We start from the raw sequence: 109519 nt of genomic DNA, 5'->3' as shown, positions 1-109519 counted from the left end.
GTGTTCGTCCGCTACGCCCTGCCCGGCGAGCGGGTGCGGGTGCGGGTCACCGCGGACCGGGGATCCTATTGGCACGCAGAGGTTGTCGAAGTGCTCGACGCGTCGGCGGACCGGACCGATTCGTTGTGCCCGATCGCGGGTGTCGAGGGAGCCGGGTGTTGCGATCTGGCATTTGCCGCCCCGGAAGCGGTCCGGACGCTCAAGGGTCAGGTCGTGGCCAATCAGCTGGAACGGCTGGGCGGGCATCACTGGAGCGGTGAGGCACAACCACTTTCGGATCGCGGCCCCACCGGCTGGCGCACCCGGGTGCGTCTCGAGGTCGGCGCCGACGCCCGCCCCGGGTTTCACCGCTACCACAGCGACGAGCTGGTGACCGACCTGCGGTGTGCGCAATTGCCGCCGGGCATGCTGGACGGACTGGCCCAGGCGTGTTCTCCGGCCGACCTGTCTGCGAGCGCACAGCTGCACGTCGCCGTCGATGACGACGGACGTCGCCATGTGGTGCGCACCCTGCGTCAGGGCGGGCGAACGGCGACCAACGTGGTGCAGGGCAACTACGAGGCAACCCAACGCGTCGGGCGGCGCAGCTGGGAGGTGCCGGTGACCGCGTTCTGGCAGGCGCATCGGGATGCGGCGCGGGTGTACAGCGCTCTGATCACCGACTGGGCGCAACCCGGGGCCGGCATGCGCGTGTGGGACCTCTACGGCGGCGTCGGCGTTTTCGCCGCTGCCCTGGGCGACGCGGTGGGGGAGTCGGGGCGGGTGCTCTGTGTCGACACCTCGCGTGCGTCGACGCGGGCCGCGCGGGCCGCCCTGGCTGATCTTCCTCAGGTGGACATCGTCACCGATTCGGTGCGTCGCGCGGTGTCGGCGCAGAAAGCCGGCGCCGACATCGCGGTGCTGGACCCGCCGCGGTCGGGTGCCGGGCGTGACGTCATCGACCTCCTCGCCGCCGCCGGCGTTCCGCGGGTAGTGCACATCGGTTGCGAGGCAGCGTCTTTCGCTCGCGACATCGGCCTGTACCTCCGGCATGGTTACGCCGTCGGGCAGATCACGGTGTTCGACGCGTTCCCGCTGACTCATCACACCGAATGCATCGCGCTGCTCACCCGCTAACGTACGCTCGCCGAGTCTGCGGTCAGGGCGTGATCTGGGGTGCAGGGTGCGCCCTCTGGGCAGCCTCGGCGCCACCATCGCAGGCTCGAACCAACTTTGACTATGCTTCCGGTCACGCGCGTCGATCGCGCCACCGGCAGGTGATTTGTCGCACGGCGGGCTAGACTCCGTCGCGGGTGTGCCGGGAAGTCTGGTCGGCGATTTCGTTGTCGATCGATCGAGAGGCTCGTGTGGCTGCCGCCGAACAACGCCCCGCGACCGTCCGGCTCATGCGCACCCACCGGTCGGCGACGTGAACGAGACGCTCCGGTACGCATTGCTGGTCTTGTTCGCCAGTGCCGTCGGTCTGAGCGCGGTGTTGGCGAATCGCCTGACCGAGCGCGTCAAAATCCCGGTGCCCCTGCTGGTTCTGGTCGGAGCCGCGGTCGCCGCGCATACCGTGCCGGCGGTGCAGTCACCTTCGGAGCCGACCGTCGAGCGGGTGATCACCATCGCGCTGGTGCTGGTGTTGTTCGACGGCGGCATGCACATCGGGCCTGCGCGCTTCCGCGCGGCCGCCGCCCCGGTCCTGTCGGTCGGCGTCATCGGCACCGCGCTCACCGCCGCCGGCGCCGCGGTGATCCTGCATTACCTGAGCGGAATCGATTGGTTCCCTGCGGTGCTCGTGGCCACCGCCGTGGCTCCCACCGACCCGGCCGTGGTCTTCTCGGTGCTGGGCAAACGTGAGATCGCCGGTCGCAGCAGCACCATCCTGGAAGGCGAGTCCGGCGCCAACGACCCGGTCGGAATCGCGTTGATGACCAGCCTGATCGCCGCCGGCGGCCTGACGGCGGCCGGATTCGCCAGGGTGGGAACCGAATTCGCGCTGCAGATGGCGATCGGCCTGGCCGTCGGGGTCATCGGCGGCCGCGCTCTGCTCGTGTTCATGCGCCGCGTGGCACTGCCGAGCGAAAGCCTCTACTCGCTGCGGACGCTGGCATCCAGCCTGATGCTGTACGGCATCGCGACGCTGGCGCACGGCTCGGGATTTCTGGCGGTGTTCGTCGCGGGCATCGTGATCGGCGACGCGCGCGCGCCCTACAAGCCGGATATCAAGCGATTCCACGCCGCGTTGGCGGGTCTGGCCGAAATCGTCGCGTTCGCCGTTCTGGGGTTGACCGTCGATCTCAACGTCCTTGCCCACCCCGACGTATGGATTCCCGGGCTCGTCCTCGGCGTGGCCCTGACGGTGGTGATTCGGCCGTTGGCGGTGGGCTCCTGTCTGCTTCCGGTCCGACTGCAGCGAAACGAACGCCTCTTCATCCTCTTCGCCGGCCTCAAGGGTGCAGTGCCGATCCTGCTGGGCGAGTTCCTGCGGGCCGCGCACGTCGCCGATGCGGAACGTCTGTACGGGATCGTGGTCGTCGTCGTGATCTTCTCGGTGCTGGTGCAGGGCAGCTCGGTGCCCGGTGTCGCCCAGCTGCTGCGGCTGCCCATGCGTACCGTCGAGACGCAGCCGTGGGAGATCGGTATCCGGCTGCAGGACGAACCCGAGGGGATCCATCGCCTGCGGGTTGCCCCGGGGTCAGCCGCCCAGGGCTGCACGATCGAGGGTCTCGGCGACCGTGCCGGGGACATCTGGGTGAGCATGGTGGTGCGCGCCACCGGCCTGGTGCCGGTGCGGGGCGACACCGAACTGGAGGCCGGTGACGAGGTCGTCGTCCTGGCCGATCCCGAACTGCACGACAGCCTGGCCGAACTGTTCGGCACCTCGTAGCGAGCTACATTCGGCGTCGGCTGCGTAGACTGACGTGATGTTGGAACAGATCCGCGGCCCGGCCGATCTGCAGCACCTTTCCCAACAGCAGCTCCGTGATCTGGCCCAGGAGATCCGCGAGTTCCTGATCCACAAGGTGGCTGCCACCGGGGGACACCTCGGGCCGAACCTCGGCGTCGTCGAGCTGACGCTGGCGCTGCACCGGGTGTTCGACTCGCCGCACGATCCGATCATCTTCGACACCGGTCACCAGGCCTACGTGCACAAGATGCTGACCGGACGCGCGCAGGACTTCGAGACGCTGCGCAAAAAGGGCGGCCTGTCGGGGTATCCGTCGCGCGCCGAGAGCGAGCACGACTGGGTGGAGTCCAGCCACGCCAGTGCCGCCCTGTCCTACGCCGACGGCCTGGCCAAGGCGTTCGAGCTGACCGGACACCGCAATCGGCATGTGGTCGCCGTCGTCGGGGATGGCGCGCTGACCGGCGGCATGTGCTGGGAGGCGCTGAACAACATCGCGGCCTCAGGCCGTCCCGTGGTCATCGTCGTCAACGACAACGGCCGCAGCTACGCACCCACGATCGGCGGTGTCGCCGACCACCTGGCCATGCTGCGGTTGCAGCCGGCCTACGAGCAGGTGCTGGAAAAGGGTCGTGACGTGGTGCGCGCGGTGCCGCTGATCGGCGAGATCTGCTACCACTTCATGCACAGCGTCAAGGCGGGCGTCAAGGACTCGTTGGCGCCGCAGCTGCTGTTCACCGACCTCGGGCTGAAGTATGTCGGCCCGGTCGACGGTCACGACGAACGCGCCGTGGAGGCCGCGCTGCGCCGGGCCCGCGGATTCGGCGCCCCGGTGATCGTCCACGTCGCCACCCGCAAGGGCATGGGATACGCCCCGGCCGAGGCCGACGAGGCCGAACAGATGCACTCCACCGCGCCGATCGACCCGGCTACCGGCCAGGCCACCAAGATCCCGGGCCCGGGCTGGACCGCGACCTTCTCCGACGCGCTGATCGAATATGCCCGAAAGCGCCGCGACATCGTGGCGATCACGGCGGCGATGCCGGGCCCCACCGGGCTCTCGGCGTTCGGGCAACGATTCCCGGACCGGCTGTTCGACGTCGGCATCGCCGAACAGCACGCGCTGACGTCGGCCGCCGGGTTGGCGATGGGTGGGATGCACCCGGTGGTGGCCATCTACTCGACGTTCCTCAACCGGGCGTTCGACCAGATCATGATGGACGTGGCGCTGCACAAACTGCCCGTCACCATCGTGCTCGACCGTGCCGGCGTCACCGGTTCCGACGGCGCCAGCCACAACGGCATGTGGGACCTGTCGATGCTGAACATCGTGCCCGGCATGCGGGTGGCCGCCCCGCGCGACGGCACCCGGCTGCGCGAAGAACTCGGCGAGGCGCTGCAGGTCGACGACGGACCCACGGCGCTGCGGTTCCCCAAAGGTGATGTGGGCGAAGACATTCCGGCGCTGGAACAACGGTCGGGAGTGGATGTGCTGGCGGTGCCCGCCGACGGGCTCAACCACGATGTGCTGTTGGTGGCGGTCGGCGCGTTCGCCCCGATGGCGCTCGAGGTGGCAAAGCGGCTGCACAACCAGGGGATCGGTGTGACCGTGATCGACCCGCGGTGGGTGCTGCCGGTCTCCGACGGTGTACTCGAATTGGCGGTCCAGCACAAGCTGCTCGTCACGTGCGAGGACAACGGCGTCAATGGTGGTGTGGGGTCGGCGGTTTCGGCCGCGCTGCGCCGAGCCGACATCGACGTGCCGTGCCGCGACGTCGGCCTGGATCAGAGGTTCTACGAGCACGCCTCACGCGGTGAGGTGCTCGCCGACCTCGGACTGACCGACCAGGATGTGGCCCGCCGGATCACCGGTTGGGTTGCCGCCCTGGTCAGTAGCGAATCGGAAGCGGAGATTCGCGAGCACCTGGACTAGAACTGGTGCGATGAGGGCCCTGGTCAAAGCAATACAATGGAAATTGTGGACCAAGGACACAATCGGTGCTGGCCCACGCGACGGCCGCCCCGACGAGAAGGACCTGGTCAATGAGCACAGATCGCCACCCACAGCTGGCCCAGGCGCTGGAGTACGGACAACAATTGCAGTCGGCCCTCGAGGACGAGCTGTACCGCACGCACACCGAGACGTTCACGGCCACCGACGAGACTAAGACCGTCGAAGTAACGGTGAACGGGCGCCGCAACGTCACTGACCTCCGTATCGAAGATGGCCTGCTGCGCCTGGGTGCCGAAACGGTCGAGCGGCGCGTCAACGAGGCCTTGCGCAACGCGGCGGCCGTCGTGAAGGTGGCCAACGAAGCCCAGCAGCAACGGCTGGTCGAGTCTCTGGCCGGCATTGCCGGGTCGATGACGGACACATTGGGCTTGACCTAACGGCGCCTGACGGCGCTTAACGGTGCTTAGCGGCGCTTAACGGTGAAAGCCCAGTCGGCGTCGTCGCCGTGGTGGGCGATCAGCCATTGTTGTAGCGGGTCGCGAACATTCGGGCCTGTGTCTGCGCGGCGCGCTGCGGCGATGCCAATTCCATTCCCTTCTCCAGCAGGTCGCTGAGCGCATCGGGATCGCCCGCGCCCAGCTCGCACATGGTCTCGAACAGGAACTCATGCTGGGCGGCTTGCCCCTTTTGGGCAGCCAGGTGCGCCATGACGAGGATCTCCTCGGCCAGCTGCGATTCAGTAAGGCGCGTCACGTCTGCGGACAGGTCCACCCGATCGATCGCACCGTCCCCGAGTGCCGAAACCGACACCGTCCCAGGAGGATTGGTCACGGTGAATAGCGCAACGACATCTTCGGTTTCCTCGGGAGCGTGTGTCACCGCATCGATGGCATCCAGCACTGTCGCGGTCTCCTCGGGCGCGGCCGGTGCATATACGGGTGAGATGTCGACGGCTTCGCCGGCCGGGCTTTCCCCGTCGTCTGCGGTGGCGGAGAAGTCAAGGGCGGCCGACGCATCGGTGCTGTTGCCGGCGGGTTCACCGGTGGCGGAGAAGTCCATCACGGCAAAGAGGTCGTCGTCGCCGTCTTTGCTCGGATCCTGGGGCATGGCTTCCTACTCTCGAAAGTTGCGAATGTCGGTGGAATGGCTGCCTTTTCGCGGTGCCAGCTCAGCCGGGGCGCAGCTGTGTGTCGAGATCTTGAGCGGCCTTGTGGTCGGTGCCCTCGTACGCTTTGGCGGCCGCACGCAGTTTCGTGGCGAGGTCGTCGGCAACCTTGATCATCAGACGAATTGCCTCGGCGCGGCGAGCCTCGACCTCGACCACCGCATCGTTGCCGGGTCCGCAGGCCACACCATGGCTGACCCACGCGTTGACACCGACTCCCTCGACCGCCGTCGCCGATTTCTTGAAATCCTCGGTGGTTCGCTGATGCGCCGCCGCGAGTACGTCGACGAGATATTTTGATGTGACGCTCAGATTTGTCATCGGGTTCTCCTCGATGTCTAGTTCGCCGTCAACGGACCGTGCGCCTGCTCGGTTCCAGGTGCCGTGAGTTCGACGGGCGGACGTTCGGTCGCCTCGGCTCCCGCGGCCGCACCCGCGACTTCGATGTCCTCACTCACGGTGGCTTCCTCGGGGGCGCCGCTCGCGGGTGCGCTCTGATCGCCGGCGGCCGGGGCCGCCTTGCTCCGCTGCGCGGCAGTGACCGGCGGCGGGGTGACGGCGCTCGGCAGGGGCGGGGTTTGCTGCCCCGGCAGGTCTTCGGCTTGGGTGGGTTGCTGGCTCAGCGGGCTCAGGCTGGGCATGGCGCTCACCGGTGGGGCCGGCATCTGGGTCTGCTGCCGTCGGTTGGGAAGGATCGTCGATTTGCTCGCCGCGGCGTCGCCCGCCGACGTGAACGGGTCGGGCACGACCGTCGCACCGGTCCGGCTGGAGAAATCGGCGACTTTCGAGCCTTTCGCGAGCGCCGTGCGGGCGGTCGGCGCAATGTGAGAAGCGGACAGGTAACTGTTCATCTCGGCGATGATCTTCTCGTATTCTTCGACCACTTCTTTTAGCTTCGGCTTGGTCTCGGTGCCCGAGTAAAATTCCATGTAACCGATGGCACTGACCGTTGCTGCGATCGCGGCCAGGGTGACCACTTTCTGAAACACCAACGACGAGGCTTCGCTGCCATACGCTTTGATCATTAAGGCAACGAATATGCACCCGGTAAGTCCGTCCTTGATTCCAGCGACCGCACGGCGTATTTCAGTGAGCTGAGCGACTTCAGCGGCAAGTGCATCCATCATCGCCTGATCCTGGGTTTGGGTCAGGGAAACGCGATCCAGTTGGGCTTGGTTCTGCTTGGCATACTCTTCCGACGCGGTGGACTCCCACCTGCTGTCGGGGATGGCCAACTGCAAGTCTCGCTTGGGCGAGTCGAGTTTTGAACGGGCGTTGTCGAATTCAACTCCCTTGGTTGCGTCACCAAGGCCGAGGCAGTATTCGAAGACCGTAATGGCGACGATTCCCCATTCGATGATCGGCACCTCCGCCGCCCAGGGATTGGTTCGCTCCTGAAGGCCGCGTTCTATTTCAGCCTTAATTCTTCGCTCGGCGATGCTCTTGACGATAATTTTGGTCGTTTCCATGCCGAATGCGCCGGCGCCTATGCCCGTCGCAATCCAATCCTTCGCGGCAATATTCCTGCCTATGCCGGCGAGACTACCCACGAGGCCGCCAATTTCTGATGCTGCTACGGCCATTTCAATGTGCCCTTCTCTGGGTGGCAACTCGCTTCTTATCGCAAGCTTAACGGCACTCGGAACGTGCCGGATGCACCAATTTTCCGACGATCAGGAATTTCTACAGTTATTTTTCAGGTTTACTCAGTTTGGTTTAAGGTTCGCGCCACTTATTGCACCGCGCATAACGCAGCGACGTAGAAATCGACGAGCCGCTACCGGAGTTGGCGTCTGACGACAGGCGGGCCATTCGCCTACTGTGCCGAGCCGTCTTCGGTTTTGGGTGGCGGCTGCAGCGCGCTCGCCAGCACCGGATCGACGAGCTCGCGTTGCCAGGCCCGCGCGTGGCCGGCGCACAAGAATCCTTCGACCGCCTCGACCGGGTCCGGTGCTTCGGCCCAGTCCCAGCACAATCGCCGCACCAGGTCGGGCGAAACCAGGTTCTCGGTCGGAACCCCCACCCGCTCAGACAGTTTCGACAACCCGGCCCGGGCGGCCTCCAGCCGGGCGGCCGCCTCCGGTTTGCGCCTGCTCCACCGCGCCGGCGGCGGGGGACCGTTCGGCGGCTCGGTGTCTTCGGGCGGGTCCTGACTCCTGCGCGCCGCCTCCAGCGCGCCCAACCACGTCGCCGCGCTGCGCCGCTGGTTGCGCCCGCCGAACACCGGCAACGCGACCAGGTCTTCGACCGTCTTCGGATTGGCGAGCGCGGCCTCGATGATGGCCGAGTCCGGCAGGATGCGCCGCGGTGCGATGTCGCGGCGCGCGGCGATGTTGTCGCGGGTGGTCCACAGCTCACGCACCGCCGCCAAACCGCGGCGATCGCGCACCCGGTGGATGCCCGACGTGCGTCGCCAGCGGTCGCGCCGCGGCGTGGCCTCCCTGCTGCCCGCGCTGCGCAGGTAGTCGAATTCCTGCGCGGCCCAATCGGTTTTGCCCTGGTTAGCCAGCTCCGCAGCGATCGCGGCGCGCAGTTCGACGAGCAGTTCGACGTCGAGGGCCGCGTAGTTGAGCCACTCCGTGGGCAGCGGCCGCTTGGACCAGTCGGCCGCGCCGTGACCCTTGACCAGACCCCGGCCCAGCAGCCGCTCGGTCATCGCCGCCAGGTTCACCCGCTCGAATCCGGCCAGGCGACCGGCGAGCTCGGTGTCGTACAGCGCCGGCGGGTGCATGCCGACCTCGGCCAGACACGGCAGATCCTGGTCGGCCGCGTGCAGGATCCATTCGTCGGTGCTGAGCACCTCCGCGACGGGCCGCAGCGCCGTCAGCGGATCGTCGCCGTGGCTGACCGGGTCGATCAGCACGGTTCCGGCGCCGGCCCGCCGGATCTGGATCAGGTAGGCGCGGTTGGAGTAGCGGAAGCCCGACGCCCGCTCGGCGTCCACCGCGAACGGCCCGTGGCCGCTGTCCAGGAAGCTTGCGGCGTCCGAGATCTGGCTGCGTGTCACCGACAGGTCGGGTATGCCCTCGGCCGGGTGCAGAAGCGGGGCGGGTCCGGGCGCGCTGCTGTCGGGCACGGTGCCGTCGGGCTCAGGGTCCCCCGGCTCAGACATGTCAGGCGCGTGACCGCGAGCTCAAGTCGGTGACCCCGGCCGGCGGCAGGCCCGCGGCGTGCTCCAGCACCTCGCAAAACGCCTCGACATGCGCGCCGACGGCGGGGGTGGTCGCGGTCCAGGAGGCCCGCAGCTCGAGCTGGTGGGCCCGCGGCGGGCCGGAGATGTCGCCGTAGCGCACCGACGTGGTGGCGGTGACGGTGCCGCCCAGGGCGGTGACCTGGTCCGTCCGGGATTCCAGCGCGTCGACCAGCCAACTCCACGCGACCTCGGGCAGCAGGGGATCGACGGCCTCACTGGAGTCCAGGTCCGCCTGAATGTAGGCGACCAGGCGGGTGGTGCCGTCCCAGGCGTCGGCGCCGTCCGGGTCGTAGAGCAGGATCAGCCGGCCGAATGCATCGCCCTCCGACCGTTCGGGGACGATCTCGAGGTCGGGGTGCTTCACCTCGGCCCCCAGCGCGTAGCTGAAGGGCGCCAGGCGCTGCGGCGGCCGGATCGGGCCCAGCTCGATCTCCGGCCGGGCGTTGACGGCGTTCATGGCCGCCACCGCCTCACGGAACGGGCCTGGTTCGACTGAGGTCACTGGCGCTACTCCTCTCCCCCGCAAGCGGGTGGTGCCCCCGTGTCGCTCCTGCTCCGCATCGTCGTATGCGCGGGTCACAGCGTCCGACGCTAGACCCATCGCCAGACCCGCCGCGACAGGCGCGCCGATTTCCAAACCCGTCGCGACCAAGCTGTTACCAGGTTGTGTCACGTCGTCGTCATTCGGTGTTTAGCCTGCTCAGGGGCTATTCAGCCGTGGAACCGGGCCGGGCGCTTCTCGCGATGCGCCGCCAGCCCTTCCTGCACGTCGGGGCCGCTGAAACTCAAGAATTCCAGGCCGAGCGACGTCTCGAAGGCGGGCGCGAACATGCGATACCAGTAGTTGAGGCTGTGTTTGGTCCACCGGATCGCGTTTTGGGCCCCCTGCGCCAGATCATGGGCGATGCCGGTCGCTTTCGCGAGCACGTCGTCGTCGTCGACACAGATGGATACCAGGCCGATCCGTTCGGCCTCCTCGCCCAGCAGGGTGTCGCAGGTGAGCAGGTAGTACTTGGCCTTGGCCATGCCGACCAGCAGCGGCCAGCAGATCGCCGCGTGGTCGCCCGCGGCCACCCCGAGCTTGGTGTGCCCGTCGATGATCTTGGCGGTCCGCCCGGCCACCGAGATGTCCGAGAGCAGCGCGACGACCAGGCCGGCGCCGACGGCGGGTCCCCGGATCGCCGAGACCATCGGCTTGTCGAAGTTGATGATGTTGAGCACCAGATCGCGGGCCTCGCGCATGATGCGAAGCCTTCCCTCGTAGTCGCCGATGGTTTCGCTGATCAGGTCGAAACTGCCGCCGGACGAAAACGCCTTGCCCTCACCACGGATCAGGACGGCCCGCACGTCGGGGTCGCGATTGATGGCCGGCCAGACGTCGGCGAGGTCGCGGTGCATCTGCGGCCCCACCGAGTTCAGCCCGGGGGCGTCGAGAACCACGGTGAGGACGCCGTTCTCGCCGCGTTCGAAGCGCAGGCTGGGGAATTCGTCGTAGTTGACGGAGATCGGTGCGACTGACACCGGGTTGATGTTACGCAGCGTGGCCAGGTGCTCCAGGGGCCGCCGCCGGGCCCCCGGACCAGCACCGTGGCAGCATTGAGACCGATGAGTACGCGTCGCGACCTTCCCGAGTCGCCTTACCTGGCGGCCGTGACCGGCCGCAAACCCGGCCGGGTGCCGGTGTGGTTCATGCGGCAGGCCGGGCGTTCGCTGCCCGAATACCGCGCGCTGCGTCAGCACCACAGCATGCTGGCGGCGTGTTTGCAGCCCGAGGTGGTCTGCGAGATCACCCTGCAACCGATCCGCCGCCATGACGTCGACGCCGCGATCTTGTTCTCCGACATCGTGGTTCCGCTGCGCGCCGCGGGCATCGAGTTGGACATCGTCGCAGACGTCGGGCCGGTGATCGCACACCCGATCCGCACCGACGCCGACATCGAGGCGATGAAACCGCTTGAGCCGCAAGCGATTCAGCCGGTCTGCCAGGCGGTTTCGCTGCTGGTCGACGCGCTGGGCGCGGTGCCGCTGATCGGTTTCGCCGGTGCGCCGTTCACGCTGGCGTCCTATTTGGTCGAAGGCGGGCCGAGCCGCAACCATGCCCGCACCAAGGCGCTGATGCTGGCCGAGCCGGCCAGCTGGCACGCGCTGATGTCCAAGCTCACCGACCTCACGGTGGAATTCCTGCGCGGCCAGATCGGCGCCGGGGTGGACGCCATCCAGCTGTTCGACTCGTGGGCGGGAACGTTGTCGCTGGCCGACTACCGCCAGTACGTGCTGCCGCACAGCAGCCGGGTGTTCGCGACCCTGGCCGAATACCGCGTGCCGATGACGCATTTCGGGGTCGGGACGGCAGAACTGCTAGGCGCGATGGGCGAAGCGGGCCCGACGGTCGTCGGTGTCGATTGGCGCACCTCGCTCACCGACGCCGCCGCCCGGGTGCGGCCGGGCACGGTGTTGCAGGGCAACCTCGATCCGGTGGTGTTGCTGGCGGGCTGGCCGGTGGTGGAACGCGCGGCGCGCGCAGTCGTCGACGATGGCCGTCGTGCGGTCGACGCCGGGGCCGGTGGCCACGTCTTCAATCTCGGTCACGGAGTGCTGCCCGAGACCGACCCGGGCGTGCTGACCGATCTGGTGTCACTGGTCCACTCGCTATGACCCAGCGGTCGTATTGTGTTGTTGGCGGCGGAATTTCCGGCCTGACCGCGGCCTACCGGCTGCGGATGGCGGCGGGAGACGACGCGGACATCACGCTGTTCGATCCGGGCGATCGGCTCGGTGGGATCCTGCGCACCGAGCAGCTCGGCGGGCGACCGATGGACCTGGGTGCCGAGGCGTTCGTGCTGCGCCGGCCCGAAATGCCGGCACTGCTGGCCGAGCTGGGCCTGTCTGATTGTCAGATCGGCACCACCGGTGCCCGGCCGTTGATCTACAGCCAGCGACAGCTGCACCCGTTGCCGGTGGGCACGGTCGTCGGCATTCCCTCCTCGGCCGCGTCGGTGGCCGGACTGGTCGACCACGCCACCGTCGCGCGCATCGACGCCGAGCCGGGCCGGCCGCTGGATTGGCAGCCCGGAAGCGACCCCGCCGCAGCGGAATTGGTCGGCGACCGATTCGGCGAGCAGACCGTGGCGCGGTCCGTCGACCCGCTGCTGAGCGGGGTGTACGCCGGCTCGGCGGCCACGATCGGGCTGCGCGCCGCCGCCCCCAGCGTGGCGGCGGCATTGGACCGCGGCGCCACCAGCTTGACCGAGGCGGTACGGCAGGGGTTGCCGCCGGCCACGGGCGCGCCGGTGTTCGGCGCGCTGGCCGGCGGCTATCAGGTGCTGCTCGACGAGCTGGTCGCCCGTGCCCGGCCGCGGTGGGTTCGCGCCGCGGTGGACCGGCTCGAGCGTGGTGGACAGGGCTGGACGCTGCGCGACGACACCGGAACCGCCTGGACTGCCGACGCGGTGATCCTGGCGATTCCCGCGCCGCGGCTGGCGCGCCTGATCGACGGTGTGGCACCGCAGACGCTCGCCGCCGCGCGCCGCATCACCAGCGCGTCGGCGGTGGTGGTCGCGCTCGCCGTGCCCGCAGACACGGCCTTCCCGGAGTGCTCGGGTGTGCTGGCCGCCAGCGGTGAGCAGTTGCGGGCCAAGGCGATCACCCTGTCGTCGCGCAAATGGGGTATCCCGGGTGACCTGCAATTCCTGCGGATGTCGTTCGGGCGATTCGGCGACCAGCTGGCCGCCACCGCCTCCGACGAGGAGCTGCGGGCCTGGGCGGTCGACGACCTTTTCACCGTGTTCGGGCTGGCCGTCGAACCGGTGGAGGCGCGGGTGCAGCGGTGGATCGAGGCGATGCCGCAGTACGGGCCGGGTCACGCCGAGGTGGTCGCGCGGCTGCGAGCCGGGCTGCCGGAGACGTTGGCCGTGGCGGGCAGCTATCTCGACGGGATCGGTGTGCCGGCGTGTATCGGTGCGGCCGGCAAGGCCGTCGAGCGTGTGATCAGGGCCACCGAGCCCTCGAACCCGGAAGTGGCACGATAGGTCTCATGGCCAAGATCGACTTTGACGCCCTGAACTCCACGATTCGCTACCTGATGTTCTCGGTGTACTCGGTGGAGCCCGGCGAGCTCGGTGAGCAGCGCGAAGCCATAATCGACGACGCCACCCGGTTTTTCAAGCAGCAGGAGGAACGCGGCGTCGTGGTGCGCGGCCTCTATGACATCGCGGGTCTGCGGGCCGACGCCGACTTCATGGTCTGGACGCACGCCGAGCGCGTCGAGGCGCTGCAAGCCACCTACTCCGATTTCCGCCGTACCACCGCCCTGGGCCAGGTCAGCGCGCCGGTGTGGAGCAGTGTGGCGCTGCACCGCCCGGCGGAGTTCAACAAGAGCCACATCCCGGCGTTCCTGGCCGGTGAGGAACCCGGCGCCTACATTTGCGTGTATCCGTTCGTGCGGTCCTACGAGTGGTACCTGCTGCCCGACGACGAACGCCGTCGCATGCTGGCCGAACACGGCATGGCCGCACGCGAGTACAAGGACGTCCGTGCCAACACCGTTCCGGCGTTCGCGCTGGGTGACTACGAATGGATCCTGGCCTTCGAGGCGCCCGAATTGCACCGCATCGTCGACCTGATGCGCGAATTGCGTGCCACCGACGCCCGCCGGCACACCCGTGAGGAGACGCCGTTCTTCACCGGGCCGCGGGTGTCCATCGAGCAGCTGGTGAACGCACTGCCCTGACGGGCGATCCGGAAGCGAAAGGGGAGATATGACAACCGATTTCGACCCGAGCGATCCCACCCGTTTCGAAGAGATGTACCGCGACGAGCGAACGTCGCACGGCCTGCCCACCGCGACACCGTGGGACATCGGCGGCCCGCAGCCGGTGGTCCAGCAGCTGGTCGCGCTGGGCGCGATCAAGGGTGAGGTGCTCGACCCGGGCACCGGGCCGGGCCACCACGCGATCTACTACGCGTCCAAGGGCTACGCGGCGACCGGCATCGACGGGTCGGCGAGCGCTCTGGAGCGGGCCCGTGAAAATGCCCAAAAGGCCGGTGTGACAGTCAATTTCGAGCTGGCCGATGCCACCAAGCTGGAGGGGCTGGAGAACCGCTTCGACACCGTGGTCGACTGCGCGTTCTACCACACCTTCAGCAGCGAGCCCGAGCTTGCGCAGACGTACGCGCACGCGCTGCGGCGGGCTACCAAGCCGGGCGCGCGGCTCTACATGTTCGAATTCGGCGCGCACGATGTCAACGGGTTTACCATGATGCGCTCGTTGTCCGAGAAGGACTTTCGCGATGTGCTTCCGGTCGCCGGCTGGGAGATCAGCTACCTGGGCACCACCACCTACCAGGTCAACGTCAGCGCCGAGAGCATCGAGATGATGGCCAGGCGCAACCCGGAGATGGCCGAGCACGCCGAGGACATGCTCAAGCGGTACCGCGCGATGGAGCCCTGGCTGAAGGGCGGCCGGGTACACGCGCCGTTCTGGGAAGTCCACGCGACGCGGGTGGACTAACGCCCGTCGAGTGTGAATCTCACGACGCGACACGCCGATTCAGCGTCGTCCGGTTCACACTCGGAGACGGGTAACGACGGGCAATCAGGCCCCGGACGGCACCAGGCGCAGCGAGATCGAGTTGATGCAGTAGCGCTGGTCCGTCGGCGTCGGGTAACCCTCGCCGGCGAAAACGTGACCGAGGTGGCTGTGGCAGTTCGCGCAGAGCACCTCGGTGCGCGTCGTCCCCATCGAATGGTCGGGCCGCAGAATCACCGCATCCGAATTGGCCGGATCGAAGAACGACGGCCAGCCGCAGTGCGAGTCGAATTTCTCCGTGCTGCGGAACAACTCTGCCCCGCAGGCCCGGCACTCGTAAACGCCCTCGGTTTTGGTGTCGGTGTACTCGCCGACGAACGGCCGTTCGGTACCGGCGCGACGCAGCACCGCGAACTCCTCCGCCGTGAGTTTCTTGCGCCACTCGTCGTCGGACAATTGCACCTTGGGCCGTGAGACATCGGAGGAAGTCATCTCTCCACGCTAGCGCTAATGAAGATGACCCGCCGCGCCCGGCTGCGCCGCGCTTGCGATCGCCGCGGCGTGCTCTCCCTCGGACGCCAGCCAGGCGGGATCGATGCCGTCGTCCAGCCGGTTTTCGGCCTTGGCGTCCAAATAGCGGAAGTACAGCACCGTGAACGCCACGATCAGCAGCAGCGACCAGCCGTAGGTGATCTTGAGGTAGTGCAGCGCGCGCCCGTACCGCATGAACCTGTAGATCAGCCAGTCGTCCAGCGCCATGAAGCCGTAGATCCCAAGCCAGGCCGGCCAGGTGCGGATCAGCGAGTTTCGCAGCACCACCGTCATCAAGAACGGGAACAGCATCATCGAGTAGTAACCCTGGGCCAGCGGCAGCACCAGCCAGGAGCACAGCAGCAGCACACCCGACGAGCTGGTGAACCAGAACAGCGGGTCTCGGGTGCGGTAGTAGCGGTACAGCAGCCATAGTGCGCCGATTGTCAGCAGGACGAACAGAAGTCGCATGAACACGATCAGCCAGGTAGGCAGGCCGAAGTACACGCCGTTGCCCTCGATCGAGCTGTTGAAATAGTCCCGGGTGCCGCCGATGTACGGCAGCGTCTTGGTGACGAAGTCCATCGGGTCGGCCACCAACGGCCACGCGATCGCGTTGACGACGACCGGAACCACGACCGCGGGCACCAGCGTCCGCCACTGGCGGTTCAGCAGGGGCAACAGCAGCAGCGGGGCCAGCACGGGTTTGAGCGTGAGTGTCAGTCCGATGATGAGGCCGGCCCACCACTGGTGGGCGACCTTGCCGTCCAGCAGCCAGCGCAAGAAGAGCACCTCCGCCAGCAGCACGCAGCCGTTGATGTTCGTGAACACCAGCGTGCTGGTCACGCTCTCGGTGCAGAACATGGCCAGCAGTAGCGCGGGCGCTGCCACCGAGGACAGCGTGAATTTGAACAGCCGCAGCAACAGGTACCAGGCGATCAGAATGGCCACGGTGTTGATCAGGATGAACAGGTAGCGCGACGGGTTGAAGGACAGGTATCCGAACGGCGCCATCAGCAACGTGCCGCCCGGGGGGTACAGGTAGTGCGGGTCGACGTAGTCGAAGTGCTCGTTGTAGATGTCCCAGCCGTTGCGGAAGTTCAGCACCGCGCGGTACACCGGCTTGAAGTCGTCGGTGATATTGCCGTTGAGGGTGAGCACGATGCTGCGGTGCAACACCGACATGATGGCCACCGGCCACAGCGCGGACCGCAGAATCGTCGCGGCGCTGGGGGGCCCGGAGCGGGGACGGAAGGCGGCCAGCACCCAGTCGCGCAGGCCGGTCGGAGTCGAGTGAGCTGCCGTCACCAGCGCACCGTACACCGCGGCGCGGAGCCGTCAGCTCAGGCGGGACAGTATGTGTCGGTTCCGGGCAGCTTGCCGCTGTTGAGATAGCCGACCAACGGCGGGATCGCGCAGGGCGTGTAAATGCTCGCCCCGTGGCCGATGCCCTGCCACATCACCCGCCGGCTGGCCGCGCCCGCGTTGATGATCGTGGCCGCCGTCTGGGCCACGCCTTCGGAGCCGACGATCGGGTCGTTCTGCACGCCCAGCAACACGACGTCGATCTTGAGTTCCTTCGGCGGTGCCGGCGGCGAGATCGTCGGCCAGTGCACGCACTTGACCAAGTTGAGCGCGGCGACCGTGCCGAACTGTGGGTAGAGCTTGCCCCAGGCCACCACGAGTTCCCGGACCCGGTCCGGGGTCGGACGGTTGATCGCGTCGCTGCAGGAGCTGACGAACTGGCCGTCGGTGTCCTGAATGGCGTCGGCGTGGGTGATCAGGCTGGTCAGCTGACTGGTGTCGCCGGAGCGGGCCGCGGCCAGCGCGTTGGCCAGGCTCGTCGTGGCGTTGACGCGGCCGCCGGACGGGAAACCCAGCGCGACGGTGATCGCGTTGACGACCTCGGCCAGCGAGGCGCCGCCGGGGCCTCGGCCGGCCCGGGCATCGGCCAGCAGGGCACTGACCGCGCCTTTGGGATCGGGACCCAGCGCGCAGTTCACCGCGATGCATTGCGAGGCGAACGCGTCGAGCGCGGCCTGCTGGCCCTTGACCTGTTGCTCCGCCGCCGTTTCGGCGTTGACGCCCAACGCAACTGGCGAGTCGAGCATCAGCCGGGCGACCTTGTCGGGGCGCGACGACGCGTAGGTCAGCGCGACCTGGGCACCGTTGCCGATGCCGAGCAACGCGACGGCCGGCACGTCCCAGAGGCTGCGCAGACGCTCGATGTCCGAGGCGGCGTGCGAGTTGTCGTAGGCGCTGTCACCCGGCGCAATCGCGTCGGTGCAGCTCGTCGTCGCATTGTTGGAGATGTCGGACAGATTGGCGACCGGGTCGTCGCCGCTCTGGAATTGCGTCTGATCACGCATCGCCTGGCGGTCGGCGCGGTCCCGGCAATCGATCGGGGCCGACATGCCGATGCCGCGGCGGTCCACGGCGACGATCGGGTGGGCCTGCAGCAGATCGTTGCCGGACCGGGCGAGCCACACCGGCAACTGCGCCGACGACGGCAGGTCGGAGCCCGTCGTGAAGACCACGGGGCCGGCGTCCTTCGGGGTCTGAGGCGACCGGGCGCGCACCACGCCGACGGAAACCGTCCCCGATCCGCCGTTGACCGGATCGAGGTCGGCGTCGTAGTTCGCGCAGTCCAGTCGCACGCCGGCCGGGGCGTTGCGCACGCCGGCATCGTTGAACACCTTCGACGTGCAGTCGCGCCAGGACAAGTCGTTCTTGGGGGCGGCGATCGGCGGCGGACCGGCCGGCGGCGGCTTCGTCGTGGCCGCGCCCTGTGGCCGGGCACCGGAGTTGGTGGCGAAGCGCGGGTCGGCGGCCAGGCCCGGAACGCACGCGGTCAGCAACACGGTGACCGCGACCAGGGTGGTCGCGGACCTGATGCGCCGACTCATGCCGACCACAGTAGCCATGCCGCGCGGTTTCGCCCGGCTTGGCACGATTACCCGCTTCCTCCTCACCCCGCTGCGCGGGGCGCATCGTCACCGCGCCAGGCACGATTACCCGCTTCCTCCTCACCCCGCTGCGCGGGGCGCATCGTCACCGGGCCAGGCACGATTACCCGCTTCCTCCTCACCCCGCTGCGCGGGGCGCATCGTCACCGGGCCAGGAGGGCCGAGTCCGCACGTAGCGCGTGTACAGGTAGCCGGCGTCATCGCGCAGGATGTGGGTGCAGCCCATCTTGGTCAGCGCTTGGCCGGGACCCGTGGCGATGCGCCGGGCCAGCCCGCCGACCACAAACGGCGCGATCGTCAGGCACAGCTCGTCGAGCAGGTCCCGTTGCATCAACGCGCCCAGCAGCATCGGGCCGCCTTCGGTCAGCACGCGACGCAGTCCGCGGGCCCGCAGGATCGCCAGCAGCGCGCCCTCGTCGACCGCGTCGGGATCGCGTCCGGAGCAGTCGATCACCTCGGCCAGGTCGCCCAGGCAGCGGCGGGTCTCGTCGGCCGCGGCCGTGCAGGTGAGCACCAGCGGCGGCACCTCGGTGCGGGTGAACACGCCCATCTCCCGGTCCAGGCGCCCGGATTTGGTGACGATGGCCAATTGCGGCACTTCGGTTTGCCCGCGGGCCTGGCGGCGTTGTCGCTCGGCGATGCCCGCGTGCGCCCCGGAGTAGCCCTCGATCCGCACGGTGCCCGCGCCGACGACGACGACGTCGGCGAGTTCGCGCAGCAGGAGGAAGATCAACCGGTCACCGGGCCCGGCCATCGAGCCGCTCTTACCCTCGGCGGTGGCGCCCCCGTCGATGCTGGTGATGAAATTCGCCCGTACCCAGGTCTGCTCCCCGTCCGGATAGGCGTAGAGCCGGGGGAGTTCACCGTCGTCGAGTTCGCGCGCCGATCCGAGCAGGGTCAGCGAGATGTCGGCGGCTCTGCCGGTGCCGGACTCGGGCATGAGGACGATTGCAGCACGCCGTTAGAGTTTTCGCATGCACGGGTCCACGTCCGCGGATGGTTTCGCGCGGGTGGACCACCTGGTCGACCGCCATCCGAGCGTGTCGCCGGAACGGCTGATCGCCCAATTACGGCCGCCGCCAACGTTCGCCGACGTCAGCTTCGGGACTTATCGCCCGGATCCGGCGGAACCGAGCCAGGCCGCCGCCTTGCTGGCCTGCCAGGACTTCTGCCGCCAGGTCGGCCAGCGGCGTGCGGGCCGGCGAAAGTTGTTCGGCAAACGGGCGGTGCTGCCCGGGGTGGGCATCTACCTGGACGGCGGATTCGGGGTCGGCAAGACGCATCTGCTGGCCTCGGCCTACTACGAAATGCCGGGGATGCCGGAGCATCCCAAGGCATTCGCGACGTTCGGGGAGTTGACCCAGCTGGCCGGGGTGTTCGGGTTTCGCGAATGCATCGACCTGCTGGCCGACTACACCGCGGTGTGCATCGACGAATTCGAACTCGACGATCCCGGCAACACCACGCTGATCTCGCGGCTGCTGTCGTCGCTGGTCGAGCGGGGAGTGTCGGTGGCCGCCACCTCCAACACGCTGCCCGAGCAGCTGGGCGAGGGCCGGTTCGCCGCTCAGGATTTTCTGCGCGAAATCAACACGCTGGCAAGCATTTTCACCACCGTGCGGATCGAGGGCCCGGACTATCGGCACCGCGGCCTGCCGCCCGCGCCGCGGCCCCCATCCGACGACGAGGTCGTCGCCCGCGCCGCCGGCGTGGCCGGGGCGACGCTGGACGACTTCGACTCCCTCTGTGCGCATTTGGCGACCATGCACCCGTCGCGCTACCTGACGCTGATCGAGGGTGTGACGGTGGTGTTCCTGACCGGCGTGCACGGCATCGACGACCAGAACGTGGCGCTGCGACTGGTGTCGCTGACCGATCGCCTGTATGACGCCGGCATTCCGGTGGTGGCTTCCGGCGCGAAACTGGACACTATCTTCAGCGCGGAGATGCTGGCCGGTGGCTACCGAAAGAAGTACTTGCGGGCCACCTCTCGCTTGTTGGCGCTGACCGCCGCGGCTATCCAACCTCGCGGATCATGACGTAGTCGTTTTCCAGATGATCGCCGACTTGAAACGTCCTTCTGCCGTTGATCTTGAACCCGCTCTTGGTGTAAAAGCGTTGTGCGCGTTGGTTTGCCTTGCTGACGCCCAGCCACACGCAGCGCACGTCCCAGTCGGCGGTGACCGCCAGCGCGCTTTCCATCAGCGCCGCCGACGCCCCGCTGCCGTGGTAGTCGGGCAGCACATACAACTTGGATAGCTCTGCGGCCGGGCGGATTTCGACGGCCTGCTGGACGCCGGGGTGGTCGGAGACGCCGTGAACAAGCATGGCGTAGCCGATAATCCGGTCGTCGCGCCGCGCGGTGAGAACGGCCCGTTGCGGGTCATCGAGATAGTCGCGGAAGCGTGCGGGCGACAGGTTGGCGTCGATGAAGGACGCGATGTTCTCGGGGGTTGCCGTGGGCGGGCACGCCAACGGAAAGGTAAGGGCCGCAACGTTAGCCAGCTCTGCGACGTCGACGGAATCCGTGGCGGCGCGCTGGATGGCTAGCGTCAGAGGTTCCACTGGGCCAGGTGCTTGCCGGTCTTGCGGTCCAGCAGCACGACGTTGGAGACAGGGTCGCGGTAGGCGTCCCAATACACCCCGCCGCGCACGATCGCGCCGTTCGGCGCGTTGGTGAGCACGTTGTCCAAAGCGTCGGGTGCGTCGGAGGCGCGTGGCTTGTAGGCGTCGGCGAACGGCGTTACCCCGTCGAAGCTGAACGCGGTCGCCATGATGAACGGGTTGGGCACCTGGATCGCGCGGACCGTCACGTCGGCGCGGTTAGGCGTGCTGCCGGGGAAGCTTTTGATCGGAACGCCGCTGCGGGTGTAGCCGAACCCGGGCGGCGGATCGCAGGGCGTCACGCTGCTCACGGTGACGTCGGCGATGTAGGTGCCGGTGTCCACCCGAAGGGTGTCGCCGATGTGACCGATCGGCGCGTCCTGCGCCCACGCACGCCCGGCGGCAACGCCGGCCGTACTCGCGGCGGCGATGAGCAAGGTCGACAGGACGATCAGCCAGCGGCGCATCTTCGAATAATCGCACATCGGCTCTGCCCGGCGGGAGGGCTTCGCACCGGCTGGTCAGCCGTGGTGACCAGGGCTCGGGTCGGTCACGGCGGCGGGATGCGAATTTGCCGCTGGTCTGCGACGATCATGGGGCTATGAGACGCCTCCTGTTGCTGGTAAGCGCCGTCGCCATGGTCGGCACGGCCGCCCCGGCGTCCGCCGACGCCATGGATGACCAATTCCTCGCCGCGCTGACGGCGTCCGGCGTGACCTTCCCGGATCCGGGCCGGGCGATCGCGGCGGGCAAGTGGGTATGCCAGGCGGTCGGCCAGGGCACGCAGATGGTGGACGTCGTCAAGACCGTGGAAGACCGCAATCCCGGACTGCGCGAGGAGAACGCGGCGAAGTTCGCGGCGATTGCGGCCACGGCGTATTGCCCAGCGTCGCTGCCGCACACCACGTCGACGACCGCTCCCGCGACCAGCGCTCCTCAATAGCGACGCGCTAATCCTCGTCGGGGGCCTCGGCCGTGGGCGCCGCCGCGCGACCCCGCCCGGGAGCCCGGCCCAATTCCAGCGGCCCCATCCCGGCCACGGTGCGCGGGGGAGTCGTCGGGCTGCGGCGCCTGCGCCAATGGCCGGCGCGTGAGACGCGAAAGTCGGCAGCCCATCTCCACTCGTAGGTGTGCGCCGTGCCCAGGTTCGACGCCAGCGCGGCCATCCGCAGGTCGGCGTTCTCGGTCGACATCCACGAGGCGATGACCCAGACATTGTCGAGCTCGTCTTCGGGAATTTCGAAACTCCAAGACATTTCGGCGTCCTCGCAGCCCATCGACGGACGCATCTCGGGCTTGGGCGTCGACACGTCGAACGCCGTGCCGTGTGCTTCCAGGTCGAGTCCCACCTCGTAACGCACGGTGGGTCCGACCATGCGCAGGCTCACCTGCAGACGGGCGATGTTCTTTCGGCGCGGGGTGAGTCGATCGACGACCAGCACCACGCCTTTGGCACCCGACCGTCGGCGGCGGGCCCGCAGTTGATTCCACGTGAAGAACAGCCCGACCACGGCGATGATGCCGATAAAGACGTCGAGAACAATCAAGATGGCGGCCACGTCGTCCTAGCCAACACCATCCGCGCCCGGCTCGCCCGGGCGACTAGGCGGGATGCGTGTTCTCGGCAACTCTGGGAGAATTCCTAAGTTATGAGACGTCTCGTGATGCTGCTCAGCGTCGCTTTCACGATTGTCCTGGCGGTTCCGGCGCACGCCGACCCCAGCCCGAGTCCCAGCCCCGAACCGGATCCGGCCGCCGACGCCAACTTCCTCAAGGAGCTCAAAGACGCCGGGCTCACCTTCCAGGACCCGGCTGCCGCGATCTCGGCCGGCAAGACCGTGTGCGCGCTGGTGGACGCGGGACATTCGGACCAGGAGATCGTCAACAATCTCCAGCTGCGCAATCCGGGATTCGCCGACAACGGCGCGGCCAAGTTCACGGCCATCGCCGCCGGTTCGTATTGCCCGCATTACCTGACCGGCGAGGGGCGCGGACCCAAGCCTGAGGGCACTCCCTAACCAGCAGCTAGCGCGAGCCGCAATACGCTTGGGCCATGCCCGTCGATCCGGGCCCGCTGACCTGGGGCGCCCTGGTCCAGACCTGGTGTCTGGACCCCACCTCCGCGATCGTGATCGTGTTGGTCGCCGGCGGCTATGCGTGGTGCTACCGGATGGCCCGCGGCGGCACCCGATCCGTCGCGCAGGTCGGATGCTTCGCCGCCGGCATCGCCGCCTGGGCGCTGGCGACCGTCGGCGCGATCGGCAGCTACGCCTACGTCCTGTTCTGGATGCGTGCGCTGCAGGTATTGCTGTTGCTGTATGTGGTGCCGTTCCTTCTCGCGCAGGGCAAACCCGTCACCGTCCTGCGTGACGCGGCGGGGCCGGGCGGTCGCGAGCGCATCGACCGGCTGCTCGGCACGCGCTGGGCTCGAGTGCTGCTGCATCCGTTGACGACGTCGCTGGCGATGCTGGCCACGCCGTGGCTGCTCTACCTCACTGCGTGGTACGCGGCCGCTCTGCGAAACCAATGGATCGGCGCGCCTACTCGAATAGTGTTGGTAATCATAGGATTTGGTTACTTCTACGCGCGGCTGCAGACAGATCCCGTGCCACGCAAGTACCCGCAGCTGATCTCGTTGCTGATCTCGGTCGGCGAGACCCTGGGCGATGGACTGCTGGGGCTGGTCATCTGGCAGGGCTCGTTGATCGCCGCGGCGTACTACTCGGCGTTGCACCGCTCGTGGGGGCCGGATCAGCGGCTCGACCAGACCATCGGTGCCGGCGTGCTGTGGATTCTCGGCGACGTGGTCGGGTTGCCGTTTGTGCTGCTGTTGATGCGGGCGTTGTCACGCGACGAACGCGCGCACGCCGTCGAGGTCGATGCCGAACTGGACCGCACCGACGTCGTCGAGAGCGAGCCCGCCGCCGGCCCGGGGCTGTGGTGGGAGAACGACCCGCAAATGCGCGAACGGTTCCGCCGGGGCTGAGCGGGCCGCGATCCGTCCGGCGTCGTTCACCTTCCCGCAATGCCGCCGGCGTCTCCGTGGTAGCGCTGCGCGCCGGGGTGTGGTTTGTTAATCAGCAAACTCACCCAGGATCCGTTATGTTGCGCGAGACGCTGGCAAATCGGGACGACAGTCAAGGGAGCCTATCGTGAAGAAGGTATCGGTGGCGGCAGCCGGTCTGGCGGCAACCACTTTGGTGGTCGGCGTAGCGGTCACGGGGTGCGGCGGCGACAAGTCGGCCAGCCCCTCGTCGTCGTCCAAATCGTCGACGACGAGTTCCTCCGCGGCATCCTCGTCGTCGGGCGCTGCGACGTCGACCAGCGGTGCCGCGCAGCCGTCGGACTACAGCAACCTCCTGATCAAGTCCACCGACATCGTCGTGCCGGGTGACAGCTTCAGCGGGCCCAAAACGCGGCAGCTGACCGACCCGGCGCCGGGCATCGAGGGTGTGTTCACCAACCAGGCCGGCTCGCGCAGCATCGTCGACTCGCTGCTGGTGTACCCCGACCCCGCTGCCGCGGACAAGGACCGCGACCCGCTCACCAAGTCCTACACCGACCCGCAGAACGGTGCGATCAAGGGCGGGACGCCGGCGCCGGCCGACGTGGGCGTCGGCGGCACGATCATTTCCGGGCCCGCGGCAGACGGCGCCAAGGCCAAGACCTCGGTGATCTTCGGCGAAGGCAAGGTCGTCGCCCTGATCGAGTTCGAAAGCGCGCCCAACGACCCGGTGCCACCGGAGATCGCGCTCGACGTGGCGCGCAAGCAGGACGCGGCCATCAAGGCTGGGCTACCCGGCTGAACGCCGAAATATACTGCGGCGCAGCGTATTTAAGTCAGCAGCAGTGCTCGCCGCGCCAGGCGGTGCGGCCCTCCCGGACCGCCACCGCGGCAATCACCAATGCCACCACCGGATCTGCCCACGTCCAGCCGAACAGGTAGTTCAGCAGCAGCCCTACCAGCAGCACGCCGGACAGGTAGGTGCACAGCAGGGTCTGATTCGAATCGGCGACCGCGCTGGCCGAACCCAGCTCGCGCCCGGCGCGGCGCTGCGCGTACGACAGCAGCGGCATGACCACCAGTGAAGCGGTCGCCAAAATGATTCCGGCAGTGGAGGATCCGGCAGTCTCGCCGCCGGCTAGGGACCGGATTGATTCGACCGTCACGTAAACGGCCAAGGCGAAGAATGACAGCGCGATGACCCGCAATGCCGCGCGTTCGCGGGCCTCGGGGTGGTGCCCGGAGAACTGCCAGTAGACCGCGGCGGCCGAGGAGACCTCGATGACCGAGTCCAGCCCGAACCCGATCAGCGCGGCCGACGACGCCACCGCCCCGGCCGAGAGCGCGACGATCGCCTCGATGATGTTGTAGCTGATCGTCGCCGTGACCAGCAGCCGCACCCGCCGCGACAACACGGCACGCCGTTGCGGCTCAACGAGATTCGCGGTCTCGGTGCTGCAGCATCCGGCATCGCAGCCGTCGGGCTCGGGCGCCGAGAGCGGCAACACGGGGCCGGCCGGGCTCGGGGCATCCCTATCGGTCATCGCGGCGCACCGGCCTTGCCTGGCGCGGGCTCGTCGAGGCACGGCTGGTCGGTGTCGACGGCGAGCACCACCTGAACGAGCTCGCGCAGCGCCCGGGCCAGGTGCGCGTCGGCCAACGCGTAGCGGACCTGCCGTCCCTCGTAGCTGGCCACCACCAAGCCACACCCACGCAGGCACGACAGGTGGTTCGACACGTTCGACCGGGTCAGGCCCAGCTGGGACGCCAATTCGCCGGGGTAGCGCACGCCGTCGAGCAGCGCCACCAGAATTCGGCAACGCGTCGGATCCGCCAGCGCCCGCCCCAACCGGGCCAGCGCCGATTCCCGCGCCTCACACGTCAGCATTCGCAGAACAATACAGCCGCGGCTGTATTGACGCTAGCGTCCCGCGCGGGCTGCCTCTTCCAGGAGATCGGCCGCGCGGGTGATGCTTTCGGCCGGCGTGGCCATCAGGGCCGCAATCGCACGGGCGCGGGTGGTGTACTCCGGAGCCAGGATGTGGCGCAGTGCCTCGACCAGGGAATCCAGTGTGGTCGACCGAAATTCCCCGCCGACGCCGACTTTCAGCCGTTGCACGGTCTCGGACCAGACCCGTTGATCGTCGACCCCGAGTCCGAGGATCAACGCCGGGACTCCGGCCCGCATGCCCGCTGCCGTGGTGCCGGCGCCACCGTGGTGCACGATCGCGCGGCACGCCGGGAAGACGGTCGCATGGTTCACCTCGACCACGACTTTGACGTGGTCGAAGCGCGCACCGGCGGTGAAGTCATTGGGGCCACTGCAAATCAGCGCCCGCTCGCCCAGCCGTGCGCAGGCCTCGGCGATCACCGCGACCGTGTCGACCGAGGCGACCCGCACACCGCTGCCGAAGCCGAAGTAGATCGGCGGCGTTGCGGCCTCGATCCACGCCAGCGCCTCGCCGTCGGCCGCCGCCGGCAACTCCAAAGTCAACGCGCCGACGAAGGGACGACACAGACCCTGTTGGGCCCACTGCGCGCCCAGGCCGGGGAAGCAGAGCTTGTCGTAGGCCTGGATCTCCAGCGCGATCGATCCGGGGGCCTGCGCCAGGCCCAGTTCGGCGCGCTGAGCGCCTTCGGCCTCGGCCGCCAGGCCGGCCAGCATGTCGTTGGTCTGCGCCGCGCCGTCGGGGAAGAAGTGCAGCGCGGCCTGCGGAATGCCGTAGTGCTGCGCGACATTGGCGGCCAGTCCCTGCTCGCTCCTGCCCGTCAGCACCAAGTCGGCCCCGTTCGCGAGCGCCAGCAGCGACGCGCCCCACTGCGTCCAGGCCGCTCGGATCTGATCCGTGACCGCGGCCATCATCATGATCGGGTTCTGCAGGGTCGTGTGCGAGAAGTCCTTGTGCTGCGGCGGATCGGGCCCGAACGCACCGGCGGCCAGCCCGGCCGACTCGACGAAGCCGATCATGTTGGGCGTGACCGCCATCGCCACGTCATGGCCCCGGCGCAGCAGCTCCCTGCCGACGGCCGCGAAGGGCTCGATGTCGCCGCGGCTGCCGTAGCCGGCGAGCGCAAATTTCACAGGGCGACCTCACTCGCGGAATACCTACATGTCGACCGTCCGACCTTGGCGGTCGTGGCGCTCGGGCGCAACCCGGGACGGCAACGGCAGGATGCATCCACGCATTCTTAGCATTTCCACATCTTTCTGCGCCGAACGCCCCCTTTGTGTCGTCACGTCCAGGCGGTTGCAGTAACTTCGGTGCGATCATGGAAGCTCTCTTGCTGGCGCTCGCCGGTCTGGCCTTCCTCGACTCGCTGAATGTCCTCAACGTGGGCGTTGTCTCAGCCGTCGTCTACGCCAGCCGACTCGATCGCCGCTCACCGATCCCGGGCGGCATGAGCTTTATCGCCGGGTTGTTCGCGATCACCACGACGTTCGGCGTCTGCACGGTACTCGGACTTGGCATCTTGAAGCATTCGGTCGACTTCAAAATCACTCCGGCACTTCACTTTTGGGGTCAGTTGGTGCTGGGCGTGGTGCTGATGTGCCTGGCCTACTTTCCGTTGACCGCGCAGACCTCGGCGCCGGGCTGGGCGCTGGCGGCGATGCGGCAACGCCCCTGGCTGCTCGGAATACTGGGCGCCGCGGTCGGCATCGGGCAGGCGCCGACCTCGATTCCCTACATCACCGGGCTGGCCATGCTCGCGGCACTGCATCCCCGGCCGGCCGCGTGGCCACTGCTGGTCTACGCCTACTGGACGCTGGCACTCACGCCGTCGCTGGTGATCCTGTTCCTCGCCACCCGCAAGACCAAGCGGGCCGTCCGGATACAGCGGGGCATCGTGCGCGGCCTGACTCGCTACGGTCCGATCTCGGTGCGCATATTATTTCTGGTCGTCGGTGTCGGACTCGTGGCGGATGCGCTGCTGTTCCGCAGCGTCCTGTGGTGAGGCGAGCTTGAGCGGTGAGAACTCTGGTGCACGTTGGGGCACCCTGGTGACGAAGGCAGCCGGTCGTCCGATCCGGGTGCTGCTCATCGGGAATGCCCCGGCGGGTCCCAACAGCCGCGGCGGTATGGCGACGATGATGCGCTTGCTGCTGGAGGACGCCGATCCGCGATTTCAGGTGCGCCTGGTGACCACCTACATCGATGACTCGCTTGCCGCGCAGCTGTGGACCGGCATCACGGGCATGCTCAAGTCGTCGGCCCTGCTGTTGTTCGGCTCCGTCGACGTGCTGCACGTGCACTATTCGTTGCGCGGCAGCGTCGTCCGCAAATCCGTGCCGTTGTTCGTCGCGCGGCGTCGCCACATTCCGACCATCGTTCATTGCCACAGCTCCCACTTCTTCGCGTGGCTGGACGAGCTGTCCTGGCTCCAGCGCCACGCCGTGCGCGCGGCGTTGCGCGCCGACTATTCGGTGGTGCTCGGTCGTACCCACTTCGAGGGGTTCCGGTCGAGCCTTGGGGTCGACGAAGCCAACATCCGGGTTCTCTACAACCCGGTGGTCCTTCCCGGCACTGTCCCGTCACCGCGTGACGGACAGCCGTTGCGGCTGGTGTCGCTGGGCCGACTGGGGGCCAACAAGGGCAGTTACGACCTGGTCCGGGCGATCAATATGTTGCCCAACAAGATTCGCAGCGGAATACGGCTCACCCTGGCCGGCGACGGAGAAGTGGACGAGGTGCGGGAGTTCGTCCGCAGCAACGCCCTCGACGACACGATCGACGTCGTCGGCTGGGTCGGCCCCGAGCGCCGCGACGAGTTGTTGGCCGAGTCGTCGATCTTCGTGTTGCCCAGCTACAGCGAGGGCCTTCCGATGGCGGTGCTGGAGGCGATGGCCAACGGCGTGGTACCGGTGACCACCGCGGTGGGCGCGATACCGGAGGTGGTCACCGACGCGGTGAACGGACTGCTGGTCCGGCCGGGCGATGCCGCTGGGCTGGCCGACGCGCTGAAATCGCTGATCGTCGATGTCGAGCTGCGTAATCGACTCGCCGCGGCGGCCTACGCGCGCGCGTGCGAATTCGACGTCGCCCGCTGGCGAGAGGGCCTGCACGACGTGTGGCTGGCAGCCGCCGCGATGAAGGCCGGTCGCCGCTAGCGGCGCGGCAGCCCGCCGCAGACCATGAGCCGGAAGTAGTCGAACGACGAATTGCTGCCCACCGCCAGCCGCGGCAACGCCATTGGGTCGCAACGACGGTCGGCGAATCCCGGGGTCGTCGACAACGCCCAGCGCACACCGCGGCGACGCAGTACGTCGCGGGCGCGGGCGTCGAAATCCTGCGCCCGGCCATTCGGATAGGCGAAAACCGTTGGTGCTCGGCCGGTTTCACGTTCGATGGCCGCACAGGAATCCGCGATCTCCCGCTCGAGCTTGTCGTCCTCGCAGCGGGCCAGGATCGGATGGGTGACCGAATGCGGATACAGCGTCACCAGGCCGTCGCCGGCCATCGCCCGCGCTTCGTCCCAGGACAGCATCCGAAACGGACCCCCGTCGGCGCTGTCGCGATAGCCCAGTGCGCCGAAAACGTGGTCCAGCATCGCGATCCGTTGGGCGTCGGCCAGGTCTTTACACCGCTGCACCGCGGACGCGTAGACCGCCCCGCGATGGGCGTTCCCGTTCAGTGAACAAGTGCCCAGACCCAAGGCGGTCAGATCGACCTCGGTCGCGGTGGTGTGTGCGATCGCGAGCCAAAGCCGGTCGGGCCAAAGGGTTTCGCCGCTGTTCATCGGGCCGGTCGCGAGGAACACCGCGGCGGGCAGCCCCAGCTCGCGCAGCACCGGGACCGCGTGCGTGGCGAGGTTGCGGGTGCCGTCGTCGAACGTGATCGCCATCGCGCGCGGCGGCAACGTCCCCGCGGCAAGCCGGTCCAGGGCCTCCTCGAGCGCAAGGACGTTGAAGTGGTCGCGGATGTATTCGAGTTGACGGCGATACATCGCCGAGTCCAGGACATGCCAGCACGCCGGTGACAACGGTTGGTCCTCCACGCCGTGGAACATCACGATCGCGAGCGCGTCGCGGTGGCGCCGGCGGGCTAACGCCGGTACGCCCGCGGCGCAGAGTAGCCCGGCCGCGATGTTCTTGACGGTCGCTCGGGCCGCGGGCGAGGTGAGGTCGCTCGGTCGCATTTTTTTGCTAAGCCCTGCCGTGAGTATCGCCGTTTGCCTATAGTTCACCTGAAAGTTCGGGGGTGATCCTATGCTCGGTTCCATGAAAACAGCACTCGCGGCGTCTCTCATCGCCCTGCCCGCACTGCTGTGTTCAGTGCCGGCAGTCGCCCACGCCGACCCAGAGAATACGCCCGACTACATCAACTACCTGGACCAGAACAACATTCACTACTCCAGCCGCGAGACGATCGTGCACGTGGGGACGAATCTGTGCAACGAGCTGCGCAACAACCTCGTCTCGCCGGATCAGGCCCTGCAGCGGATTCAGAACATGGGCTACAGCCAGCAGCAGACCAAGCAGATCGCGTTCGCCGCGGTCGAGGCGTTCTGCCCGGACATGGATATCGACGCTCAGAAGGCGCCCAAGTCCTAGTCGGTCCGCCCCCGGTTCCGCATCGTTGTTGGCATTGTGGTTCGCCATCCGCCGCTTTTGGTGATGGTGATGTTATTTGCTTGAAAGTTTGCTGTGCGCGTCCGCGCGGCCGTCGCTTTGCCGTCGCCGCGTCCACTGGGCGGCACCCATCCGAATAACTTTGCGGGGGAAGCGGATTACCGGGAACCGCCCGTCGACAGGCGGACAGAACTTGACCCTCAAACGACGGCTCGGCTGGGTATGGTGAGCCCGTGGAGGGAAGGGAGTTCGGTCGCTACCGGCTCGTCGAGTTGTTGGGCCGGGGCGATCTGGGGGAGGTGTGGCGCGCGCACGACACCGAGACCGGCAATCGCACTGCCGCGATCAAGCTGCTCCCGCCACAGCTGGCTGCCGATCCGGCGATCGCTGAGCAGTTCCGCCGGGAGGCGGCCGCGGCGGCACGGCTGAACAACCCGCACATCGTTCCCATCCACCACTACGGCGAGATCGGCGACCAGCTCTACATCGACATGGAGCTCATCGACGGGCGCAACCTGCAAGAGGTGTTGGCCAACGGGCCGCTCGAACCGGCTCGCGCGGTGGGCATCATCGGGCAGGTGGCTGACGCATTGCATGCCGTGCACGAGATCGGCCTGGTGCATGGCGATGTCAAACCCTCCAACATCCTGATTGATCGCCACGACTTCGCTTACCTCGTCGATCTCGGGATCGCCCGGCTGGCGCCCTGGTACGAAACGCGGTTGACGAACTCCGACAACGAGGTCGTCAGTTGGCATTACATGGCGCCGGAGCGATCCGGGGCCCGCGAGGCCGACGCCCGCGCCGACATCTACTCGCTGGCGTGTGTGCTCTATGAATGCCTGACCGGGCAGCCGCCCTTCGCCGGGGACACGTGGCTGTTCGCCGCACACCTGAGCACCCCGCCGCCGCGACCGTCCGTCACCCGGCCCGGCGTGCCCCCGCGCCTCGACGACGTCATCGCCACCGGGATGGCCAAAGACCCTGCCAACCGGTATGCCACCACGGTTGCGCTGGCCGACGCCGCGCACGACGTCATCACCGCGACCACGCGGGAACCGGCCAGGGCCAGACATGCGCTGTCGGATAAGCAGGCGCAATCCGCGCCCCCACCGGAGCCGGAGCCCAACCCCGCCGCGAACGGGTACCCCGCGGAGCCCGCACCGCCCGTCAGTTCGCATCTCGCTAAGCCGCCGCCACCGGTCACCTCGTATCTCGCGGTCGAGGCGGCACCCGCCGACGAACCGTCAGATCTCGAACCGTTCCAGCAGCCGTGGCCCGACGACGCCGATACCCCGGCGCGGCGCCCGTGGTTGCGCCGACCGGTCATCGTGGTTCCAGCCGCGCTGGCGCTCGCGGCCGCCGTCGTGCTCGCCTTCATCGTCATCGCCGGCCAGTTCGAAACCCATGACGTCAAGCCGTCCAATCAACATCGCGATCCCTCGTACGGCGCGCAGGTCACATTGCCGTTCACCGGGCTTGGCCACCCCGCGGATGTGGAGGTCGACCCCGCCGGCAACGTTTACGTCGCCGACGACATGAACAACCGGGTGCTCAAACTGGCGCCGGGCTCCAACGCTGCGATCGAACTTCCCTTCATCGGCCTCAACTCGCCGGAGGGTGTGGCGGGGGATGGCGCCGGGAACCTGTATGTCGCTGACACCAACAACAATCGGGTGCTCAAGCTGCCGGCCGGCTCGAGCACCCCGATCGTGTTGCCGTTCACCGGCCTGCACCGGCCTCAGGGTGTGGCGACGGATGGAGCGGGCGCTCTCTATCTCGCCGACACCGACGCCAATCGCGTGCTGGAGCTGCCGGCCGGCTCGAGCACCCCGATCGAGTTGCCGTTCACCGGTCTCAACGCGCCCGAGGGTGTGGGGCTCGACAAGGTGCGCAACGTCTTCGTCGCCGACTCGGGCAACAGCCGGGTGGTGAAGCTGGAGGCGGACTCAAACCGCCAGAGCGTGGTGCCGTTCAGCGGCCTGTTGACCCCCGGCGACCCCAGCGGCGTCGCGGTGGACGACGGGGGCGACATCTTCGTCACCGACTACACCGACAACCGGGTGCTGAAGATGGACGCCGCGACGCAGCGGCAGAGCGTGCTGCCCTTCGTCGGGCTCAACCACCCCAGCGGTATCGCGGTGGACAAGGCCGCCAACCTCTACGTCACCGACTACACCGGCGACCGGGTCGTCAAGCTGCCCGCGAAGTGATGCACCCGGGCGAGCGAAGAGTTGGCCAAGTGCTCACGTGGCCGAAACCCGGTCATGGCACGGTGACCGCGTGACAGCCGAATCGCGGGTCAGCCAGTCGCGCGCGGTCGATCGATTCCACAAGTCCTGTGAGGCGGTCGTCAGTCGGCTTCCGTTCGGGCTCAGTTCGATCATCGCCCCGACGTTCCTCGGCTTCTGCGTGATCAACGGCTTCACCTTCAGCGTTGATCTCGTGCTGCTCACCACGCTGCGCGACGGCCTCGACCTTCCGGTGCCGATTGCCGTGACCGTCTCCTACGCGTGTGCCTTCGCGCTGAGCTACGTGCTCAACCGCACCTTCAACTTCCAGTCCCACGGGGCGGTCGGCTCGCAGCTCGCGGTCTACGTCGTCGTGGTGGTCGTCAATTACCTGGCCTTCATCCTCGGCGTGACCACGCTGTTGTCGGCTATCGGGCTGCAGTACCAACTGTCGCGAATCGTTGCGGGCATGTGCGAAGCGGTGTACATGTATAGCGCGATGCGGTGGGTGGTCTTCCGCCGCTGACTGGAGGCACCGTGAGCGAGCACGAAGTAAAGATGATCATCCTGTCGACCGACGACTTGGACGAGTCGATCCGGTTCTACAGCGAGACCCTGGGCATGGCGCTGAAGTTCCGCGACGGCGCCCACTTCGCCGCCCTCGACGGCGGGCCGGTCACCCTCGCCCTGGCGACCGACGTCGACCATCCCATACCCGGGCAAGTTGTCGTGGGTATCAAGACCGCCGATGTCGACGCGGCGGCCAAGGCCGTGGAGGCCAGCGGCGGCGGCATCGTGAAGGGCCCGTACGACGACGCCCACGAGCGCCGTGCCGTGGTCTACGACAACAAAGGCAACGGTGTGGTCTTCTACAAGCCGTTGGCTCGCTGAACAACGCGCGGCCACAACGGCATCACGCGGTGTGATGCCGCTCGAGTTGAGGTTGGCCGCCGTGGGAACCGGTGGCCTGGAAGATAATCCGCTGTCCCACTTTCACGGCGTGATCGGCGAACCGTTCGTAGTAGCGGCTCAACAGCGTGCTGTCGACCGCGGCGGGGACGCTGTGCGACCACTTCCGGTCCATCAGGATGGTGAATACGAGTCGGTGTAGCTCGTTCATCGCATCGTCGTCGTGGGCCAGTTCGGCGGCTTGCTCCGCGTTTCCGGACAGCACGACCCTCCTCGCGTTCCGGCTGAGATCCACGGCGATGCGGCCCATTTCGGCGAAGTAGGGCTTGATGTCGTCCGGGATTGCGGTGCAGGGGTGCCGCAGCCGGACGGTATCGGCGACATGCAGCGCCAGGGCGGCCATGCGATAGACGTCGGCGACGTTTTGCAGGCTAGCGAGAATGGCCCTTAAGTCGCCGGCGACCGGAGCCTGCAGGAGCAGCAGGGTGTAGGCGTCATTCTCGATATCGGTAGCCCGGACGATGACGTCCGGGTGCGCGCTGATCACGCCTTCGGCCAAGACGATGTCCGCGCCCAGCAGGGCCTCGGTGGCCTGGGCCATCGCGGTGCCGGTGAGATCGCACATGTCGGCGATGCTGCGCCGCAGTGCGTCGAGCTGGTGATGGAACGCGGTCCGCATGGTCGACTAGCTGTTCGCGTCGGACGCCCAGCCGATCGCCACCAGGCGACGCGGTATGCGATCGAGGTCGGTTCGGACGAACTCCACCCTGAGACTCATGGCTCGCGGATGCCACCATTCGGTCCCGCTAAACGTCAACGTTCGAAAGCGGTCGGCGACGGTGCGGCGAAGCCTCTGACCTGCGCAGTCCTGGGCACGAGCGGTCCGATCTTCGGATCCGCGGAAGAACTCGCGAAAAACGGCACGCGGATCGCGGGCGAAAGCTAGCATCGTTTAATGGCCGACGAGGCGGCCACCGGGCGGATCCTCGGTGGCCGCTTCACTTAATTTTCCGGCCGGCATCCCTGAACTCTGGTTAGCGCAGGCTGTCACGCTGCGGCCGAGTTTGCCTGTGTCCCAAAGCTATTGCGGGAGCCTGTAATGGCTCTCCGGCGTTCGCGCTGACGATGGCTGTTGCATCCCCTCCGGCCGGACGCCACGGCGGGTGTCCCGGCGCCGCAGGCCAGGCGTCGGCATCGCCTCGGTCTCTTAGCACACGACGCGGCGGGTCGTCTTGCCGAAATGGGCTAATCATTGAAATTTCTGATCCGCTCAAGTCCCGCGAGCAACTGATCTTGATCGTCATAAGTATTGATCTTGATTTATTTTGCATTTGAACTTGACGTTGATGACAATTTGGTCCATTTTTGTTGATTAGACGCCTTGAGTTGGTGGTATATACGTCGCAATTAATTCAGGGTTGGGTGGGAGGTCAGAAATGGAGACGGTCGCAGCGCTGTTTGTGGCGTCAGTGGGAGCGTTCCTGTTGACGATCGGGATCGGCAGTGCCGACTGCACCAGCCAATGCTTCGGCAACGGCGCCGGAATGCAGTGCACCTCATGTGACTCTCCCAAGGACGGCGAGAGCCGGATGGCCACCCTCTTCGAGTAGGAATCTGCTGCTCAGAGCTCTTTTCCATATCTTCGTCCGCTGCCGCCGGGGGGTCGGCGCCGGTGTGGACGGCCCCACCCAAACAACTCTTGCCCACCCACGTTCGCGCGTGGGACTGCCGCACCCGCCGACTCGCCGGGAATGGTGGCCTGTGGCGGGTGTGACATTTGAGGCGACCAATAAATAATTGATAAATCCCGGAGTCTGTTATTTCCGCGTAATCCGTACAGCGGAATTCCCAATGCTCATTCACAAATCCCTCAGTCTGCCCTGATCATGAAATACATACCGGGTCGCTCTTATTCACGTGTTGAACGGGCCGTAAGCAAATCGTTTAGTTTGCAATCGCCGCGAAGTTCATACCTGGGGGCTCTGTTCGCCGGTTGAGTTACAACCTTCGGCATGTTGATCGGCGCGCCGGCGCCGGCGCCCGGGCCCCGGACACCCGCTGCCTGCACAAGGGTGAAGTGCGTTCGGCGCCCTGCGTGCTTACTCTCCGCAGATGCCAGCGGGATCGCTTGCCGGGAAGGGGATCCGACGGTGTCTGACATCAGCATCGATGTGGAACAGTTGACGGTTTCGGGAAGGCGGGTGAGTGACCAGGCCGAGGATCTGGCGGCAGGGTTCCTCACGGCCGACAACCGGATCGAGGCGGCTCAGTACGGTTGGGCCGGTACGTCGGCGCTGGCGCTGAGCGCCAGGGCGGCGCGCTGGCTGCCGGAGTCGCGGGTGCTGGTGGGCAAGGTCGGCGATCACGGATTCGCGCTGCAAGATGCCGCGGTCCTGCATGCGGCGGCCGAGGCGGAGCGAGCGCGCGCACTCGCCGGGGTCGCTGCCAGGGCTGCCGCGGTCAGTGGCCGCGGCTGAGAACAGTGGGGTATGGCCTTATCGGTCGCAGACATTGACCGCTGGAACACCGAAGCGGTGCGCGAGGTGTTTCACGCGGCCTCCGCGCGCTCGCAGAGCGCCTTCGGCGCCTCGCGTGAGTTGGCGACGCTCTCGGTGTTCGCCGGCTGGGAGGGTGCGTCCCGCGACGCCGCCGCACACCAGAATGCGGCGGTGCGGCAAGATCTCGACGCGCATGGGAACGAAGCCCTCGCCGTCGCGCAGGCCGCCGAGAAGGCCGCCGGCGGCATCGACAAGGTCAAGGCCGAGCTCGCGACGTTGCGGGCGGACGTGGCCGCGGCTCGGCTGCAAGTCGACGCCGCCGCCAGTCAGGTGGTGGCGATTCCTGCGCTGCGTTACACCGCGGCCGAGTGGGCGAAGATGCAGACGCAGCGCGCCGAGTTGCAAACCCGATTGGACGCGATCGTGGCCGAGGCTGACGCCGTCGACCAGGAGTTGGCGTCGGCCATCAATATGGCCGACGGCGACGCGCCCATTCCGCCTGGGCCGCATGACAACCGGCCCGACGTGCAACGGGCATTGGAGCAACCGCTGCCGCAGGATCCCAAGCAGTTCGCCGACCTGTGGAACAAGCTCACGCCGCAGGAAAAGGACTGGCTGTACAGCCAGGACCACAACATCGGCAATCACCCCGGCATGCCGTGGGACCCGCAGGATCATCTCGGCAAGGATCACTACAACCGGCTTCATCTGCCCGAGTTGCAGCAGCAGACGCAAGCCGACGTCGACCGTCTGCAGCACCGCGTCGACGAACTGGCGGCCCAGATCTACATGGGCGATCACACCGAAGCGACGACCGGCGAATTCAACGCACTTGCGCCCCAACTATTGGCGGCCCGGCACAGCCTCGAGGGGTACCAGGCGGTGCAGACGGCGTTGAACCGCAACGACGGCGTGCGGCGCTACCTCGGCCTGATCGACAACCAGGGCCACGGGGCGGTCGCGATCGCAAACCCCGACTACGCCCGGCGTAATGCGATCCTGGTGCCCGGCACCGGGCAAGACCTCGCGACCTTCGAAGGCAGCGACCTGAAGTCTTTGGCGATGTACAACTCGGCGATGGCGGCCGACCCGAACCTGAGGCCGGGCGATGTCGCGGTGACGACGTGGATGGGTTACGACCGTCCGATGGATCTTGTCGAGGCGGCCTGGCCCGACCGGGCCCGCGCCGGTGCGGGCGCATTGGACGCGTTCGAGAGCGGGCAGCGCGCATCGCACGTGGGCACGCCGTCGATCGACACGGTGATCGGGCACAGCTACGGCTCGACGCTGGTCGGTGCGGCCGCATCTGGAAGCCATCATCTGGACGCCGACAATGTCATCGCGGTCGGCAGCCCCGGGATGCTGGTCAAGCACGCTGGTGACCTGAACCTGGATCCCGGTGCGAATGTCTATGCCATGCGCGCCCGCAATGACATCATCGAGTTGGTGACCGACATGACGCTGGGGCACGATCCGACCGCCGACGACTTCGGTGCGACGCGGCTGTTCGCGGCTGCCGGGCCGAGCAGTGACCCGCTCGGGGTGACGCCGAGCGTCGCGGCCCACAGCAGCTACTGGAGCGAGGGGAACCCGGCGCTGCTCAATCTGGGCGCCGTGATCGCCGGTGTGCCACCGCCCCAGGCCATTCCGAGCGGGGGAGGCTAAACGCATGCGCCGTACGTGTGCTCTGTTGATGGTCATGCTCGTCGTTGCCTGTGGCCACGAACGCCCGCTAGGACCACCCACGCCGACCGGTGCTACGCCCATTGGAGGACCACCCGTGGAATCAACGCCACCGTCACCGCCCGGCTGGAAACTGGAACCCGTCATCCCGAAAACCCAACAGCAGGCCCAGGATACGGTGATCGGCTACCTGAAGAAGACGCTTGCGGCGCTGCCGCCCGGGACGACGCTTGACGCCAGTCGTTACAGCGGTGGCGGCACCGTGCATCCGTGCAAGGATGTCGAAACAGGCACGCCGCCAATGGAATTCGCGACCAACGGTGATCTGACGCTGCCGGCCGGCGTTGACACGAACACGATCGTCGCCAAGGCCGGAGACATCTGGAAGAGCTGGGGCTGGCAGGTGTACGAGCGGGACGGCTTCTACAAGCCCAATCGATTTGGTTATGCGCCCGACGGTTACATCCTGCAAATCATCGCCCGGTATCAGCCCGGTTATGCCCCGACGCTGCAGGGTGTCTCGCCGTGTTTCCCGCCCGACCTGCCCGCGGAGCGCAGCCCCTTCCCGACGATCCTGACGGGCTCCTGAGTCCAGTCGGGTTGGCTCAGTCGCCCCACTCATCGTCGTCGAGGACGTCGACGGTCAGGTCGTTGTCGGCGGCGCCTTTTGTCCCGTAGGCGAACGTGATCAAGGTGCGCTCGTCGGGAAGGGCCTCGACGGCGACGACGGTGGCACGCCCGATCTTCATTCGTATCCGGTCGCCTGGCCTCAACTCGTCGACGCGCTTAAGGGGCACAGCGTGTGGCACCCCCCTACCCAGACCCGCCGATGACGTCGGCGGGGCACAACTGCATTATGGCAGCTCGAATAGCTGCTGCCGCAACTGAAGTCGTCGGATCTAGGCTCGCAGCGTCAACGGCGCCGGACGCCGTCGCGATGGTCGTCGCCGTCTTCGTCCCAGTAGGCCCACTCGGGCAGCGGTGTTGTCGGCATAGCGCCGAGCGCGGACGCCTCATATCCGGGTTGGATGCGGTGGCTCGTCCAGCGCGGATCGAACCGATTCGCGCGCGAGCGCCGAATGCCGCGGGCGATCAGCGCGGCGGTACCGCCGACGACGAAGGCGATCAGCGCGACCTTGAGGACTAGGAGCAGCAGCGGCATGTCTCATCCGTCCTCTCGTAGCAACAACGCGGGCCATCCGATCCCACCTGCGCGAGTCTAGGATCGTTTCGGGCGGCGAGCTATTCACCTCTCGGCTGACGGAACAGCAGTCGCTGGATGAGCGAATTGAAATCTCGTAACGCAGTGTGCGTCAACGTATTACGCAACGATATCCCAACCTTGCGCCGGATCATCGCCGCAATAGCGGGTGGACACCCAAGTCCCAGGGCCGGGTCCGCCGAGGACGGTAAGACAGAGCATCCCGGGATCGGTTGAGAAGTGGCCGTTGGGGTCGATATTCCAGTTCAGGTTCCACATCCCGGTACAGGGCGCTAGGTGGGCAAACATGCCGTGACCCGCCGGATTGACCAGACAACCCCCGCCGAGTGCCACGTTCTGCAGCTGCCGCCCGATGAGATTCCAGCGTTGGGAGTCCGAACCATTGCACGGGTTGACCACCACCGCGGCGTACCAGTTCCCGCCCGGTGCGTCCAGACACGCATCGCCGAGCCTGCTTTTCACCTGGACCGGGCCATCGGCGTTCGCCGCACCAGCGTTCAACACCGCGACACCGAGCACCACGCTGACGACAGCAAGTGCTCGACCGTTGATCAATCGCACTGTGGGCTCCTTGCTCAGCCGTCGATGTGACGCCGCTCGGCGAGGCGCGCGCCATCTCACGGCAGACCGAGTTTCGTCGCCTTCATGTCGAGGTAGGGATGGGCCATGCGTGGATCGACGCCGGCCTTGGTCGCAGCGGTCTGTGTGCCCTCTTCACTGCGGTGCAAAATGACGTGGTTGCGCTCGGTGGGGGTCAGTGAATCGAACCATCCATCAAGCTTGTGGCCGGCCTCCTCGAGGTTTGCCCTCACTGAGTCGTCGAGCTTCCAGCTGGACGTGCCGCTCCACTGTGTTTCGTCGACGACCGTTTGCTCTATCCCGTGCTGTTTGACTTGGGCGAGAATGCGTTCGACGAACTGAGATATCAGAGACTGGCGCGGGTTGTTCAGCAGGTTGACCCGGTCGTGCAGATTGAGCGTGTAGAACCACGACAGGTCCACCGGTCGCGCGGGAAATTCGGGCATGGCCAAACGGTAGCCCAGGGTTGGCAGCGTGTGCTGACTTGAACGGTCGGGTCGGCGGTTGGCGATCCGGCCGGAGACTTGAACAGCCAAATAGCTGGATTGAACTGCAGTAATACTGGTGCGCGATACTGGGATTGAACCAGTGACCTCTTCCGTGTCAGGGAAGCGCTCTCCCGCTGAGCTAATCGCGCTGGGAGAAAAATTCGGAGGTGGAGACGGGAATCGAACCCGTGTGCACGGCTTTGCAGGCCGTTGCCTCACCACTCGGCCACTCCACCGCGGGGGTTGATGCCATGTGCACCTTCGAGCGGATGACGGGATTCGAACCCGCGACCCTCACCTTGGCAAGGTGATGCGCTACCAACTGCGCTACATCCGCGCGCAACGGGCGAGATCGTCGCCCGGTGCGAAGGAAGACGATAGTCCACCTGAGCGGGCGTGCACAAATCTCTAGGCCGTTGTCGCTCTAGGCTATCGGGCGACCCCTGGGGGCGCACACGGCATGTACTGGACACTCGCCGTTCGTGCTAGTCTTCTCCCTCGTTCGCCTCTCGGCGCCGGTCCCGTGGCTCAGTGGAAGAGCGTCCGCTTCACACGCGGAAGGTCGCTGGTTCGATCCCAGCCGGGACCACAGACAACGGCCCGCATAATCCGAGCGTTTTACGAAGCCCGGCGCCGGCCGATCACGCCCTCGGTCCACGCCCGGTCCTCGGTGTAGATCGCCTCGTCGCCATGCTGCACGCGCTTGCCCTTACCGCCCTCCTGACCGTGGTTGGCAGGCGCGGCGCCCATCGGCATGCCCATGCCACCGCCCTTGTTCAGCGCCGCGTAAGCGGCCGGGATCGGGACCCCTCCGGCGGTGATCGGTCCGGGCCGGGACACCGCTGTGGAATCCTGCGCGAGCTGTAGTGGCGTCTTGGGCATCGCCGGCAGCCCGGCGCCGCCGGCTCCGACCGACGCCGGCTTGAGCCCGGCCCCTTTGGGCAGATCGGGCACCACCTTGAGGTTTTTCGAGTCCTTGGTCAGCGTCGCGTCGGTCGGCATCGACGGCGTCGCGCCCGACGGCAGCATGGGCATGGCACCCCCGAGCGACGGTAGTCCGCCGTCCGGTACGGGCAGCGGCTCGAGTCCAGGACCAGGCCGCAGATCGGGTGCGGACGGCACATCGATCTGGTAGGCGACCGGGGGCCGTGGCGGATTCACCGGACCCAGCTCGACGCGCTGCTCGTATTCGGCCAGCACCGCCTCCGACTTCGCCTGGTACTCCGCGTAGACCCGTAGCAGCGCCGGCTTCCCCCATCGTTCCCAGCCCGGCACCGACTGGTTCGATATCCATCGCTCGTCGAGCTGACGCAGCTTCTCGAGGCTGGGATGCTCACTGACCGCCCAGCGGTGCGCGGCAACCAGGTTTCGGGCCTGGGTGGACAGCTGGCCGCACAGTCTCGCCATGTGGTCGAGCCAATTGCGATCCAGATCGAAGTGCCGCTCGACGGCGTCGCTCGCCTCGCTGTCCCAATCCGAGAACGGCCGGAACCGAAAGCTGGCCTGCGACAACGTCCGCAGGTACGCCGCCCACTCGTCGGCGAAGGCGAGGAGAGACCTGCCCTGGTCGCCCTGCATCAAGGCCTTCGCGGCCTCCTTGACCGGGTAGTAGGGGATCGGGTCCAACCCGCGCAGCGAAACCGTGCTGGCCAGCATCGCCGGCTCGGCGTCGTCGGGCTCCGCGTGCGCGGGCGCGGCCGCGGCCACCGGGGTGTCATTGTCCAGCGCGTCGGCGGCCAGCGCGTCGATGTCCTCGTAGGCCTTGGCGGCGTTGCGCAGCGATTGCGCGAGTCGTGCGTGCTCGCGTTCGCCCGCGTGCAGATAAATGCGCATGTTGTCGGCGGAGAAGGCGAGTTGTTGGGCCGCCCGGGTGGCCAGCTCAAGGGCGCAGGGCGCGTGGCCGTTGTCGGAGGGAACGCCCGCGATGGGGGCTTCCAGCTCGCCGGCTCGGGCCACCAGCTCGGCATGCTCCACGTTCAGTGTCTTCGTCATCGCGATTCGTCTCCTGGCTGCTCAGGTCGGGCGGTCGGTGTGGTTATCGCTTGATAACTAGAACAAAGGTTATCAGCTGATAACCGAATGTCAAGCGTCGGCGAGCCCGATATGTTTGAGCGATTGCTGCGGCCGAGGCCGCGGCGGTTAAACGCTGATGTTCGGCCGGGCGGCCTGAATGTCCAAAGCGTCTGCGGCAGAACGGATTTCAGGTAAACGGGCCTGGTCGGTCAACAGTCCGATCATGGCGAACTCCACGATCTCGTCCGGGCTGACCGTCAGTTGCGGGGTCAGCGCGTCGAACAGCGCCTGCAGGAGTCTCGATGCCGAGATCGGGTTCATCGCGCGCACGTCGCCTTCGGCCTGCGCCGTTTCGACCAGATCGGCAAGCGCCTGCTCGATCTTCGACGCCAGGGCCTGCTCCGCGGTGAAGCTGTCCTGCCACAGGTCCGGAGTCGCGATGACCGAGACCACCACTTCGGGCGAGGCGTGCAGGTGGTCCAGAGATTCCCGCAACATGCGGTGCAGCTTGACGACGGCCGGCGCGGGCAGCGTCGCGAGCTCGTCGGCCAGCTCGCTCGGCCACTCCAGGGCCAGCCGGACCAGCGCCGCGAAGATGTCGCTCTTGGCCTTGAAGTGCTTGTAGAGGGCCGGCTGCTCGACGCCGACGGCGGCCGCGATGTCCCGGGTCGAGGTGGCGGCATATCCCTGCTTGGCGATCAGCTCAGCGGCGGCACGCAGGATGCGAACCTTGGTCGGGCTCGGCTGCTTGGCATCTGCGGGCATGGGGCTGAGGTTAGCCGTAACCCCGGCACGCCCGCGGCAGCTGCCCCGGCCGCAAACGCCGACAGCCCCTACTCACGCCGGACGGTAAGCATGACTTCCTCAAGGCTAATCAGCAGGGGGACAGCGGATTACGGCGAGGCCGCTGTCCACTTCATCGGCAACACCACCACCCTGATGCGTTGCCACCTCGCCCACGGCGAGACCTACACGTTTAAGCCCGGCGCGTCACGACAACAATGAGAGAGCACGAGCGCCAGACCAAGACCCCTAAGGAGCAGACGATGAGTAACCAAGAAGGGATCGGCATTCTGAAACTCGAGTGCCCGCAAAGCCATCCCGTCGGCAGAATCCTCAAGGAAGCCCCGCATCAGCAGGTCGTCTTCGACCCCGGGGTGCAGGTCGGGCCGCGTCGATTCTGGCCGGACGAGCAGGACCAGCCGCAGTTCGCCACGCGCTGCCCGCAGTGTGACCGGGCCGTCGGAGACGCCTCGACCACGCTGCAGGACAAGCACCGCAACCTCGTCATGAGCATGTCCGAGACCACCGAGGTCGCCACGCTGCCGTTCGTCTAGGGCCCTCGCGCATACTGTAAGAGTTTCAGTAGCGTGATCCTGGAGGAGCCCGTGGCGCAGACCCCGACATCGCAGAGCACGCCCCGGCCCCCGGACGGGGATTGGCTGGGCACCCCGTATCTGTCGTTCGAGCGCCAGGGACCGATCGCGGTGTGCACGATCGATCGTCCCGAGGCGCGTAACGCGTTGACGCCCGCGATGTACTTCGGAATCCGTTACGCCGTAGGCCTTGTCAACTCGGACCCGGGGCTGGCCGGCTTGCTGATCACCGGCACCGGGGACGTGTTCGCGCCCGGCGGTGACATGACCGGGGGCGGCGGCGTCGACGATTGGATCACCTTCGGCGCCGCGCTGGGCATGGACGTCACGCCGTTCGACGCGGTGCGGACCTCCGCCAAGCCGATCGTCTCCGCCGTCAACGGGCTATGCCAGGGCGGCGGCATGCAGATCGCGCTGTGCAGCGACCTGTCCGTGGTGAGCGAGCGGGCGACCTTCCGGGTGCCCGAGCTGTTCCGTGGCTACGCCGACACCTACTACAGCCAGATGCTGCTGCGTCTGGTCGGGCCGGTCCGCACCCGCGACCTGATGTTCACCGGACGGGTGCTCACCGCCGGGGAAGCGCTCGACTGGGGCCTGGTCACCCGGGTGGTGCCGCATGACGATCTGCTGGCCACCGCCCGCGACCTGCTCGCCCAAAGCTGCCGGACCGCGCCGCGCGCCCGCAACGTGATCAAGTCCAGCATCGACAGCTACCTGGGCCTCTACGACCGCATCGGCATGACCAGCAGCCTGATGGATGCCGAGGCGCGGGAAGGGGTGCGCGCATTCATGCAGCGGCGCTCGCCGGACTGGGTGCATCCGGAGTTGCGGACGCAGGGCCGCCTCTGAGGCGGCCGCACCGCTACTTCAGGTCGATCCACTCGCCGTGCGGAGCCGTGTGCAGCACCCGCTTGATGCCCGCCTGGTCGAATGCCGCGGCAAGTTCGCTCGGCCCCTCGCTGAAGTGGGCCCAGCCGTCGACGTGGGCCGGGATCACCACCTTGACCCCGAGCACCTCGGCGGCCGCGGCCGCACGCGCGGAGGTCAGGGTCAGCGGGCGCCCGCGCTCTTTGGCCGGCACGGTCGCGGCGCCGGCGAACAGCACCGCGACGTCGATCTCGCCGATCCGATCGGCCACCTCGGCGACCACGCTCATCGAGGCGTTGTCGCCGCTGAGATAGATGGTGGGCAGCCCGGGCCCGTACAACACGAAACCCGTCACCTCGCAGTTGACGTTGCCCTCCATGTCGCGCATCCCGTCGGCCGGACCGTGCACGGCCGGAACGGCTTGTGCCGCAACACGTCCGGGCCCACCCGGCAAGTAATACGACTGCCAGGGCTTCAACCCGACCGCCGGCGGCCCGAAGCGCCCGGCCGCCCCGGGATTGGTGACGATCAGCGGCGCGGCCTCTGCCATCCGGCGGCCCGCGTCGTCCAGATTGTCGGGGTGCTGGTCGTGGCTGATCAGCACCACGTCGACCTGCCCGAGGTCGTCGGCGCTCACGGCCGGACCGGTGAGCTTGTTCAGATAGTCATGAGGACCCGGCGGGTCGAAGGTCGGGTCCATCACGATCCGGCGGCCCGCGATATCGATCACCGTCGTGGGTCCACCCAGCACCGCGATCGCGCCGTCCCGTCGCTTCGCGTCGACTATCTCGCCCATGTCGCCCCTGATTGCATTCGCGGAGAATCGATATCGGGTCGAAGAGCAGGCTATAACATCGCCGGACGGCGGACGGCGGTGACTTCGACTTCGACCCGGATATCGGGCCAGACCAGCGCCGGGACCACCGCGAGCATGAACACGGGTTCGTGTCGGATCACCGACGAGCGCACCGCCGCGTAGGCCGGAATGTCCGCCGCGTCGGTCAGCCACTGCCGCACGCTGACGATGTCGGACAATCTCGCCCCGGCCCGGCTCAGCGCTTCCTCGACGTTGCGCCATGCCTGGGTGGCTTCCTCGGTGAAGTCCTTGGGCAGCGTTCCGTCCGGACGCAGTCCGGGCGTGCCGGAGGTGTAGATGACCTCAGAGCCCGCGGGCACGCGTACCGCGTCGGCGTACCTGCCGATATGAGCGGCGACGCCGGTGTTGACGGATTCGAACGGCCTGCTCATATCGCCCTTTCGTTGTGGATCGTGCAGCCGGCGTCATACCTTGCGGGCGTGATCCTTCCAATATGGTTCGCGGAGCTGGTTTTTCAGAATCTTGCCGCTGGCGTTGCGGGGCAGCTCGTCGGCGAAATCGACCGTGCGCGGGCACTTGTAAGCGGCCATCCGCTGCCGGCAGAACTCGATGATCTCGGCGGGTTCCAGGCCGGGGCCGACGACGATCGCCTTGACGGACTCGCCCCATTGGTCGTCGGGTACCCCGATGATCGCGGCGTCGGCGATCCCGGGATGCTCCAGCAGCACGCTTTCCACCTCGGGCCCGTACACGTTCTCGCCGCCGGTGATGATCATGTCCTTGAGACGGTCCTCGATGAACAGGTAGCCGTCGGCGTCGAGACGTCCGATGTCACCGGTGCGCAGCCAGTCGTCGGCGGTGATGGTGTCGGCGGTGGCTTCGGGCCGATTCAGGTAGCCGATCATGCGCTGATCGCTGCGCACCCAGACCTCACCGGACTCGCCGTGTGGCAGCTGCTCGCCCGACTCCGGATCGACGATGCGAATCTCGTTGCCCTGAGCGGCTTTTCCGGCTGACATGAGCAGTTCGGGCCGGCTGGAATTGCGGTGGTCGTCGGCGTCGAGCGCCGCGATCGCGCCGCACAGCTCGGTCTGTCCGTACACCTGCACGAAGTTCATCTCGGGCCAGGCCGCGAGCGCGCGCTGCAGCAGCGGCACCGGCATCGGGGCCGCTCCGTAGACCAGGTAGCGCAGACCCGACATCGCGCCGATAGCGGCCTCGCCGGCGTCCAGGAACCTGGCAATCACCGGGGGCACCAGAAAGGCATGCGTCGCACCGGCTTTCACAGCGCCAATCAGCGTCGCGGCCTCGGGCTCGCGGGTCAGGAACGTCGGCGCGCCGGCCCGGATGCCGAAGAACGCATACGCGATACCGCCGACGTGGAACAGCGGCATGGCAACGAGGTTGGCGTCGCCGTCCGAGAACGGAAACGGCGGCGACAGATTGATGATGTGGTTGACCAGCGCCCGCTGGGTCAGCTGAACACCCTTCGGGCGACCTGTGGTGCCGGAGCTATAGATCGTGATCGCGGCATCGGTGTCGGCGACCTCGGGATCGACCTCGACGGGTGACGCGGCGGCGAGCAAGGATTCGTATTCGTCCTGGGCGCCGCCCACCACGATGACGCGCTGCACGCCGGGGACTTTCGCGCGGATCGCCTCGACCGTCGGCGCCAGCTCGGCACCGACGACAAGCACCTGCGCGCCGCTGTCGTTGAGCACGTGGACCAGCTCGTCGCCGATCACCCGCCAGTTGACGATCGTGGCCACCGCGCCGATCGACGTGGCGGCCAGCAGGGTTTCCAGACAAGCGGGGTGATTCTTGTCCAGGAATGCCACCACCTGGGCGCGCCGCAAACCCGCGGCCCGCAGCGCCCCGGCCGTCTGGCGAATCCGCGACGCCCACTGTGCCCACGACCACTGCCGCTCGCCGAAGTGGATCGCGACGTCGTCAGGCCGGCGCGCCGCATGCTGCTCGACCATGCCGACCAGCGTCTCCGTCGTTCCGGTGTTGACGTCGGCTGGTGGCATGGTTTCTCCGCTCATCGAAAAATTCCTGGGTCCCCGGGTGCAGTCAAGCCAAGGGTAGTCACCGTGTCCACGACGAGTTTCGTGAGAGTAGGAACCCGCCCTCCGGACCCGCGATCTCCTACGCTTGAGGAAGCCGCGCCGGGTGTGCGGCCCCCGGCCGATGGGAAGCCGATTCTCGGGGGTACCCGGACGCTACGGTTTCACCGCGTCAGCCGCGTAATTACGCGGTTGCCAAGGTGATTCGCGACCGGTAGGGATCGGTGAAGGGCAGCCAGGCCTCGTCCAGCTCGGGCACTTCCGCTTCGGCCGTCAGCGCGTCGATCACCCCACGCACGGTTTCACGGTTCTCGATGCGCCGCCACACCAGCGACCACGTCCAAAAAGGCGCGGGCGCGACGATCGGGCGCTGCACGAGATCTGCCGGCAACGCCACGGTTTGCACCTTGGGCGAGGCGAGCACCGGTCGGCCCAGCCGCCGCACATGCTCGAAAAACATTGGGGCAGCAAGGCCCCCGTCACTGATTCGCACCGAGCGAGCGCCGGTCTCCCTGGCGAACTGTTCCCCATACCGGTTCCACGAGAACCAGCTGCCGGAGTCGGCGTCGAGCAGCACCACTGCGTCGGACGCCTCGACCGGGGAGGCATCCGATCCGACGCTGACCGTGTAAAGCTGCTCGGCGCCAATAAGATGCGCGTTCAGGCCGTGCCGGTCCAGGTCGGAGGCGCGTACCCCGCAGATCGCCAGATCGACGCCGCCCTCGGCCACCCGGGCGACCTGCGCGTGCGACGGCAGCACCCACGTGTCGATGTGCACCTTCGCGACCGCCGAGGTCCGATCGGTCAGGTCCGGGGGAAGCCACTGCGCATAGCCGATCCGCACGGGTTCGGCCAGCGACAGCCCGATTGCCGACCGGCGCAACTGATCTGCCTGATCGAGCAGCGTGCGGGCCGACGGAAGCAGCGCCGCTCCCGTTGCTGTGAGGGTGACCGAGCGCCGGTCGCGATCGAACAGTCGTACCCGCAGATCCCGCTCGAGGACCTTGATCTGCTGCGAAAGTGACGGTCCGGCAATGCATAAGCGCTTCGCGGCCCGACCGAAATTAAGCTCTTCGGCGACCGCCACGAAATAACGAAGATGACGCAACTCCACACGGAAAATGTTAGTGCGACAGTGGGAGTCATGGCCTAGCAGAATCGCGATGACAACGTATGTAACCATTGCTGGGCAAACCCTCGGATAAAGGAATCAACACATGGTCAATGTTGATCGCGCCCGTCATCGCACTTTCGTCGTGACGGGTGCGGCGTCGGGCATCGGCCTGGCTACCGCGCGGCGGCTGATAGCCGAAGGCGGCACCGTGATCGGAGCCGACCTGGAATCTCCGCCCGACTTGGGACCCGACTTCCACTTCGTCACGGCCGACGTGACCGACGAAACGGCCATCCAGGCCGTGCTCGCCGCGGTGCCGGGCCGCCTCGACGGCGTCTTCCACGCGGCCGGTGTTGCCGGCGGCGGCCCGGTCCATCTGCTCGACCGCACGGAGTGGGACCGGGTGATCGGGATCAACCTCACCGGCACCTTCCTGGTCGCCAAGGCGGCCCTGGCCAAGATGATCGAACAGGACAGGGTCGACGGCGAACGCGGCTCGATCGTGACCGTCGCCAGCATCGAGGGACTGGAAGGCACCGCGGGCGGCAGCTCCTACAACGCGGCCAAGGGTGGAGTTGTGCTGCTCACCAAGAACATTGCGCTCGATTACGGCCCGAGCGGCATCCGGGCCAACGTGATCTGTCCCGGCTTCATCGACACACCGATGGCCCGAAGCGTTTTCGGCCTGCCGGGAATGGAGGGCCCGCTGGCCTCGATCACCGAGGAGCACGCGCTGCAACGGCTCGGCCGGCCAGACGAGGTCGCTGCCATGGCGGCGTTCCTGCTCTCGCTCGACGGGTCGTTCGTCAGCGGCCAGGCCATCGCCGTCGACGGCGGCTACACCGCGGGTCGCGATCACGGTGTCGTCAAACTCTTCGGCTTTCCCGAGTAGCGCCTTAAGATTCGCGCATGGTCACTCCTGACGATGCGATCGAGGCGATTCGAGGTACCGGGGGAGCCCAGCCCGGCGCTCGGGCGCTGCACGCGAAAGGCACGCTCTACCGCGGCACCTTCACCGCCACCCGGGATGGGGCGACACTGTCCCGGGCTAAGCACCTCGACGGGTCGACGGTTGCGGCGCTGGTTCGGTTCTCCAACGGATCGGGCAACCCGAAGCAGCCCGACGGTTCGCCGGGAGTGCGGGGGATGGCGGTGAAGTTCACCCTGCCCGATGGATCCACCACCGACGTGTCGACCCAGACGGCCCGGCTGTTCGTCTCCAGCAAGCCGGAGGGGTTCGTCGATCTGCTCAAGGCCATGCGGCCCAGCCTGACCACGCCGCTGCGCATGGCCAAGTACTTCATCACGCATCCGCGACTGCTCGGCGCGTTGCCAGTGGTGCGCGATGCCAACAAGGTGCCGACCAGCTATGCCACCATCGAATACCACGGCCTGCATGCGTTCCGGTGGACCAGTGCCGACGGGAACGCCAGATATGTTCGCTACCACCTGATTCCGGCCGCGGGTGAGAGCTATCTGTCGGCGGCTGACGCCCGCGACGCGGCCCCGGACTTCCTGACCGGCGAGCTGAATGCGCGTCTGGCACAAGGTCCGGTCCGGTTCGACTATCGCGTGCAGATCGCCGGACCGCAGGACTCGACGATCGACCCGTCGGCGCCGTGGCGAAGCGCCGAGACGGTCACTGTCGGCACCCTGGAAATCACCGGGCTCGATACCGAGCGCGAACACGACGGTGACATCGTCGTTTTCGACCCGATGCGAGTCACCGACGGCATCGAACCGTCCGATGACCCCGTGCTGCATTTCCGAAGCCTCGCGTATTCGGCGTCGGTCAAGCTGCGAACCGGTGTGGGCCGCGGCTCCGAAGCGCCGCCGGCCTGACAGAAACGCGCCGAGCTGCACGATTGCCGGCGCATTGCGTTGTCCGGCTAGTGTTTTTGAAAGTGTTGGCTTCGCATGTCATGTTGATCGGTCTGGCCGGGTTCGCCGCCGGCGCAATCAACGCGCTCGTCGGATCGGGGACATTGGTCACGTTCCCGACCCTCGTCGCCCTGGGCTATCCGCCGGTCACCTCCACGATGTCCAACGCTGTCGGTCTGGTCGCCGGCGGCGTTTCGGCCACCTGGGGTTACCGCGCCGAGCTGGATGGTCAGTGGGATCGATTGCGTTGGCAGATCCCGGCATCGCTGGCCGGTGCCGTGCTGGGCGCGTACTTGCTGCTGCACCTGCCGGAGAAGGTGTTCATCGAAGTGGTGCCCGCGCTGCTGGTGCTGGCCCTGCTGCTGGTGGTGGCCGGACCGCGGATCCAATCCTGGGCGCGCCGCAGGGCCGAGGCCCAGGGCCGTTCCGCCGAACACGTCTCGCCGGCGCGGTTGGCGCTGCTGGTGTTCGGCACGTTTGCCGTCGGTGTTTACGGTGGCTACTTCACCGCCGCGCAAGGCATCCTGCTGGTCGGCGTGATGGGCGCGCTCTTGCCGGAGTCGATGCAGCGCATGAACGCCGCGAAGAACCTGTTGGCCCTCGTCGTGAATATCGTTGCGGCGGTGGGCTATACGTTGGTGGCATCGGAGCGCATCAGTTGGTCGGTGGCGGCGATCATCGCAGCGAGTTCGCTGGTCGGCGGAATAGTCGGCGCGAAGTACGGCCGACGCCTGTCGCCGAACGCATTGCGCTCCACGATCGTGGTGGTGGGGCTGATCGGGCTGTATCGCCTGTTGGCCGTGTAGACCCGTCAGCCCGCGGTGGCGGCGGCGGCGTCGTCGATGACGTCCATCATGTCGCCGCGTTGTTGCCAGATCTTGCGCTGCCGCATCGCCCCGTTGCCCTGCGTCAGGATGCGCTCGAGTTCGGCGGTGGCACGGTCGTATTCGCCGAGATCCTCGAGCGCCGGACGCACTCGTTGCAGCAGGGCATCGAGCTGCTGACGGGCCGGCACCGCCCGGTGCTGGTTCGCCGGGTCGAGCAGGTGTCCCGACAGCCCGTCGTGGGCGGCCTTCCAATACGCCGCCCGCATTGCCGCCGGTGGCAGTCGGCCGCCGTCGTCGCCGCGGCCGTCCACGTTCAGCGCCGTCATCACCGCGGCCCGGATCAGGGTGGCCAGCAGCACCGTTTCCTCGACCGTCGCCGGTACGTCGGCCACCCGCACCTCGACCGTCGGGAACTTCGCCGACGGGCGCACATCCCAATAGATCATCTTGGGATCCAAGATCACTGCGCTGTCGACCAGCATCCGCACGGTGCGGTCGTACTGCTCTGGTGAGGCGAAGAACGGCGGCGGACCGGCGGCCGGCCAGCGTCGCCACAGGATGCTGCGCCAGCTGGCATAGCCGGTGTCGGTATTGCGATACAGCGCCGAATTCGCCGACAGCGCAAGCAAAGACGGCAGCCACGGTCGTAACCAGTTACTGACCTTGATGGCGGCAGCCCGGCTGGGTACCTCGACGTGCACGTGGCACCCGCAGATGCCTTGCTCGTGCGCGATCATCCCGAACTCTTCCCCGATCCGCCGATAACGCTCGGTGTCGGTGAGCGGGAACTCGTGGGGTGTGACCGGGGGGAGCCCCAGGGCCAGCAGCCGTACTCCACTGGCCTCGGCCGCCTGCGCCGCGGTGCGCCGCAGCAGGGCGAGTTCCGCATGCAGTTCGGCGCTGCTCGCGGCCACACCGGAGGCGGTTTCGACTTGGCAGCTGCTCAATTCCAGCTGCAGCTCGATGCCCCGACGCCGGGCCTGCGCGGCCACCTCGTTGTTGGATGGGGCGGGTTCGCCCGTTTCCGGGTCGACGAGGAGAAATTCCTCCTCTACGCCGAAGCTGGGTAGGTGATACATCCAGCGCCCGGGGAGTTAACGAGCCAGCGCTGAGTCCACGGTCGGGTACACGGGCAACATGCCGCTGAGCCCGCACGCGTCGACGACTCGGGAAACGATCCGCTGCGGGCTGACCAGCCGCAGTTCGATTCCGCGCCGGCGCAGGGCTGCTGCCGCATCGGCCAGCACCTCGACCGCGCAGCAGGCCATGAAATCCAGCCCGGTGACGTCGACGATCAAGGGGCCGGGGGACGCGACGACGCCGGCCGCTTCGTTGACCAGATGGCGCCACGTTTGCTCATTGCAGGCGTCGATCTCGCCGCCGGCATAGATGATCACGGACGCGCCGCGGCGATCCGTGGTCGCCCGCAGCGTGCTGTGCGGGTCGCCGAGCTCGTAGACCAGGCGGGTGCTGAGCATCAGCCGCGGGCCCGACGTGGGGGGAGCATGATCGGCAGTTGTCTTCATTGGGGACTCCTAATCGACCGGCGCCGACGGCGCCGCGATGGATGTCCGTCCTAGTGTCTGAAGACAGACTTTCCGCGAAGTGCGCGGATCTCCTTTGTATAACGAGACAGAGCGGTCTGTCTACATGTGGTGGTTAAGAGTATCGTAAGCCGAAATATGGAAAATTCCGACATCGTGCCGGCCGCACCGTCTGCCCGTGAACGGATATTGAATGCGGCATATGAGCTGTTCAGCCGGCGTGGGATTCGTGCGGTCGGCACCGACGAGGTAATCGACCGCGCCGGTGTCGCCAAGGCGACGTTGTACCGGCATTTCGCGACGAAGAACGACCTCGTGCTGACCGTCCTGGAGCGCCGCGAGGAAATCTGGACGCATGGGTTGATCGAGGCGCAGTCGGAGCAGCGCGGCACGACGCCCGAGGAACAGCTGCTGGCGATCTTCGACGTGATGCACGAGTGGTTTCACCTCCGCGACGGCTTTGAAGGCTGCTCGTTCATCAACGTGCTACTCGAACTGGGCGCCGATCACCCCGCCGGGCAGGCGTGCATCGCACACATCGACCACGTCCGCGACATCGTGCGCCGCCGGGCGCTGGCCGCCGGGCTCACCGATGTCGAGGACTTCGCCTCCTCATGGCACATCCTGATGAAAGGGGCCATCATTCTCGCGGCCGTGGGCGATCTGGAAGCTGCTCGGCGCGCGCAGAAGATGGCCGTCGTTCTGATCGAGCAACACCGGCCGGGCGCTGTGATCGAGCTGGGGGAGGCGACCGGCTAGGTCGCGCGGGCCGTCAAGCGGCGTCGGCGGCCGTGGTTCCGGTCTTTTGCGCGTGTTCGGCCTCGAGTTCGGCGATCGCGCGGGATGTACGCTCGCGCAGCAGGATTGCGGCGATCAGGCCGACGATGATCGCGATGACCAGGGCGATCCAGGAGAACCGCTCCAGCCATCGTTCGGCGGCCATGCCCGCGAAATAGACCAGCGCGGTTGTGCCGCCGGCCCAGCAGATGGCGCCCGACACGTTGGCGGCCAGAAAGCGCTTGTAGTGCATGTTCAGCGCGCCGGCCAGCGGCCCGGCAAAGATCCTCAGCAGGGCGATGAAGCGGCCGAAGAACACCGCCCGGATTCCCCAGCGGTCGAATAACCGCTCGGCCAGCATGACGTGCCCCGGGCCGAAGTGCCTCGGGAAGCGCTGGCCCAGCCTGTCGAAAAGGCCCATGCCGAATCGGCGCCCGATCGAGTAGCCGATCGAGTCGCCGATCACCGCACCGATCACGGCGGCGACGCCCACACCGATCGGGTTGACGGCAAGGTCGTGATGGGACGACATCAGCGCCGCGCTGACCAGAACGATCTCCCCCGGAAGCGGGACACCCAGGCTTTCCACTCCGACCACCCCCCCGACCACGAGGTAGACCGCGAGCGGCGGGATGGACTGCAGCAAAGCCTCGACGTTCATGGATCAAGGATGCCTGACTGACGTCCGCCCTGTGCCGCAATGTCACCCCTGGGCGCGGCGTCGGGCGGCCCGCTGACCGGTTCCAGCTCGGGGCGTTTGGGGAACCGGCCGTCGGCCGCGGACAGGCCGCGCATCCGTCGCCACAACCAGGGGAAGAAATTGTCCTGCGTCCAGCGCAGCTTGCCGTAGGCGCCGTCGGCGATGGACAGCTGGGTGGGATTGGGGTGTGCTGCGGCCCAATCATGGCTGCTGTCAGGCAAATTGAGGGCCTCGGCGGCCGCGGCGGCGAACAGAATATGGCCCTTGGGGGACGCGTGCACGCGGTCGTAGCTCCAGGTGTCCCAATCGCGCATCGAGGCCGCGTTGTACAGGTCGATCAGCTTGAATCCGTAGCGGCCGGCGGCGACGGTGATCGCGTTGTTCATCCGGGCCAGCCGTTTGGACACGATGCGGCCGAACGGCAGGAATTGAGCGACGTTCGGGAAGGTCGTCGTCACCACCGTCGCGCCCGATCTGGCCAGCGCGGCATAAACGTAGTCGAGCTCGGCCAGCGCCCGCGGGAATTGTCGCCCGGGCTGGATGACGTCATTCATGCCGGCGCAAATGGTGATCAAATCCGGCTTCATCGCCAGGGCGGGTGGAATTTGCTCCGTGAGCACATCGCCGAGCTTCTTACCGCGGACCGCGAGGTTGGCGTACTGCAGCCCGGGGTAGAGGGTATCGAGCATGACGGCGAGTCGATCGGCAAAGCCCAAGAGGCCGGTGGTTTCGTCACCGTCCCAAAGACCTTCGGTTTGGCTGTCGCCGAGGGCGACGAACCTGGAGTATCCGGCCCGCATCGCTCCGTACACGATGCCGAGACTAAACCCGTTGCTATTTCCAGTGCGTGACATCCACCGCGAAACGCTGTTGTAGCGTGACTCTCGCCGGACCACGCGGCGTGAGGAGAGGTAGTGGAATTCAATCTCGCCCAAGTGTTCTCGGCTGTTGCTGCCGCCAATCCCGATCGCGACTGCATTGTATTTGGTCACCGACGATTCACTTACTCGCAAACTGACGAACGGGCCCGCCGGCTCGCTCGGGCGCTGAACTCGTGGGGACTCGGCGTGCGCCGGGAACGCCACGAGCTGGCCCCGCACGAATCCGGTCAAAGCCATCTCGGCCTGTACCTGGCCAACGGCAACGAGTACCTGGAGGGCATGCTCGGGGCGTACCAGGCGCGGGTGGCCCCGTTCAACGTCAACTATCGCTACGTCGCCGACGAATTGGTCTATCTGCTGGGCAATGCCGGCGCGGACGCGGTCATGTACCAGGCGCGGTTCGCCCCGACGCTGGCTGAGGCGCTGGATCGGCTGCCGTCGATGCGGCTGATCCACGTCGACGACGAGTCCGGGAACGATCCGTTGCCCTCCGCGGTGCGGTACGAGGAACTGCTGGCCTTTTACGGCGGGGGGGCGTCCGACGAGCCGCTGGACCTCGCGTTGTCGCCCGACGACCTCTACGTTCTCTACACCGGCGGCACCACCGGGATGCCCAAGGCGGTGCTGTGGCGCCAGCACGACATCTACATGAACGCCATGGGCGGGCGACCGCCGTTCGGCGGCGACCCGGTGACCAGCCTCGACGACATCGTCGAACGCTCGCGTCCGGGCGGACCCGCGTCGATGACGTGCGCGCCGCTGATGCACGGCGCGGCACAGTGGGCGGCGTTCATCAACCTCTGCAGTGGGCGGCCGTTTGTGATGGCCCCGACGACCACCCATTTCGATCCGGCCGAAGCGTGGGCGCTGGCCAGCGCCGAACGCGTGATGTCGCTGTCCTTCGTCGGCGACGCCTTCGGGCGGCCGCTGATCGACGCGCTCGAGTCCGGGGACTACGACCTGTCCGGGTTGCTGATTCTGGTCACCGGCGGAGCGGCGCTGAGCGCTCCGCTCAAGCAGCGATTCCTCGATTTGCTGCCGCAGTTGACGATCCTGGACGCGGGGGGATCGTCGGAGTCCGGGAACCAGATGGGGCAGGTGTCCAGCCGCCAGCAGGGCGGCAGCGGCCGGTTCGCCCCGAACCCGGGTGCGGTGGTGGTCAGCGAGGACATGACCCGGATTCTGTCGCCCGGCGACGACGAAATCGGCTGGCTGGCCCAACAGGGCCTGATACCGCTGGGCTACCTCGGCGACCCGGACAAGACCGCCCGGACCTTCCCGGTGATCGACGGGATCCGGCATTCGGTTCCCGGGGATCGGGCCCGCTGGTTCGCCGACGGCGAGATCGAGTTGCTGGGCCGCGATTCGGTGACGATCAACTCCGGCGGCGAGAAGATCTTCGCTGAAGAGGTCGAAGCCGCGATCGCCGAGCATCCGTCGGTGTACGACGTGATCGTGACGGGCCGGCCCAGCACCCGGTTGGGAAACGAGGTCGTCGCGATCGTCGCGCTGGCCGAGGGCCAAACCGCGGATGCCGACAGCATCCTCGCGGAGGCGGCCCGCCACATCGCGCGCTACAAGCTGCCGAAGGCGATCGTCTTCCGCGACCGCCTGCAACGGTCGCCGTCCGGCAAGGCCGACTACCGGTGGGCGAAAGCCCAAGCGGCACAAGATGTCTGAGCAGAACTGGGTGCCCCGGCAGATTCGGGGCCGCGCGGGCGTCGCGATGGGTGTTCTCGTCACGGTGGCTGTGTTCGTCGTGGGGCTGCTCTGGGCGAAGTGGACGCCGTACCTGGCCAGAGCCTTGAAGGCGCAGCGGACTCACCACTGGTCGGGGTCCAACATCCTCGCGGTCGGTGGCGTCCGCGCCGGGGACGCGCCGACGTGGCATGCGGCCACGACGTTCTTCCACGCGTACTTCGCCGCGATTTGGCCTGCGCTGGTGGTGGCGCTGCTGATCAGCGCGTCGGTTCAGGCGCTGGTGCCGCGGGCGTGGCTGCCGCGGGTGTTCAACCGGCGCGGGCTGATCTCGAGTGCGCTGGCCGGGGGAGTCGCGAGCATGCCGTCGATGATGTGCACGTGCTGCGCCGCGCCGGTCGCTGTCACGTTGCGGCGCACCGGCGTCACGCGCGCCGCGGCCATCGCCTACTGGCTGGGGAACCCGTTACTGAATCCCGCGGTACTCGTCTTCCTGTTCTTCGTCGCCCCCTGGCAATGGACAGTGACCCGGGCGGTGGTCGGTGTCGCGACGGTGATCTGCGTGGCCGTCTCGGTGGGTGTGGTCACGGGCGCGCGGGGCTCCGGACCGCCCGTGGCCGAGGCGATCACGCCGGCTGGTGATGAATCTGCCGGGCCGGCAATCAGATTCGTGCGTTCCCTGCTCTGCCTGTGTCTGGTCCTGTTGCCGGAATACGCGATCATGGTGCTGGTCGTCGGGGCGTGTCGGGGCTGGCTGGTGACGTTGACGCAACCGTCGCATCACGGTCTGCTGATCGTTGTGGTCGCGGCGATTGTCGGCACACTGCTTGTCATTCCGACGGCGGGGGAGATACCGATCCTGCAGAGCCTGGCGCTGCTGGGGCTTTCGTCGGGGCCGATTGGTGCACTCCTGATCACACTTCCCGCGATCAGTGTTCCCGGTGTGGCGATGGTCGCCCGCAGTTTCGGATGGAAGGCGATCGCGACCGCCACGGGCACGGTCGTCGCGATGGGGTTACTCGGCGCTGGTGTGCTGAGCGCGTTGTAAGGCCGTGGCCTCCGGCGGTATGCCTCGCGAGTGTGGGGCCTAGGGACGGGTTCAGGGCGGAATTGGTGCGTAGGCCCCACGCTCGGCGCAACGGGTTACCGTGAACTCGTGCCGAAGAAGGAGCAGCGGGCCCGCGGCGAGCCGGCCGCCGATTCGCTTGTGCCGCAGTATCCGATCGAATCGGTCGACAATGCGCTCAAGCTGCTGCTCTTGCTGGGTGAGCAGCCACAGATCCGGCTGAGCGAGGCGACCCGATATCTGGGTGTGGCATCCTCCACCGCGCACCGGCTGCTGGCGATGCTGACCTACCGCGGGTTCGTTCGTCAGGACCCGGTGTCCAAGGCCTACCTGCCCGGTCCGTCGCTGACCGGCGTGGCGTTTGCGATCTTCGGCCGGCTCGACATTCAGGGCGCCGCCACGCCGATCATGCGTGCGCTGTCCGACCAGATCCGCGAAACCACGCACGTCGGCATGCTCGACGGCGCCAATGTCCGTTTCGTCGCCGCCGTCGAAGGCCCCGCCGCGGTTCGGGTGGCCTCCCGACTGGGACGCACAATGCCGGCGCACTGCACCTCGACGGGCAAGGTGATGCTGGCCCAGCTGTCGCAGCCGGAACTGCATGCGCTGCTGCCCGACGAGCAACTCGAGTGCATCACCGCGCGCTCGATCGCCGGTCGCGCCGAGTTGGAGGCCGAGCTCGCCCGGGTCCGCGAGCGCGGGTATGCGATCAACCACGAGGAAAGCGAGGAGGGCGTCGCCTCGGTCGCGGTGCTGATCCCGACTCGTGCGCCCGGCCTGCGGCTTGCGCTCAACGCCGCCGCACCGCAGCACCGGCTCGACGGTACCAAGCACGCACCGGTAGCGGCAGCACTTGCCAAGGCGGCCAGGGAAATTGGTGACCAACTCGGCTGAGACAGCCGCTTAGCTAGCGAAACTCGGTGTCCGGTAAGGGATTTCCGGACGCAGGAAAACGTCGTTGAGGGTGACGGTGCGCAACCGGCGGGCCCGGATGATCTCCACCAGCTGCCCGTACACTCGGGTGACCGGCGCGTGGTTGAGATGGCCGATCACGATGTTCTGCGGCGTGAAGTACTGGTTGGCCATCTTGACGATCTGGTCTTCGGAAAGCACCGCGGAATCCCGCAAGTCACCATTCCACAGCGTGGGTATCTGGTAGCCGAGGTCGGCGGCCACCGCGTCGACCACGGCGCTGTGATGGCCGTAGGGCGGCCGGAAGTAGGGTGCGGCGTCCACGCCATACGTATTGCGCAGGAACACGTCCGTGCTCTTGAGCTCGTCGGCAATCTGCTTGGGCGACAGCTTGGTCAAGTCCGGGTGCGTCCAGGTGTGGTTGGCCAGCTGAATCTGTCCGGATTCGACGAGCGGTCGAAGCAGCGGTGCGTTCTCCGTCCAGGACTTGAAAACGCCGGTGACGAAATAAGTGAGCCGCACGCCGCTGTCCTTAGCGAACTGGGTGTAGAGCCGCACCACATCGGTGTCGACCCCGTCATCGACGGTCCAAGCCAACAGATCCCCGTTGCCGGGAAGCTTGCTGAGCGCCGCGCCGCCGGGCGGCGTCACCCGCGACGCCGGGCCGGGCGGGGGCAGCAAGTTGGGCGGCGGCGGGGCGACCGGGTTCGGCGCGGATCCGAGAACGTCGGCGCGCGCGACCGTCTCTTTGGGGCCGTCGGCGGACGACCACGAGATCCCGGTCACCGCAACGGTTGCCGCCACCGCGACCAGGAACCGTCGCCGGTCCAATTCGGTCACGTGTGCACTCCTTGATCCAGTTCAACCTTTGCAAGGCTAAGCTGGCCGCCCCGGCAATCCCGCTCGTAACCGTCGAGTGTCGCCGGCAGATATGAACTTGTGACCTTCGTGGTCAGTCGGCTCGCAGCCGGGCGACCTCATGGCGCCAGGCGGCGTCGGTGGTGAAGGCCGGCCCCAGATCCGGCAGGTCTTCCCAGTCGGCGTCGTCGATGTCGTGCAGCGTGCCTCCGGCCGAAAGCACCCGCAACGCCATTCGGGCCAGCCCGTCGACGCTGATCGCCTGCAGCACCGCCTGCTGCAGTGTGGCTGCGGCACTGGTGATTCCGTGCCCGCGAAGGATCACCACCGGGCGGTCGCCCATCGCGGCCACCATCTCCTTGGCCAGTCCTCGCGTGCGGATCAGCACCGCGCGTTGGTAAACCGGGACGCCGTCGCGCGCGAGCCACGCGCCAGCAATGTCATATGCCCCATAGATCGGCCGGATCGTGACGCCGGCCAGATCCGCGGCGACGACCGCCGGCGGATGCAGATGCGCGACGGCGAGGTGCTGGGCATCGGCCAGCATGGTCTCGACGTGGATGGGCAGTTCATTGGGGACCCGGTAGCCGTCGAGTTCGCCGGCGGCACCCGCACTGCCGTCGAATCGGACCAGGCGGATGTCGCTGGGCGCGGTGAAGGCCACCCCGGTATCGGAGTCGCTGCGGCAGCGCACCAGTAGCCGGTCGTCGTCGACGCGCAGGCTCAAGTGGCCGAGCATCCCGTCGACCAGGCCGCGGGCCGCGGCGATGCGGCAGCCCAGGGCGACCAGCGCGCGTTGGCTGTCCAGGTCGCCGGTCATCGTGGCTGCGCCTTCGGTGTGCCGATGCCGAATCCGCCGTCCGGGTGGATGGTCTCGCCGGTGATGCCGCGGGACCGGTCGGAGGCCAAGAACAGATACGACCAGGCGTGATCCGGGCCGGAGAGCGCGACGTTCAACGGGGTGCGGGCGGCCACGTCGCGCGCCCGATTGGGGGCGTCGTCGAGTCGGGTGTCCTTGAGCCCCAGGCTGTTCAGGCCACGCAGGTCGGTATTGAGCGTGCCGCCGGGTGCCACGCCGTTGACCCGGATCCGGGGCGCCAGCTCGTGAGCCAGCGACGCGACCAGGCCGCGCACGGCGAACTTCGAGGAGACGTACAGCACGCCACCGCGCCCGGGGTAGTACGACGACGCGGACTCGGTCAGAATGATCGACGGCCCGGTCCCGTCGCGCAGGGCCGGTACCGCCGCCTTGACGGACTGCAGATGGCTCAGCACGTTGGTGCGAAACATTTCGTCGAAAGCGACCGCGAGGTCGTCGGCGTCGAGGTCGGCCACGCCCCGGTAGAAGTCGAAGACTCCCACGCAGTTGACCAGGATGTCGAGCCCGCCGAAGGAATCGACCGCCGCGGCCACGGCGGCGTGGTTGGCCTCGCTGGTGATCGCGTCTCCTTCGACCACCCACACGTCGGGTAGCTGTGCGCGCAGCGCATCGCACTTGTCTGGATCGCGTTCCAGTACAGCAACTCTGGCCTCTTCGGCGATAAAAGCGTCCACGACGGCCCGCCCGATTCCGGATCCGCCGCCCACGACCAATGCACGTTTGCCGTGCAACCAGGTGGTCACTAAGGGTCGGGGAGCAGCGGCGCCGGGGAGTTGCCCACCATCGCCGCCATCGTCGCGGGGTTCTGCCACGTCAGCGCCTCCACCTCTAGTGCGTCCAGGCTGATCCACCGTCCCGTCCTCGGCGCGCGGATCAGCAGCCTCGATCCATTGCGGGTGTCAACTCGCTGTATCACTACTTCGGTGAATTCGTTTGCGACCGCGAGCGGTTCGCCGACCGCACCCGCCATCAACCGCTCGAGTTCGTCGTTCACAGGAACACCGCCAGGTTCTGCATCCGCAACACCGACTCGTCGGCGCTGATCGTGCGCCGCGCGAGTTTCCATCGATCATCGCACCAGCGCAACAGGTCCTCGCGCCCGCACGACATCAGCGCGCTCTCGTTGACATCGCCGCGACTGCGGAACAGCAGTTCGGCGGATTCGACCACCAGGTGCTCGGCATCATCGGACTCGAATGTACGCACGTTGGTGATGAAGTGGCGTAACCGCGACGGCGGATCCTCGGCCCACACGTGGTCGGTGCCCATTCGCGCCACCCGCTGGCTCAGCGAGTACTTGTCCTCGTCGAAGTGAGCCATCCCGGGCGAGGTGTCGAACCCGGCTCCGCGTGCGGTCGTGACGCGTACCGGCATCCGGTAGCGGACGTCGTCGGTCAGGGTGTCCAGCCACGCCTCGTAGTGCTTGGCATCCAGCAGGTAGGCCTCGTCCACCAGAAACTGATGGGCCTGAAGATGCCGGGTGTCACCAAAGGGCAAGGACCGCAGGGCCTTTCTCACGCGGTGCCCCCCTGTAGGTAATCAGCCCACATCTTGAGCAGCTCGCGCTGGTTGTACTCGTTGTAGCCGACCTGGGCGCGACCCGGGCCGTGGAAGGACTCGGCGGGCAGCGCCTCGGCCACCGGACGATCGTCGGACAGCAGGCCCATCCGGCTGTTCAGCAGCATCCGTCGTGCCATCGAGCCACCCGCAGTGGTGGTCAGCGACACCCAGTTCTCCACGTCGTCTTGTTCGAACATGCCCGTCGAGCCGAAGCACATCAGATAGGCCTTGTAGGAATCACGCTGGTACTGCGGGGGCGCGGCGGAGTCCACCGCGAACCACGAGCAGACTTCGGTTTCGTGCTCACTGATGGGCTGCCACAAGCGGATTGAGATAAAGGGCAGCACCTCGTCATGCCGGTCGTGAACCTTCGGCCAGTTGTGCACGAAGCTCAGGTTGGGAAAGCAGGTGGCCGCCGAGATCATGAACCCGTCCTCGCCGACCACCCGCTGTTGCTCCGGCGTCCACACGCCCTTGATCCGCCCGATCATCTCGTCGGGGTAGCCGACGTAGCGCATCCGGTCCTCGAAGCTGCCCGGTGGAAGCTTGTACGTGGTGCCGCCGCCGCGATGTGCCCAGTAGGTGGCGCCGTCCTTTCGCTTCTGCGCCTTGGGTTCTCGGAACAGGCCGATCTCCACGATCGACGCGTGCGTGTGCGGCGTGTGGTACATGTCGCCGGAGAAGTTCTCGGCACCGATCTTCCAGTTCGCCTTGATCCGCCAGCGCTGCGGCCCCCGCACTTGCAGGCCGCCCGTGCTCTGCCTGCTGTAGAAGTCCAGATAGAAGCGGAAGTCGCCGAGGAAGTCCTCCAGCGGCTCGGCATGCGGATCCAGGCTGATGAACAGCAGGCCGTTGTAGCTGGCGAAGTTCGGTGCCGGCAGCAAGCCGTGGGCGCTCCTGGGGAAGCCCTGGTCGCCGCCGTAGGCCTCGCGGTGGAACGGCAGCCCGGTGAGCCGCCCGTCGTTGCGATATGTCCAGCCGTGGTATGGGCAGCGGAAGTTGGAGGCATTGCCCATTTCGGCGCGGCACACCTGCATGCCGCGGTGCAGGCACATATTGAACAAGGCGCGCACCTCGCCATTGCCGTCGCGGGTGAGGATGAACGAGTCGTCCAGAAGCCGGCGCACCACGTAGTCGCCGTCCTGCGGGATCTCCGATTCGTGGCCCACGAACATCCAGGCGCGGCTGAACAGCCGCTCCTTCTCGAGCGCGAACAGCTGCCGGTCGTTGTAGATGTGGGCGGGGATCAGTCCGCGGCGCACGTTCTCGAACAGGCCGTCCTCGACGACGTCTGTCATGGCCACCTCGCCCTCTGTTCTACAGAAACATCCTCCACTCAGTAGAATCCCGCGTTAAGCCCCGGCTGGTCAAACATGACCGGTCAGGGCGTTCAGCCGCCGGAAAGGAGCCTCGGGGGCAATTCACAGGCTTCACACAACCGGGCGTCCAGCGCCCGCGGCTAGCGTTGGTCACGGTGCATCGAGGGGTGTGTGAGGGAGCTTTAACCTGCCGTTTCGTAGCTCCCGCCGCCATCTGTGGCCTCTTCAGGGGGAAGGACTGTTTCCATGGCTCTTCGGACCAGTGCTCGACTACGGAATCTCGGACCGCGCGCGTTGGCCGCTATCGGCCGCCAGCAGTGGCTGGACCGGCCCAGTTACCGGCTGGAACACGCGCTCAGCTTCGCCTTCAACGGATTGGGACCCGCCCGCAACACCGTCACCAACGCGCTGCACGGGGTCTGGCTCGGGCACCCGGCGCATCCTCCGCTGGCGTCGCTGACCAGCGGGGCGCTGGCCACCACGGTGGCCCTCGACGCGCTCAGCGCGGTGCCCGGCCGCCCCGCCCACGAAATGACCGACGCCGCACGGTTCGCCTCGCGCGCCCTGGGGGTCGGGATCGCGGCTAGCGTCGGTTCCGCCCTCACCGGCGCCGCCGATTGGCAGCACACGCACGAAAAGGACCGCCGGGTGGGCCTGGTGCATGGCGTGGTGAACCTGGTCGCGACCGGGCTGTACGCGCAGTCCTGGTGGGATCGCCGCCGGGGTCGTCACCGTCGCGGCATCGCGCTCACCGCGCTCGGCTACCTGATCACCGTCGGCGGCAGCTATCTCGGCGGCGCGCTGGTGTTCGAATCCGGCATCGGCATCGACCAGTCCGGCCGGCGGCTGAGCACCAGCGAATGGACGCCGGTGCTGGAGGCGAACTCGTTGAACGGGAAGCCGGTCCGGGTCGAGGTCGACGGCGTGGGGCTGGTGGTGTGCCAGACCAAGCCCGGGGAGGTATCGGCGTACGGCGAGTTCTGCCCGCACCTGGCGGCGCCGATGGCTGACGGCTGGGTGGACCGCGGCCGCATCGTATGTCCTTGGCACGGTTCATGGTTCGCGGCCGAGTCGGGCGAGGTGCTGCGTGGCCCGTCGGCTGCACCGCTGCCGTGCTACGAAGCCAGGTTGGCCAACGGAATGGTCGAAGTTCGCGGCGAGGCGCAGCCCAGCGGGACATAGGGATCGAAGGGATCGAAGGGATCGGAGCAACGTGAACGCGTACGAAGTGTTGAAGGACCACCACGTCGTGATCAAGGGCCTCGGCCGCAAAATCAGCGAGGCGCCGGTGAACAGCGAACAGCGCCATGCACTTTTCGACGAGATGCTGATCGAACTCGACATTCACTTCCGCATCGAAGACGACCTCTACTACCCGGCACTGAGCGCCGCCTCGAAGCTGATCGCGGTGGCACACGCCGAGCACCGCCAGGTCATAGACCAGCTCTCGGTGCTGCTCAAAACCCCGCAGACCGCGCCCGGTTACGAGGATGAATGGAAATCGTTCAAGACGGTGCTCGAGGCGCACGCCGATGAGGAGGAACGCGACATGATTCCCGCCCCTCCCGAGGTGAAGATCACCGACGCCGAGCTCGAGAAGCTGGGCAACAAAATGAACGCGAGAATCGCGCAGTACCGGGGTTCCGCGGTGCACAAACTTCGGACCAAAGGGCGCGCCGCGCTGGTACGGGCTCTATAGTTCGGGCGCCATGGGCGAGTAGCGTCACGCTTCGTGAGGGCCGCACCCCAGCGCGTCGCGTCGCAGGATGACATCACGGCGGAGATCGCCGACATCGCGGCCCGGCACGCCGGCAACGCGGACACCCAGCCGCGGCTGGACTATCCGCCATACCGCAGCAGCGCGCTGCGCCATCCGAAACAACCTCTGCTGCTGGTGGATCCCGACGAGCTCGAGCGCAGCGCGCCGTGCTTCGGCGAGCGTGACGTCCACCCGCGCGACGCCGACCTGACGGCCGGCCATCCGGGCGAGCCGATCGGCGAACGCATCATCGTGGCCGGGCGGTTGCTCGAAGAGTCGGGACGACCGCTGGCCGGACAGCTGATCGAGATCTGGCAGGCGAACGCCGCCGGCCGCTACCGTCACGAGCGCGATCAGCATCCGGCACCGCTGGACCCGAACTTTGTCGGGGCCGGGCGCTGCCTGACCGGGCCCGACGGGACCTACCGGTTCGTGACCGTCAAGCCCGGTCCTTACCCCTGGCGCAATCATCACAACGCCTGGCGCCCGGCGCACATCCATTTCTCGCTGTTCGGTACCGCGTTCACCCAGCGCCTGGTCACCCAGATGTACTTCCCTGCAGACCCGCTGTTCGATTTGGATCCGATCTTCCAATCGGTCGTGGATCCCGTTGCGCGCCAACGTCTGATCGCCGGCTACGACCATGGCCTCACCGAGGCGGAGTATGCGACCGGCTATCGATGGGACATCGTGCTGGCCGGCGATTCCTGGGCCGGGGCCCGACATGACTGAATCAGCCTGCACGCCAGGGCAAACCGTCGGTCCTTTCCTGCATCTCGGAATGCCTTGCGCCGCTGAGTTGGTGAGGGATTCGGATGCCGGAGCCATCCGGCTGCACGGCACGGTGTACGACGGCGACGAGACACCGGTGCCCGATGCCCTGGTCGAACTCTGGCAGGCCGGCGACGGGTGCACCGGATGGGGCAGGGCCGCAACGGATTCCGACGGGCACTATGGTTTCACCACCGTGCTGCCGCAGCACCCGCCGTTTTTCGCACTCACCGTCTTCGCGCGCGGCCTGCTGGACCGGCTGTTCACTCGCGCGTACCTGCCCGGGGCCGACCCGGGCACCGATCCCGCGCTGGGCGCCGTCGACGCCGAACGGCGCGCAACGTTGTTGTGCGTCCCGGAAAGCCGAAAGGACTACCGGTTCGACATTCGGCTGCAGGGTCGGCGCGAGACGGTGTTTCTGGCCTACCGGGGTGCCGGGGGATGACCAATCTGCTGTGGCCCGGCGATCACCGGGCCGGCGAGCACCTGACCGATCAGACGGTGCTGCGCGCGATGGTGGCGGTGGAATCCGCCTGGCTGAGCGCGCTGGCCGCCGCGGGTCTGGCGCCGGCCGACGCAGCCGGCGCCGACCTGTCGAACCTGGTGGACCACCAGGACATCGAGACGCTCGCGGTCGCCGCCGAGGACAGCGGCAACCCGGTTGTCGCTTTGGTCGAGCTGCTGCGCCGGCGAGCCAAACCCAGTATCGGTCCGTGGATCCACCGCGGACTCACCAGCCAGGACGTGGTGGACACCGCGCTGATGATGGGCGTGCGCGACGTCGCCGATGAGCTGAGAATGCAGCTTCGTGACCAGGTTTCGGCATTGGCCGCGCTTGCGAACACACATCGGGCCACCCCGATGGTGGCCCGCACCTTGACCCAGCAGGCCGCGCCCACCACATTCGGCGCCAAGGTAGCCGGGTGGTGCACCGGTCTGGTCGACGCCTACGAACGGCTGGGTGGCCTGACCACCCCGATCCAGGTCGGCGGTGCCGTCGGAACATGGTCGGCCACGACCGAACTCGCGGCGCTGCTCACCGACGCGGCCGATCCGCCGGAGGTGGCGGAGCGGGTCGTGCACAGTGCTGCGGCCGCTTTGGGTCTCGCCGTGCGAACGCCGTGGCATACCGCCCGGACGCCCGTCACCGCGGCGACGGATGCCTTCCTCGCATGCACCGATAGCTGGGGCCGAATCGCCTCGGACGTCGTTGTTCTGGTTCGCCCGGAGATCGGCGAGCTGAGCGAGCCGGCCGCCGAGCAGCGGGGCGGCTCGTCGTCGATGCCCCACAAGCGCAATCCGGTGTTGTCCATCTTGATTCGGCGCGCCGCGCTGTGCGCACCGCAGTTGGCCGCGACCCTGCACACCGCGGCGGCGCTGGCCAACGACGAGCGCCCCGACGGCGCCTGGCATGCCGAATGGGACACGCTGCGAACCCTGACCCGGCGGACCGTGGTCGCGGGCTCCCAGTGCGGCGAGTTGCTGGCCGGGTTGGCGGTACACGCCCCGCGGATGGCCGAGAACCTCAGTGCGGCAAATGTTCTCGGTGAGCAGCAGGTAATCGCCGAGCTGGCCGGGAAACCGCCGTCGCCAACCTATTTCGGTGCCGTCGACCGATTGATCGACGAGAGCCTAGGTCGCGCCGAGCGGGTAGTCGGCAAACGGAGTAGTGGCCCGTAGCGCCAGGGCGGCGTGCCCGGCAGCGGCGAGGCCGTCTTCGTAGATGCTGGCCAGCCAGATGTGCACCAGCGTGTCGATCACCCGGTCTTCTCGGATCGAGGGTTCCTCGGAGGTGAACGTCGCGGCCATCACCCGCTCGCTCAACATGTTGAGCGCGACGGACAGATCCTCTGCCGAGATGGTGTCCGGCGCCGCGCCGCGCTCACGTTCGGCCTTGATCGCGTTGGTGGTGAACGAGATCCACGTCTGCATCAGCGTCGACCACAACGCCCGGACTTCGGGGTTGGTGGACTTGGCCGAGGCGCCGGCCACCGCGACCGCCGGGTGTGATCCCGACACCGCGAAGAACGCCTCGATTCGGTCGCGCCACAGCGTGGCTGGATCGCCGGTCAGCTTGGCGCGCAGCGACTTGAGGGCGGCATGCGCCTTGGTGTTCATCTGGTCCAGCAACGACAACAGCACGGCATTTTTGGACTGGAAATAAAAGTAGAAGGTGGGCCGGGAGATGCCGGCGCCTTTCGCCAGATCGTCGACGGAGAAGTCGGCTAATGGCCGCTCTTCCAAGAGCCGCTCGGCGGTGGCAAGAATGGCCTTCTCGCGGTCGTCTCCCGAGTGATGCGACGCCCGACGGCCGCGCGAGGCATGCGCGTACCCGCTGTAGGCCGAGGGGTCGGACACGGCACATACCCTAGGGGTACATCGATATATGCCAGGGAAATTGTCGATTAAAACCAACAATAATGTCGATTAAGTTCAACATTTGTTGTCTGTCGATTCATTCGTCGACCCGGGCGAAAGGCGCAGCAGCAAGGCCGGCGCAAGACTACAAACTACCTTGCGACTCGGGACTTCCGCCCCTACTTCGGGCCCGACCGGTGATGGTCATCTATACATCGATCAACGATGTGCCAGCTGGGCAGACAGGACGACTGCTGATGTCGAAAGACAGTGACGACACGAACAAGAGTTGCCGCGTCGACGTGCTGATCGAAGAACACGAAGAGCGGACCCGGGCGAAGGCGCGACTGTCTTTGGCGGGTAGGAAGTTCGTCGGCATTGGGCTGGCACGACTCGATCCGGCGGACGAGCCGGTGGCCCGGATCGGTGACGAGCTCGCGATCGCGCGCGCGTTGACCGACTTGGCGAATCAGCTGCTCGCCGTGACGTCAACCGATATTCAAGCCAGCACCCATGAGCCGGTCACGGGCCTGCACCACTGAATCGGGCCTGTCACCGAATGCCGCGGCGGTCCCGGCCTCCTCCTACCCTAACCGGGACCGCCGCTTTCAAAAACTCTAGGAAGCCGCCGGATCGAGGTGACCGAGGAACCAATCGCGAGCCAGGATCGCGACCTGCTCGAGCGTGCCCGGCTCCTCGAAAAGGTGAGTGGCACCGGGAACCACGGCGACTTTGCACTCGGCGGGGATCGCCGCCTGCGCCTTCCGGTTCAGTTCAAGGACCATCTCGTCGTGCCCCCCGACGATCAACAGGGTCGGAGCCTCGACTTTGCGCAGCAACCCGTCCGCCAGATCGGGCCGCCCGCCCCGCGACACCACCGCGGCGACCTTGACACCTGGGTGCGCGGCCGCAGCCAGGGCGGCGCCCGCTCCGGTGCTGGCACCGAAGTACCCCACCGGCAATGATGCGGTATCGGGTTGAGCGGCCAGCCAGGTCGTGACGTGGATCAGCCGGTGCGCGAGCAACCCGATGTCGAAGACGTTGGACCGGTCGCGTTCTTCTTCGGGTGTCAGCAGGTCGAAAAGCACCGTGGCGAACCCGGCCGTGTTGAGTATTTCGGCGACATAGCGATTACGGGGGCTGTGCCTGCTACTACCGCTGCCATGCGCGAACACGATGACGCCCTTGGGGTGCGGGGGAATGGTGAGCTGGCCGGCCACGGATGCCGGACCGACAGCCACCCGAATTTCCTTGTCTATCATGGTGATCGGCCCAATCCTAAGGTCGCCGGCCGGCAAGGCGGTCGGTCGCGGCATAGCGCAACAACGCGGCAATTCCGTCGTTCGGTGCGATCCGATCGTCGGCCCGGACCAATGAGGCGCCGACGGCGATTGCGCTGAACGGCAACGCCTCGTCGGCCCGTGCGATGCGCTCCACCGCTTCGCCCAGTTCGGACAACGCGTCGGCATCGGGCGCGATCGTGGTGAGCGCTCGGCCGGTGACCACGACGGCATCGGCCAGGTCGCCGATGATCAGTGTGTCGATGTCGCCGTCCCGCAGTGCCGCGCACACGTCGGCGAGCCCCTGCGCTGCCAAGCCGGATCCGCGCCCGATTTCGGCTTCGAATCGGCTTGCGATGTCCGTCATTTCGAGACCGTGACGCCGGGCGAACTCCGCCGAGGTCGCTTCGTGGACCTCTTCCTCGTCGGCGCGGCCTTTGTGGGCGCCGCCGTGCAACTGCGAGACCCGTTGGGCAACCCGTTCCGGCAATTCGGCAAACAGATCTGCGCGTGCCGGAACCGCGCCGCTGACGAACACCACCTCGGGATTGGCTTCGTCCACCAGCCGGGTCAAGTGTTCAGCGACCGCACGGCAGTTCATCCGAATAGCTTCATCGGTCGTGTGTTGTAAGTCGCCGTAGCCATTCCAGCCGGCAGTGGCGGGCTTGTGCACCGGGTATCCGGCGCCTTCGACGCGAGTGGATGTGACGGTGGTGCCGTCGTAGAGGCTGATGTCGGCGCCGGTGTGGTCGACCGCGGCGAACACGTACACCGGTTGCCGCAACTCGCCTTCGATCAGCGGCAGGACATAGGGGTAATCCGAGAAGCGAACCACCGTGCTCGGGGGTGGGCAGCTGAGTTGTTCGTCGATCAGCACGTGGTCGCTGGTCGCGATCACCGCCCTGCCGCGCCGACCCACCGCGGGGCGGTGGTTGCACACCGCGTCCTCGAGCGTGCCGATGAGTTCCGGTCCCGCGCCCATGTTTTCAAGGTGCTTGCGTATTTCGTGCCACGTCGCTTCGAGTTGCTCGACCGCTCCTGCCGTGTCGTGCGAGTCGTCGAAATACACCGAGGCGAACGGGCCTTCCGCCTTTGCCAGCCCCCTGAGACGTTCGGATCGCATGTCGCACCTTTGCTGTTGTGTCTTCGTCTGCTGCTGGTCAACGTATGAAGGGCGACCGCGAACTCGCCAGAGTCATTAGCCCCCTGATAAGGGCCTTAAGTCCCGTGGTGTGTCGCACCATGTCGACAAGTGACCAACGCCCCGGGCCTTCGTGGCTTTCCGCCCTTACCGGCAGGCGGGCGGCGGCACAGCATGGAAGCGTCTGGGCAGTTCTGTGGAAGGGAGTCGGCCCATGAAGGCGCTGATCGTCTGCTCGTCGAAATCGCATGGCAATACCCGTCGCATCGCCGACCGGATGGCGCAGGTGCTCGACTGCGAGGTGATCGCCCCCGAGGTGGCCGACCCCGCGACACTGGGCGGCTATGACCTGGTGGGCTTCGGGTCCGGTATCTACTACATGGCGGTCGATGCCAGGCTGCGCAGCCTGATACGCCATCTGCCGGGCGTGCACCAGGTCCGGGCTTTCACCTTCTTCACCAGCGGCGCCCGCGAGATTCCACTCATGGGCTACCGCAAACCGGTGCGGAAAATGCTCGAAGCAAAGGGTTTTGACGTGATCGGTTCATTTTCCAGCCGCGGGTGGGACACGGTCGGCCCATTCGGATTCATCGGCGGGATCAACAGGGACCGGCCCAATGAGCACGACCTGGATCGTGCCGCGGCATTTGCGGCCCGCCTTCGCACGCAGGTGGAAAGTTCGCGCGCGGCCGGCTGAGGATACGGTTGGCCGGGCAGTTGGATCGCAACCGCCCGGCCAACGCCTTATCCGGCCGCTACTTACTCGTGGCCTCCGCGGCGCTGTGCACCACACTGCGGAAGAACTCGATCCGTGCGGTGGTCAATTCCTCCGCCAGGTCCAGTGCGGCGTCGACGACGGTTTTGCGTCGCGACTGCTCCGGAAGCACAGGGCTGATCTGATCGACGAACTTGCGTACCGCGTCGATCGCTTGCTTGCGGCCACTTTCGACCGACTCGAGCACGTCGTCAGAAAGTTCGGCCCAGCGCGGCTCGGGTTTTGCCGGTGCCTCTGTCATGATCCCCACTCCTACTCGAAACAAAGTCTTGCGGACGCCCACGACGGTACGACGTTTCGGGGGGTCAGCACGAGTGACTAAAGTCCTTTGTCCCAGCTGGACTTTCGAGATCCGCAACGGGCCCTAGGTCCCTAACGGACGGAACCGAGGCGGTGTTAGCGTGCCGTCATGGCAACGCCGACCGGCGACGACCGACAGCAGTCGGCCGCTTCTCATCGAAGCGCGCCCGGCGGTGCGTTGGTGGAGGCGATCACCCCTTTCGTGCATACCGGCCAGTACGTCACCCGGTCGTGGCGCGACTACCTCGGTCGTGCGTCGGACGAGCTCCCGATCGCGCGGCCCACCATCGCGCTGACGGCCCAGGCCTTTCGCGACGAGGTCGTCTTGGTGGGCCTGAAGGCGCGCCGCCCGATCAGCCGGCCCGATGTGTTCGAGCGCATCACCCGCGAGGTGATCGACGGGGTCCAGTTCTACGGGGACAAGGGCTGGCTGGAAAAGCCCAGGGGGTTCTTCGGTGAGCCACCAGTGCTTTCCGACGTCGAGATCCGGAAGGTGAAAGGGCGCAGGCGCTCATTCCAGCGCATCTTCTTCGACAGTGGGTACGCACCGCGTAGCGGTGAACCGGGCGCCCAACGATGGATGAGCTACACCGCGAATAATCGCGAATACGCCCTGCTGCTGCGCCATCCGCAGCCTCGCCCTTGGTTGGTGTGTATTCACGGCACCGAAATGGGCCGTGCTGCACTGGATCTCGCTCTTTTCCGGGCGTGGAAACTGCACGACGAACTCGGACTCAACGTGGTGATGCCGGTTCTCCCCATGCATGGGCCCCGAGCGCGCGGCTTGCCCAAGGGGGCGGTGTTCCCGGGCGAGGATGTGCTCGACGACGTGCACGCGACGGCTCAGGCGGTGTGGGACATCCGGCGGCTGTTGTCCTGGATTCGCTTACAGGAGCCCGAATCGCTGATCGGGTTGAACAGCCTTTCGCTCGGCGGCTACATCGCGTCGCTGGTGGCCAGCCTCGACAAGGGTCTTACCTGTGCGATTCTTGGTGTGCCCGTGGCAGACCTGGTCGAATTGCTGGGGCGCCATTCGGGTCTCGGTCACGACGACCCTCGCCGGCAGACGATGGAGTTGGCCGAACCCATCGGTCGCATGGTCTCGCCGTTGTCGCTCACTGCGCTGGTGCCCGCGCGGGGCCGCTTCATCTACGCCGGCATCGCCGACCGCGTGGTACATCCCCGCAAGCAGGTGACCCGCCTCTGGCAGCACTGGGGTAAACCGGAGATCGTCTGGTATCGCGGTGGTCACACCGGATTCTTCCGCTCACAGCCCGTGCAGCGGTTTGTGTGGGAGGCATTGCTGCAGTCCGGCCTGCTGGACGGGCCAGCCACGCAGCGCGACCGCCCTGCCTAGTTGCGGAGGTTGACATGCATCCGCTGGATCCGCTGGATGCGGCGATGATGGCCGCGGAGTTGGTGTCGAGCCCTATGCACGCCGGCGCCGTGCTGATCCTGTCGCCGCCGGCGGATGCCGGACCCGGCTACGTCGACGAACTGTATCGGGAAACACTCACCGCGAACGGATCGATAGACGCCCGGCTTCGCAGATACCCGCATCGTGGTATCGACACCGCCGGCGTCTGGGTGTGGCGGGACAGCGAGCGACTCGATGTGAGCCGACACTGCTTGCGCCGCACCGTCTCCGGAGGCTACGACGCGTTCTGGCGGCTGATCGGCGAGCTGGATGAAGAACGCCTCGACCGGTCCCGTCCGATGTGGATGTCCTATCTGATCGATGGTCTCCAGGATCGTCGATTCGCGTTCTACATCAAGGTGCATCACACCCTGATCGACGGTGTGGCCGGTCTTCGGATGATCGCCGACGCATTGAGCAGTGACCCGAAGCGGCGGTCGATGCCGCCCTTCTACGCCGAGCACCGCGACGGATCCTCGTCCCCACCCGTGTCACCGGGATTGGTGTCTCGTCTTACCGCGCCGCTACGGACGGTGATCGACACCACGGCGTCGAGCGTCGGTCTGATCGAACGAGTCGTCACAGGGGAGCTGTCGACGCTGATGGACGGCCTTGTCGGTTACACGACCGGGTGGCCCTTCGGAGCGCCCTACACCCGGTTCAACGGCCGGCTGGGGACCGAGCGGGCGGTCTGCGCGGGCAGCTGGGCCAAGGATCGTATCCAGGCTGTGCAAGAGGCGGCCGGTGTCACCGCCAACGACGTGGTCACCGCCATGGTGGCCGGAGTTGTACGGCTCTGGCTGGGCAACCGCGATGAAATACCCGACCATTCATTGGTTGGCGTCTGCCCGATCACGGTGCGCGATCGCATCGTTGACCCGTCAAATGACCAGCATGGCAACATGTTCGGTCTTTGGCTGTGCCCGTTGGGAACAAATCTGGATGACCCGATCGCACGACTACGACTGATTCACCGATCGATGTCGGAGGGTAAACGGTGGGTCGCGAAACGGGGATCGGCGGCATCACTACTGACGAATGCGGCGAGCATCGCCGCCACCGTCATTTCTCCGCTGCTGCCGTTCACGCCGAAGATACGGACGGGGTTCAACCTCCCGATATCGCACGTGCCGGGTCCTCAGGCTGAAATGTATTGGAACGGCGCTCATATCGAGGAGATCTATCCGGTGTCGACCGTTTACGACGGGATGGCGCTCAACGTCACGACCTGCTCGTACTCCGACCGCATCGGATTCGGCTACGCGGCTGGTCGCGACGTCGTGCCGGATATCGACACGCTGATTCCGCTGACGGAGCAATGCCTTGTCGAACTCGAATCCGCCCTGGGTGTGCGCTGATGCAGGGCAAAGGGGACTTCGGTCCCTACCGGCGCGCAATGACACGTGGTCAGATCGACCAGTACGGCCAACCATTCGCGCAAGATTCGGTGGGGACGGCATGACGCATCTGATCGGACCGATCACCAGGACAGCGGCGCTGCTCGCGCTGTTGTACGGTGCCCGACGCTATTACCGCAACTGGGGCACAACCAAAGCGGAATGCCGGATGCTGCTGCCCGGCGACAGATTGGTCGCCGATCCCGCCATCCAGTCAACCGAAGCGATCTACATCGACGCCCCCACGGCAGCGGTCTGGCCATGGCTGCTGCAGATGGGCCAGGACCGCGCCGGCTTCTACGGCTGCGAGGGCGCGATGAACGCGATCGGTCTCGGTTACCACCACACCGATCGAGTGCACCCCGAATGGCAACAGCTCGCGGTGGGAGACACCATTCGCCTGGCGCCCGAGGGCTGGCTGGGTCAGCCCGACGGGGTGACGTTCAGCGTCACGGAGATCGTGCCGGAAAAGTACCTGGTGCTCCATGCCACGACGTCGAACCCGGTCTCGGATGTGGTGTGGTCGTTCCACGTTCAGCCGCACTGGGAGGACCGGGTGCGACTCCTGTCCCGCGTCAGGATCGCGCTGCGCCGACCGGGCGCGGTGTTCGCCATGGAACTGGCCAGGCCGGTAGTGGCCTTCGGCACGCGGGGCTTGCTGCTCGGCATCAAACACCGCGTGGAGACGGCGTCGGGCATCGCGCACAGCCACGCCCGTTGATTCGGCTCGCGCGCGATGATCGCGACGGCGGTCAGTCGGCCCGCCTCGGGCTCATGCAGGGAGCGTTGGAAACCTGGGGGGCGCCGTCGATCGTCTCGACGCGTTCGTCGAACCCGATCTGGCACACCTCGAGTTGCAGGAGGCCTGAGAGTGAACACCGAAATGGCGGTTGCCGTCGCGGTCACCTTCGTCTGGCTCGGCATGGTGCTGGCCATCTCGTTCCTGGAAGCGCCGCTGAAATTCCGGGCGCCCAACGTCACGTTGCAGATCGGGCTCGGCATCGGGCGCCTCGTCTTCCGTGCGCTCAACACCGTCGAGGTCGCGTTCGCGATCATCATCCTGGCGGTCGTGGTGGACGGTCCGATGCCGATGCGGATCGGCATCGCGTTCGCTGTCGCGTTCGCGGCGCTGGCGATCCAGTTGGTCGCGGTGCGGCCCCAACTGACCCGCCGCTCCGACCAGGTGCTGGCCGGGCTGGACGCACCCCGCTCCCGCGCCCACTACGCCTACATCGCCCTGGAGGTGGTCAAGACCGTGGCGCTGATCGTGGCGGGGATACTGCTATTGACCGCGTGATACCCGAAGGCCGATCGTCAGCCCACCGCCGCACGAGGGGACCTACCAATGGAATCGATCTCGCTGACCAGCCTGGCCACCGAAAAGCTGGCCGAAGCCCGGCAGTCGCACAGCGGCCGAGCCGCCCACACCATCCACGGCGGACACGACCACGAACTCCGGCAGACCGTGCTGGCCCTGCTCGCCGACCACGACCTGTCCGAACACGACAGCCCCGGCGAGGCGACGCTGCAGGTGCTGCAGGGTCACGTGCGCCTGACGACCGGCAGTGACTCCTGGGAGGGTAAGACCGGCGACCATGTCGCGATCCCGCCGCAGCGCCATGCCCTGCACGCGGTCGAGGATTCGGTGATCATGCTGACCGTGCTGAAGAGCATCCCCGGCCAATCGCACTAGTGGCGATGCTATCCACGCCCTGGTCATCCGCGCTCGGCCTGCGGGTGCCCATCGTCAACGCTCCGATGGGCGGCGTCGCGGGCGGCCGGCTGGCCGCCGCGGTCAGTGCCGCCGGCGGTCTGGGCATGATCGGCATGGGCAGTGTCGCGACCAGGGAGCTGCTGGCTGCCCAACTGCGTCACGTCGACGGCCCATTCGGAATCGGGCTGGTGGACTGGGTGATGCGCACCGAGGCGGGACTGCTCGACGATGCCCTGGCCGCGCGGCCCGCACTGCTGTCGGTCAGTTTCGGTACCGACTGGTCGTGGGTCGACAAGGCGCACGCCGCCGGAATCCGCACTGTCACACAGGTTTACGACGCTCTGGGAGCGCGTCAGGCGGTCGACGCGGGCGTCGACATCCTAGTCGCGCGCGGTTCCGAGGGCGGCGGGCACGGCGATACGAGGCTCGGCACGCTGCCGCTGCTGGACGACGTGCTGGACGCCGTGTCGGTGCCGGTGCTCGCGGGCGGCGGTATCGCGTCGGCGCGCAGCCTGGCCGCGGTGCTGGCCGCCGGGGCCAGCGGCGCCTGGGTGGGCACTCGCCTGGCGGCCTGTCCGGAGGCGCTGACCGGCGACGGCAGCCGCGAGGCCCTGATCGCGGCCCGCTCCACCGACACCGCGGTCACCCGGGCCTTCGACGTCGCCAACGGTCTGCCGTGGCCGGCGCGGTTCCCGTCTCGGGTGTTGCGCAATGAGTTCGTCGCGCGCTACGCGGGCAAAGAGGACACGCTCGATGCGCCGGCCTGCGACGAGCTGGCCGCCGCGATCGACGCCGACGACCGCCGCATCGCCCCGGTCGATGCCGGTCAGGGCGTCGGCATGATCCGCGACGACGCGTCGGTGGCCGAGGTCATCGACACGATGTGCAGCGGCGCCCACCGGCTGCTGGCCGGCTGGGGCGCGTAGCGGTCAGACGGCGCGCAGGTAGCGCTGCGCGATCAGGCGCTGGCCGATCTTCACCACCGGTCCGCCCGCCTTGCTCCACCATGTCGCCGGCCGGGAGAACGCCGACACCTCGGCGAAGACCGCGTCGGTGGCGGGGTCGCGGCGCACGACGAAGCGTTCCTCGCCGCATTCCGGGTGGCCGGGCAGGGTGCCGTAGCCGAACCCGCGGATGTCGGGCTCGTCGACCACATAGACGACCCGGCACGGCGCGGGCACAAAGCCCAGCCGCACCACCACCACCGCGTCCTGCACAACGACCTCGGAGGACGCCTGTACCCGCAGCCCCGACCCGCGCTGCATCCCCCAGTACATCACTGCCTCGGCGGCTCGCTCGAATCGCGGCCGGCCCGTGCCGATCTGGCGCTCGACGTGTTGATAGTGGAACCCGGCGGGCTGCTCACCGGCCGCGGTGGCACCGACCTCGGAGTATGTCAGCGGAAGTTTCTCGAGTGCGGCTAAGTCCACCCGCCCGAGCGTACGGTCGTAATCGTGACCACACAAAACTCGAAAACTGTTGCCGCTGCGTCCGGAACGTTCACGCTCGGCGGCGATCTGACCGTCAACCGCCTCGGGTTCGGGGCGATGCGCATCGTCGGTAAGGGCGTGTGGGGCCCGCCGGCTGATCGCGACGAGTGCGTTCGGGTGTTGCGCCGCGCCGTCGAACTCGGCGTGGACCTGATCGACACCGCGGACTCCTACGGTCCCTATATCTCCGAGGAGATCATCCGCGAGGCGTTGTACCCCTACGACGACATCGTGATCGCCACCAAGGCCGGGTTTCTGCGGACCGGTCCGGATGTCTGGGTCGAGATGGGCTTCCCGGCGTACCTGCGGCAGGAAGTCGAGATGAGCCTGCGCCGCCTGGGTGTCGAGACCATCGACCTGTTGCAGCTGCACCGCGTCGACCCCAAGTGGCCGTTGGCCGACCAGGTCGGCGAGCTGGCGAAGCTCAAGCAAGAAGGCAAGATCCGCCACATCGGCCTGTCCGAGGTCAGCGTCGACCAGCTCAAAGAGGCGCTGCGGATCACCGAGATCGTGTCGGTGCAGAACATGTACAACCTGACCGTTCGCCGCGCCGAACCGCTGTTGGACGTCGCGACCGAGCAGGGGATCGGCTTCATCCCGTACTTCCCGCTGGCGGCCGGGCCGCTGGCCGCTGCCGACGGCCCGCTGCAGCGCATCGCCGCCGACCACCACGCGTCGCCGTCGCAGCTGGCCCTGGCCTGGTTGCTGAAGCGCTCGCCGGTGATGCTGCCGATCCCGGGCACGTCGAAGGTGGCGCACCTGGAGGAGAACGTGGCCGCGGCCGAGATCACGCTGTCCGACGAGGAGTTCGAGACCATGGCGGCCGCCGCTTCCTAGCCGCGAACCTGTATTCCACGACGCGTTTCGCGAGTGAACCCGTCGGTAGTTGCAGTCTCGCGGCTCGCATACGGTGTTCTGGTGGCCGGCGAGCATCAGAAACACCCCGGTGGGGGATTCAACCCACCCGAGCCGACGACCAAGGGCGGCCCCGACTACGGCCGGTTCATCGACGCGGTGCGCAAGCTGCAAGATCACGCCCGTGCCGTCGACGCGCCCGACGAGGTCATCACCGAGGCCGCGGACACGCTGGAGAAGCTGTCCGCGCTGCTGAGCCCGTACGACGCCGACGAGTGGGCGTCGCCGTCGGGCCGCCGGATGGACCTGCCGCTGCGCGGCAACATCCTGACCGTGCCGATCGGGGCGCATAAGACCGAGGACGGCCGGATGGCGGGCTGGGCGCGCTTCGCGCGATTCCACCTGGGCCGCAACGGCGCGGTGCACGGCGGATCGCTGGGCATGCTGTTCGACACCGTGCTCGGCCTGACGACGTCGGTGCTCACCGGCAGCCCGCGCCAGCGCACCGCTTACCTGAAGATCGACTACCGCCACATCGTGCCGATCGAAAAGGAGCTGCAGTTCGACGCCGGCATCGACAAGGTGGACGGCCGGAAAATCTTCGTGTCGGGCAAGTTGACCGACGGTGACACGTTGCTGGCCGAAGCCGAGGCGTTGTTCGTGAAACTCAAGCCGGGCCAGCCCTGACGCCGCGGCGACCAGGTGCGCCGAGTCTGAAACCACGCAGGCCTGCACCGGCGTGTCGGGTGCGTGGGTTCAGTGTCGCGATGGCGGCGAGGCCCGGCAGCCGTTAACGCCGTGGGTTCTGCGAGGTCCGCCCCGATAGCATGACTCTGAATTAATCGCCGATCACATCCCGCAGAAACCTTGGAGACCACCGCAGATGAGCGCCCCCGCAGAGTCCGTCCCCGGAGCAGACGGCGGCGACCCGCAGCACCCGGTTGCGCCGGGTTTGCGACCGCCGCAAGCCCCGATCCGGGTTCCTGCCGGGACTTCGGCGGCCGCCGCGGTCGGGGAGGCGGGGTTGCCACGCCGGGGCACGCCCGACGCGATCGTGGTGGTGCGCGACGCCGACGGCAAGCTGCGAGACCTGAGTTGGGTGCCCGAGGCCGACGCCGAGGTGGTCCCGGTCGCGGCCAATACCGACGAGGGCCGCAGCGTCATCCGGCACTCGGCCGCACACGTGCTGGCCCAGGCCGTCCAGAGCCTGTTCCCGCAGGCCAAACTGGGGATCGGGCCGCCCATCGCGGACGGCTTCTACTACGACTTCGACGTAGCGGAGCCGTTCACCCCCGAAGACCTGGAAAAGCTCGAAAAGAAGATGCGCCAGATCGTCAAGGACGGGCAGCTGTTCGACCGGCGGGTTTACGAATCCAGGGAGGCGGCGCGCGAGGAACTGGCCGACGAGCCCTACAAGCTCGAACTCGTCGACGACAAGTCCGGCGACCCCGACGTCATGGAGGTGGGCCCGCCCGGTTCCAATGACGAACTGACCGCCTACGACAACCTCAATCCCCGCACCCGCGAACGGGTCTGGGGTGACCTGTGCCGCGGGCCGCATATCCCCACCACCAAGCACATCCCGGCGTTCAAGCTCACCCGCAGCTCGGCCGCCTACTGGCGCGGTGACCAGAGCAACGCCAGCCTGCAACGCATCTACGGCACCGCGTGGGAGTCACCGGAGGCGCTCGACAAGCACCTGGAGCTGCTCGAGGAGGCGCAGCGGCGCGACCATCGCAAGTTGGGCGTCGAGCTGGACCTGTTCAGCTTCCCCGACGAAATCGGTTCCGGGCTGGCGGTTTTCCACCCCAAGGGCGGCATCATCCGGCGCGAGCTGGAGGAGTACTCGCGGCGCAAGCACATCGAGGCCGGCTACGAGTTCGTCAACACCCCGCACATCACCAAGGAGCAGCTGTACATCACCTCGGGCCACCTCGAGTGGTACGCCGACGGCATGTATCCGCCGATGCACCTGGACGCGGAGTTCAACGCGGACGGCTCGGTGCGTAAACCGGGGCAGGACTACTACCTCAAGCCGATGAACTGCCCGATGCACCACCTGATCTACCGGTCCCGCGGACGCTCGTACCGCGAGCTTCCGTTGCGGCTCTTCGAGTTCGGCAGCGTGTACCGCTACGAGAAGTCCGGCGTGGTGCACGGCCTGACCCGGGTGCGCGGCATGACCCAGGACGACGCGCACATCTACTGCACGCGCGAGCAGATGCGCGACGAGCTGAGTTCGCTGTTGCGCTTCGTGCTCGACTTGCTGGCCGACTACGGGCTCGACGACTTCTACCTGGAACTGTCCACCAAGGACCCGGAGAAGTACTCCGGCTCTGACGAGATGTGGGACGAGGCGACCGAAGTGCTGCGGGAAGTGGCCGTGGCCTCCGGGTTGCATTTCGTTCCCGACCCCGGTGGCGCGGCGTTCTATGGGCCGAAGATCTCCGTGCAGGTCAAGGACGCGTTGGGCCGCAGCTGGCAGATGTCGACGATTCAGCTCGACTTCAACATGCCGGACCGATTCGAGCTGGAATACACCGCGCCGGACGGTTCGCGGCAGCGGCCGGTGCTGATCCACCGGGCGCTGTTCGGGTCCATCGAGCGGTTCTTCGGCATTCTGACCGAGCACTATGCCGGGGCCTTCCCGGCGTGGCTGGCGCCGGTGCAGGTGGTCGGCATCCCCGTCGCCGACGAGCACGCGGCCTACCTGGAAGATGTTGCCGCGCAACTGCGCTCGCGTGGTGTGCGGGTCGAGGTGGACAGCAGTGACGACCGGATGGCCAAGAAGATCGTCAACCACACCAATCAGCGCGTCCCGTTCATGTTGCTGGCGGGCGACCGCGACGTCGAGGGCGGGGCGGTCAGCTTCCGCTTCGGCGACCGCACCCAGATCAACGGCGTGCCGGTTGGCGCCGCGATCGATACCATCGTCAAGTGGATTGCCGACCGCGAGAATGCCGCTCCCACACAAGAACTGGTAAAGGTAGCCGGCGGTGAGTGAGCAGGACGGCGCCGGTCGCGGCGAGGACAGCATTCTCGACAGAGGTGTCGGCGAGCGCGACCACCTGCAACGATTGTGGACGCCGTACCGGATGACGTACCTGGCCGAGGCGCCGGCCAAGCGTGGCCCCAACGCTTCAGGCAAACCCGAGGAGCCGTTCACCGACATTCCGCAACTGCCCGACGAAGAGGGTCTGGTGGTCGCGCGCGGCGAACTCGTCTATGCCGTGCTCAACCTCTACCCGTACAACCCCGGGCACCTGATGGTGGTGCCCTACCGGAAGCTGTCCGAAATCGAGGACCTCACCGACGCCGAGAGCGCGGAGCTGATGGCCTTCATCCAGAAGGCGATTCGGGTGATCAAGAACGTGTCGCGGCCGCACGGCTTCAACGTCGGCCTGAACCTGGGAACGTCGGCGGGCGGGTCGCTGGCCGAACACCTGCACGTGCACGTGGTGCCGCGCTGGGGCGGCGACGCGAACTTCATCACGATCGTCGGCGGCGCGAAGGTGATCCCGCAGTTACTGCGCGAGACGCGTCAGTTGCTGGCGACGGAGTGGGCTAAACAGCAATGAGTCGCGCCGACGACGATGCAGTGGGGGCACCCCCAGCCGCGAAGCGGCGAGGGGGACGTAGCGATGAGGTGGGGGCACCTCCCGCTTGCGGGGGAGAGTGGCGCTATGAGTAAGGCGCCCTTCCTGTCCCGGGCCGCGTTCGCCCGGCTCACCACCCCGACGGCCAGGGCGCTGCTGCGGGTGGGCCTGACGCCGGACGCCGTCACGATCCTGGGCACCGTCGTTGCCGTGGCGGGGGCGCTGACGTTGTTCCCGATGGGCAAGCTGTTCGCCGGCGCCTGCGTGGTCTGGTTCGCCGTGCTTTTCGACATGGCCGACGGTGCGATGGCCCGCGAGCGCGGCGGCGGCACCCGCTTCGGCGCGGTGCTGGACGCGTCGTGCGACCGCGTCAGCGACGGCGCGGTGTTCAGCGGGCTGCTGTGGTGGATCGTCTTCGGGTTGCATGACAAACCGCTGGCGGCGGCGACGTTGATCTGCCTGGTCACCTCGCAGGTGATCTCCTACATCAAGGCCCGGGCCGAAGCCAGCGGACTGCGCGGCGACGGCGGGATCATCGAACGACCGGAACGGCTGATCATCGTGCTGGTCGGCGCGGGTGTGTCGGACTTTCCGTTCGTCGCCTGGCCGCCGGCGCTGCCGGTGGCGATGTGGGTGCTGGCGGCGGCCAGCGTGGTCACCTGCGTGCAGCGCCTGCACGCGGTGCGGACCTCGCCGGGCGCGTCCGAACCCCTGCCGCCCGCGCAGCCAAGCGGCGAGACGAGCGCGCCGTGATCTCGACTCCGTCCGGCTTGAAAGCACTCACCGCGCCGCGCGAGGCGTTCACCAGGACGGCGAGCGACTGGGCGTACGCCACCGGCTGGATGGCGGTGCGCGCGGTCCCAGAGTTCGCCGCGCGCAACATATTCGACACCGGAGCGCGTTACGCCGCCCGCAACGGCGGCCCCGACCAGCTGCGCAGGAACCTGGCCCGGGTCATCGGCGTGCCGCCGGCCCAGGTACCGGACAGCCTGATGCGGGCGTCGCTGGAGTCCTATGCGCGCTACTGGCGCGAGGCATTCCGGCTGCCGTCGATGGACTACCGCGCGCTGGCCCGCCGGGTCGATGAGACGTTCGTGGGAGCCGACAATATCGACGCGGCCCTGGCGGCTGGTCGTGGTGTGGTGCTCGCGCTGCCGCACAGCGGGAACTGGGACATGGCCGGGCTGTGGCTGGCGCAGACACGCGGCACCTTCACCACGGTCGCGGAGCGACTCAAACCCGAGTCGCTGTACCGGCGTTTCATCGCCTACCGGGAAAGTCTTGGCTTCGAGGTGCTGCCGCTGTCCGGCGGCGACCGTCCGGCCTTCGAGGTGCTGTGCGAGCGGCTGCGGGCCAACCGGGTGGTGTGCCTGATGGCCGAGCGCGATCTCACCCGCACCGGCGTCGAGGTCGACTTCTTCGGCGAGCCCACCCGGATGCCGGCCGGGCCGGCCAAGCTCGCGATCGAAACAGGGGCGGCGCTGTGCCCGGCGCATTGCTGGAATGAGCCCGACGCCTGGCCCGTCGAGATATTTCCGCCGCTGGACTGTTCCAGCGGCGATGTCCGCACCATCACCCAGGCGCTGGCCGATCGATTCACGATAAACATCGCCGCCCACCCCGAGGATTGGCACATGCTGCAGCCGCAGTGGCTGGCCGATCTCTCCGACGACAGACGTGCCCGGCTGAAGGAAGCCTGATGCGAATCGGGATGGTCTGTCCCTACTCGTTCGACGTGCCGGGTGGGGTGCAATCGCATGTGCTGCAGCTGGCCGAGGTGCTGCGCGAGCGGGGCCACTACGTCAGCGTGCTGGCTCCCGCATCGCCACACGTCAGACTGCCCGAGTACGTCGTCTCGGCCGGTAAGGCCATCCCGATTCCCTACAACGGGTCGGTGGCGCGGCTGCAATTCAGTCCCGCGGTCCACGGCCGGGTTCGGCGCTGGCTGGCCGAGGGTGACTTCGATGTGCTGCATCTGCACGAACCGAATGCTCCCAGCCTGTCGATGTGGGCGCTGCGCATCGCCGAGGGTCCGATCGTGGCCACCTTTCACACCTCGACCACGAAATCGCTGACGCTGTCGGTCTTTCAGGGCGTGCTGCGGCCCTGGCACGAGAAGATCGTCGGCCGCATCGCGGTGTCCGATCTGGCCCGGCGCTGGCAGATGGAGGCACTCGGCTCCGACGCGGTGGAGATCCCGAACGGGGTCGACGTCGCCGCACTTGCCTCGGCGCCGCTGCTGGAAGGCTATCCGCGGCCGGGCAAGACGGTGTTGTTCTTGGGCCGTTTCGACGAGCCGCGCAAGGGCATGGAGGTGCTGCTCGAGGCGCTGCCGCGGGTGGTGGAATGTTTCGGCGATCTGCAGGTGCTGGTCGTCGGGCATGGTGATGAGGACGAATTGCGCACCAAGGCAGGCGGTTTGGCAAAGCACATGCGCTTTCTTGGCCAGGTCGACGACGGCGCAAAGGCGTCGGCGATGCGCAGTGCGGACGTCTATTGCGCGCCCAACATCGGCGGCGAGAGTTTCGGCATCGTGCTGGTGGAGGCGATGGCCGCGGGCACGCCGGTGGTGGCCAGCGATCTGGATGCCTTCCGGCGCGTGCTGCACGACGGTGACGCCGGACGGCTGGTGCCGGTCGGCGACGCCGCGGGACTGGCCGACGGGCTGATCGAGATGCTCGAAAGCGACGCGCTGCGAGAGCGTTACGTGGCCGCGGCGTGCGAAGTGGTTTCCCGCTACGACTGGTCGGTGGTGGCCGACCAGATCATCCGCGTGTACGAGACGGTCGCCGGCTCGGGCGTCAAGGTTCAGGTGGCGGGCTGATGGCCTGGCCGCTCGTCGTCATCGCGCTGCTGGTCGTCCTGATCGCCGTACTCGCGGGGATCGGCGTCTGGGCGATCCAGACAGCGCAGCGGCTGAACCGCCTGAACATTCGCTATGACCTTTCCTGGCAAGCCCTCGACAGCGCGCTGGCGCGGCGCGCGGTGGTGGCGCGTGCCGTCGCGATCGACGCTTACGGCGGCTCCTCGAATAGCCTCGAAGGCCGGCGGCTGGCCGCGCTGGCCGACGCCGCCGAGCGGGCGCCCCGGCAGTCGCGGGAGAACGCCGAAAACGAATTGTCGGCGGCACTGGCGATGGTCGATCCCGCGGCGCTGCCGGCCGGTCTGATCGCCGAGTTGGCCGACGCCGAAGCCCGGCTGCTGCTGGCCCGCCGCTTCCACAACGACGCCGTCCGCGACACCTTGGCGCTGGGGGCGCGGGGCCCGGTTCGTGCCCTTCGGCTCGGTGGAACGGCCGCGCTGCCAAGCTATTTCGAGATCGTCGAGCGAGCACACGCGCTGGCGCAGACCCCGCACGGGGTGCCCAAACACCGGACCTCGGCGCGGGTGGTGTTACTCGATGAGGCCGGCGCGGTGCTGTTGCTGTGCGGTTCGGATCCGGCGATCCAGGAATCGGCGCCGCGGTGGTGGTTCACGGTGGGCGGCGAGGTGCGCCCAGGCGAACGGCTGGCCGAGGCGGCCGCGCGGGAGTTGGCCGAAGAGACCGGTTTACAGGTGGAAGCGGCCGAGATGGTCGGGCCGATCTGGCGGCGCGACGAGGTCTTCGAGTTCAACGGCACACTGATCGACAGCGAGGAGTTCTTCTTCGTGCGTCGCGCTCGGCGCTTCGAGCCGGTGTGCACGGGCCGGACCGAGCTGGAACGCCGCTACATCCATTGCCACCGCTGGTGCGACGCCAATGACATCGCCGAACTGGTGGCTGCGGGCCAGACCGTGTACCCGCGCCAGTTGGCCGAACTGCTTGCCGAGGCAATTACCTTGGCAGACAACGATACACCGGGCCGATCGCCCCGGCTACAGTCGATCCGCTGAGCTAGAACCCGCTCGCGACAGCGTTGGAGGCCAGTGGCGGCAAGGCGGAGATCAACGGGTTCGAGATGCCGGCCGTGGCGCCCTGGCTGACGTAGCCGGCGACACTGAGCGGGTTGAGCGCCGGGAGGAAGCCGGGCGCGTAGCCCAGGTCGACGATCGGCTTGAGGAACGGTTGGAGCAAGTCCGCCAACGGATTTCCGAGGATCGGAACGAACATCCGCAACGGGTCCAGCAGCGGCAACTGCGTGGTCGGCATGAAGTAGAAACTCAGGTTGCCGATCTGGCTTTGGATGGCGTTGGCGACCTGTGCCGCGGGCAGGTAGGGCACCGTGGCGTGCAGATTCAGGAAGCCGAACAGCGCGTTGATGTCCGACGGCAGCCACAACGGGTGCGCCGGGAAGTCGGCGACCGCGTCGTATTGCAGCGTGAAAATCGAAGTCGCGTAGGACGTCGTCAGCGGCGTGGGCCAGTTGAAGGTACCGAAGCCCGGAATCCAGTGCGTCAGAACGCCGCCCATCGGATTGTTCGGGTCGGCCAGCAACACGAAGTTCAGCAGGTTTGAGTCAGGGCGCAACGCGGTCGGAAGTGCCTGCAGATAGCGCATTTCCAGGCTGGCGATCGTGGCACTCTGCGAATAGCCAACGACGACAACCTGATTGCCCTGGGTGGTTTGCGCCAGGATCGCACTGTTGAGGGTCGCAAAACCGCTGTAGACGGACCTGCCGAAGGTGGTGTCACCGATGCCGGTCACCGGCCAGAACTGTTCCGGGGTTTGCAAACTCACCAGGGTGTACCCCGAGTAGTTCTGGGCCAGATACGTCTGCTCGATCGACGTCATGTAGTTCAGGTCCGGTGTCGGGTTCCCGGTGCCGCCCATGATCAGCGCGATTTTCTGTTGCGACGCCGGCTGCGTGGCGGCCGCGTTGGCCATCTCGGTTTCGGCGTAGGCGTTCTTCGCGGTGATCAAGGTCTGCACGAACTGGGTGTGGAACAGCTCCGCCTGCGCGCTGAGGGCCTGATACTGCGCGGCCTGCGCGTCCAGGAACGCGGCGGTGCGCACCGATACCGAATCCGTGCCCGGCGCAAGCACTCCCGTCGTCGGGACCGCTACGGAGGCGTTGGTCGCCTCCAGCTCCGCGCCGATTCCCTGCAGCGCGTCGGCCGCCGTCGCCATCGCGTCGGGGTCGGTGATCACGAAGGACATCGGGGGAGTCCCTGACTAGTCCAGCACCGGGCGGGGGGCTTTGCGGGCCGCGGCGACCGCTGGGGGGACGGCACTCATCAATCGCCCGGGCACGTTCATCGAGGGCAGCGACGGCGTGCTGCCCGCGCTCGGCGATATCGGGGTTACCGGGGCGCCGGCCATCCCGGCCGCCCCGGCCGCCGCGGGGATCTGCGGTGCCGCCGGCGCGGCATTGGCCCAGTTGGCCGGCACCGACAGCGGCCCGATCGTGGCGGCTCGGCCCGCGCTCGCGGAGACCATGCCGGTGAGCTGGGCCGCACCGGTTCCACCCACCGCTGGACTGGCCGCGGACGCCAGCACCGGATCGAGCGCGGGGACGCTGGCGGCCGCGCTCATCAGGGGATTGGCGCCGGACATCAGCTGACCCATGGCCATTTGCATGGGCTGCATCGCGAACTGGGCGGGCGTCGAGAGCATCTGCATCTGCGACATCGGGTTCATCAACTGCTGCGCCAGCGAATTGACCACCGAGTTGATCAGCTGCTCGGCGAATGAGGTGAAAGTCGGGGCGGGCAGGCTGGTCAGGGTCAACGGCGGGTCGGCGAAGGGTGTCCAGCCTGCCTCTGCGGCCGTGGTGCTGGCGTCGTAGCCGGTCATGGCCGCAACGTCCTGGGCCCAGAATTCGGTGTACTCGGCCTCGGTCGCGGCGATCGCCGCGGTGTTCTGACCCAGGATGTTGGTCGCGATCAGCGTCATCAGCAGGGCGCGGTTGGCCGCGACGACCTCGGGGGGCACGGTGGCGGTGAACGCCGTTTCGAAGGCGCCGGCCGACAGCCGGGCCTGGATGGCCAGCAACTCCGCCTTGGCCGACGTGCCAGTCAGCCACTGCACATACGGGGCTGCCGCGGTGGCCATCGTCATCGACGCCGGCCCCTGCCACGCCCCGCCGGTCAGCGTCGAGACGGTGGTCTGGAAGGAACTGGCCGCCGACGCCAGCTGAGCGGCCAACGCGTCCCAGGCCGCCGCCGCTGCCCAGATCGTCCCCGAGCGCGGTCCGGCATAGATGCGCGCGGAATTAATTTCCGGCGGCAACAGCACGAAATCCGGCAACATCCGGGACCTCTTCTCGGCCAACCGCGATGGCCGGTGTGACCAGGGGTCCAGCCCCGTTGATTCGCACCAGCTGTGACGGCCTGCGCAAATAGCTGTCGCAATATTTAGCACAATGTGACGGTCGCCGCACCCACCTGTTGGACATATGTCGAACCCGTGGCACAAACGGCGGGAAAACTCGGTTGTCACTCACCACTAGAGTGGAACCGCGATGGTTCGAGGAGAGAAGGGGCTAGTGGACAGCGGCGCACAGTCGAGCCAGGCCAACCAGACGGGAACGGCGCGCGTCAAGCGCGGCATGGCCGAGATGCTCAAGGGCGGCGTCATCATGGACGTCGTCACCCCGGAGCAGGCCCGAATCGCGGAAGGTGCCGGCGCCGTCGCGGTGATGGCGCTGGAGCGAGTGCCCGCCGACATCCGCGCGCAGGGCGGCGTCTCACGCATGAGCGACCCGGACATGATCGAGGGCATCATCTCCGCGGTCACAATCCCGGTGATGGCCAAGGCGCGCATCGGGCATTTCGTCGAGGCGCAGATTCTGCAGAGTCTCGGCGTGGACTACGTCGACGAATCCGAGGTGCTCACACCCGCCGACTACACCCACCACATCGACAAGTGGAAGTTCACCGTGCCCTTCGTGTGCGGGGCGACCAATCTGGGTGAGGCGCTGCGTCGGATCAGCGAGGGCGCGGCCATGATCCGGTCCAAGGGTGAGGCCGGCACCGGGGACGTGTCCAACGCGACCACCCACATGCGCGCCATCGGCGGCGAGATCCGCCGCCTGACGTCCCTGTCCGAGGACGAATTGTTCGTTGCCGCAAAGGAATTGCAAGCGCCCTACGATCTCGTCGTCGAGGTGGCGCGGGCCGGCAAGCTGCCGGTCACATTGTTCACCGCCGGCGGCATCGCGACTCCGGCCGACGCGGCGATGATGATGCAACTCGGCGCCGAGGGCGTGTTCGTCGGCTCGGGCATCTTCAAGTCCGGCGATCCGGCACAGCGCGCCGCCGCGATCGTCAAGGCCACCACGTTCTTCGACGATCCCGACGTGCTGGCCAAGGTTTCGCGCGGCCTGGGCGAGGCGATGGTGGGCATCAACGTCGAGCAGATCGCAGCGCCGCATCGCCTGGCCGAGCGCGGCTGGTAATAATCGGCTGTGGCGATCGAACAGATCCTCGATCTCGAGCAACTCGAGGTCAACATCTACCGCGGCAGCGTCTTCAGCCCGGAGTCCGGATTCCTGCAGCGCACCTTCGGCGGACACGTCGCCGGCCAGTCACTGGTTTCGGCGGTACGCACCGTCGAGCCGCGCTACCAGGTGCACTCCTTGCACGGCTACTTCCTGCGGCCCGGAGATGCGTTAGCGCCCACCGTTTTCATCGTCGAGCGCACCCGCGATGGCGGCTCGTTCGCCACCCGGCGGGTCAACGCGATCCAGCACGGGGAAATCATCTTCAGCATGGGGGCGTCCTTCCAGACCGATCAGGAAGGCATCCACCACCAGGACGCGATGCCGTTCGCGGCGCCGCCGGACGGGCTGCCCGGGCTGGACTCGATCAAGGTCTTCGACGATGCCGGATTCAAGCAGTTCGAGGAGTGGGACGTCTGCATCGTGCCGCGTGATCGCTTGGAGTTGTTGCCCGGCAAGGCATCTCAGCAGCAGGTGTGGTTTCGTCACCGTGATCCGCTGCCGGACGACCCGGTGCTGCACATCTGCGCGCTCGCCTACATGAGCGACCTCACGTTGCTGGGTTCGGCGCAGGTCACCCACCTCGACGTGCGCGAGCATCTGCAGGTGGCATCGCTGGACCACGCGATGTGGTTCATGCGGGCATTCCGGGCCGACGAGTGGCTGCTCTACGACCAGTCGTCGCCGTCGGCCAGCGGCGGTCGCTCGCTGTGCCAGGGCAAGATCTTCACCCAGTCCGGCGATATGGTCGCCGCGGTCATGCAGGAGGGGCTGACCCGCTTCAAGCGCGGACACCAGTCGTGAGCCGCCCGAAGATCGGCGTTTTGGCGCTGCAGGGCGACACTCGGGAACATCTGGCGGCGCTGCGCGATGCCGGGGCCGACTCACTTCCCGTGCGCCGGCGTGACGAGATCGAGTCGATCGACGGGCTGGTCATCCCGGGCGGTGAATCCACCACGATGAGTCACCTGCTGGCAGACCTCGACCTGCTCGAGCCGTTGCGGGCGCGGCTGGCCGATGGGCTTCCGGCCTACGGCGCGTGCGCCGGCATGATCATGCTCGCCAGTGAGATCCTCGATGCCGGTGTCAACGGGCGCCAGGCACTGCCGCTGCGCGCGATCGATATGACGGTGCGGCGCAACGCTTTCGGACGTCAGGTCGATTCGTTCGAAGGCGATGTCGAGTTCGCGGGTCTGGACGGCCCGGTGCGGGCGGTGTTCATCCGGGCGCCGTGGGTCGAACGAATCGGAGACGGCGTGCAGGTGCTGGCCAAGGCCGCCGGACACGTCGTCGCGGTCCGGCAGGGGCAGAAGCTGGCGACGGCGTTTCATCCGGAGATGACGGGGGACCGGCGCATCCACCAGCTGTTCGTCGATATCGTGCGCGGCGGCAGCTAGCGCGTGCTCTCGTCCGCAACGTTGCCGTCGGACTGCTGCAAACCCGGCGCGTCCGGGTCGTCGTGCTGATGCTCGAGTTGTTCCTGCTGCAGGCGCTGCTCTTCGGTGGGCTGTCTGGCGTCCTGCGGCTCTTTGGGCTGATTCACCCGGTTAGGTTCGCCCGAATCGCGCGCGCCGAAACAGGCATGTCCGCTCGAGTGTGCATCGAGGGCGCTCAGTGTGAATACAGGTCGGCGTCCGTTCACACTCAACCCCGGGGAGAGGCCGGGTAGTCCGTCCCGGCCGTCCACGTAGACTTGTCGGCGAACTTTACGTAACAGAAGAGGTAGAAGACACCGATGAGCGGCCATTCCAAGTGGGCCACCACCAAGCACCAGAAGGCCGTCAAAGACGCGCGCCGCGGCAAGGAGTTCGCCCGGCTGATCAAGAACATCGAGGTCGCCGCCCGCACCGGCGGCGGTGACCCGGCCGGCAACCCGACGCTCTACGACGCCATCCAGAAGGCGAAGAAGACCTCGGTGCCCAACGACAACATCGAGCGGGCGCGCAAGCGGGGCGCCGGCGAGGAAGCCGGCGGCGCCGATTACCAGACGATCATGTACGAGGGCTACGGGCCCAACGGCGTGGCCGTGCTGATCGAATGCCTCACCGACAACCGCAACCGCGCGGCGGGCGAGGTCCGGGTGGCGGTGACCCGCAACGGCGGCACCATGGCCGACCCGGGCTCGGTGTCGTACCTGTTCACCCGCAAGGGCGTCGTCACGCTGGAGAAGAACGGCCTGTCCGAGGACGATGTGCTCACGGCCGTGCTGGAGGCGGGCGCCGAGGACGTCAACGACCTGGGCGACAGCTTCGAGATCATCTCCGAGCCGACCGACCTGGTCGCGGTGCGCACCGCACTGCAGGACGCCGGCATCGACTACGACTCGGCCGAGGCCAGCTTCCAGCCCTCGGTGAGTGTGCCGGTCGACGTCGACGGGGCCCGCAAGGTGTTCAAGTTGGTCGACGCCCTGGAGGACAGCGACGACGTGCAGAACGTCTGGACCAACGTCGATCTGTCCGACGAGGTAATGGCCGCCCTCGACGAGGACTGATTAGTCGTATCCGTGCCGCATGTCTTCGACGATGCGCGGGTTGTCCAGCGTCGACGGTTCCAGCGGACGCGGCGCGATGTCGTCGGAGAATACCGTCGCGGCCTGCAGCACTTGCGGATTGAGGTAGCGCAGCGGCGGTGCGTCGGCGGGCATGGTGGGTACCGGTGCGGCCGCTCCGGCCTGCGCGGGGGCTGCCAACGCGAAGCCCCAGTCGCCGAACGTCGGCACATGCACGTGGTAGGGCGTGACGGCGTACCCCGCCGCACGCATCGTCGACACCGTGCGCCAGAACGCGGTCGGCGTGGAGAACGGGCTGCCCGCCTGGACCACAACGAGGCCATTCGGCGAAAGCGCATGCGCGACAAGGGCATAGAACTCACTCGAATAGAGCCGGCCCAGCACAGGGGTGTCCGGGTCGGGCAGGTCGACGATGACGGCGTCGAAACCGGCGGGCGGGCTCAGATCAGGATGGGGTGCCCGAAGCCAGCGCATCGCGTCGTCGATCACCACGGAAACTCGCGGGTTGTCCAGCGCGCCGGCATTGGCGTCGTGCAGGGTGGTGCGCGCGATCTGGATCACCGCGGGGTCGAGCTCTACCTGCACGATCTTGTCTATTCCGTTCTGGCGCAGTAGTTCTCGTGCTGCCAGGCCGTCGCCACCGCCCAGGACCAGCACCGAGCGGGCACCCTTGCCGAGTGCGGGATAGACGAGGCTTTCGGTGTACCGGTATTCGTCGCGGGTGGAGAACTGTAATCCACCGTCCAGATACAGCCGGGTGTCGTTGTCGCGACGGGTGACCACGATCTCCTGGTAGGCGGTGTGCCGGTAGGCGATAATCGGGTCGGCGTAAAGCCTTTGGCGGCTGGTCGTTTCGATGTCGTGCGCGTGCACCAGCAGTACGACCAGCAGCCCGAGGGCCGCGGCGAGGGAACACAGTGCCGTCACCAACTGCGCGGTGGAGATCACCCGGCGCAGCAGGAACATCGCCACGATGGCCGCCGCGACCAGGTTGATCACGCCGGTGGCCGCGGCGCCGCGGATCATTCCGAGATGCGGCAGCAAGGCAAACGGCCAGACCAATCCGCCGACCAAAGCTCCCAGGTAGTCGGCCGCGTTGAGGTTGGCCAGCGTGCGGCCGGTATCCGTCGCTGTGTTCCTGGCGGGGCCACCGCGGCCCTGCTGCAGTAGCGTCATCAGCAACGGCACCTCGGCGCCGACCAACCCGCCGATCAGCGCGGTGCCCAGCGCCAGCACCCACGTCGATCCGATTGTGCCGTCCAGGAACGCGAACACCGCATACAGCGCCGCGGCGGACAGGCCGCCGATGATGCCCAGGGCCGCCTCGACGGCGACGAAGACGATGCCCGCGTGCCTCAGCAGCGGCTTGATGGTCAGCGCGCCCACGCCGAGGGCGGCGATGTAGCCCGCGACGATCAACGAGGTGGCCACGATGCCGCCGCCGTTGAGGCTGGCCGACAGCGTCAGCAGCGCCAGTTCGTAGATGATGCCACAGGCCGCGCAGGCCGCGACGGCGGCGAGCAGCAGGGCCCGCCAGCGTATCGACGGCTGGGCGGAGCGTGCGGCTTCCTGCGTGACGGTCATGACACCGCGGCGGCCGTCACTGCCCCGACGGCCAACAGCATCAGCGCCACCGCGAACGACCCGGGATGCAGCTCGGGCTCGTCGATGTGTTCGTGGAAACTGCCCGGGATCACCAAATGCAGGGTCAGCAGCGCGATTCCCAACAGGATCACACCCATGAGGCCGTACACCGCCACACCGACCAGTCCCTGACCCAACTGGCTGTAGCTGTTGACGATGGAGCTGACGATCACCGTGGTGAGGGAGACATACATCGCGCAAGCGACCACGACGGCGTTGGGGCGGCGATCGACGAACACCATCTGGCGCAGCTTGCCCGGGGTCAGCGCGTCGACCATGTAAAAGCCGACGATCAGGACGGCCATGCCGACGACGAAGTACAACAGCGTCGCGACGACGCCTTTGAGGACGGGGTCGAGATCCACGTTCCCGATATCGAAGGCGAGGTACACGGTTGTCTCCTTTGCTATTTGGTTCCACCCGGTCCGCCGGGGCTACCGCCGGAACCGCTCGACGGGGACCCGGGACTGAACCCGGGGCCGAGGAAGACGTAGGAGCCGTGGCTGTAGCCGGCGCCGAGGCTTTCGACGCGAATGCTGCACGGGTGGTTACCATCTGGGCCGACGGTCACGATGTGGTCGCTATAGCGCAGGTACTCGTTGTTGTCGTTGTCCGCGCGCGCCGCGGGTTCCTGATAGTCGGCGAGCGCGTCGGCGACCTGATCGGGCGATCCGCTGCACAGGTACCGCGTTGCGTTGGCGTCGCGCGAGTACTCGCGGTAGTTGCTCGCGATATAACCGGTAATGTCCTTCTGCAGCAGGATGATTCCGATCACCAACGACACCACCGACGCCGCGGCCAGCCCGCCGGCAAGCCAGAACAGTTGTTTGCGGCTCACGGATGCCACCGGCTGGCCGTGCGGACCACCACGCCGCCGGACCCGAGGGGTCGCTGCGGGTACAGATGCCACGTCTGCCAGCGCCAGCCGATGCCGTCGGGTTCGGCGGACAACACGGTCAGTGCGGCGTCATCGCCGGGGAAAGTGCCACCGAGCCAAGCGGTTTCGATTCGGCATCGGTCGCGAAGCTGGTGGGCCAATCTGCGAAACATGGCTTCGTCGAGCACGTTGGTGCGTGATTCCAGCGCATAGCCCGAGGCTTCGGCGCGCTCGGGCAGCGAGGAGGTGTCGCTCTCGGCGGTGCAGGACACCTGCTCGGAGAAGGTGGTCGCGGCGTGCTCGATCGTGACCAGATGTGAGGCGCCGAGCACCGCGAGCCGCAGCGCGCCGCCGTCGGGATGCCGCAGCGAATGGCTGGCCAGCAGCGGGGGTTCGGGCGCGTTGAGGGCAAGGCGCAACCTGCTCCCGGACACGTCGGCCGGAGCTACGGCGAGCTGATAGAGCGGCACCGCGCGGTCCTACGGGGAACCCGGCGTGGGCGCCGGGTAGACGGTGAGCTCGCCCGGCGACACCGGCTTGCCCGTCGAGACCTCCCAGGGCGTACCGGGTGCCCAGCGCTCGAAGGACAGCAGCGCGGTCTCGTCGGCGTTGACGCAGTCGACGAACTCCATCTCGCCACCGGCGGGCAGGCCGGTCGTGCCCTCGGTCGTATACGAGGCGCGACCGCGTTCCGTCTCGTGAAATGCGATCCCGTCGACCAGGTACTGATCGCCGGGCTGCAGGGTGACGTCCTTGCGGGTGACCCACATGACGAGCTCGAGGCGTCCGTCGTCTTCCTCGACGGCGAACCAGGTCGGCAGGTCGCCGCCTTCCAGCAAGTGCTCCCACCACACGAACGGTCCCTCGCGGAAGGTCACCGAACCGCGGACCACGTAGTCGACACCGCCGTAGCTGACGATGGCGCCGGGACCCAGTTGCCGGGGACCGAACTGTGGCATCGCGTCGAAGGAGAGCGGATCGCGTCGCCCGCGCGGCTGCGCCGCTGCCCGGGGACGTTTCGCAGCGACGACGAGTACGACGATGGACGCGATGAACAGCACCGCGGCCAGCACCACCAGCACTGTTCCCACGCAAACCCTCCCGTCGGGAGCGAACGTTGGCTTAAGTTAACAGCTTTTGGCGGGTCCTGAGGCGTGTCCTGCTCGGCGCCGTCGGACTCGACCGCTAGGCTATCGAACAGCTGTTCGGGCCACCGTTTTGCAGGAAGTGGAGTTGGAGCATGCGGGTGATGGGCGTCGACCCCGGACTGACCCGGTGCGGGCTGTCCGTGGTGGAAAGCGGGCGCGGCCGACATGTCGTCGCGCTGGACGTCGACGTGGTCCGTACCCCGTCGGATGCCGCGCTGCCCCAACGACTGCTGGCCATCAGCGACGCCGTCGAGTACTGGCTGGACACTCACCGTCCCGACGTGATCGCGATCGAGCGGGTGTTCGCTCAGCACAACGTGTCGACCGTGATGGGCACCGCGCAGGCCGGCGGCGTGATCGCGCTGGCGGCCGCCAGACGCGATATCGGCGTGCACTTCCACACGCCCAGCGAGGTGAAGGCCGCGGTCACCGGCAACGGCACCGCCGACAAAGCTCAGGTCACCGCGATGGTCACCAGAATCCTTGAGCTGCAAGCCAAACCGACGCCGGCCGACGCGGCCGACGCGCTGGCGCTGGCCATCTGCCATTGCTGGCGGGCGCCGATGCTGGCCCGGATGGCGGCGGCCGAGGCGATGGCCGCCGAGGCGCGCCAGGCCTACCGCGCCAAGTTGGCCGCCAAGGCCAAAGCTGCCAGGGCGGGGGCGGGTCGATGATCGCCTCGGTGCGCGGTGAGGTGCTCGAGGTGGCACTCGATCATGTGGTGATCGAAGCCGCCGGTGTCGGGTATCGGGTGAACGCGACGCCGTCGACGCTGGCCACGCTGCGGCAGGGCAGCGAAGCCCGCCTGATCACCGCGATGATCGTTCGCGAGGATTCGCAGACGCTGTACGGGTTCGTCGACAACGAGACCCGCGACCTGTTCCTGACGCTGCTGTCGGTGTCCGGCGTCGGGCCGCGCCTGGCGATGGCGACGCTGGCCGTGCACGACGCCGCGGCGCTGCGCCAGGCACTTTCCGACGGTGACGTCACCGCGCTGACCCGGGTGCCCGGCATCGGCAAGCGCGGCGCCGAGCGCATGGTGCTGGAGTTGCGCGACAAGATCCATGCCGGCGGTACGCCCACGGCGGCACCGGCCGGCGGCGGTGTCAATGGCCACGCCGTGCGGGGTGCGGTGGTCGAGGCGCTGACCGGGTTGGGCTTCGCGGTCAAGCAGGCCGAGGATGCCACCGACAGCGTGCTGGCGGCCAGTCGCGAAAAAGGCGAGCAGGCAACGACTTCCGACGTGTTGCGGGCCGCGCTGTCGTTGCTGGGTAAGACCAAATGAGCGACGAGGACTCCGAGGACTACGCGGATCGCGACCTGTCCCCGGCGCTGACCGTCGGCGAGGGCGACATCGACGTCAGCCTGCGGCCCCGCTCGCTGCGCGAGTTCATCGGCCAGTCGCGGGTCCGCGAACAGCTGCAGCTGGTCCTCGAGGGGGCCAAAAACCGGGGCGGCACACCGGATCACATCCTGCTGTCCGGCCCGCCGGGGTTGGGCAAGACGTCGCTGGCGATGATCATCGCCGCCGAGCTCGGGTCCACGCTGCGGGTGACGTCGGGACCGGCCCTGGAGCGCGCCGGCGACCTGGCCGCGATGCTGTCGAATCTGGTCGAGCACGACGTGTTGTTCATCGACGAGATCCACCGCATCGCGCGGCCGGCCGAGGAGATGCTCTACCTCGCGATGGAGGACTTCCGGGTCGACGTCGTGGTGGGCAAAGGCCCTGGGGCAACCTCGATTCCGCTGGAGGTGGCACCGTTCACGCTGGTCGGCGCGACGACCCGGTCCGGCGCGCTGACCGGTCCGCTGCGGGACCGCTTCGGTTTCACCGCGCACATGGATTTCTACGAGCCGGCCGATCTGGAGCGGGTGCTGGCCCGATCGGCCGGGATCCTCGGCATCGAGCTGGGCGCCGAAGCGGGTGCGGAGATCGCCCGGCGTTCGCGCGGCACGCCACGGATCGCCAACCGACTGCTGCGCCGGGTCCGGGACTTCGCCGAGGTGCGCGCCGACGGAGTGATCACTCGCGACGTCGCCAAGTCCGCGCTGGAGGTCTACGACGTCGACGAGCTCGGGCTCGACCGGCTGGACCGGGCGGTGCTGTCGGCGCTGACCCGCAGTTTCGGCGGCGGCCCGGTCGGGGTTTCGACGCTCGCGGTGGCGGTCGGGGAGGAGGCGACCACCGTCGAGGAGGTGTGCGAGCCGTTTCTGGTGCGCGCCGGGATGATCGCGCGGACGCCCCGCGGCCGGGTTGCCACTGCGCAGGCCTGGACCCATCTGGGTATGAGACCGCCGGCCGGGGTCTTGCAACCGGGGCTATTCGAGTAGGAGCGATCGCGAGCGCGGGGGGAAGCAGGTCGCGACCATCAACACAGGAGGCGCCATGATCACCGCCGGACTGGCGTTCGCCGCACTCGCCGCGTTGTTGCACGTCTACATCTTCACGATGGAGTCGTTGACCTGGACCTCGCCCCGTACCCGCGCGACCTTCGGTACGACGCCCGAGGAGGCCGAGACGACCAAGCTGCTGGCCTTCAACCAGGGCTTTTACAACCTGTTTCTGGCCATTGTCGCCGGTATCGGGATCGCCGAGATCGCGATCGGGCACCGGACCGCCGGTGCCGCGCTGGTTTTTGCCGGGATCGGATCCATGGCCGCGGCCGCGGTCGTCCTGGTGGTGTCGGCGCCCGACAAGGCCAGGGCCGCCGTGACGCAGGGCATATTCCCGGTGATCGCGATTGTGCTGCTGATACTCGGCCTGGCTTCGTAACACACGAAACACCGGCCACACGGGTCACGGCAGCGGGGCCGACCAGAGGTTATAACCGGGAACCGCAGGGTATCCACGCGGTGCTGAAGTAGTCCGGCGTCAATAGGGGGATGTAATGAACTACGCACAAGACGGCCATCCGGGCAGGTTGTGGATGCCACGCTCCCGCGGTGCGATTTGCGGGTTGATTTTGATCGTTCTGGGTGCTTGGGGTGCGTTGATACCGTTCGTCGGTCCGCACTTCAATTTCGCCTACACACCCAATCAAGAGTGGGCGTGGACCACGGCCCGCGGCTGGCTGGAAGTGCTGCCCGGCGCCGTCACCGCGCTCGGCGGCTTGCTGCTCGTATTTTCCGGGAACCGGGTCACCGCGATCGTCGGCGGCTGGCTGGCCGTGCTGGCCGGCGTGTGGTTCGTGATCGGTGGCGAGCTCGCTCCGATGCTCGGAATCGGATCCGCCGGAGATCCGATCGCCGCGACTGACCGCAAGCGCGCCGCGCTGGAGATTTCGTATTTCTCCGGTCTGGGTGCCTTGATCGTCTTCGTGGGCGGCATCGCGCTGGCGCGCCTGGCGGTGCGACTGGCCAGTGACATCGAAGCCCTGGCCCGGGTGCGCTCGGCGGCGCCGGCGGCCGGCGAACCCGTCTACATGTCGGGCCTGGAAGAGCCGCACCGTGAGGTGGAACCGGACGCCCTGACCACTCCGCGGGTGGAGGCGTCCGACGCGAAGGCCGGCGGATGGCGCAAACAGCGCGCCGGCGCCGCGCCCGCAGCGAGCGCGAATTACCTGCGCTGGCCGCATCCTCAGAGCTAATAAACCAACAAAAAAGTTCGCCGGCCCGTCCATCGGGCCGGCGAACTTTTTTGAACTCAGAGCAGGCCGATGAGCCGCAGGTCGCTGACGTACTTGGCGATGATCGGCGCGCCGATGTGCGGAATGTCTTTGTCCGGGCCGACTTTCGCGTCCTGGACCGCCGCACGGAAGCGATCGGTCGGTGCCATCGACCCGCGGATCGGGTGCTCGGGCTTCTGGTAGTTGTGCAGCAGCGGCAACAGCGACGCGTTGCGCTGCTTTTCGGGCAGGCCGCGCAGCGCTGTCTCGAACCGCGGCAGCCAGTCGCCGTAGTCGTCGATCCGCTGGATCGCGTTGCCGTCGGCGATCAGCCAGTCGACGAACGAGTCCATCGAGATGCCGTCGTCGTAGGGATTCATCACGTGGTAGGTCTGGAAGCTCTCCACATTCTGCGCACCGAGCGTCGAGATGGCTTCGGCGATGAACTCCACGGGCAGGCCGTCGTAGTGGGCCCGCTGCCGGCCGCCGTCCGCGTCGCGCTCGTAGAACGAGCCGGGCGCGATACCGGTGGCGACCAGGCTCAACATCATCCGGGTGAACATGTCCGGCACGTTGAGCTGACCGGCGTAAGTGGTGTCGGCCAGGATCATGTCGCAACGGAACACCGCTACCGGCAGGCCACACAGGTCGTTGGCCTCGCGCAGCAACACCTCGCCGGCCCATTTGCTGTTGCCGTAGCCGTTGGCGTAGCTGTCGTTGATCTGCCGGGTGGCGCTGATCTGGCGGATGTCGGCGTCCTCGGTGAACTGCCCGGGCTTGATCTGGTCGCCCACCCCGATCGTGGACACGTAGGTGTACGGCTTTTGCTTGGCCGTCAACGCGATTCGGATCAGCTCGGCGGTGCCCAGCGCGTTGGGGCCGAACAGCTCGCTGTACGGCAGCACGTGGTTGACCAGCGCAGCCGGGTCGACGATCAGGTCGACGGTGTCGGCCAGCCGCTGCCAGGTCTGCTGATCCAGGCCGAGGTTGGGCTCGCCCTTGTCTCCGGCGATCACCTCGAGGTGGTCGGCGGCCAGCTTCTGGTAGTGCGCCAGCAGTTCGGGGTCACCGCTCTCGAACGTCTTGTCCAGCCGGGCCCGTGCGGCGTTGTCGTCCTTGGCCCGCACCAGGGCGATCACCTTGCCGTCGACCAGGTCCATGCGCTCCAGCCAGTCCAGCGCCAGGTAGCGGCCCAGGAAGCCGGTCGCCCCGGTCAGCAGGACCGTGCGGACCTCGGTTGCCGGTGCCGACAGGTCCGGTGCGGCAGCCAGCGTCGCCGCGTCGATGAACTTGTCCAGCGTGAGATCACTGGCGTGTACCTCGCCCGTGCGGTCCTTGCTGGAAAGACCGTGCACCGCCGCGAACGTGGGTCGCTTGGTGCCCTCGCGCTCGGTTTCGATGTAGGCCGCGATCGAGGCCAGGTCGCTGGCCGGGCTGACGATCACGCCCACCGGCACGTCGATGTCGAAGATCTCGTGCAGCAGGTTGCCGAACGTCAACGCCGACAACGAGTCTCCACCCAGATCGGCGAAGTGAGCATCCGGGGTCAGCTCGGTGGTCGCGGCTCCCAGCAGCGCGGCCGCGGCCCGGGTCACCGTCTGCAGCACCGGGCCGGTGGCGCCGCTGCGGCGCAACTCGCCCAACTCGTTGGCCTGACCTTCGGCCAGCTCGGCGTAGCGTTGCTCGAGCCGTTCTCCGTACTGCTGCTTGAGCTTTGGCCACGCCAGCTTGCGGATACCGGTGAGCAGACCGTTCTCCAGCGTGAAAGGCGTTGTCTCGATCAGGAAGTCGCGCGGAACCTCGTAGGACTGCAGACCGGCCTCCTTGGCGACGGCCTGCAACGAATCGGCGATCGGCGCCTTGACCTCGTCGACGCCGTAGTGCGACAGCGCTTCCTGGGTGGGCACGACGACCGCCAGCAGGTAGGGGTGAGCGCTGTTGCCGTAGACGTAGATCTGCCGGATCAGCGGGCTGTTGCCGAACACCGCCTCCAGCTTGGCCACGGTGACGAACTCGCCCTGTGCGAGCTTGAGCACGTTGTTGCGGCGGTCGACGTAGACGACCTTGTTAGGCGCGATCTCGGCGACGACGTCGCCGGTCCGGTAGTAACCCTCGGCGTCGAACACGTCCGCGGTGATCTCCGGGCGCTTGTAGTAACCGGGAAACATGTTCTCGGTCTTGAGTAGCAATTCGCCGCGCGGATAGGGCCGGTCGGTGGCGAAGTAGCCCAGATCGGGGACGTCGGCCAGCTTGTAGTCGATGACCGGCGGACGCTGCACCTCGCCGTCGAACAGCACCATGCCCGCCTCGGTGGAGCCGTAGCCGTCGAGCAGGTGCATGTCGAGCAGGTTCTCCACCCAGGTCTTCAGCTCGGGAGAGGTGGGCGCCGAGCCCGTCATCGCGAAGATGAATCGCCCGCCCAGCAGGCCCTGTGCCAGCTCGTTCATCACGTCGGCTTCGTCGTCGCCGCGGGCCACCTTGCGCAGGTATTCGGCGTAGATGGTCTCCCAGATGCGCGGCACGAAGTTCATCTCGGTGGGCCGGACCAACTCGAGGTCCTCCAGCAGCGTGGAGAGGTCGCTGCGGGCGGCGAAGTACGCGGTGCCGCCGTTGCCCAGCGTGCCGTAGAGCACGCCGCGTCCCATGACGTGGCTCATCGGCATGAAGTTCAGGGTGATCGAGGCGGCCGTCTCACCGAACCAGTTACGGCTCGACCGTCGCCACATCTTGCCGACATTGCCCCGCGGATACATCGCGCCCTTGGGCGCGCCCGTGCTGCCGGAGGTGTAGATCAGCAATGCCAGTGCGTCGTCCTCGACGTCGGCGGCGGGGGTGGCAGGCAATGCCGTGCCGCGCTCCAGCAACTCGCCCAGCGATTCGACGGTCACCGCGGCCTCGGCCAGCCGGGTGGCCGCGCTCTGAACGGACTCGCGCTGGTCGTCGACTTCGGGGTGGTAGTCGAAGACCACCAGCTTGGCGGGACGGTGGTCGCCGCTCAGGATCAGCTCGACGGCATCGGAGAGCTGGTCGACGCTCGCGGCGAGCACAGCCGGCTCGGTCTCGGTCACGATCGGCTTGAGCTGCGCAATCGCGGCGCTGGTCTGCAGGGGAACCGATACCGCGCCGATCTGGGCCAGGGCGACGTCGATGGTAGTGAAGTCGACGCTGTTGAAGCCCAGCACGGCGACGCGGTCGCCGACGTGCACCGAGTCGGCGCTCAGCGCACGGCCCAGCGCGGCGGCGCGATCGCTCAGCTGACGGTAGGTGATGGTCTCGAAGCGGGGGAGCAGCTCGGCTGAGGTGCGCCCGGTCTTCGGGTCCTTGACGAACTCCACCACGCGCTGACCAAGGGCCGGGCGGTCGGCGTAACCATCGAGAACGGTCTGGATGACCTGCGGGAGGCGCAGTTCGGACTTCTCGAGGGCCTCGGCGACGGCCGGGTCGGGCTTGGCGGCGGCGAACTGTGGGTCGTTAGCGGTCAGGGCTTCGATGCGGCGTTCCAGCCGCTCTTCACGCGTAGTCGTCGACATAACAGTCCTCGCATCACTGAGAATTGGGATCCTTGGGGCGCCACACTGCGCCGACCTAAAGAACGTTAGCGAAGCTAAAGGTATTCCACAATGCTCCCGACTGCGGTCGCGAGTGTGAGATCGCCCACCTCGAGTTGCGGATCCCGCCGACTTCTGGCGTACCTGGTGGCCGGAGGTCGGTAGTTTCGCGCGTGCGCGCCGTTGCGCACTTCCCTGTAGAACGAGGATTGATGGCAGACCGTTCCGCCCGTGCGTGCTGGACTTACGGCGCCGCCGATGCCGCGCGCACGGTCGTGTTCGTGCACGGGTTGCGCGGCGACCACCACGGGATGGAGCCGATCGTCACTCACCTGCCCGGATTGCGGTCGGTGGTGCCGGACCTGCCCGGCTTCGGCGTTGCGGGGCCGCTGCAAGACGGCCGGCACGATGTCGAGGGTTACGCGCGCTGGGTGGCCGACCTGCTGGCGCAGCTCGGTGGCCGGCCGGTGCTCGCGGGCCACTCGTTCGGGTCCATCGTCGCGGCGGCCGCCGCCCGGACCGCGGACATCGCCGGGCTGGTGCTGGTCAATCCGATCGCCGGCTCGGCGCTGGCCGGTCCCCGCCGCGGCCTGACCGGGCTGACCGTCGGGTACCACCGGCTCGCCGCGGCGCTGCCGGAGCCGGCGGGCACGGCACTGCTGCGGCACCCGCTGCTCACGCGTATCGCGAGCTCGGCCATGACCACCACGCGGGACCCGGCTCTGCGGCGCTGGATTCACGCCGAGCACCGGCGCTACTTCTCGGGGTTCGCCAACCGCCGGGTGCTGCTGGAAGCCTTTTACGCGTCGATCGGGCACGATGTCGCGCAGTTTGCGCCCGAGATCGCCGTCCCGACGCTGCTGGTGGCGGCCGAACACGACGACATCGCGCCGCTGCCCGCGCAGCGAGAACTCGCCGGGCGGTTCCGTGACGCGCGCCTGGTCGAGGTGCCCGGCGTCGGGCACCTGGCCCATTACGAAGCACCGGCCGCCGTGGCCGACGCGATCTCGGAGTTCGTGTGCGCGTTGTAGTCGACTGCCGCTACGTCACGCCCGGGCTGCACAACGGCATCAGCCGCTACACCACCGGACTCGTGCACGCGCTGGCCGGGATGCATCCGCTGACGATGCTGATCAGCGACGAGCGGCAACTCGCGCAACTGCCGAACATGCCCTGGGCACGCATCAGCGCGCCGACGAGCATTCGGGAGCCGCTGGTGGCCAGGCAAGTCAACCGGCTGGAACCGGACGTCGTGTTCTCCCCGATGCAGACCATGGGCACCTGGGGACGCCGCTACGCGCTGCTGCTCACGCTGCACGACCTGATCTACTACCGCCACCGCACACCGCCGCCGGAGTTCGCCGCCCCGATCCGGCTGTTGTGGCGGCTCTACCACCTGGCTTGGTGGCCGCAGCGCCTACTGCTCGACCGGGCCGACGCCGTCGTCACCGTCTCCGACACCTCGGCGGCGCTGATCGCGGCCCACCGGCTGACCCGGCGGCCCGTCACCGTGGTGTCCAACGCGGCCGATCCGGTGCCCGATCCCACCCGGCTGCCGCGCACCCGCTCGCTGGTCTACATGGGTTCGTTCATGCCCTACAAGAACGTCGAAACCTTGGTGCGGGCTGCCGCGCGGCTGCCGGGTTATCAGCTGCACCTGATGAGCAAGGTCACCGTGGCCGAGCGCGACCGGCTCACCGCCTTCGGCGCCGGAGCCGATTTGGTGTTTCACGACGGCGCCGACGACGCCACCTACCGCGAGGTCCTGCGCGCGGCGACCGCGCTGGTGACAGCCTCGCGTGAGGAGGGCTTCGGCTTGCCGTTGGTCGAGGCGATGGCGGTGGGGACCCCGCTCGTGGTCAGCGACATTCCCGTGTTCCGTGAGGTCGGGGCGGATGCCGCCGGCTACGTCGAGCCGGACGACGTCGAGGGTTTCGTCCGCGCGGTCCGCGCGCTCGACGACGACGCCACGTTCGCCGCGGCGTCCGCGCGGGCTCGCGCGCGCGCCGAACACTACTCCTGGGAGCGCTCGGCGCGGGTGCTGCTGGAGGTGCTGCAGCGGGCCGTCGAGATCAGGCGGCAGCGCGGGTGACCAGGTCGCGGTAGATCCCCTCGAAGCGATCGAGGGTCGCCTCGATGTCGTGTTCGCCCACCAACTCTCGGCTCGCCGCGCCCATCCGCGTGCGCAACGCGGGGTCCGCGAGCAGCGTGGCGAGGTGGCAGGTGAGTTCGCCGATATCACCCGGCTGGTAGAGCCAGCCGTTTCGCCCGGGATGCACCAGATGCGGCAGCGCCATCGCGTCGGCCGCGACGACGGGCTTGCCGGACGCCATGGCTTCCAGGGTGACCAGGCTCTGTAACTCGGCGATGCCGGGCATGCAGAACACCGAGGCCCGGGCGTAGGCGCTGACCAGTTCGTCCTCGGGCACAAAGCCGTGGAAGCGGACGCGGTCGGCCACGCCGAGCTGGTCGGCCAGCGCAGTCCAGGCGGCCCGCTCGGGACCATCTCCGATCAGGTCGACTGTGGCGGGAAGGTGCTCAGGTAACGCGGCGAACGCCCGGATCAGCTCGTCGACCCGCTTTTCCTGGTCCAGTCGCCCGACGTACAGGATGCTGGGCACGCAGCCCGGCTCGGGGTCGCGTTGGTAGTGCTCGATGTCGACGCCGTTGGAGATCGGCAGCGCGTCGGTCAGCCCGGACGACCCGATCAGCAACTCCACCGCCCGCGGTGTCGGCGCGGTGACCACATCGGCCCGACTCAGGGTGCGGGCCAAGTCCTTCCACAGCAGGCGATAGAAAAACGGCCGCAACGCTTGCGGCATCGGCACGTGCGCGGTGATGTTCTCCGGTACGACGTGATGGGTGGCCACCAGCGGAATGTCGCTCCGCACGGCGGCGCGCACGATGAACCGGCCGACCATCCAGGCGGTCTGGGTGTGCACCACGTCGGGGGAAACCGCGGCCGTCACGGCCGCCGCGGCCCGGCCCGCATCCCAGGGCGTGCACATCCGGAACTCGGGTCGCGCGGGGTAGGGCAGCGAGCGCACATGATGCACGGTGACCTTGCCGCCGTCGGTGTCCTGGACCGTCGTGGCGGGCGCCCCGTTCGGCGACGGGGCGACGACATGGATGTCGTGCCCGCGACGCGCGAGGCCACCGGCCAGTCGTTCGGCGAACCGGGCGGCGCCGTTGACGTCGGGCGGATAGGTCTCGGCGGCGATGAGCACACGCAGCGCGGAGGGCACGAAATCGGATCCTCTCGGAGGTGGGGGACCTAGACGGCGAGCTGGCGGGTGATGGCCTCGGGATGGTGACGGGCGAGCACCGCGATGCCGGCGACGGCGCCGATGGCGGCGATGCTGAGCACGGCCCACTGGGCGGGGGAGATCGCGGAGCCCTCGCCGAGCAGGATCACGCCGAAGAGCACCGCGACGACGGGGTCGACCACGGTCAGGCAGGAGACGACGACCTCGGGCGGCCCGGAGGCGAAGGCTTGCTGAACCAGCCAGCCGCCGGTCAGGACCGCGGCGACGACGGCCGCAACCCCGGCGATCACAGTCGGGTCCGCGATGCCGACCCGCCCGGATGTCACGGTCTGCGACACGGCCCGCACCAGCGCCGAGACCAATCCGAAGGCGCTCGCGCCGGCCATCGCCAACGCCACGCAGCGCGCCCAGCCGGTGCAGGCCAACCCGATTCCCGTGAGCGTCAGCAAGACCAGTCCGACGACGAAACCGGCCAGCGCGGTGTCGCCGCCGGACGCCGGCGTGCCGGCCGCCGAGCGAGCGGCCGTCGTGACGAAGGCGACGACGCAGGTGCTCGACAGCAGGATGCCGGCCAGCATCCCGGCGGTGGGCCGGCGGCGGGTATGCGCCGCGGCAAGGACGACGGCGATGGGCACCGCGAGCACCCCGATCGGCTGGATCACCGACAGCGGCGCGAACACCAGCGCAATGGCGTGCAGCGCCGAGCCGCTCGCGGCGAGCAGCAGCCCCAGCCGCCACAGCGGACTGCGGGTGACGTCGCGCAGGCCGCGCAGCGCCAGCGATCCCGGGCGCGGCCCGGCCGCCACCGCACGGTGTTGCAGCACTGCCGCGCACGCAAAGCAGAACGCCGCGATCACCACCAATACGAACGGCAACGGGCTAATCCTGTATCGCGACGGTATTTGACATCTTCGTCAAAATCTTGAACCGTACCCCAACTTTTCGCCACCGGTACGGATAAATACCGGGCAAAGTCATGGGTTACTCGCTGTGCATCAGGCAACGAACGGACGAACGGGTGCCGAACGGTCGAAGCAGCGCACTGGCGGGCCGGGGGCGCACCGTCATCGGCCACCAGAACCACCGCCCCAGCAGGGCCGCGATCGACGGCGTCATCAACGCGCGAACCAATAGCGTGTCGAAGAGCAGACCGACCCCGATGGTGGTCCCGATCTGGCCGATGGCGCGCAGATCGCTGACGACCATGGACGCCATGGTGAAGGCGAACACCAGCCCGGCATTCGTCACGACCTTTCCGGTGCCGCCCATCGCCCGGATGATGCCGGTCTTCAGCCCGGCATGGATCTCTTCTCTGAACCGCGAGACCAGCAGCAGGTTGTAGTCGGATCCCACGGCCAGCAGCACGATCACCGACATCACGAGCACCAGCCAATACAGCGGGAAGCCCATCAGGTATTGCCAGAACAGCACGGACAGCCCGAACGATGCGCCCAGCGAAAGCGCGACCGTACCCACGATGACCGCCGCCGCGACAAAGGCCCGGGTGAGAACCAACATGATGACGAAAATGAGACACAGTGACGAGGTACCGGCGATCAGCAGATCCCATTTGGCGCCCTCCGATGTGTCTTTCAGAATGGCGGCGGTCCCCGCCAGGAAAATCCCGGCATTCGCATTGGGAGTCGTCTTCAGCGCTTCCTCGGCCGCAATCCGAATCGGCTCGATACTCGCGATTCCCGCGGCCGTCGACGGATCTTGTCGGTGCTCGATGATGAAACGAGCCGCGTGTCCGTCCGGCGACAGGAAGCCCTTCATCGCCCGCCGAAAGTCGGTGTTGTCGAACACCGCGGGCGGCAGGTAGAAAGTGTCGTCGTTGCGGGCGGCGTCGAAAGCTTGTCCCATGGCCGCCGGGTTCTCACCCAGCTGGTCGATCTGTCCGATGATGCCCGTCATGGTGCTGTGCATGGTCAGCATCATGGTCCGCAGCGACTGCATGGTCGAGATCATCACCGGCAGTTCAGCATTCAGCCGCGGCATCAGTTCATCGACGCGGTCGAGATCGGTCGCCAGTTCGGCCAGTTTGTCACTGATCTGGTTTACGCCGTCGAATGAGTCGAACAGCGATCTGATCGCCCAGCAGATCGGAATGTCGAAACAGTGCTTCTCCCAGTAGAAGTAACTGCGGATAGGCCGGAAGAAGTCTTCGAAATCCGAAATATCGTCTCGAAGATCATGCGTGATCGCGACGGTGTCATGGGTATTCAGCGCGAGGTCATGGGTCGTGCTCGAGAGCTGTTGCATCAGGTCATACAGACGCTGCGTGATGGCGATCGTCTTCGTGATCTCGTCGGCCTGTCTGAGCAGATCTTTCGCGCGCTCCTGCTGAAACTTCATATTCTGCAACTGCGCGGAATTGCGCAGACTCATCTGGAACGGCACGGTGGTGTGTTCCAAGGGCAGTCCGGTGGGCCGGGTGATCGCTTTGACCCGCCAAATTCCGGGGACGGCGAGCACGGCCTTCGCCAGCTGATTCAAGACCAGAAAATCCGACGGATTACGCAGATCATGATCCGTCTCGATCATCAAGATCTCGGGTTTCATCTGCGCCTGGGAGAAATGGCGTGCGACGGCCAGGAATCCCTTGTTGGCCGGGATGGCCGCGGGCAGATACGCGCGGTCGTCGTAGCTGGCCCGATATCCGGGCAGCGCGAGCAGCCCGACCAGCGCCACCGCCAGCGTCGCGGCCAGAATTGGCGCGGGCCAGCGAACGGTCGACGTGCCGATGCGCCGCCAACGACCAACCTGGACAAGCCTTTTCGGCTCGAACAGACCGAGACGGCTGCCGACGGCCAGCACCGCGGGCCCCAGCGTGAGCGCTACCGCCGTGGTGACCACGATCCCGACCGCGCAGGGCACGCCGACGGTTTGGAACGACGGCATCCGGGCGAAGCTGAGGCAGAAGATCGCGCCGGCGATCGTCAACCCGGAACCGGTGATGACGTGCGCGGTGCCGCGGTACATCGTGTAGAACGCGCGGTCGCGGTCCGCGCCGGCCTGCCGGGCCTCCTGGTAGCGGCCGATGATGAAGATGCCGTAGTCGGTTCCCGCGGCGATGGCCAGTGAGGTCAGCAGGCTGACCGCGAACGGAGTCAGTCCCATGGTGCTGTTGTCCACCATCAGCGCGACGGCTCCACGCGCGGCGCCCAATTCGATTCCGACCGTGACGAGCAGCACGAGCACGGTGACGACCGAGCGGTAGACCAGCAGCAGAATGAGAAAGACCACGGCAACCGTGGTCAGTGTCAGCTTGAGCGCCGACGCGCCGCTGCTGTGCCGCAGATCCGCGGCGAAGGCCGCGCCGCCGGTGATCCCGACCGTGATGCCCGGTGGTCTGGGCAACCGGCCGACGGTATCGCGGACCGCCTCGATGGATTCGGTCGCCAGCGCCTCGCCTTGGTTACCGGCGAGGTTCACCTGAACCAGCGCGGCTTTGCCGTCATTGCTTTGCGCGCCCGCGGCGGTCAGCGGATCGCCCCAGAAGTCCTGGATGCTCTGTACGTGCTTCGGGTCGGCACGCAAGG

At 67.3% G+C, this 109519-nt stretch carries 116 protein-coding genes, 4 tRNA genes and 3 pseudogenes (1 of these 123 cut by a window edge); 65 read left to right on the top strand and 58 right to left on the bottom strand.

Annotated elements, in window-relative coordinates:
- The 4 genes from AC5Y5O_RS24255 to AC5Y5O_RS24240 all read left to right on the top strand — a co-directional run.
- Nucleotides 1-1116, top strand: partial view of a class I SAM-dependent RNA methyltransferase gene (locus tag AC5Y5O_RS24255; RefSeq protein WP_096291016.1) — the 3' portion only. It extends 81 nt beyond the left edge of the window; 1116 of the gene's 1197 nt are visible here — the last part of the coding sequence; its start codon lies off the left edge, out of view; its stop codon occupies nt 1114-1116.
- Between the two features lie 292 nt (nt 1117-1408).
- Entirely contained in the window at nt 1409-2872 is a 1464-nt protein-coding gene (locus tag AC5Y5O_RS24250) for a cation:proton antiporter domain-containing protein (RefSeq protein ID WP_096286418.1), read from the top strand.
- Nucleotides 2873-2909: 37 nt separating this feature from the next.
- Nucleotides 2910-4823, top strand: coding sequence for a 1-deoxy-D-xylulose-5-phosphate synthase (gene dxs, locus AC5Y5O_RS24245; protein ID WP_096286420.1), 1914 nt, complete (start codon nt 2910-2912; stop codon nt 4821-4823).
- Nucleotides 4824-4933: 110 nt separating this feature from the next.
- Nucleotides 4934-5281: a YbaB/EbfC family nucleoid-associated protein gene (locus tag AC5Y5O_RS24240; protein WP_096286422.1), complete on the top strand. Its 348-nt coding sequence runs from the start codon at nt 4934-4936 to the stop codon at nt 5279-5281.
- Between the two features lie 79 nt (nt 5282-5360).
- On the opposite strand, the gene AC5Y5O_RS24235 is transcribed toward AC5Y5O_RS24240, so the two are convergent.
- The 6 genes from AC5Y5O_RS24235 to AC5Y5O_RS24210 all read right to left on the bottom strand — a co-directional run bounded on the left by AC5Y5O_RS24235 (nt 5361) and on the right by AC5Y5O_RS24210 (nt 10708).
- Nucleotides 5361-5951, bottom strand: a complete 591-nt coding sequence (locus tag AC5Y5O_RS24235) for a DUF2694 domain-containing protein (protein ID WP_500027774.1) — start codon at nt 5949-5951, stop codon at nt 5361-5363.
- A gap of 61 nt (nt 5952-6012) precedes the next feature.
- Nucleotides 6013-6330, bottom strand: coding sequence for an ESX-1 secretion-associated protein (locus AC5Y5O_RS24230; protein ID WP_500027771.1), 318 nt, complete (start codon nt 6328-6330; stop codon nt 6013-6015).
- Between the two features lie 17 nt (nt 6331-6347).
- Nucleotides 6348-7592: an EspA/EspE family type VII secretion system effector gene (locus AC5Y5O_RS24225; protein WP_500027769.1), complete on the bottom strand. Its 1245-nt coding sequence runs from the start codon at nt 7590-7592 to the stop codon at nt 6348-6350.
- A gap of 233 nt (nt 7593-7825) precedes the next feature.
- Nucleotides 7826-9121: an HRDC domain-containing protein gene (locus tag AC5Y5O_RS24220; RefSeq protein ID WP_096286430.1), complete on the bottom strand. Its 1296-nt coding sequence runs from the start codon at nt 9119-9121 to the stop codon at nt 7826-7828.
- 1 nt (nt 9122) lies between these two features.
- Nucleotides 9123-9782, bottom strand: a complete 660-nt coding sequence (locus AC5Y5O_RS24215) for a DUF3000 domain-containing protein (RefSeq protein WP_165796341.1) — start codon at nt 9780-9782, stop codon at nt 9123-9125.
- A 131-nt stretch (nt 9783-9913) separates the two neighbouring features.
- Nucleotides 9914-10708 carry an enoyl-CoA hydratase/isomerase family protein gene (locus AC5Y5O_RS24210; RefSeq protein ID WP_096291018.1) on the bottom strand — a complete coding sequence of 265 codons (795 nt, stop codon included), beginning with the start codon at nt 10706-10708 and terminating at the stop codon, nt 9914-9916.
- A gap of 99 nt (nt 10709-10807) precedes the next feature.
- Here AC5Y5O_RS24210 and hemE point away from each other — a divergent pair, with 99 nt between their 5' ends.
- From hemE to AC5Y5O_RS24190, 4 genes are read left to right on the top strand one after another with little or no spacing between them, the layout of a single operon-like run.
- Complete coding sequence (gene hemE / locus AC5Y5O_RS24205; protein ID WP_096286432.1) at nt 10808-11857, top strand: uroporphyrinogen decarboxylase; 1050 nt, start codon at nt 10808-10810, stop codon at nt 11855-11857.
- Entirely contained in the window at nt 11854-13230 is a 1377-nt protein-coding gene (locus AC5Y5O_RS24200) for a protoporphyrinogen oxidase (RefSeq protein WP_096286434.1), read from the top strand. Before hemE ends, AC5Y5O_RS24200 begins: the two co-directional genes overlap by 4 nt.
- A gap of 5 nt (nt 13231-13235) precedes the next feature.
- Nucleotides 13236-13931: a hydrogen peroxide-dependent heme synthase gene (hemQ, locus tag AC5Y5O_RS24195; protein ID WP_096286436.1), complete on the top strand. Its 696-nt coding sequence runs from the start codon at nt 13236-13238 to the stop codon at nt 13929-13931.
- 28 nt (nt 13932-13959) lie between these two features.
- Complete coding sequence (locus tag AC5Y5O_RS24190) at nt 13960-14712, top strand: class I SAM-dependent methyltransferase (protein ID WP_500027764.1); 753 nt, start codon at nt 13960-13962, stop codon at nt 14710-14712.
- 84 nt (nt 14713-14796) lie between these two features.
- Here AC5Y5O_RS24190 and msrB read toward each other — a convergent pair whose 3' ends face one another.
- From msrB to AC5Y5O_RS24170, 4 genes are all read right to left on the bottom strand, one after another.
- Complete coding sequence (msrB, locus tag AC5Y5O_RS24185; RefSeq protein ID WP_096286440.1) at nt 14797-15222, bottom strand: peptide-methionine (R)-S-oxide reductase MsrB; 426 nt, start codon at nt 15220-15222, stop codon at nt 14797-14799.
- A gap of 15 nt (nt 15223-15237) precedes the next feature.
- Nucleotides 15238-16584, bottom strand: a complete 1347-nt coding sequence (aftC, locus tag AC5Y5O_RS24180) for an arabinofuranan 3-O-arabinosyltransferase (protein ID WP_096286442.1) — start codon at nt 16582-16584, stop codon at nt 15238-15240.
- A 20-nt stretch (nt 16585-16604) separates the two neighbouring features.
- Nucleotides 16605-18185: an alpha/beta fold hydrolase gene (locus AC5Y5O_RS24175; protein ID WP_096286444.1), complete on the bottom strand. Its 1581-nt coding sequence runs from the start codon at nt 18183-18185 to the stop codon at nt 16605-16607.
- Between the two features lie 160 nt (nt 18186-18345).
- Nucleotides 18346-19167, bottom strand: coding sequence for a pyrimidine reductase family protein (locus tag AC5Y5O_RS24170; protein ID WP_096286446.1), 822 nt, complete (start codon nt 19165-19167; stop codon nt 18346-18348).
- A 34-nt stretch (nt 19168-19201) separates the two neighbouring features.
- Between AC5Y5O_RS24170 and zapE the strand changes: the two genes are divergently transcribed.
- Nucleotides 19202-20266: a cell division protein ZapE gene (zapE, locus tag AC5Y5O_RS24165; RefSeq protein WP_096286448.1), complete on the top strand. Its 1065-nt coding sequence runs from the start codon at nt 19202-19204 to the stop codon at nt 20264-20266.
- Here the strand turns inward: zapE and AC5Y5O_RS24160 are convergent.
- Both AC5Y5O_RS24160 and AC5Y5O_RS24155 read right to left on the bottom strand, forming a co-directional pair.
- On the bottom strand, nt 20244-20792 hold the full coding sequence (locus AC5Y5O_RS24160) for a GNAT family N-acetyltransferase (RefSeq protein WP_096286450.1): 549 nt from the start codon (nt 20790-20792) through the stop codon (nt 20244-20246). The genes zapE and AC5Y5O_RS24160 overlap by 23 nt on opposite strands.
- Complete coding sequence (locus AC5Y5O_RS24155) at nt 20780-21298, bottom strand: hypothetical protein (RefSeq protein WP_096291019.1); 519 nt, start codon at nt 21296-21298, stop codon at nt 20780-20782. The genes AC5Y5O_RS24160 and AC5Y5O_RS24155 overlap by 13 nt, the downstream gene beginning before the upstream one ends.
- A 134-nt stretch (nt 21299-21432) precedes the next feature.
- Between AC5Y5O_RS24155 and AC5Y5O_RS24150 the strand changes: the two genes are divergently transcribed.
- Nucleotides 21433-21774, top strand: a complete 342-nt coding sequence (locus tag AC5Y5O_RS24150) for a DUF732 domain-containing protein (RefSeq protein ID WP_096286452.1) — start codon at nt 21433-21435, stop codon at nt 21772-21774.
- Nucleotides 21775-21781: 7 nt separating this feature from the next.
- Here the strand turns inward: AC5Y5O_RS24150 and AC5Y5O_RS24145 are convergent, their stop codons facing one another.
- Nucleotides 21782-22390, bottom strand: a complete 609-nt coding sequence (locus tag AC5Y5O_RS24145) for a hypothetical protein (protein WP_096286454.1) — start codon at nt 22388-22390, stop codon at nt 21782-21784.
- 90 nt (nt 22391-22480) lie between these two features.
- Here AC5Y5O_RS24145 and AC5Y5O_RS24140 point away from each other — a divergent pair, with 90 nt between their 5' ends.
- From AC5Y5O_RS24140 to AC5Y5O_RS24130, 3 genes are all read left to right on the top strand, one after another.
- Complete coding sequence (locus AC5Y5O_RS24140) at nt 22481-22849, top strand: DUF732 domain-containing protein (protein ID WP_096286456.1); 369 nt, start codon at nt 22481-22483, stop codon at nt 22847-22849.
- Between the two features lie 35 nt (nt 22850-22884).
- Nucleotides 22885-23817, top strand: coding sequence for a cytochrome c oxidase assembly protein (locus AC5Y5O_RS24135; RefSeq protein WP_096286458.1), 933 nt, complete (start codon nt 22885-22887; stop codon nt 23815-23817).
- Nucleotides 23818-23983: 166 nt separating this feature from the next.
- Complete coding sequence (locus AC5Y5O_RS24130; protein ID WP_096286460.1) at nt 23984-24637, top strand: hypothetical protein; 654 nt, start codon at nt 23984-23986, stop codon at nt 24635-24637.
- 34 nt (nt 24638-24671) lie between these two features.
- Here the strand turns inward: AC5Y5O_RS24130 and AC5Y5O_RS24125 are convergent, their stop codons facing one another.
- The 3 genes and pseudogenes from AC5Y5O_RS24125 to AC5Y5O_RS24115 form a co-directional block, all read right to left on the bottom strand.
- Nucleotides 24672-25379, bottom strand: a complete 708-nt coding sequence (locus tag AC5Y5O_RS24125) for a cation efflux transmembrane domain-containing protein (RefSeq protein ID WP_096286462.1) — start codon at nt 25377-25379, stop codon at nt 24672-24674.
- Nucleotides 25368-25723 (bottom strand): annotated as a pseudogene (cmtR, locus tag AC5Y5O_RS24120) (Cd(II)/Pb(II)-sensing metalloregulatory transcriptional regulator CmtR); the annotation flags it as partial. The pseudogene cmtR and the gene AC5Y5O_RS24125, both read right to left, overlap by 12 nt.
- Before the next feature lie 33 nt (nt 25724-25756).
- Complete coding sequence (locus tag AC5Y5O_RS24115; protein ID WP_096286466.1) at nt 25757-26917, bottom strand: glycosyltransferase; 1161 nt, start codon at nt 26915-26917, stop codon at nt 25757-25759.
- A gap of 188 nt (nt 26918-27105) precedes the next feature.
- Between AC5Y5O_RS24115 and AC5Y5O_RS24110 the strand changes: the two genes are divergently transcribed.
- Both AC5Y5O_RS24110 and AC5Y5O_RS24105 read left to right on the top strand, forming a co-directional pair.
- Nucleotides 27106-27789, top strand: a complete 684-nt coding sequence (locus tag AC5Y5O_RS24110; protein WP_096286468.1) for a GAP family protein — start codon at nt 27106-27108, stop codon at nt 27787-27789.
- A gap of 46 nt (nt 27790-27835) precedes the next feature.
- A complete protein-coding gene (locus AC5Y5O_RS24105; RefSeq protein ID WP_165796342.1) occupies nt 27836-28942 on the top strand; it encodes a glycosyltransferase family 4 protein in 1107 nt (368 codons plus the stop codon).
- On the opposite strand, the gene AC5Y5O_RS24100 is transcribed toward AC5Y5O_RS24105, so the two are convergent.
- The gene (locus AC5Y5O_RS24100; protein ID WP_096286472.1) at nt 28939-29970 is read right to left on the bottom strand and encodes a polysaccharide deacetylase family protein; all 1032 of its coding nucleotides are present in this window, start codon (nt 29968-29970) and stop codon (nt 28939-28941) included. The two genes, AC5Y5O_RS24105 and AC5Y5O_RS24100, sit on opposite strands and share 4 nt — an antisense overlap.
- Before the next feature lie 82 nt (nt 29971-30052).
- Between AC5Y5O_RS24100 and AC5Y5O_RS24095 the strand changes: the two genes are divergently transcribed.
- The 4 genes from AC5Y5O_RS24095 to AC5Y5O_RS24080 all read left to right on the top strand — a co-directional run bounded on the left by AC5Y5O_RS24095 (nt 30053) and on the right by AC5Y5O_RS24080 (nt 33525).
- Nucleotides 30053-30385, top strand: coding sequence for a DUF732 domain-containing protein (locus tag AC5Y5O_RS24095; protein ID WP_165796343.1), 333 nt, complete (start codon nt 30053-30055; stop codon nt 30383-30385).
- 251 nt (nt 30386-30636) lie between these two features.
- Nucleotides 30637-32616 (top strand): serine/threonine-protein kinase PknD, encoded by a 1980-nt coding sequence (locus tag AC5Y5O_RS24090; RefSeq protein WP_500027757.1) that lies wholly within the window; start codon nt 30637-30639, stop codon nt 32614-32616.
- Between the two features lie 70 nt (nt 32617-32686).
- Complete coding sequence (locus AC5Y5O_RS24085) at nt 32687-33160, top strand: GtrA family protein (RefSeq protein WP_096291020.1); 474 nt, start codon at nt 32687-32689, stop codon at nt 33158-33160.
- Nucleotides 33161-33171: 11 nt separating this feature from the next.
- Nucleotides 33172-33525, top strand: coding sequence for a VOC family protein (locus AC5Y5O_RS24080; RefSeq protein ID WP_090601366.1), 354 nt, complete (start codon nt 33172-33174; stop codon nt 33523-33525).
- A 22-nt stretch (nt 33526-33547) separates the two neighbouring features.
- On the opposite strand, the gene phoU is transcribed toward AC5Y5O_RS24080, so the two are convergent.
- On the bottom strand, nt 33548-34222 hold the full coding sequence (gene phoU / locus AC5Y5O_RS24075) for a phosphate signaling complex protein PhoU (RefSeq protein WP_096286478.1): 675 nt from the start codon (nt 34220-34222) through the stop codon (nt 33548-33550).
- A 757-nt stretch (nt 34223-34979) separates the two neighbouring features.
- Here phoU and AC5Y5O_RS24070 point away from each other — a divergent pair.
- From AC5Y5O_RS24070 to AC5Y5O_RS24055, 4 genes are all read left to right on the top strand, one after another.
- Complete coding sequence (locus AC5Y5O_RS24070; RefSeq protein WP_165796344.1) at nt 34980-35153, top strand: hypothetical protein; 174 nt, start codon at nt 34980-34982, stop codon at nt 35151-35153.
- 540 nt (nt 35154-35693) lie between these two features.
- The gene (locus tag AC5Y5O_RS24065) at nt 35694-36020 is read left to right on the top strand and encodes a hypothetical protein (protein ID WP_243393845.1); all 327 of its coding nucleotides are present in this window, start codon (nt 35694-35696) and stop codon (nt 36018-36020) included.
- Between the two features lie 12 nt (nt 36021-36032).
- Nucleotides 36033-37706, top strand: a complete 1674-nt coding sequence (locus AC5Y5O_RS24060; RefSeq protein ID WP_096286480.1) for an alpha/beta hydrolase — start codon at nt 36033-36035, stop codon at nt 37704-37706.
- Between the two features lie 115 nt (nt 37707-37821).
- Complete coding sequence (locus AC5Y5O_RS24055) at nt 37822-38313, top strand: hypothetical protein (RefSeq protein WP_500027753.1); 492 nt, start codon at nt 37822-37824, stop codon at nt 38311-38313.
- 16 nt (nt 38314-38329) lie between these two features.
- On the opposite strand, the gene AC5Y5O_RS24050 is transcribed toward AC5Y5O_RS24055, so the two are convergent.
- From AC5Y5O_RS24050 to AC5Y5O_RS24020, 7 genes are all read right to left on the bottom strand, one after another.
- Nucleotides 38330-38473 carry a hypothetical protein gene (locus AC5Y5O_RS24050; protein WP_500027751.1) on the bottom strand — a complete coding sequence of 48 codons (144 nt, stop codon included), beginning with the start codon at nt 38471-38473 and terminating at the stop codon, nt 38330-38332.
- 164 nt (nt 38474-38637) lie between these two features.
- The gene (locus tag AC5Y5O_RS24045; protein ID WP_096286484.1) at nt 38638-38886 is read right to left on the bottom strand and encodes a hypothetical protein; all 249 of its coding nucleotides are present in this window, start codon (nt 38884-38886) and stop codon (nt 38638-38640) included.
- Between the two features lie 159 nt (nt 38887-39045).
- Nucleotides 39046-39507, bottom strand: coding sequence for an Rv1419 family lectin (locus AC5Y5O_RS24040; protein ID WP_096286486.1), 462 nt, complete (start codon nt 39505-39507; stop codon nt 39046-39048).
- Nucleotides 39508-39563: 56 nt separating this feature from the next.
- Nucleotides 39564-39971, bottom strand: a complete 408-nt coding sequence (locus tag AC5Y5O_RS24035; protein ID WP_096286488.1) for a hypothetical protein — start codon at nt 39969-39971, stop codon at nt 39564-39566.
- A 116-nt stretch (nt 39972-40087) separates the two neighbouring features.
- A tRNA-Val gene (locus AC5Y5O_RS24030) sits at nt 40088-40162 on the bottom strand.
- Nucleotides 40163-40178: 16 nt separating this feature from the next.
- Nucleotides 40179-40249 (bottom strand) — tRNA-Cys (locus AC5Y5O_RS24025).
- 28 nt (nt 40250-40277) lie between these two features.
- Nucleotides 40278-40350 (bottom strand) — tRNA-Gly (locus AC5Y5O_RS24020).
- A gap of 180 nt (nt 40351-40530) precedes the next feature.
- Here AC5Y5O_RS24020 and AC5Y5O_RS24015 point away from each other — a divergent pair.
- Nucleotides 40531-40602 (top strand) — tRNA-Val (locus AC5Y5O_RS24015).
- A 29-nt stretch (nt 40603-40631) separates the two neighbouring features.
- Here the strand turns inward: AC5Y5O_RS24015 and espB are convergent.
- A complete protein-coding gene (espB, locus tag AC5Y5O_RS24010; RefSeq protein ID WP_096286490.1) occupies nt 40632-42005 on the bottom strand; it encodes an EspB family ESX-1 secretion system-associated protein in 1374 nt (457 codons plus the stop codon).
- A gap of 147 nt (nt 42006-42152) precedes the next feature.
- On the bottom strand, nt 42153-42791 hold the full coding sequence (locus tag AC5Y5O_RS24005; protein WP_096286492.1) for a TetR/AcrR family transcriptional regulator: 639 nt from the start codon (nt 42789-42791) through the stop codon (nt 42153-42155).
- 281 nt (nt 42792-43072) lie between these two features.
- Here AC5Y5O_RS24005 and AC5Y5O_RS24000 point away from each other — a divergent pair, with 281 nt between their 5' ends.
- Nucleotides 43073-43363, top strand: a complete 291-nt coding sequence (locus tag AC5Y5O_RS24000) for a hypothetical protein (protein ID WP_096291022.1) — start codon at nt 43073-43075, stop codon at nt 43361-43363.
- 51 nt (nt 43364-43414) lie between these two features.
- Nucleotides 43415-44251 (top strand): enoyl-CoA hydratase/isomerase family protein, encoded by an 837-nt coding sequence (locus AC5Y5O_RS23995; RefSeq protein WP_096291023.1) that lies wholly within the window; start codon nt 43415-43417, stop codon nt 44249-44251.
- Nucleotides 44252-44264: 13 nt separating this feature from the next.
- Here the strand turns inward: AC5Y5O_RS23995 and AC5Y5O_RS23990 are convergent, their stop codons facing one another.
- The 4 genes from AC5Y5O_RS23990 to AC5Y5O_RS23975 all read right to left on the bottom strand — a co-directional run bounded on the left by AC5Y5O_RS23990 (nt 44265) and on the right by AC5Y5O_RS23975 (nt 48266).
- Nucleotides 44265-45065: an MBL fold metallo-hydrolase gene (locus AC5Y5O_RS23990; protein WP_096286494.1), complete on the bottom strand. Its 801-nt coding sequence runs from the start codon at nt 45063-45065 to the stop codon at nt 44265-44267.
- Between the two features lie 50 nt (nt 45066-45115).
- Entirely contained in the window at nt 45116-45517 is a 402-nt protein-coding gene (locus tag AC5Y5O_RS23985) for a RidA family protein (protein ID WP_096286496.1), read from the bottom strand.
- A 33-nt stretch (nt 45518-45550) separates the two neighbouring features.
- Nucleotides 45551-47116 carry a long-chain-fatty-acid--CoA ligase gene (locus tag AC5Y5O_RS23980; RefSeq protein WP_096286498.1) on the bottom strand — a complete coding sequence of 522 codons (1566 nt, stop codon included), beginning with the start codon at nt 47114-47116 and terminating at the stop codon, nt 45551-45553.
- A gap of 220 nt (nt 47117-47336) precedes the next feature.
- Nucleotides 47337-48266, bottom strand: coding sequence for a LysR family transcriptional regulator (locus tag AC5Y5O_RS23975; RefSeq protein WP_500027747.1), 930 nt, complete (start codon nt 48264-48266; stop codon nt 47337-47339).
- 103 nt (nt 48267-48369) lie between these two features.
- On the opposite strand from AC5Y5O_RS23975, the gene AC5Y5O_RS23970 reads away from it, so the two are divergent.
- From AC5Y5O_RS23970 to AC5Y5O_RS23960, 3 genes are all read left to right on the top strand, one after another.
- Complete coding sequence (locus AC5Y5O_RS23970; protein WP_096286500.1) at nt 48370-49158, top strand: SDR family NAD(P)-dependent oxidoreductase; 789 nt, start codon at nt 48370-48372, stop codon at nt 49156-49158.
- A gap of 17 nt (nt 49159-49175) precedes the next feature.
- Nucleotides 49176-50108, top strand: coding sequence for a catalase family peroxidase (locus AC5Y5O_RS23965; RefSeq protein ID WP_096286502.1), 933 nt, complete (start codon nt 49176-49178; stop codon nt 50106-50108).
- An 80-nt stretch (nt 50109-50188) separates the two neighbouring features.
- Nucleotides 50189-50953 (top strand): sulfite exporter TauE/SafE family protein, encoded by a 765-nt coding sequence (locus AC5Y5O_RS23960; RefSeq protein WP_096291025.1) that lies wholly within the window; start codon nt 50189-50191, stop codon nt 50951-50953.
- Nucleotides 50954-50958: 5 nt separating this feature from the next.
- Here the strand turns inward: AC5Y5O_RS23960 and AC5Y5O_RS23955 are convergent, their stop codons facing one another.
- Together AC5Y5O_RS23955 and AC5Y5O_RS23950 are read right to left on the bottom strand one after the other, a co-directional pair.
- Nucleotides 50959-52053: a glutamate--cysteine ligase 2 gene (locus tag AC5Y5O_RS23955; RefSeq protein WP_096286504.1), complete on the bottom strand. Its 1095-nt coding sequence runs from the start codon at nt 52051-52053 to the stop codon at nt 50959-50961.
- Between the two features lie 15 nt (nt 52054-52068).
- Nucleotides 52069-52500 carry an anti-sigma factor antagonist gene (locus AC5Y5O_RS23950; protein WP_423790870.1) on the bottom strand — a complete coding sequence of 144 codons (432 nt, stop codon included), beginning with the start codon at nt 52498-52500 and terminating at the stop codon, nt 52069-52071.
- A gap of 156 nt (nt 52501-52656) precedes the next feature.
- Here AC5Y5O_RS23950 and AC5Y5O_RS23945 point away from each other — a divergent pair, with 156 nt between their 5' ends.
- Nucleotides 52657-53277 (top strand): TetR/AcrR family transcriptional regulator, encoded by a 621-nt coding sequence (locus AC5Y5O_RS23945; RefSeq protein WP_096286506.1) that lies wholly within the window; start codon nt 52657-52659, stop codon nt 53275-53277.
- A gap of 13 nt (nt 53278-53290) precedes the next feature.
- Here AC5Y5O_RS23945 and AC5Y5O_RS23940 read toward each other — a convergent pair whose 3' ends face one another.
- Together AC5Y5O_RS23940 and AC5Y5O_RS23935 are read right to left on the bottom strand one after the other, a co-directional pair.
- Nucleotides 53291-53956 carry a DedA family protein gene (locus AC5Y5O_RS23940; protein ID WP_096286508.1) on the bottom strand — a complete coding sequence of 222 codons (666 nt, stop codon included), beginning with the start codon at nt 53954-53956 and terminating at the stop codon, nt 53291-53293.
- A complete protein-coding gene (locus tag AC5Y5O_RS23935) occupies nt 53953-54807 on the bottom strand; it encodes an SGNH/GDSL hydrolase family protein (protein ID WP_165796346.1) in 855 nt (284 codons plus the stop codon). The genes AC5Y5O_RS23940 and AC5Y5O_RS23935 overlap by 4 nt, the downstream gene beginning before the upstream one ends.
- Before the next feature lie 102 nt (nt 54808-54909).
- Between AC5Y5O_RS23935 and AC5Y5O_RS23930 the strand changes: the two genes are divergently transcribed.
- From AC5Y5O_RS23930 to AC5Y5O_RS23920, 3 genes are all read left to right on the top strand, one after another.
- Nucleotides 54910-56556, top strand: coding sequence for an acyl-CoA synthetase (locus AC5Y5O_RS23930; RefSeq protein ID WP_500027745.1), 1647 nt, complete (start codon nt 54910-54912; stop codon nt 56554-56556).
- Entirely contained in the window at nt 56549-57622 is a 1074-nt protein-coding gene (locus AC5Y5O_RS23925; protein ID WP_096286514.1) for a permease, read from the top strand. Before AC5Y5O_RS23930 ends, AC5Y5O_RS23925 begins: the two co-directional genes overlap by 8 nt.
- A gap of 108 nt (nt 57623-57730) precedes the next feature.
- Nucleotides 57731-58534, top strand: a complete 804-nt coding sequence (locus AC5Y5O_RS23920) for an IclR family transcriptional regulator (RefSeq protein ID WP_096286516.1) — start codon at nt 57731-57733, stop codon at nt 58532-58534.
- Between the two features lie 9 nt (nt 58535-58543).
- On the opposite strand, the gene AC5Y5O_RS23915 is transcribed toward AC5Y5O_RS23920, so the two are convergent.
- The 6 genes from AC5Y5O_RS23915 to AC5Y5O_RS23890 all read right to left on the bottom strand — a co-directional run bounded on the left by AC5Y5O_RS23915 (nt 58544) and on the right by AC5Y5O_RS23890 (nt 63148).
- Nucleotides 58544-59383 (bottom strand): polysaccharide deacetylase family protein, encoded by an 840-nt coding sequence (locus AC5Y5O_RS23915; RefSeq protein WP_500027799.1) that lies wholly within the window; start codon nt 59381-59383, stop codon nt 58544-58546.
- A gap of 121 nt (nt 59384-59504) precedes the next feature.
- Entirely contained in the window at nt 59505-60230 is a 726-nt protein-coding gene (gene phtC, locus AC5Y5O_RS23910) for a 3,4-dihydroxyphthalate decarboxylase (RefSeq protein WP_096286522.1), read from the bottom strand.
- Nucleotides 60227-61033: a 3-(cis-5,6-dihydroxycyclohexa-1,3-dien-1-yl)propanoate dehydrogenase gene (hcaB, locus tag AC5Y5O_RS23905; RefSeq protein ID WP_096286523.1), complete on the bottom strand. Its 807-nt coding sequence runs from the start codon at nt 61031-61033 to the stop codon at nt 60227-60229. Before hcaB ends, phtC begins: the two co-directional genes overlap by 4 nt.
- Nucleotides 61033-61260, bottom strand: a complete 228-nt coding sequence (locus AC5Y5O_RS23900) for a dihydrodiol dehydrogenase (RefSeq protein WP_096291027.1) — start codon at nt 61258-61260, stop codon at nt 61033-61035. Before AC5Y5O_RS23900 ends, hcaB begins: the two co-directional genes overlap by 1 nt.
- 20 nt (nt 61261-61280) lie before the next feature.
- Nucleotides 61281-61808 (bottom strand): 3-phenylpropionate/cinnamic acid dioxygenase subunit beta, encoded by a 528-nt coding sequence (locus tag AC5Y5O_RS23895; protein ID WP_096286524.1) that lies wholly within the window; start codon nt 61806-61808, stop codon nt 61281-61283.
- Nucleotides 61805-63148, bottom strand: coding sequence for a Rieske 2Fe-2S domain-containing protein (locus AC5Y5O_RS23890; RefSeq protein ID WP_096291028.1), 1344 nt, complete (start codon nt 63146-63148; stop codon nt 61805-61807). Before AC5Y5O_RS23890 ends, AC5Y5O_RS23895 begins: the two co-directional genes overlap by 4 nt.
- A 267-nt stretch (nt 63149-63415) precedes the next feature.
- Here AC5Y5O_RS23890 and AC5Y5O_RS23885 point away from each other — a divergent pair, with 267 nt between their 5' ends.
- From AC5Y5O_RS23885 to AC5Y5O_RS23865, 5 genes are read left to right on the top strand one after another with little or no spacing between them, the layout of a single operon-like run.
- The gene (locus tag AC5Y5O_RS23885; protein WP_500027742.1) at nt 63416-64351 is read left to right on the top strand and encodes a Rieske (2Fe-2S) protein; all 936 of its coding nucleotides are present in this window, start codon (nt 63416-63418) and stop codon (nt 64349-64351) included.
- Between the two features lie 31 nt (nt 64352-64382).
- Nucleotides 64383-64868 carry a hemerythrin domain-containing protein gene (locus AC5Y5O_RS23880; protein ID WP_096286528.1) on the top strand — a complete coding sequence of 162 codons (486 nt, stop codon included), beginning with the start codon at nt 64383-64385 and terminating at the stop codon, nt 64866-64868.
- Nucleotides 64869-64901: 33 nt separating this feature from the next.
- On the top strand, nt 64902-65660 hold the full coding sequence (gene pcaH / locus AC5Y5O_RS23875) for a protocatechuate 3,4-dioxygenase subunit beta (RefSeq protein WP_096286530.1): 759 nt from the start codon (nt 64902-64904) through the stop codon (nt 65658-65660).
- Nucleotides 65653-66144 (top strand): peptidase associated/transthyretin-like domain-containing protein, encoded by a 492-nt coding sequence (locus AC5Y5O_RS23870; protein WP_500027740.1) that lies wholly within the window; start codon nt 65653-65655, stop codon nt 66142-66144. Before pcaH ends, AC5Y5O_RS23870 begins: the two co-directional genes overlap by 8 nt.
- A complete protein-coding gene (locus AC5Y5O_RS23865; RefSeq protein WP_096286534.1) occupies nt 66141-67379 on the top strand; it encodes a lyase family protein in 1239 nt (412 codons plus the stop codon). The genes AC5Y5O_RS23870 and AC5Y5O_RS23865 overlap by 4 nt, the downstream gene beginning before the upstream one ends.
- Before the next feature lie 39 nt (nt 67380-67418).
- Here the strand turns inward: AC5Y5O_RS23865 and AC5Y5O_RS23860 are convergent.
- Nucleotides 67419-68057: pseudogene (locus AC5Y5O_RS23860) on the bottom strand (TetR/AcrR family transcriptional regulator); the annotation flags it as partial.
- A gap of 257 nt (nt 68058-68314) precedes the next feature.
- Here AC5Y5O_RS23860 and AC5Y5O_RS23855 point away from each other — a divergent pair.
- Nucleotides 68315-68599, top strand: a complete 285-nt coding sequence (locus AC5Y5O_RS23855; RefSeq protein WP_500027737.1) for a DUF1876 domain-containing protein — start codon at nt 68315-68317, stop codon at nt 68597-68599.
- Between the two features lie 75 nt (nt 68600-68674).
- On the opposite strand, the pseudogene AC5Y5O_RS23850 reads toward AC5Y5O_RS23855, so the two are convergent.
- Together AC5Y5O_RS23850 and AC5Y5O_RS23845 are read right to left on the bottom strand one after the other, a co-directional pair.
- A pseudogene (locus AC5Y5O_RS23850) lies at nt 68675-69298 on the bottom strand (dienelactone hydrolase family protein); the annotation flags it as partial.
- Nucleotides 69299-69335: 37 nt separating this feature from the next.
- A complete protein-coding gene (locus AC5Y5O_RS23845) occupies nt 69336-70460 on the bottom strand; it encodes an Rv2629 family ribosome hibernation factor (RefSeq protein WP_500027735.1) in 1125 nt (374 codons plus the stop codon).
- 232 nt (nt 70461-70692) lie between these two features.
- On the opposite strand from AC5Y5O_RS23845, the gene AC5Y5O_RS23840 reads away from it, so the two are divergent.
- Nucleotides 70693-71175 (top strand): flavodoxin family protein, encoded by a 483-nt coding sequence (locus AC5Y5O_RS23840; RefSeq protein ID WP_500027734.1) that lies wholly within the window; start codon nt 70693-70695, stop codon nt 71173-71175.
- 58 nt (nt 71176-71233) lie between these two features.
- On the opposite strand, the gene AC5Y5O_RS23835 is transcribed toward AC5Y5O_RS23840, so the two are convergent.
- On the bottom strand, nt 71234-71494 hold the full coding sequence (locus AC5Y5O_RS23835; protein WP_096286542.1) for a hypothetical protein: 261 nt from the start codon (nt 71492-71494) through the stop codon (nt 71234-71236).
- A 168-nt stretch (nt 71495-71662) separates the two neighbouring features.
- Here AC5Y5O_RS23835 and AC5Y5O_RS23830 point away from each other — a divergent pair, with 168 nt between their 5' ends.
- The 6 genes from AC5Y5O_RS23830 to AC5Y5O_RS23805 all read left to right on the top strand — a co-directional run bounded on the left by AC5Y5O_RS23830 (nt 71663) and on the right by AC5Y5O_RS23805 (nt 77007).
- Nucleotides 71663-72910, top strand: a complete 1248-nt coding sequence (locus AC5Y5O_RS23830; protein WP_500027732.1) for an alpha/beta hydrolase family protein — start codon at nt 71663-71665, stop codon at nt 72908-72910.
- 14 nt (nt 72911-72924) lie between these two features.
- Complete coding sequence (locus tag AC5Y5O_RS23825; protein WP_500027730.1) at nt 72925-74328, top strand: wax ester/triacylglycerol synthase family O-acyltransferase; 1404 nt, start codon at nt 72925-72927, stop codon at nt 74326-74328.
- Between the two features lie 100 nt (nt 74329-74428).
- Nucleotides 74429-75088, top strand: coding sequence for a hypothetical protein (locus tag AC5Y5O_RS23820; RefSeq protein WP_096286546.1), 660 nt, complete (start codon nt 74429-74431; stop codon nt 75086-75088).
- Nucleotides 75089-75250: 162 nt separating this feature from the next.
- Nucleotides 75251-75664: a hypothetical protein gene (locus tag AC5Y5O_RS23815; protein ID WP_423790889.1), complete on the top strand. Its 414-nt coding sequence runs from the start codon at nt 75251-75253 to the stop codon at nt 75662-75664.
- A gap of 48 nt (nt 75665-75712) precedes the next feature.
- The gene (locus AC5Y5O_RS23810; protein WP_096286550.1) at nt 75713-76060 is read left to right on the top strand and encodes a cupin domain-containing protein; all 348 of its coding nucleotides are present in this window, start codon (nt 75713-75715) and stop codon (nt 76058-76060) included.
- 5 nt (nt 76061-76065) lie between these two features.
- Nucleotides 76066-77007, top strand: coding sequence for an NAD(P)H-dependent flavin oxidoreductase (locus AC5Y5O_RS23805; RefSeq protein ID WP_500027728.1), 942 nt, complete (start codon nt 76066-76068; stop codon nt 77005-77007).
- Nucleotides 77008-77010: 3 nt separating this feature from the next.
- Here the strand turns inward: AC5Y5O_RS23805 and AC5Y5O_RS23800 are convergent, their stop codons facing one another.
- Nucleotides 77011-77511 carry a DUF1990 domain-containing protein gene (locus tag AC5Y5O_RS23800; protein WP_500027726.1) on the bottom strand — a complete coding sequence of 167 codons (501 nt, stop codon included), beginning with the start codon at nt 77509-77511 and terminating at the stop codon, nt 77011-77013.
- 24 nt (nt 77512-77535) lie between these two features.
- Here AC5Y5O_RS23800 and AC5Y5O_RS23795 point away from each other — a divergent pair, with 24 nt between their 5' ends.
- The 8 genes from AC5Y5O_RS23795 to AC5Y5O_RS23760 all read left to right on the top strand — a co-directional run bounded on the left by AC5Y5O_RS23795 (nt 77536) and on the right by AC5Y5O_RS23760 (nt 85895).
- The gene (locus AC5Y5O_RS23795; RefSeq protein WP_500027723.1) at nt 77536-78408 is read left to right on the top strand and encodes an aldo/keto reductase; all 873 of its coding nucleotides are present in this window, start codon (nt 77536-77538) and stop codon (nt 78406-78408) included.
- Nucleotides 78409-78486: 78 nt separating this feature from the next.
- Entirely contained in the window at nt 78487-79113 is a 627-nt protein-coding gene (locus AC5Y5O_RS23790; RefSeq protein ID WP_500027796.1) for a PaaI family thioesterase, read from the top strand.
- Nucleotides 79114-79309: 196 nt separating this feature from the next.
- The gene (gene thrS, locus AC5Y5O_RS23785) at nt 79310-81430 is read left to right on the top strand and encodes a threonine--tRNA ligase (protein ID WP_500027719.1); all 2121 of its coding nucleotides are present in this window, start codon (nt 79310-79312) and stop codon (nt 81428-81430) included.
- Nucleotides 81423-82004 (top strand): ATP adenylyltransferase, encoded by a 582-nt coding sequence (locus AC5Y5O_RS23780; protein WP_096286558.1) that lies wholly within the window; start codon nt 81423-81425, stop codon nt 82002-82004. The genes thrS and AC5Y5O_RS23780 overlap by 8 nt, the downstream gene beginning before the upstream one ends.
- A gap of 105 nt (nt 82005-82109) precedes the next feature.
- On the top strand, nt 82110-82775 hold the full coding sequence (gene pgsA, locus AC5Y5O_RS23775; RefSeq protein WP_096286560.1) for a phosphatidylinositol phosphate synthase: 666 nt from the start codon (nt 82110-82112) through the stop codon (nt 82773-82775).
- Entirely contained in the window at nt 82772-83722 is a 951-nt protein-coding gene (locus AC5Y5O_RS23770) for a phosphatidylinositol mannoside acyltransferase (protein WP_500027716.1), read from the top strand. The genes pgsA and AC5Y5O_RS23770 overlap by 4 nt, the downstream gene beginning before the upstream one ends.
- Entirely contained in the window at nt 83722-84846 is a 1125-nt protein-coding gene (locus AC5Y5O_RS23765; protein WP_500027714.1) for a glycosyltransferase family 4 protein, read from the top strand. Before AC5Y5O_RS23770 ends, AC5Y5O_RS23765 begins: the two co-directional genes overlap by 1 nt.
- Nucleotides 84846-85895, top strand: a complete 1050-nt coding sequence (locus AC5Y5O_RS23760; RefSeq protein ID WP_096286566.1) for an NUDIX hydrolase — start codon at nt 84846-84848, stop codon at nt 85893-85895. Before AC5Y5O_RS23765 ends, AC5Y5O_RS23760 begins: the two co-directional genes overlap by 1 nt.
- A gap of 1 nt (nt 85896) precedes the next feature.
- Here the strand turns inward: AC5Y5O_RS23760 and AC5Y5O_RS23755 are convergent, their stop codons facing one another.
- Nucleotides 85897-87099, bottom strand: a complete 1203-nt coding sequence (locus AC5Y5O_RS23755) for a PE-PPE domain-containing protein (RefSeq protein WP_096286568.1) — start codon at nt 87097-87099, stop codon at nt 85897-85899.
- 15 nt (nt 87100-87114) lie between these two features.
- A complete protein-coding gene (locus tag AC5Y5O_RS23750) occupies nt 87115-88191 on the bottom strand; it encodes a PPE family protein (protein ID WP_500027710.1) in 1077 nt (358 codons plus the stop codon).
- A gap of 211 nt (nt 88192-88402) precedes the next feature.
- Between AC5Y5O_RS23750 and pdxS the strand changes: the two genes are divergently transcribed.
- The 3 genes from pdxS to pdxT are packed head-to-tail and all read left to right on the top strand — an operon-like array spanning nt 88403 to nt 90777.
- On the top strand, nt 88403-89338 hold the full coding sequence (gene pdxS / locus AC5Y5O_RS23745) for a pyridoxal 5'-phosphate synthase lyase subunit PdxS (RefSeq protein ID WP_165796349.1): 936 nt from the start codon (nt 88403-88405) through the stop codon (nt 89336-89338).
- A 9-nt stretch (nt 89339-89347) separates the two neighbouring features.
- Nucleotides 89348-90184: an acyl-CoA thioesterase II gene (gene tesB, locus AC5Y5O_RS23740; RefSeq protein ID WP_096286574.1), complete on the top strand. Its 837-nt coding sequence runs from the start codon at nt 89348-89350 to the stop codon at nt 90182-90184.
- Nucleotides 90181-90777 carry a pyridoxal 5'-phosphate synthase glutaminase subunit PdxT gene (pdxT, locus tag AC5Y5O_RS23735; RefSeq protein WP_096286576.1) on the top strand — a complete coding sequence of 199 codons (597 nt, stop codon included), beginning with the start codon at nt 90181-90183 and terminating at the stop codon, nt 90775-90777. The genes tesB and pdxT overlap by 4 nt, the downstream gene beginning before the upstream one ends.
- Here the strand turns inward: pdxT and AC5Y5O_RS23730 are convergent.
- Entirely contained in the window at nt 90774-90923 is a 150-nt protein-coding gene (locus AC5Y5O_RS23730) for a hypothetical protein (RefSeq protein WP_165796350.1), read from the bottom strand. The two genes, pdxT and AC5Y5O_RS23730, sit on opposite strands and share 4 nt — an antisense overlap.
- 192 nt (nt 90924-91115) lie before the next feature.
- Here AC5Y5O_RS23730 and AC5Y5O_RS23725 point away from each other — a divergent pair, with 192 nt between their 5' ends.
- Nucleotides 91116-91871 (top strand): YebC/PmpR family DNA-binding transcriptional regulator, encoded by a 756-nt coding sequence (locus AC5Y5O_RS23725; protein WP_500027707.1) that lies wholly within the window; start codon nt 91116-91118, stop codon nt 91869-91871.
- Here AC5Y5O_RS23725 and AC5Y5O_RS23720 read toward each other — a convergent pair whose 3' ends face one another.
- The 5 genes from AC5Y5O_RS23720 to AC5Y5O_RS23700 are packed head-to-tail and all read right to left on the bottom strand — an operon-like array spanning nt 91872 to nt 95501.
- Entirely contained in the window at nt 91872-93473 is a 1602-nt protein-coding gene (locus tag AC5Y5O_RS23720; protein ID WP_096286580.1) for a polyamine aminopropyltransferase, read from the bottom strand.
- The gene (locus tag AC5Y5O_RS23715) at nt 93470-93925 is read right to left on the bottom strand and encodes a DUF350 domain-containing protein (protein ID WP_096286582.1); all 456 of its coding nucleotides are present in this window, start codon (nt 93923-93925) and stop codon (nt 93470-93472) included. Before AC5Y5O_RS23715 ends, AC5Y5O_RS23720 begins: the two co-directional genes overlap by 4 nt.
- 14 nt (nt 93926-93939) lie before the next feature.
- On the bottom strand, nt 93940-94371 hold the full coding sequence (locus AC5Y5O_RS23710; RefSeq protein WP_500027704.1) for a DUF4247 domain-containing protein: 432 nt from the start codon (nt 94369-94371) through the stop codon (nt 93940-93942).
- On the bottom strand, nt 94368-94880 hold the full coding sequence (locus tag AC5Y5O_RS23705; protein ID WP_500027702.1) for a DUF2617 family protein: 513 nt from the start codon (nt 94878-94880) through the stop codon (nt 94368-94370). The genes AC5Y5O_RS23710 and AC5Y5O_RS23705 overlap by 4 nt, the downstream gene beginning before the upstream one ends.
- A gap of 9 nt (nt 94881-94889) precedes the next feature.
- Nucleotides 94890-95501 carry a DUF4178 domain-containing protein gene (locus AC5Y5O_RS23700; protein ID WP_096286588.1) on the bottom strand — a complete coding sequence of 204 codons (612 nt, stop codon included), beginning with the start codon at nt 95499-95501 and terminating at the stop codon, nt 94890-94892.
- A gap of 149 nt (nt 95502-95650) precedes the next feature.
- Here AC5Y5O_RS23700 and ruvC point away from each other — a divergent pair, with 149 nt between their 5' ends.
- The 5 genes from ruvC to AC5Y5O_RS23675 all read left to right on the top strand — a co-directional run bounded on the left by ruvC (nt 95651) and on the right by AC5Y5O_RS23675 (nt 99145).
- Nucleotides 95651-96232 carry a crossover junction endodeoxyribonuclease RuvC gene (gene ruvC, locus AC5Y5O_RS23695; protein WP_096286590.1) on the top strand — a complete coding sequence of 194 codons (582 nt, stop codon included), beginning with the start codon at nt 95651-95653 and terminating at the stop codon, nt 96230-96232.
- Nucleotides 96229-96843 carry a Holliday junction branch migration protein RuvA gene (gene ruvA / locus AC5Y5O_RS23690; RefSeq protein ID WP_500027700.1) on the top strand — a complete coding sequence of 205 codons (615 nt, stop codon included), beginning with the start codon at nt 96229-96231 and terminating at the stop codon, nt 96841-96843. Before ruvC ends, ruvA begins: the two co-directional genes overlap by 4 nt.
- Complete coding sequence (ruvB, locus tag AC5Y5O_RS23685) at nt 96840-97889, top strand: Holliday junction branch migration DNA helicase RuvB (RefSeq protein WP_096286593.1); 1050 nt, start codon at nt 96840-96842, stop codon at nt 97887-97889. Before ruvA ends, ruvB begins: the two co-directional genes overlap by 4 nt.
- Nucleotides 97890-97944: 55 nt before the next feature.
- Nucleotides 97945-98331: a DUF1304 domain-containing protein gene (locus tag AC5Y5O_RS23680; RefSeq protein ID WP_096286595.1), complete on the top strand. Its 387-nt coding sequence runs from the start codon at nt 97945-97947 to the stop codon at nt 98329-98331.
- A gap of 115 nt (nt 98332-98446) precedes the next feature.
- Nucleotides 98447-99145 carry a hypothetical protein gene (locus AC5Y5O_RS23675; RefSeq protein WP_096286597.1) on the top strand — a complete coding sequence of 233 codons (699 nt, stop codon included), beginning with the start codon at nt 98447-98449 and terminating at the stop codon, nt 99143-99145.
- Nucleotides 99146-99201: 56 nt separating this feature from the next.
- Here AC5Y5O_RS23675 and car read toward each other — a convergent pair whose 3' ends face one another.
- Nucleotides 99202-102693 carry a carboxylic acid reductase gene (gene car, locus AC5Y5O_RS23670; protein ID WP_500027698.1) on the bottom strand — a complete coding sequence of 1164 codons (3492 nt, stop codon included), beginning with the start codon at nt 102691-102693 and terminating at the stop codon, nt 99202-99204.
- A gap of 230 nt (nt 102694-102923) precedes the next feature.
- Between car and AC5Y5O_RS23665 the strand changes: the two genes are divergently transcribed.
- Both AC5Y5O_RS23665 and AC5Y5O_RS23660 read left to right on the top strand, forming a co-directional pair.
- Nucleotides 102924-103742, top strand: coding sequence for an alpha/beta fold hydrolase (locus tag AC5Y5O_RS23665; RefSeq protein ID WP_500027696.1), 819 nt, complete (start codon nt 102924-102926; stop codon nt 103740-103742).
- Entirely contained in the window at nt 103730-104803 is a 1074-nt protein-coding gene (locus AC5Y5O_RS23660) for a glycosyltransferase family 4 protein (protein ID WP_096286603.1), read from the top strand. Before AC5Y5O_RS23665 ends, AC5Y5O_RS23660 begins: the two co-directional genes overlap by 13 nt.
- On the opposite strand, the gene AC5Y5O_RS23655 is transcribed toward AC5Y5O_RS23660, so the two are convergent.
- The 3 genes from AC5Y5O_RS23655 to AC5Y5O_RS23645 all read right to left on the bottom strand — a co-directional run.
- Nucleotides 104784-105956 carry a glycosyltransferase gene (locus AC5Y5O_RS23655; protein WP_207768501.1) on the bottom strand — a complete coding sequence of 391 codons (1173 nt, stop codon included), beginning with the start codon at nt 105954-105956 and terminating at the stop codon, nt 104784-104786. The genes AC5Y5O_RS23660 and AC5Y5O_RS23655 overlap by 20 nt on opposite strands.
- Before the next feature lie 29 nt (nt 105957-105985).
- The gene (locus AC5Y5O_RS23650; protein WP_096286605.1) at nt 105986-106852 is read right to left on the bottom strand and encodes a DMT family protein; all 867 of its coding nucleotides are present in this window, start codon (nt 106850-106852) and stop codon (nt 105986-105988) included.
- Nucleotides 106853-106958: 106 nt separating this feature from the next.
- Nucleotides 106959-109519, bottom strand: a 2561-nt coding sequence (locus AC5Y5O_RS23645) for an MMPL/RND family transporter (RefSeq protein WP_500027694.1), incomplete at its 5' end; no start/stop codon positions are given.

Source organism: Mycobacterium sp. NGS40 (assembly GCF_059812735.1).
This window is presented reverse-complemented; position numbering and strand designations above follow the sequence as displayed.

Bases quoted from the DNA above. Each gene is read 5' to 3' on its own strand.
- AC5Y5O_RS24045 (WP_096286484.1), bottom strand. From the start codon at position 38,886: ATGCCGCTGCTGCTCCTAGTCCTCAAGGTCGCGCTGATCGCCTTCGTC.
- AC5Y5O_RS23830 (WP_500027732.1), top strand. From the start codon at position 71,663: ATGGCAACGCCGACCGGCGACGACCGACAGCAGTCGGCCGCTTCTCAT.
- AC5Y5O_RS24155 (WP_096291019.1), bottom strand. From the start codon at position 21,298: ATGCGCCGCTGGCTGATCGTCCTGTCGACCTTGCTCATCGCCGCCGCG.
- AC5Y5O_RS23835 (WP_096286542.1), bottom strand. From the start codon at position 71,494: ATGACAGAGGCACCGGCAAAACCCGAGCCGCGCTGGGCCGAACTTTCT.
- AC5Y5O_RS24070 (WP_165796344.1), top strand. From the start codon at position 34,980: ATGGAGACGGTCGCAGCGCTGTTTGTGGCGTCAGTGGGAGCGTTCCTG.
- AC5Y5O_RS24150 (WP_096286452.1), top strand. From the start codon at position 21,433: ATGAGACGCCTCCTGTTGCTGGTAAGCGCCGTCGCCATGGTCGGCACG.
- AC5Y5O_RS24035 (WP_096286488.1), bottom strand. From the start codon at position 39,971: ATGCCCGAATTTCCCGCGCGACCGGTGGACCTGTCGTGGTTCTACACG.
- AC5Y5O_RS24200 (WP_096286434.1), top strand. From the start codon at position 11,854: ATGACCCAGCGGTCGTATTGTGTTGTTGGCGGCGGAATTTCCGGCCTG.
- AC5Y5O_RS23955 (WP_096286504.1), bottom strand. From the start codon at position 52,053: ATGTATCACCTACCCAGCTTCGGCGTAGAGGAGGAATTTCTCCTCGTC.
- msrB (WP_096286440.1), bottom strand. From the start codon at position 15,222: ATGACTTCCTCCGATGTCTCACGGCCCAAGGTGCAATTGTCCGACGAC.
- AC5Y5O_RS23845 (WP_500027735.1), bottom strand. From the start codon at position 70,460: ATGCGATCCGAACGTCTCAGGGGGCTGGCAAAGGCGGAAGGCCCGTTC.
- AC5Y5O_RS23840 (WP_500027734.1), top strand. From the start codon at position 70,693: ATGAAGGCGCTGATCGTCTGCTCGTCGAAATCGCATGGCAATACCCGT.
- pdxS (WP_165796349.1), top strand. From the start codon at position 88,403: ATGGTTCGAGGAGAGAAGGGGCTAGTGGACAGCGGCGCACAGTCGAGC.
- AC5Y5O_RS23950 (WP_423790870.1), bottom strand. From the start codon at position 52,500: ATGAAGACAACTGCCGATCATGCTCCCCCCACGTCGGGCCCGCGGCTG.
- AC5Y5O_RS23815 (WP_423790889.1), top strand. From the start codon at position 75,251: ATGGCGGTTGCCGTCGCGGTCACCTTCGTCTGGCTCGGCATGGTGCTG.
- ruvA (WP_500027700.1), top strand. From the start codon at position 96,229: ATGATCGCCTCGGTGCGCGGTGAGGTGCTCGAGGTGGCACTCGATCAT.
- AC5Y5O_RS24100 (WP_096286472.1), bottom strand. From the start codon at position 29,970: ATGCGACCGAGCGACCTCACCTCGCCCGCGGCCCGAGCGACCGTCAAG.
- AC5Y5O_RS23765 (WP_500027714.1), top strand. From the start codon at position 83,722: ATGCGAATCGGGATGGTCTGTCCCTACTCGTTCGACGTGCCGGGTGGG.
- dxs (WP_096286420.1), top strand. From the start codon at position 2,910: ATGTTGGAACAGATCCGCGGCCCGGCCGATCTGCAGCACCTTTCCCAA.
- AC5Y5O_RS23980 (WP_096286498.1), bottom strand. From the start codon at position 47,116: ATGCCACCAGCCGACGTCAACACCGGAACGACGGAGACGCTGGTCGGC.
- phoU (WP_096286478.1), bottom strand. From the start codon at position 34,222: ATGCGGACCGCGTTCCATCACCAGCTCGACGCACTGCGGCGCAGCATC.
- pgsA (WP_096286560.1), top strand. From the start codon at position 82,110: ATGAGTAAGGCGCCCTTCCTGTCCCGGGCCGCGTTCGCCCGGCTCACC.
- espB (WP_096286490.1), bottom strand. From the start codon at position 42,005: ATGACGAAGACACTGAACGTGGAGCATGCCGAGCTGGTGGCCCGAGCC.
- AC5Y5O_RS24225 (WP_500027769.1), bottom strand. From the start codon at position 7,592: ATGGCCGTAGCAGCATCAGAAATTGGCGGCCTCGTGGGTAGTCTCGCC.
- AC5Y5O_RS24140 (WP_096286456.1), top strand. From the start codon at position 22,481: ATGAGACGTCTCGTGATGCTGCTCAGCGTCGCTTTCACGATTGTCCTG.
- hemE (WP_096286432.1), top strand. From the start codon at position 10,808: ATGAGTACGCGTCGCGACCTTCCCGAGTCGCCTTACCTGGCGGCCGTG.
- AC5Y5O_RS23985 (WP_096286496.1), bottom strand. From the start codon at position 45,517: ATGAGCAGGCCGTTCGAATCCGTCAACACCGGCGTCGCCGCTCATATC.
- AC5Y5O_RS24190 (WP_500027764.1), top strand. From the start codon at position 13,960: ATGACAACCGATTTCGACCCGAGCGATCCCACCCGTTTCGAAGAGATG.
- AC5Y5O_RS23900 (WP_096291027.1), bottom strand. From the start codon at position 61,260: ATGGCGGGTGCGGTCGGCGAACCGCTCGCGGTCGCAAACGAATTCACC.
- AC5Y5O_RS24135 (WP_096286458.1), top strand. From the start codon at position 22,885: ATGCCCGTCGATCCGGGCCCGCTGACCTGGGGCGCCCTGGTCCAGACC.
- AC5Y5O_RS23750 (WP_500027710.1), bottom strand. From the start codon at position 88,191: ATGTTGCCGGATTTCGTGCTGTTGCCGCCGGAAATTAATTCCGCGCGC.
- AC5Y5O_RS24050 (WP_500027751.1), bottom strand. From the start codon at position 38,473: ATGAAGATCGGGCGTGCCACCGTCGTCGCCGTCGAGGCCCTTCCCGAC.
- AC5Y5O_RS23680 (WP_096286595.1), top strand. From the start codon at position 97,945: ATGATCACCGCCGGACTGGCGTTCGCCGCACTCGCCGCGTTGTTGCAC.
- AC5Y5O_RS24175 (WP_096286444.1), bottom strand. From the start codon at position 18,185: ATGGCTACTGTGGTCGGCATGAGTCGGCGCATCAGGTCCGCGACCACC.
- AC5Y5O_RS24235 (WP_500027774.1), bottom strand. From the start codon at position 5,951: ATGCCCCAGGATCCGAGCAAAGACGGCGACGACGACCTCTTTGCCGTG.
- AC5Y5O_RS23885 (WP_500027742.1), top strand. From the start codon at position 63,416: ATGGCTCTTCGGACCAGTGCTCGACTACGGAATCTCGGACCGCGCGCG.
- AC5Y5O_RS23925 (WP_096286514.1), top strand. From the start codon at position 56,549: ATGTCTGAGCAGAACTGGGTGCCCCGGCAGATTCGGGGCCGCGCGGGC.
- AC5Y5O_RS23825 (WP_500027730.1), top strand. From the start codon at position 72,925: ATGCATCCGCTGGATCCGCTGGATGCGGCGATGATGGCCGCGGAGTTG.
- AC5Y5O_RS23855 (WP_500027737.1), top strand. From the start codon at position 68,315: ATGTCGAAAGACAGTGACGACACGAACAAGAGTTGCCGCGTCGACGTG.
- AC5Y5O_RS23965 (WP_096286502.1), top strand. From the start codon at position 49,176: ATGGTCACTCCTGACGATGCGATCGAGGCGATTCGAGGTACCGGGGGA.
- AC5Y5O_RS23990 (WP_096286494.1), bottom strand. From the start codon at position 45,065: ATGGGCGAGATAGTCGACGCGAAGCGACGGGACGGCGCGATCGCGGTG.
- AC5Y5O_RS23970 (WP_096286500.1), top strand. From the start codon at position 48,370: ATGGTCAATGTTGATCGCGCCCGTCATCGCACTTTCGTCGTGACGGGT.
- AC5Y5O_RS23665 (WP_500027696.1), top strand. From the start codon at position 102,924: ATGGCAGACCGTTCCGCCCGTGCGTGCTGGACTTACGGCGCCGCCGAT.
- thrS (WP_500027719.1), top strand. From the start codon at position 79,310: ATGAGCGCCCCCGCAGAGTCCGTCCCCGGAGCAGACGGCGGCGACCCG.
- AC5Y5O_RS24000 (WP_096291022.1), top strand. From the start codon at position 43,073: ATGAGTAACCAAGAAGGGATCGGCATTCTGAAACTCGAGTGCCCGCAA.
- AC5Y5O_RS24170 (WP_096286446.1), bottom strand. From the start codon at position 19,167: ATGCCCGAGTCCGGCACCGGCAGAGCCGCCGACATCTCGCTGACCCTG.
- ruvC (WP_096286590.1), top strand. From the start codon at position 95,651: ATGCGGGTGATGGGCGTCGACCCCGGACTGACCCGGTGCGGGCTGTCC.
- AC5Y5O_RS23820 (WP_096286546.1), top strand. From the start codon at position 74,429: ATGACGCATCTGATCGGACCGATCACCAGGACAGCGGCGCTGCTCGCG.
- AC5Y5O_RS24240 (WP_096286422.1), top strand. From the start codon at position 4,934: ATGAGCACAGATCGCCACCCACAGCTGGCCCAGGCGCTGGAGTACGGA.
- AC5Y5O_RS23960 (WP_096291025.1), top strand. From the start codon at position 50,189: ATGTTGATCGGTCTGGCCGGGTTCGCCGCCGGCGCAATCAACGCGCTC.
- AC5Y5O_RS23870 (WP_500027740.1), top strand. From the start codon at position 65,653: ATGACTGAATCAGCCTGCACGCCAGGGCAAACCGTCGGTCCTTTCCTG.
- AC5Y5O_RS23755 (WP_096286568.1), bottom strand. From the start codon at position 87,099: ATGTCCTTCGTGATCACCGACCCCGACGCGATGGCGACGGCGGCCGAC.
- AC5Y5O_RS23945 (WP_096286506.1), top strand. From the start codon at position 52,657: ATGGAAAATTCCGACATCGTGCCGGCCGCACCGTCTGCCCGTGAACGG.
- AC5Y5O_RS23865 (WP_096286534.1), top strand. From the start codon at position 66,141: ATGACCAATCTGCTGTGGCCCGGCGATCACCGGGCCGGCGAGCACCTG.
- hemQ (WP_096286436.1), top strand. From the start codon at position 13,236: ATGGCCAAGATCGACTTTGACGCCCTGAACTCCACGATTCGCTACCTG.
- AC5Y5O_RS23720 (WP_096286580.1), bottom strand. From the start codon at position 93,473: ATGACCGTCACGCAGGAAGCCGCACGCTCCGCCCAGCCGTCGATACGC.
- AC5Y5O_RS24060 (WP_096286480.1), top strand. From the start codon at position 36,033: ATGGCCTTATCGGTCGCAGACATTGACCGCTGGAACACCGAAGCGGTG.
- zapE (WP_096286448.1), top strand. From the start codon at position 19,202: ATGCACGGGTCCACGTCCGCGGATGGTTTCGCGCGGGTGGACCACCTG.
- AC5Y5O_RS23805 (WP_500027728.1), top strand. From the start codon at position 76,066: ATGCTATCCACGCCCTGGTCATCCGCGCTCGGCCTGCGGGTGCCCATC.
- AC5Y5O_RS24230 (WP_500027771.1), bottom strand. From the start codon at position 6,330: ATGACAAATCTGAGCGTCACATCAAAATATCTCGTCGACGTACTCGCG.
- AC5Y5O_RS23675 (WP_096286597.1), top strand. From the start codon at position 98,447: ATGAACTACGCACAAGACGGCCATCCGGGCAGGTTGTGGATGCCACGC.
- AC5Y5O_RS23810 (WP_096286550.1), top strand. From the start codon at position 75,713: ATGGAATCGATCTCGCTGACCAGCCTGGCCACCGAAAAGCTGGCCGAA.
- AC5Y5O_RS24125 (WP_096286462.1), bottom strand. From the start codon at position 25,379: ATGACCGATAGGGATGCCCCGAGCCCGGCCGGCCCCGTGTTGCCGCTC.
- AC5Y5O_RS24095 (WP_165796343.1), top strand. From the start codon at position 30,053: ATGAAAACAGCACTCGCGGCGTCTCTCATCGCCCTGCCCGCACTGCTG.
- AC5Y5O_RS24110 (WP_096286468.1), top strand. From the start codon at position 27,106: ATGGAAGCTCTCTTGCTGGCGCTCGCCGGTCTGGCCTTCCTCGACTCG.
- AC5Y5O_RS24005 (WP_096286492.1), bottom strand. From the start codon at position 42,791: ATGCCCGCAGATGCCAAGCAGCCGAGCCCGACCAAGGTTCGCATCCTG.
- AC5Y5O_RS23725 (WP_500027707.1), top strand. From the start codon at position 91,116: ATGAGCGGCCATTCCAAGTGGGCCACCACCAAGCACCAGAAGGCCGTC.
- AC5Y5O_RS23890 (WP_096291028.1), bottom strand. From the start codon at position 63,148: ATGACAGACGTCGTCGAGGACGGCCTGTTCGAGAACGTGCGCCGCGGA.
- AC5Y5O_RS23760 (WP_096286566.1), top strand. From the start codon at position 84,846: ATGGCCTGGCCGCTCGTCGTCATCGCGCTGCTGGTCGTCCTGATCGCC.
- AC5Y5O_RS24220 (WP_096286430.1), bottom strand. From the start codon at position 9,121: ATGTCTGAGCCGGGGGACCCTGAGCCCGACGGCACCGTGCCCGACAGC.
- AC5Y5O_RS23940 (WP_096286508.1), bottom strand. From the start codon at position 53,956: ATGAACGTCGAGGCTTTGCTGCAGTCCATCCCGCCGCTCGCGGTCTAC.
- phtC (WP_096286522.1), bottom strand. From the start codon at position 60,230: ATGACCGGCGACCTGGACAGCCAACGCGCGCTGGTCGCCCTGGGCTGC.
- car (WP_500027698.1), bottom strand. From the start codon at position 102,693: ATGTCGACGACTACGCGTGAAGAGCGGCTGGAACGCCGCATCGAAGCC.
- ruvB (WP_096286593.1), top strand. From the start codon at position 96,840: ATGAGCGACGAGGACTCCGAGGACTACGCGGATCGCGACCTGTCCCCG.